Origin of the sequence: Bradyrhizobium centrolobii (genome assembly GCF_001641635.1) — a bacterium.
Classification (GTDB): Bacteria; Pseudomonadota; Alphaproteobacteria; order Rhizobiales; family Xanthobacteraceae; genus Bradyrhizobium; species Bradyrhizobium centrolobii.
Genome location: NZ_LUUB01000106.1, coordinates 1 through 114,229 on the forward strand (window position 1 = coordinate 1; position 114,229 = coordinate 114,229).

Annotated in this window: 106 protein-coding genes and 2 pseudogenes (1 of these 108 cut by a window edge); 61 read left to right on the forward strand and 47 right to left on the reverse strand. The window is 62.8% G+C overall.

What is annotated here, in order from left to right; all coding sequences use genetic code 11:
• Together AYJ54_RS50945 and AYJ54_RS50170 are read left to right on the forward strand one after the other, a co-directional pair.
• A pseudogene (locus tag AYJ54_RS50945) lies at positions 1-897 on the forward strand (phenylacetate--CoA ligase family protein); the annotation flags it as partial.
• A 99-nt stretch (positions 898-996) separates the two neighbouring features.
• Positions 997-1,209 carry a hypothetical protein gene (locus AYJ54_RS50170; protein ID WP_136624216.1) on the forward strand — a complete coding sequence of 71 codons (213 nt, stop codon included), beginning with the start codon at positions 997-999 and terminating at the stop codon, positions 1,207-1,209.
• Positions 1,210-1,575: 366 nt separating this feature from the next.
• Here the strand turns inward: AYJ54_RS50170 and AYJ54_RS38015 are convergent, their stop codons facing one another.
• The 3 genes from AYJ54_RS38015 to AYJ54_RS38025 form a co-directional block, all read right to left on the reverse strand.
• Positions 1,576-2,001 carry a hypothetical protein gene (locus AYJ54_RS38015; RefSeq protein ID WP_063707406.1) on the reverse strand — a complete coding sequence of 142 codons (426 nt, stop codon included), beginning with the start codon at positions 1,999-2,001 and terminating at the stop codon, positions 1,576-1,578.
• A gap of 126 nt (positions 2,002-2,127) precedes the next feature.
• Positions 2,128-2,526 (reverse strand): thioesterase family protein, encoded by a 399-nt coding sequence (locus tag AYJ54_RS38020; RefSeq protein WP_063707408.1) that lies wholly within the window; start codon positions 2,524-2,526, stop codon positions 2,128-2,130.
• Positions 2,527-2,540: 14 nt separating this feature from the next.
• Positions 2,541-2,801, reverse strand: coding sequence for a hypothetical protein (locus AYJ54_RS38025; RefSeq protein ID WP_063707805.1), 261 nt, complete (start codon positions 2,799-2,801; stop codon positions 2,541-2,543).
• 300 nt (positions 2,802-3,101) lie between these two features.
• On the opposite strand from AYJ54_RS38025, the gene rocF reads away from it, so the two are divergent.
• The 4 genes from rocF (at position 3,102) to AYJ54_RS38045 (ending at position 6,450) form a co-directional block, all read left to right on the forward strand.
• Complete coding sequence (rocF, locus tag AYJ54_RS38030; protein WP_063707410.1) at positions 3,102-4,079, forward strand: arginase; 978 nt, start codon at positions 3,102-3,104, stop codon at positions 4,077-4,079.
• A 169-nt stretch (positions 4,080-4,248) separates the two neighbouring features.
• The gene (gene soxC, locus AYJ54_RS38035) at positions 4,249-5,514 is read left to right on the forward strand and encodes a sulfite dehydrogenase (protein ID WP_063707412.1); all 1,266 of its coding nucleotides are present in this window, start codon (positions 4,249-4,251) and stop codon (positions 5,512-5,514) included.
• A complete protein-coding gene (locus AYJ54_RS38040; protein ID WP_063707414.1) occupies positions 5,501-6,040 on the forward strand; it encodes a c-type cytochrome in 540 nt (179 codons plus the stop codon). Before soxC ends, AYJ54_RS38040 begins: the two co-directional genes overlap by 14 nt.
• A 125-nt stretch (positions 6,041-6,165) precedes the next feature.
• Positions 6,166-6,450 (forward strand): hypothetical protein, encoded by a 285-nt coding sequence (locus AYJ54_RS38045; RefSeq protein WP_063707415.1) that lies wholly within the window; start codon positions 6,166-6,168, stop codon positions 6,448-6,450.
• A gap of 7 nt (positions 6,451-6,457) precedes the next feature.
• Here the strand turns inward: AYJ54_RS38045 and AYJ54_RS38050 are convergent, their stop codons facing one another.
• Positions 6,458-7,672 (reverse strand): mandelate racemase/muconate lactonizing enzyme family protein, encoded by a 1,215-nt coding sequence (locus AYJ54_RS38050; RefSeq protein WP_063707417.1) that lies wholly within the window; start codon positions 7,670-7,672, stop codon positions 6,458-6,460.
• Between the two features lie 170 nt (positions 7,673-7,842).
• Between AYJ54_RS38050 and AYJ54_RS38055 the strand changes: the two genes are divergently transcribed.
• Entirely contained in the window at positions 7,843-8,037 is a 195-nt protein-coding gene (locus tag AYJ54_RS38055; protein WP_245329230.1) for a hypothetical protein, read from the forward strand.
• A gap of 152 nt (positions 8,038-8,189) precedes the next feature.
• Here the strand turns inward: AYJ54_RS38055 and AYJ54_RS38060 are convergent, their stop codons facing one another.
• From AYJ54_RS38060 to AYJ54_RS38070, 3 genes are all read right to left on the reverse strand, one after another.
• Complete coding sequence (locus AYJ54_RS38060; RefSeq protein WP_063707419.1) at positions 8,190-9,476, reverse strand: NRAMP family divalent metal transporter; 1,287 nt, start codon at positions 9,474-9,476, stop codon at positions 8,190-8,192.
• A 255-nt stretch (positions 9,477-9,731) separates the two neighbouring features.
• Positions 9,732-9,917 carry a hypothetical protein gene (locus tag AYJ54_RS38065; RefSeq protein WP_063707421.1) on the reverse strand — a complete coding sequence of 62 codons (186 nt, stop codon included), beginning with the start codon at positions 9,915-9,917 and terminating at the stop codon, positions 9,732-9,734.
• A 144-nt stretch (positions 9,918-10,061) separates the two neighbouring features.
• On the reverse strand, positions 10,062-10,427 hold the full coding sequence (locus tag AYJ54_RS38070; RefSeq protein WP_136624217.1) for a hypothetical protein: 366 nt from the start codon (positions 10,425-10,427) through the stop codon (positions 10,062-10,064).
• Between the two features lie 198 nt (positions 10,428-10,625).
• On the opposite strand from AYJ54_RS38070, the gene AYJ54_RS38075 reads away from it, so the two are divergent.
• Positions 10,626-11,027, forward strand: coding sequence for a nuclear transport factor 2 family protein (locus AYJ54_RS38075; protein ID WP_063707429.1), 402 nt, complete (start codon positions 10,626-10,628; stop codon positions 11,025-11,027).
• Between the two features lie 241 nt (positions 11,028-11,268).
• Here AYJ54_RS38075 and AYJ54_RS38080 read toward each other — a convergent pair whose 3' ends face one another.
• On the reverse strand, positions 11,269-11,781 hold the full coding sequence (locus tag AYJ54_RS38080) for a Spy/CpxP family protein refolding chaperone (protein WP_245329231.1): 513 nt from the start codon (positions 11,779-11,781) through the stop codon (positions 11,269-11,271).
• A 372-nt stretch (positions 11,782-12,153) separates the two neighbouring features.
• On the opposite strand from AYJ54_RS38080, the gene AYJ54_RS38085 reads away from it, so the two are divergent.
• Complete coding sequence (locus tag AYJ54_RS38085) at positions 12,154-13,722, forward strand: hypothetical protein (RefSeq protein ID WP_136624218.1); 1,569 nt, start codon at positions 12,154-12,156, stop codon at positions 13,720-13,722.
• A gap of 385 nt (positions 13,723-14,107) precedes the next feature.
• On the opposite strand, the gene AYJ54_RS38090 is transcribed toward AYJ54_RS38085, so the two are convergent.
• Together AYJ54_RS38090 and AYJ54_RS38095 are read right to left on the reverse strand one after the other, a co-directional pair.
• The gene (locus AYJ54_RS38090; RefSeq protein ID WP_063707432.1) at positions 14,108-14,974 is read right to left on the reverse strand and encodes an alpha/beta fold hydrolase; all 867 of its coding nucleotides are present in this window, start codon (positions 14,972-14,974) and stop codon (positions 14,108-14,110) included.
• A gap of 403 nt (positions 14,975-15,377) precedes the next feature.
• Entirely contained in the window at positions 15,378-16,328 is a 951-nt protein-coding gene (locus AYJ54_RS38095; protein ID WP_063707438.1) for an alpha/beta fold hydrolase, read from the reverse strand.
• Between the two features lie 111 nt (positions 16,329-16,439).
• Here AYJ54_RS38095 and AYJ54_RS38100 point away from each other — a divergent pair, with 111 nt between their 5' ends.
• Together AYJ54_RS38100 and AYJ54_RS38105 are read left to right on the forward strand one after the other, a co-directional pair.
• Complete coding sequence (locus tag AYJ54_RS38100; protein WP_347337244.1) at positions 16,440-17,081, forward strand: TetR/AcrR family transcriptional regulator; 642 nt, start codon at positions 16,440-16,442, stop codon at positions 17,079-17,081.
• Between the two features lie 354 nt (positions 17,082-17,435).
• Positions 17,436-18,317 carry an SDR family oxidoreductase gene (locus tag AYJ54_RS38105; RefSeq protein ID WP_430641459.1) on the forward strand — a complete coding sequence of 294 codons (882 nt, stop codon included), beginning with the start codon at positions 17,436-17,438 and terminating at the stop codon, positions 18,315-18,317.
• 71 nt (positions 18,318-18,388) lie between these two features.
• Here the strand turns inward: AYJ54_RS38105 and AYJ54_RS38110 are convergent, their stop codons facing one another.
• The 3 genes and pseudogenes from AYJ54_RS38110 to AYJ54_RS38125 form a co-directional block, all read right to left on the reverse strand.
• The gene (locus AYJ54_RS38110) at positions 18,389-18,724 is read right to left on the reverse strand and encodes a GYD domain-containing protein (protein ID WP_063707808.1); all 336 of its coding nucleotides are present in this window, start codon (positions 18,722-18,724) and stop codon (positions 18,389-18,391) included.
• A 1,063-nt stretch (positions 18,725-19,787) separates the two neighbouring features.
• Entirely contained in the window at positions 19,788-20,288 is a 501-nt protein-coding gene (locus AYJ54_RS38120; RefSeq protein ID WP_245329232.1) for a GNAT family N-acetyltransferase, read from the reverse strand.
• Between the two features lie 15 nt (positions 20,289-20,303).
• Positions 20,304-20,966 (reverse strand): annotated as a pseudogene (locus AYJ54_RS38125) (SOS response-associated peptidase).
• A 144-nt stretch (positions 20,967-21,110) separates the two neighbouring features.
• Here AYJ54_RS38125 and AYJ54_RS38130 point away from each other — a divergent pair.
• Together AYJ54_RS38130 and AYJ54_RS38135 are read left to right on the forward strand one after the other, a co-directional pair.
• On the forward strand, positions 21,111-21,368 hold the full coding sequence (locus AYJ54_RS38130) for a hypothetical protein (RefSeq protein WP_063707810.1): 258 nt from the start codon (positions 21,111-21,113) through the stop codon (positions 21,366-21,368).
• A 372-nt stretch (positions 21,369-21,740) separates the two neighbouring features.
• Positions 21,741-21,992 (forward strand): hypothetical protein, encoded by a 252-nt coding sequence (locus AYJ54_RS38135; protein ID WP_063707445.1) that lies wholly within the window; start codon positions 21,741-21,743, stop codon positions 21,990-21,992.
• A 126-nt stretch (positions 21,993-22,118) separates the two neighbouring features.
• Here AYJ54_RS38135 and AYJ54_RS38140 read toward each other — a convergent pair whose 3' ends face one another.
• Entirely contained in the window at positions 22,119-23,063 is a 945-nt protein-coding gene (locus tag AYJ54_RS38140) for a S1/P1 nuclease (protein ID WP_063707447.1), read from the reverse strand.
• A gap of 321 nt (positions 23,064-23,384) precedes the next feature.
• Here AYJ54_RS38140 and AYJ54_RS38145 point away from each other — a divergent pair, with 321 nt between their 5' ends.
• The 7 genes from AYJ54_RS38145 to AYJ54_RS38175 all read left to right on the forward strand — a co-directional run bounded on the left by AYJ54_RS38145 (position 23,385) and on the right by AYJ54_RS38175 (position 28,403).
• Positions 23,385-23,690, forward strand: coding sequence for a hypothetical protein (locus AYJ54_RS38145; protein ID WP_063707449.1), 306 nt, complete (start codon positions 23,385-23,387; stop codon positions 23,688-23,690).
• 369 nt (positions 23,691-24,059) lie between these two features.
• Entirely contained in the window at positions 24,060-24,269 is a 210-nt protein-coding gene (locus AYJ54_RS38150; protein ID WP_136624219.1) for a hypothetical protein, read from the forward strand.
• 2 nt (positions 24,270-24,271) lie between these two features.
• Entirely contained in the window at positions 24,272-24,568 is a 297-nt protein-coding gene (locus AYJ54_RS38155; RefSeq protein WP_063707451.1) for a hypothetical protein, read from the forward strand.
• A gap of 78 nt (positions 24,569-24,646) precedes the next feature.
• On the forward strand, positions 24,647-24,901 hold the full coding sequence (locus AYJ54_RS38160; RefSeq protein ID WP_347337245.1) for a GNAT family N-acetyltransferase: 255 nt from the start codon (positions 24,647-24,649) through the stop codon (positions 24,899-24,901).
• Between the two features lie 322 nt (positions 24,902-25,223).
• On the forward strand, positions 25,224-26,492 hold the full coding sequence (locus AYJ54_RS38165) for a CaiB/BaiF CoA transferase family protein (protein ID WP_063707453.1): 1,269 nt from the start codon (positions 25,224-25,226) through the stop codon (positions 26,490-26,492).
• A gap of 108 nt (positions 26,493-26,600) precedes the next feature.
• Positions 26,601-27,830, forward strand: a complete 1,230-nt coding sequence (locus tag AYJ54_RS38170) for an acyl-CoA dehydrogenase family protein (RefSeq protein WP_063707454.1) — start codon at positions 26,601-26,603, stop codon at positions 27,828-27,830.
• A 9-nt stretch (positions 27,831-27,839) separates the two neighbouring features.
• Positions 27,840-28,403 carry a flavin reductase family protein gene (locus tag AYJ54_RS38175; RefSeq protein ID WP_063707456.1) on the forward strand — a complete coding sequence of 188 codons (564 nt, stop codon included), beginning with the start codon at positions 27,840-27,842 and terminating at the stop codon, positions 28,401-28,403.
• 11 nt (positions 28,404-28,414) lie between these two features.
• Here AYJ54_RS38175 and AYJ54_RS38180 read toward each other — a convergent pair whose 3' ends face one another.
• A complete protein-coding gene (locus AYJ54_RS38180) occupies positions 28,415-29,323 on the reverse strand; it encodes an NAD(P)-dependent oxidoreductase (protein ID WP_063707458.1) in 909 nt (302 codons plus the stop codon).
• A gap of 178 nt (positions 29,324-29,501) precedes the next feature.
• Between AYJ54_RS38180 and AYJ54_RS38185 the strand changes: the two genes are divergently transcribed.
• The 6 genes from AYJ54_RS38185 to AYJ54_RS38210 all read left to right on the forward strand — a co-directional run bounded on the left by AYJ54_RS38185 (position 29,502) and on the right by AYJ54_RS38210 (position 35,860).
• The gene (locus tag AYJ54_RS38185) at positions 29,502-30,485 is read left to right on the forward strand and encodes an ABC transporter substrate-binding protein (protein WP_063707812.1); all 984 of its coding nucleotides are present in this window, start codon (positions 29,502-29,504) and stop codon (positions 30,483-30,485) included.
• Positions 30,486-30,562: 77 nt separating this feature from the next.
• Entirely contained in the window at positions 30,563-32,257 is a 1,695-nt protein-coding gene (ilvD, locus tag AYJ54_RS38190; RefSeq protein ID WP_063707460.1) for a dihydroxy-acid dehydratase, read from the forward strand.
• A gap of 126 nt (positions 32,258-32,383) precedes the next feature.
• Entirely contained in the window at positions 32,384-33,229 is an 846-nt protein-coding gene (locus AYJ54_RS38195) for an ABC transporter ATP-binding protein (RefSeq protein WP_063707461.1), read from the forward strand.
• On the forward strand, positions 33,226-34,011 hold the full coding sequence (locus AYJ54_RS38200; RefSeq protein WP_063707463.1) for an ABC transporter permease: 786 nt from the start codon (positions 33,226-33,228) through the stop codon (positions 34,009-34,011). Before AYJ54_RS38195 ends, AYJ54_RS38200 begins: the two co-directional genes overlap by 4 nt.
• Entirely contained in the window at positions 34,008-34,775 is a 768-nt protein-coding gene (locus AYJ54_RS38205; RefSeq protein ID WP_063707464.1) for an ABC transporter permease, read from the forward strand. Before AYJ54_RS38200 ends, AYJ54_RS38205 begins: the two co-directional genes overlap by 4 nt.
• A 38-nt stretch (positions 34,776-34,813) precedes the next feature.
• Positions 34,814-35,860 (forward strand): 2,5-dihydroxypyridine 5,6-dioxygenase NicX family protein, encoded by a 1,047-nt coding sequence (locus tag AYJ54_RS38210; protein WP_063707470.1) that lies wholly within the window; start codon positions 34,814-34,816, stop codon positions 35,858-35,860.
• On the opposite strand, the gene AYJ54_RS38215 is transcribed toward AYJ54_RS38210, so the two are convergent.
• The 5 genes from AYJ54_RS38215 to AYJ54_RS38235 are packed head-to-tail and all read right to left on the reverse strand — an operon-like array spanning position 35,857 to position 41,573.
• Positions 35,857-36,849, reverse strand: coding sequence for a 3-hydroxybutyryl-CoA dehydrogenase (locus tag AYJ54_RS38215; RefSeq protein WP_063707494.1), 993 nt, complete (start codon positions 36,847-36,849; stop codon positions 35,857-35,859). The two genes, AYJ54_RS38210 and AYJ54_RS38215, sit on opposite strands and share 4 nt — an antisense overlap.
• The gene (locus AYJ54_RS38220) at positions 36,849-37,940 is read right to left on the reverse strand and encodes an NAD/NADP-dependent octopine/nopaline dehydrogenase family protein (RefSeq protein WP_063707496.1); all 1,092 of its coding nucleotides are present in this window, start codon (positions 37,938-37,940) and stop codon (positions 36,849-36,851) included. The genes AYJ54_RS38215 and AYJ54_RS38220 overlap by 1 nt, the downstream gene beginning before the upstream one ends.
• Positions 37,937-39,472 (reverse strand): class I adenylate-forming enzyme family protein, encoded by a 1,536-nt coding sequence (locus tag AYJ54_RS38225; protein WP_063707497.1) that lies wholly within the window; start codon positions 39,470-39,472, stop codon positions 37,937-37,939. The genes AYJ54_RS38220 and AYJ54_RS38225 overlap by 4 nt, the downstream gene beginning before the upstream one ends.
• 2 nt (positions 39,473-39,474) lie before the next feature.
• On the reverse strand, positions 39,475-40,764 hold the full coding sequence (locus AYJ54_RS38230) for an acyl-CoA dehydrogenase family protein (RefSeq protein ID WP_063707499.1): 1,290 nt from the start codon (positions 40,762-40,764) through the stop codon (positions 39,475-39,477).
• Positions 40,761-41,573: an alpha/beta fold hydrolase gene (locus tag AYJ54_RS38235; protein WP_063707500.1), complete on the reverse strand. Its 813-nt coding sequence runs from the start codon at positions 41,571-41,573 to the stop codon at positions 40,761-40,763. Before AYJ54_RS38235 ends, AYJ54_RS38230 begins: the two co-directional genes overlap by 4 nt.
• 213 nt (positions 41,574-41,786) lie before the next feature.
• Between AYJ54_RS38235 and AYJ54_RS38240 the strand changes: the two genes are divergently transcribed.
• The 4 genes from AYJ54_RS38240 (at position 41,787) to AYJ54_RS38255 (ending at position 47,184) form a co-directional block, all read left to right on the forward strand.
• A complete protein-coding gene (locus AYJ54_RS38240; RefSeq protein WP_063707502.1) occupies positions 41,787-42,548 on the forward strand; it encodes an SDR family NAD(P)-dependent oxidoreductase in 762 nt (253 codons plus the stop codon).
• A 43-nt stretch (positions 42,549-42,591) separates the two neighbouring features.
• Positions 42,592-43,428: an enoyl-CoA hydratase family protein gene (locus AYJ54_RS38245; protein WP_063707504.1), complete on the forward strand. Its 837-nt coding sequence runs from the start codon at positions 42,592-42,594 to the stop codon at positions 43,426-43,428.
• A 102-nt stretch (positions 43,429-43,530) separates the two neighbouring features.
• Complete coding sequence (locus tag AYJ54_RS38250; protein ID WP_063707506.1) at positions 43,531-45,882, forward strand: bifunctional salicylyl-CoA 5-hydroxylase/oxidoreductase; 2,352 nt, start codon at positions 43,531-43,533, stop codon at positions 45,880-45,882.
• A 51-nt stretch (positions 45,883-45,933) separates the two neighbouring features.
• Complete coding sequence (locus AYJ54_RS38255; protein WP_063707508.1) at positions 45,934-47,184, forward strand: flavin-dependent oxidoreductase; 1,251 nt, start codon at positions 45,934-45,936, stop codon at positions 47,182-47,184.
• Between the two features lie 10 nt (positions 47,185-47,194).
• Here AYJ54_RS38255 and AYJ54_RS38260 read toward each other — a convergent pair whose 3' ends face one another.
• Together AYJ54_RS38260 and AYJ54_RS38265 are read right to left on the reverse strand one after the other, a co-directional pair.
• Positions 47,195-47,647 (reverse strand): cupin domain-containing protein, encoded by a 453-nt coding sequence (locus tag AYJ54_RS38260; RefSeq protein WP_063707509.1) that lies wholly within the window; start codon positions 47,645-47,647, stop codon positions 47,195-47,197.
• Positions 47,648-47,679: 32 nt separating this feature from the next.
• Positions 47,680-48,855, reverse strand: a complete 1,176-nt coding sequence (locus AYJ54_RS38265) for an ABC transporter substrate-binding protein (RefSeq protein WP_063707511.1) — start codon at positions 48,853-48,855, stop codon at positions 47,680-47,682.
• A 251-nt stretch (positions 48,856-49,106) separates the two neighbouring features.
• Here AYJ54_RS38265 and AYJ54_RS38270 point away from each other — a divergent pair, with 251 nt between their 5' ends.
• The 3 genes from AYJ54_RS38270 (at position 49,107) to AYJ54_RS38280 (ending at position 51,946) form a co-directional block, all read left to right on the forward strand.
• Positions 49,107-49,625 carry a MarR family winged helix-turn-helix transcriptional regulator gene (locus AYJ54_RS38270; protein ID WP_063707813.1) on the forward strand — a complete coding sequence of 173 codons (519 nt, stop codon included), beginning with the start codon at positions 49,107-49,109 and terminating at the stop codon, positions 49,623-49,625.
• A gap of 149 nt (positions 49,626-49,774) precedes the next feature.
• Positions 49,775-51,466 (forward strand): benzoate-CoA ligase family protein, encoded by a 1,692-nt coding sequence (locus AYJ54_RS38275; RefSeq protein WP_063707513.1) that lies wholly within the window; start codon positions 49,775-49,777, stop codon positions 51,464-51,466.
• A 21-nt stretch (positions 51,467-51,487) separates the two neighbouring features.
• Complete coding sequence (locus AYJ54_RS38280; RefSeq protein WP_063707814.1) at positions 51,488-51,946, forward strand: RidA family protein; 459 nt, start codon at positions 51,488-51,490, stop codon at positions 51,944-51,946.
• A gap of 39 nt (positions 51,947-51,985) precedes the next feature.
• Here AYJ54_RS38280 and AYJ54_RS38285 read toward each other — a convergent pair whose 3' ends face one another.
• The 4 genes from AYJ54_RS38285 to AYJ54_RS38300 all read right to left on the reverse strand — a co-directional run bounded on the left by AYJ54_RS38285 (position 51,986) and on the right by AYJ54_RS38300 (position 56,407).
• Positions 51,986-52,714 carry a CBS domain-containing protein gene (locus tag AYJ54_RS38285; protein WP_063707515.1) on the reverse strand — a complete coding sequence of 243 codons (729 nt, stop codon included), beginning with the start codon at positions 52,712-52,714 and terminating at the stop codon, positions 51,986-51,988.
• A gap of 161 nt (positions 52,715-52,875) precedes the next feature.
• The gene (locus AYJ54_RS38290; RefSeq protein ID WP_063707518.1) at positions 52,876-53,865 is read right to left on the reverse strand and encodes a CHAD domain-containing protein; all 990 of its coding nucleotides are present in this window, start codon (positions 53,863-53,865) and stop codon (positions 52,876-52,878) included.
• Positions 53,866-53,875: 10 nt separating this feature from the next.
• A complete protein-coding gene (locus AYJ54_RS38295) occupies positions 53,876-55,399 on the reverse strand; it encodes a bifunctional aminoglycoside phosphotransferase/ATP-binding protein (protein ID WP_063707522.1) in 1,524 nt (507 codons plus the stop codon).
• A 24-nt stretch (positions 55,400-55,423) separates the two neighbouring features.
• Positions 55,424-56,407 carry a zinc-dependent alcohol dehydrogenase family protein gene (locus tag AYJ54_RS38300; protein ID WP_063707524.1) on the reverse strand — a complete coding sequence of 328 codons (984 nt, stop codon included), beginning with the start codon at positions 56,405-56,407 and terminating at the stop codon, positions 55,424-55,426.
• Between the two features lie 169 nt (positions 56,408-56,576).
• Here AYJ54_RS38300 and AYJ54_RS38305 point away from each other — a divergent pair, with 169 nt between their 5' ends.
• Positions 56,577-57,413 carry a universal stress protein gene (locus AYJ54_RS38305; protein WP_063707526.1) on the forward strand — a complete coding sequence of 279 codons (837 nt, stop codon included), beginning with the start codon at positions 56,577-56,579 and terminating at the stop codon, positions 57,411-57,413.
• A 70-nt stretch (positions 57,414-57,483) separates the two neighbouring features.
• The gene (locus tag AYJ54_RS38310) at positions 57,484-60,177 is read left to right on the forward strand and encodes a bifunctional acetate--CoA ligase family protein/GNAT family N-acetyltransferase (RefSeq protein ID WP_063707528.1); all 2,694 of its coding nucleotides are present in this window, start codon (positions 57,484-57,486) and stop codon (positions 60,175-60,177) included.
• Between the two features lie 46 nt (positions 60,178-60,223).
• Here the strand turns inward: AYJ54_RS38310 and AYJ54_RS38315 are convergent, their stop codons facing one another.
• Both AYJ54_RS38315 and AYJ54_RS38320 read right to left on the reverse strand, forming a co-directional pair.
• Complete coding sequence (locus tag AYJ54_RS38315) at positions 60,224-60,721, reverse strand: phage holin family protein (protein ID WP_063707530.1); 498 nt, start codon at positions 60,719-60,721, stop codon at positions 60,224-60,226.
• The gene (locus tag AYJ54_RS38320) at positions 60,722-60,997 is read right to left on the reverse strand and encodes a hypothetical protein (protein WP_063707815.1); all 276 of its coding nucleotides are present in this window, start codon (positions 60,995-60,997) and stop codon (positions 60,722-60,724) included.
• A 165-nt stretch (positions 60,998-61,162) separates the two neighbouring features.
• Here AYJ54_RS38320 and AYJ54_RS38325 point away from each other — a divergent pair, with 165 nt between their 5' ends.
• The 5 genes from AYJ54_RS38325 (at position 61,163) to AYJ54_RS38345 (ending at position 66,010) form a co-directional block, all read left to right on the forward strand.
• On the forward strand, positions 61,163-62,299 hold the full coding sequence (locus AYJ54_RS38325; protein ID WP_063707532.1) for an ABC transporter permease: 1,137 nt from the start codon (positions 61,163-61,165) through the stop codon (positions 62,297-62,299).
• A 2-nt stretch (positions 62,300-62,301) separates the two neighbouring features.
• On the forward strand, positions 62,302-63,081 hold the full coding sequence (locus AYJ54_RS38330; RefSeq protein ID WP_063707816.1) for an ABC transporter ATP-binding protein: 780 nt from the start codon (positions 62,302-62,304) through the stop codon (positions 63,079-63,081).
• Positions 63,082-63,084: 3 nt separating this feature from the next.
• On the forward strand, positions 63,085-64,188 hold the full coding sequence (locus AYJ54_RS38335; RefSeq protein WP_063707534.1) for an ABC-type transport auxiliary lipoprotein family protein: 1,104 nt from the start codon (positions 63,085-63,087) through the stop codon (positions 64,186-64,188).
• A gap of 157 nt (positions 64,189-64,345) precedes the next feature.
• Positions 64,346-65,059, forward strand: a complete 714-nt coding sequence (locus tag AYJ54_RS38340; RefSeq protein ID WP_063707537.1) for a helix-turn-helix domain-containing protein — start codon at positions 64,346-64,348, stop codon at positions 65,057-65,059.
• Between the two features lie 222 nt (positions 65,060-65,281).
• On the forward strand, positions 65,282-66,010 hold the full coding sequence (locus AYJ54_RS38345) for a Crp/Fnr family transcriptional regulator (protein WP_063707540.1): 729 nt from the start codon (positions 65,282-65,284) through the stop codon (positions 66,008-66,010).
• Positions 66,011-66,019: 9 nt separating this feature from the next.
• Here the strand turns inward: AYJ54_RS38345 and AYJ54_RS38350 are convergent, their stop codons facing one another.
• On the reverse strand, positions 66,020-66,796 hold the full coding sequence (locus AYJ54_RS38350; protein ID WP_063707543.1) for a cyclase family protein: 777 nt from the start codon (positions 66,794-66,796) through the stop codon (positions 66,020-66,022).
• A gap of 580 nt (positions 66,797-67,376) precedes the next feature.
• Between AYJ54_RS38350 and AYJ54_RS38355 the strand changes: the two genes are divergently transcribed.
• The 4 genes from AYJ54_RS38355 (at position 67,377) to AYJ54_RS38370 (ending at position 71,075) form a co-directional block, all read left to right on the forward strand.
• Positions 67,377-68,348 carry a TRAP transporter substrate-binding protein gene (locus AYJ54_RS38355; RefSeq protein ID WP_063707546.1) on the forward strand — a complete coding sequence of 324 codons (972 nt, stop codon included), beginning with the start codon at positions 67,377-67,379 and terminating at the stop codon, positions 68,346-68,348.
• A gap of 63 nt (positions 68,349-68,411) precedes the next feature.
• The gene (locus AYJ54_RS38360; RefSeq protein WP_063707549.1) at positions 68,412-68,963 is read left to right on the forward strand and encodes a TRAP transporter small permease; all 552 of its coding nucleotides are present in this window, start codon (positions 68,412-68,414) and stop codon (positions 68,961-68,963) included.
• Positions 68,954-70,246 (forward strand): TRAP transporter large permease, encoded by a 1,293-nt coding sequence (locus AYJ54_RS38365; protein ID WP_063707553.1) that lies wholly within the window; start codon positions 68,954-68,956, stop codon positions 70,244-70,246. Before AYJ54_RS38360 ends, AYJ54_RS38365 begins: the two co-directional genes overlap by 10 nt.
• Before the next feature lie 22 nt (positions 70,247-70,268).
• Positions 70,269-71,075: an SDR family NAD(P)-dependent oxidoreductase gene (locus AYJ54_RS38370; RefSeq protein WP_063707556.1), complete on the forward strand. Its 807-nt coding sequence runs from the start codon at positions 70,269-70,271 to the stop codon at positions 71,073-71,075.
• Between the two features lie 15 nt (positions 71,076-71,090).
• Here the strand turns inward: AYJ54_RS38370 and AYJ54_RS38375 are convergent, their stop codons facing one another.
• Genes AYJ54_RS38375 through AYJ54_RS38390 form a run of 4 tightly spaced genes read right to left on the reverse strand, consistent with a single transcriptional unit; the run spans position 71,091 to position 75,374 of the window.
• On the reverse strand, positions 71,091-71,789 hold the full coding sequence (locus tag AYJ54_RS38375) for a molybdate ABC transporter substrate-binding protein (protein WP_063707558.1): 699 nt from the start codon (positions 71,787-71,789) through the stop codon (positions 71,091-71,093).
• On the reverse strand, positions 71,786-73,918 hold the full coding sequence (locus tag AYJ54_RS38380; protein WP_063707560.1) for a xanthine dehydrogenase family protein molybdopterin-binding subunit: 2,133 nt from the start codon (positions 73,916-73,918) through the stop codon (positions 71,786-71,788). Before AYJ54_RS38380 ends, AYJ54_RS38375 begins: the two co-directional genes overlap by 4 nt.
• On the reverse strand, positions 73,915-74,385 hold the full coding sequence (locus tag AYJ54_RS38385) for a (2Fe-2S)-binding protein (protein WP_063707565.1): 471 nt from the start codon (positions 74,383-74,385) through the stop codon (positions 73,915-73,917). The genes AYJ54_RS38380 and AYJ54_RS38385 overlap by 4 nt, the downstream gene beginning before the upstream one ends.
• 14 nt (positions 74,386-74,399) lie before the next feature.
• On the reverse strand, positions 74,400-75,374 hold the full coding sequence (locus tag AYJ54_RS38390) for a Bug family tripartite tricarboxylate transporter substrate binding protein (protein ID WP_063707567.1): 975 nt from the start codon (positions 75,372-75,374) through the stop codon (positions 74,400-74,402).
• Between the two features lie 233 nt (positions 75,375-75,607).
• Here AYJ54_RS38390 and AYJ54_RS38395 point away from each other — a divergent pair, with 233 nt between their 5' ends.
• Positions 75,608-77,698: a molybdopterin oxidoreductase family protein gene (locus tag AYJ54_RS38395; protein ID WP_063707570.1), complete on the forward strand. Its 2,091-nt coding sequence runs from the start codon at positions 75,608-75,610 to the stop codon at positions 77,696-77,698.
• Positions 77,699-77,836: 138 nt separating this feature from the next.
• Positions 77,837-78,619, forward strand: a complete 783-nt coding sequence (locus tag AYJ54_RS38400; protein ID WP_063707572.1) for an enoyl-CoA hydratase/isomerase family protein — start codon at positions 77,837-77,839, stop codon at positions 78,617-78,619.
• A gap of 1,165 nt (positions 78,620-79,784) precedes the next feature.
• On the opposite strand, the gene AYJ54_RS38410 is transcribed toward AYJ54_RS38400, so the two are convergent.
• From AYJ54_RS38410 to AYJ54_RS38420, 3 genes are all read right to left on the reverse strand, one after another.
• Complete coding sequence (locus AYJ54_RS38410) at positions 79,785-80,213, reverse strand: GlcG/HbpS family heme-binding protein (protein ID WP_063707578.1); 429 nt, start codon at positions 80,211-80,213, stop codon at positions 79,785-79,787.
• Complete coding sequence (locus tag AYJ54_RS38415) at positions 80,206-83,184, reverse strand: FAD-binding and (Fe-S)-binding domain-containing protein (protein WP_063707580.1); 2,979 nt, start codon at positions 83,182-83,184, stop codon at positions 80,206-80,208. The genes AYJ54_RS38410 and AYJ54_RS38415 overlap by 8 nt, the downstream gene beginning before the upstream one ends.
• Before the next feature lie 106 nt (positions 83,185-83,290).
• Positions 83,291-84,028, reverse strand: a complete 738-nt coding sequence (locus AYJ54_RS38420; RefSeq protein ID WP_063707581.1) for a GntR family transcriptional regulator — start codon at positions 84,026-84,028, stop codon at positions 83,291-83,293.
• A 133-nt stretch (positions 84,029-84,161) separates the two neighbouring features.
• Between AYJ54_RS38420 and AYJ54_RS38425 the strand changes: the two genes are divergently transcribed.
• The 7 genes from AYJ54_RS38425 (at position 84,162) to AYJ54_RS38455 (ending at position 92,292) form a co-directional block, all read left to right on the forward strand.
• Positions 84,162-85,364 carry a pyridoxal-phosphate-dependent aminotransferase family protein gene (locus AYJ54_RS38425; protein WP_063707583.1) on the forward strand — a complete coding sequence of 401 codons (1,203 nt, stop codon included), beginning with the start codon at positions 84,162-84,164 and terminating at the stop codon, positions 85,362-85,364.
• Positions 85,365-85,414: 50 nt separating this feature from the next.
• Positions 85,415-86,698 (forward strand): MFS transporter, encoded by a 1,284-nt coding sequence (locus AYJ54_RS38430; RefSeq protein WP_063707586.1) that lies wholly within the window; start codon positions 85,415-85,417, stop codon positions 86,696-86,698.
• Between the two features lie 126 nt (positions 86,699-86,824).
• Complete coding sequence (locus AYJ54_RS38435) at positions 86,825-88,024, forward strand: pyridoxal-phosphate-dependent aminotransferase family protein (RefSeq protein WP_063707589.1); 1,200 nt, start codon at positions 86,825-86,827, stop codon at positions 88,022-88,024.
• Positions 88,025-88,166: 142 nt separating this feature from the next.
• Positions 88,167-88,964 carry an enoyl-CoA hydratase/isomerase family protein gene (locus AYJ54_RS38440; RefSeq protein ID WP_063707591.1) on the forward strand — a complete coding sequence of 266 codons (798 nt, stop codon included), beginning with the start codon at positions 88,167-88,169 and terminating at the stop codon, positions 88,962-88,964.
• A gap of 140 nt (positions 88,965-89,104) precedes the next feature.
• On the forward strand, positions 89,105-90,091 hold the full coding sequence (locus AYJ54_RS38445; protein WP_063707592.1) for a Bug family tripartite tricarboxylate transporter substrate binding protein: 987 nt from the start codon (positions 89,105-89,107) through the stop codon (positions 90,089-90,091).
• A gap of 135 nt (positions 90,092-90,226) precedes the next feature.
• Positions 90,227-90,769 (forward strand): tripartite tricarboxylate transporter TctB family protein, encoded by a 543-nt coding sequence (locus AYJ54_RS38450; protein WP_063707595.1) that lies wholly within the window; start codon positions 90,227-90,229, stop codon positions 90,767-90,769.
• Positions 90,770-90,780: 11 nt separating this feature from the next.
• A complete protein-coding gene (locus tag AYJ54_RS38455; protein WP_063707597.1) occupies positions 90,781-92,292 on the forward strand; it encodes a tripartite tricarboxylate transporter permease in 1,512 nt (503 codons plus the stop codon).
• A gap of 289 nt (positions 92,293-92,581) precedes the next feature.
• On the opposite strand, the gene rfbB is transcribed toward AYJ54_RS38455, so the two are convergent.
• From rfbB to AYJ54_RS38475, 4 genes are all read right to left on the reverse strand, one after another.
• Positions 92,582-93,655, reverse strand: a complete 1,074-nt coding sequence (gene rfbB, locus AYJ54_RS38460) for a dTDP-glucose 4,6-dehydratase (protein ID WP_063707817.1) — start codon at positions 93,653-93,655, stop codon at positions 92,582-92,584.
• Positions 93,645-94,526, reverse strand: a complete 882-nt coding sequence (gene rfbA, locus AYJ54_RS38465) for a glucose-1-phosphate thymidylyltransferase RfbA (RefSeq protein WP_063707818.1) — start codon at positions 94,524-94,526, stop codon at positions 93,645-93,647. The genes rfbB and rfbA overlap by 11 nt, the downstream gene beginning before the upstream one ends.
• Before the next feature lie 111 nt (positions 94,527-94,637).
• Complete coding sequence (locus AYJ54_RS38470; protein ID WP_063707819.1) at positions 94,638-95,831, reverse strand: CaiB/BaiF CoA transferase family protein; 1,194 nt, start codon at positions 95,829-95,831, stop codon at positions 94,638-94,640.
• A 131-nt stretch (positions 95,832-95,962) separates the two neighbouring features.
• Positions 95,963-96,337 carry a hypothetical protein gene (locus tag AYJ54_RS38475; RefSeq protein ID WP_430641460.1) on the reverse strand — a complete coding sequence of 125 codons (375 nt, stop codon included), beginning with the start codon at positions 96,335-96,337 and terminating at the stop codon, positions 95,963-95,965.
• A gap of 131 nt (positions 96,338-96,468) precedes the next feature.
• Between AYJ54_RS38475 and AYJ54_RS48310 the strand changes: the two genes are divergently transcribed.
• The 3 genes from AYJ54_RS48310 (at position 96,469) to AYJ54_RS38490 (ending at position 101,236) form a co-directional block, all read left to right on the forward strand.
• Positions 96,469-99,405: a M10 family metallopeptidase C-terminal domain-containing protein gene (locus AYJ54_RS48310; RefSeq protein ID WP_245329235.1), complete on the forward strand. Its 2,937-nt coding sequence runs from the start codon at positions 96,469-96,471 to the stop codon at positions 99,403-99,405.
• Between the two features lie 233 nt (positions 99,406-99,638).
• Positions 99,639-100,307 (forward strand): acetyltransferase, encoded by a 669-nt coding sequence (locus tag AYJ54_RS38485; protein ID WP_063707603.1) that lies wholly within the window; start codon positions 99,639-99,641, stop codon positions 100,305-100,307.
• 8 nt (positions 100,308-100,315) lie between these two features.
• Positions 100,316-101,236: a hypothetical protein gene (locus AYJ54_RS38490; protein ID WP_063707605.1), complete on the forward strand. Its 921-nt coding sequence runs from the start codon at positions 100,316-100,318 to the stop codon at positions 101,234-101,236.
• A 4-nt stretch (positions 101,237-101,240) separates the two neighbouring features.
• Here the strand turns inward: AYJ54_RS38490 and AYJ54_RS38495 are convergent, their stop codons facing one another.
• The 5 genes from AYJ54_RS38495 to AYJ54_RS38515 form a co-directional block, all read right to left on the reverse strand.
• Positions 101,241-102,071 carry a phytanoyl-CoA dioxygenase family protein gene (locus AYJ54_RS38495; RefSeq protein WP_063707607.1) on the reverse strand — a complete coding sequence of 277 codons (831 nt, stop codon included), beginning with the start codon at positions 102,069-102,071 and terminating at the stop codon, positions 101,241-101,243.
• The gene (locus AYJ54_RS38500) at positions 102,068-103,216 is read right to left on the reverse strand and encodes a class I SAM-dependent methyltransferase (protein WP_082906034.1); all 1,149 of its coding nucleotides are present in this window, start codon (positions 103,214-103,216) and stop codon (positions 102,068-102,070) included. Before AYJ54_RS38500 ends, AYJ54_RS38495 begins: the two co-directional genes overlap by 4 nt.
• Positions 103,216-103,863: a class I SAM-dependent methyltransferase gene (locus AYJ54_RS38505; protein WP_201724312.1), complete on the reverse strand. Its 648-nt coding sequence runs from the start codon at positions 103,861-103,863 to the stop codon at positions 103,216-103,218. The genes AYJ54_RS38500 and AYJ54_RS38505 overlap by 1 nt, the downstream gene beginning before the upstream one ends.
• Positions 103,860-104,840 (reverse strand): glycosyltransferase family 2 protein, encoded by a 981-nt coding sequence (locus AYJ54_RS38510; protein ID WP_063707821.1) that lies wholly within the window; start codon positions 104,838-104,840, stop codon positions 103,860-103,862. The genes AYJ54_RS38505 and AYJ54_RS38510 overlap by 4 nt, the downstream gene beginning before the upstream one ends.
• 483 nt (positions 104,841-105,323) lie before the next feature.
• Positions 105,324-106,019 (reverse strand): WbqC family protein, encoded by a 696-nt coding sequence (locus AYJ54_RS38515; protein WP_063707613.1) that lies wholly within the window; start codon positions 106,017-106,019, stop codon positions 105,324-105,326.
• Positions 106,020-106,214: 195 nt separating this feature from the next.
• On the opposite strand from AYJ54_RS38515, the gene AYJ54_RS38520 reads away from it, so the two are divergent.
• A complete protein-coding gene (locus AYJ54_RS38520; RefSeq protein ID WP_082906039.1) occupies positions 106,215-107,129 on the forward strand; it encodes a class I SAM-dependent methyltransferase in 915 nt (304 codons plus the stop codon).
• A 133-nt stretch (positions 107,130-107,262) separates the two neighbouring features.
• Here AYJ54_RS38520 and rffA read toward each other — a convergent pair whose 3' ends face one another.
• On the reverse strand, positions 107,263-108,405 hold the full coding sequence (gene rffA / locus AYJ54_RS38525; RefSeq protein ID WP_063707616.1) for a dTDP-4-amino-4,6-dideoxygalactose transaminase: 1,143 nt from the start codon (positions 108,403-108,405) through the stop codon (positions 107,263-107,265).
• Positions 108,406-108,536: 131 nt separating this feature from the next.
• Between rffA and AYJ54_RS38530 the strand changes: the two genes are divergently transcribed.
• From AYJ54_RS38530 to AYJ54_RS38545, 4 genes are all read left to right on the forward strand, one after another.
• Positions 108,537-110,123, forward strand: a complete 1,587-nt coding sequence (locus AYJ54_RS38530) for a lipopolysaccharide biosynthesis protein (RefSeq protein WP_136624224.1) — start codon at positions 108,537-108,539, stop codon at positions 110,121-110,123.
• A gap of 104 nt (positions 110,124-110,227) precedes the next feature.
• On the forward strand, positions 110,228-111,319 hold the full coding sequence (locus tag AYJ54_RS38535; RefSeq protein WP_063707621.1) for a glycosyltransferase family protein: 1,092 nt from the start codon (positions 110,228-110,230) through the stop codon (positions 111,317-111,319).
• A gap of 9 nt (positions 111,320-111,328) precedes the next feature.
• Positions 111,329-112,444, forward strand: a complete 1,116-nt coding sequence (locus tag AYJ54_RS38540) for a DegT/DnrJ/EryC1/StrS family aminotransferase (RefSeq protein ID WP_063707624.1) — start codon at positions 111,329-111,331, stop codon at positions 112,442-112,444.
• The gene (locus AYJ54_RS38545) at positions 112,441-113,559 is read left to right on the forward strand and encodes a glycosyltransferase family 4 protein (protein WP_063707627.1); all 1,119 of its coding nucleotides are present in this window, start codon (positions 112,441-112,443) and stop codon (positions 113,557-113,559) included. The genes AYJ54_RS38540 and AYJ54_RS38545 overlap by 4 nt, the downstream gene beginning before the upstream one ends.
• 27 nt (positions 113,560-113,586) lie before the next feature.
• On the opposite strand, the gene AYJ54_RS38550 is transcribed toward AYJ54_RS38545, so the two are convergent.
• Positions 113,587-114,229, reverse strand: the 3' portion of a protein-coding gene (locus AYJ54_RS38550; RefSeq protein ID WP_063707630.1) for a hypothetical protein. The gene runs 698 nt beyond the window's last position; only the last 643 of its 1,341 coding nucleotides appear in the window; its start codon lies off the right edge, out of view; it ends in the stop codon at positions 113,587-113,589.

The window sequence follows — 114,229 nt, forward strand, 5'->3', positions numbered from 1 at the left end:
GCGGCGTCGGTCCTGGCGATGGGCGGCCATTACATCGGCGCAACCAGCTTTGCTGCAATCCGTACAAAGCGATCGGCCCGACGATTACGGGCCCTTCCGGCGCAGGCGCCGTTGCGCAATCTGGTCGCCGAACTCAATCGGTACCGCCCGGCTCTGCTCATCGGATACGCCAGCGTCATGGCACTATTGGCCGCCGAGCAGGATGCCGGTCGCCTACATATTCAGCCGGTGCTGGTTCTTCCGACTTCGGAAGGGCTTTCGCAGGACGGATACGACCGGATCGCAAGGGCATTCCACGCCAAGGTCCGGACCGTTTACGTCGCGACTGAATGCCTGTTCATGGCCATCGGCTGTGAACACGGTTGGTATCATGTCAACAGCGATTGGGTGATTCTCGAACCCGTCGACGCGAGCTATCGGCCGGTTCCGCCCGGCGAGGAGTCGCATACGGTCCTCGTGAGCAACCTCGCCAATCGCGTGCAGCCGATCCTCCGCTACGATCTAGGCGACCGCATCCTGCAACGACCTGATCCTTGTCCTTGCGGCAACCCACTTCCGGCGATCCGCGTACGGGGCCGAGCTGCCGACATCCTCACGTTTCCAACCGAACGCGGAGAGGAAGTCGCAGTGCCATCGCTCGCGCTTGAGATCGATCATGTACCCGGTGTGGAGTTGTTTCAGATAGTGCAGACTGCGCCAACACAATTGCGCGTTCGCCTACATCCCGCAGCCGACGCTGACCCAAGCCGGGTTTGGCGGGCGGTGCATTCCGAACTGACCAAGCTGTTGAATGAGCATGGGCTTGGTCACGTGTCTGTTGAGTTGGCCGCCGAACCGCCAGTTCCATCTTCCGCCGGAAAGTACCGCACCGTAATCCCACTGGCGCTTGAAGACTGAGAGCTTAGGGCGCTGCTGCTAAACGGCTACACACGTATCTTTCCATTGAACCCAAAGCGGTGAACGCGCGCATATAGTCTCATCAGATCACAGCTACAGGTGAACGACGGGCCATGCCCCGCGCGCGCCTTCTGGGGCCTACGCCATCCACCGTCCGCCGCTTATCTCGACGAGGTGAAGCGGTTGAAGCCTACGGGTGAGTTGCCGCTCGAAGATTTTCCGGTGCTGGTGCGGTTTCGCGATCCGAACGATCCGACCAGCGTGGAACTGGTCGACCCATCCAATCTCGCCGCGAGCTTCGGGCCGGTGTGATGCTCAGACGCGCATTTGTCGAAATCACCGACGATCCTATTACCAAGGGCATCGAGACAAGGGTGCCCTGTTGGCATCAAGTAAGGTGTCGCCCTCTTTATTTCTGCCACGAGATCCAAGCGAGGGACTCCGACGGATGTCAGAGCCCCCCTTGTCGAACGTCTTCGCTTTGATGATTTCAAAAGACTGCCCCGATGACCGATGCCCTTGTTTTGACGCTGGTGACGTCAGTCTAGGGTCATTCGCGTCGAGCTCGCTGCGTCGCTGGCCACGTCCGATCTACCCCTGAAAGCAGGCGGGCAGACAAGTATTGGGGTTGGTCAGCACGGGCCAGGAGCGGGTATCGAGCTCGCTCTCGCGGATGGGCTAGGGCCGCTCGCGGGGGCGCTGCGGCGACTGAGGATTGTTGGCGGGATTGGATATTCGCGTGATGAGCCCGCTAGTGGAGAGCGGTTGCAAGTCCGCCTCCAGCGCGTCGGCAATCTCCTTGGCATAGACCTCCCGGTCGTCCACGTAGAGCGTAAAGGATTTCAAATACTTTTCCTTTTTCGCCGGATTCTCGATCGTCGCCTTCGTCCACTGGTAGAGCGGATAGTTTTCGACGCCGTGCTCTTCTGCTGCGGCGACATACTCCGCAAAGGCGTCGAACTGGCATTTCAGCGCAGCGCGATGCTCGGCGAGGATATCGAACAGCAGCGCCAGTGCCGGATGAAGGAGTTTTCGGCGTGCCGATTCCGCCGTAGCCGAATCGTTCACATCGAACCTAACCTGATACTGCCACTGAGCAGTCACGCTATTCTCGCCTTCTGGTCGCACCCGATTTGCCCCTTTCCGATCGCAAGGCGCTACCGCTGCTTCATGAGCAGGTTCGGCACGCGGGGTCGTGACGCCATCATGACTGACGGCCACAGCGCCCGATCATGGAAGCCTCTTTTTGGCAAGGCGCTCGTTGAACGAACGAAGATCGATCACAATTCGTTGGTGGGTTCCGCTGCCGATCTCCTCTATGCCGTCGCTTGCAGACACATTGAAGTCAACTCGTTTTCCCTCGACGTTGACTACCTCGGCCGACGCGCACACCTCGCGGCCTACAGGCGTGGCGGCGGAGTGTTGTACATCCACTGCGGTGCCGACCGCGCTTTCACCTGCATCCAAAAACGGTCTGATGGCATTGAGCGCGGCGTTTTCCATGATCAAAATCATCACGGGCGTCGCAAGCACTTGCGGCAATATGGCGTCCTTGAATCGGTCGGCAAGATGCTCGGGTTGCACCCGCAATGTCGATGTTCCTCTGGCTCCCAACGGAATCTGCCGCATTCATTTCGTCCTAGCTAGCGCCGTCGCGCAATCGCAACGCCGAACAGGAAGGCAACGAAGAGACTGGCGAGCGGCGCTTCGCGCGTGATCGCCGCGACCGTCGAGAGCGGCCTGCCGGGCTTTCGCGCTTCTTCGATGGCAAGTGTGAGGCGATCGACAGCGGCGTGCAAACCTCCCGCCACCTCGCCGATCGTCCGCGACACGTCGGTTGCGGCATCGATGGCGCGCTCGGCCATGCCGGGTTGGGGAGCGGGCTGCGGTATTTCCGTGCTCAAGCTCGCGACCTCCGCGCCTGGCGATAAGATGAAGGCCGACACCTTTGGCTATCCGCGCGAGCGCTCGTTTTTGAAAGCGGGCCCAAAGGCCTTTGGCTATCCGCGACAGGCGCCGTAATGAACGGCGGGTGCCGGCCTTGGACTGGCAATTCGGCGCACGGGATTTTGTTCCGGGACGGGCGCTTGCTCGACGGATTTTCGCCGTGAAATCCCGGTGAAACGACGGACGCGAATCTCTGCTAGGCTGCTGCACCAGGCGACGACCTCAAGGCTCAACCTTCCTGATCCCAGGAGATTGCCGTGACCGATCGGACCATGCCGGACCGAGCCCGGCGCATCGCGTTGCTCGGCGCGCCCATCGACATGGGGGCCTCGCAGCGGGGCACGCTGATGGGACCTGCGGCGCTGCGCACCGCGGGCCTTGCGACATTGCTCGAGAGTCTCGACATCGATGTCGTCGACTACGGCGATCTCTCCGTTGCGGACGTCAGGGATCTCGTCGACAGTCCGCCCGCCAAGGCCAACCACTATCGGGAGATCCAGCGCTGGACGCGCGTGCTGAGCCGCCGCGGCTACGAGATCGCGAACACCGGTGCGATCCCGATCTTTCTCGGCGGCGACCACACGCTGTCGATGGGCTCGGTCAACGCGATGGCGCGACATTGGCAGGAGCGCGGGCAGGAGTTGTTCGTGCTCTGGCTGGATGCGCATGCCGATTACAACACGCCGGAGACGACGATCACCGCCAACATGCACGGCATGTCGGCGGCATTCCTGTGCGGCGAGCCAGGCCTCGACGGCCTCCTGGGCGAAGATCCACGCGCGTCGATCGATCCCGACCGGCTCGATCTGTTCGGGACGCGTTCGACCGACAAGCTCGAGAAGGATCTGATGCGCGCCCGCCGCATCAGGGTTGCCGACATGCGCCAGATCGACGAGTTCGGCGTCGCAGTACTGATCCGACGTGTCATCGAGCGCGTCAAGGCGAGCAACGGTGTTCTGCACGTGAGCTTCGACGTCGATTTCCTTGACCCCTGCGTCGCGCCGGGCGTCGGTACCACGGTGCCGGGCGGAGCAACGTATCGCGAGGCGCACCTGATCATGGAGCTCCTGTACGATTCCGGGCTGGTCGGGTCGGTCGACATTGTCGAGCTCAATCCGTTCCTCGACGAGCGCGGACGCACCGCGCGTACTGCTGTTGAGCTGATCGGCAGTCTGTTCGGACAACAGATCACCGACCGGCCCACGCCTAGCAACGCGATCGCGCCGGGCGAGTGAAGCGCGTACGCGGCAGGACGTTTGTGCGTCGCAAGAAAAGGAACTGCTCCTGCTGCGGGGGGATTTAGATCAGTCCTGATTGAAATCGACTGCTTTTGAAACGCCGACGAATTGCAAAAGCGCTTCTCGGAGGGTTTCATGCAGCCTGAGCGCCAGCCAAGGACCCGCGATGAGCAGCACAACGAACGACAATCTTGCGAGGGCCTCACGCCGTCGCTTTCTGCAAGGCAGCACCGCGGCGGTCGGAGGCGCCGTTCTCGGCGCGGGCACTTCTGCGGCCGCCGACGCGGACAACCTTCCGCCCAACATTCCCGAATGGATGAAGGCGCCGGGCGAGCCGATGGGAAGTCAGCCTTATGGTACGCCGTCGCCGTTCGGGAAGAACGTCGTCAAGAACATCTCGCCCAATCTCAAGCAATACATTTCCGCATCGGGCCGCACGCCGTTGCAGGAGCTCGACGGCATCATCACGCCGAATGGATTGTTCTACGAGCGCCATCATGGTGGCGTGCCGACCATCGACCCCGCGCAGCACCGCCTCATGCTGCACGGCCTTGTCGAGCGCCCGCTGGTCTTCACCATGGACGATTTGCGGCGCTTTCCCTCGGAGTCGCACATCTACTTTCTCGAATGCTCCGGCAATCCCGTCTACACCAAACCCTATGGCAAGACCGCCTCGGATCTCGTTGGTCTCTTGAGCTGCGCGGAATGGACCGGCGTGAGCCTGAAGCTGGTGCTCCAGGAGGCCGGGCTGAAGCCGGAGGCGAAATGGGTGGTTGCGGAAGGCGCCGACGCCGCAGCGCTGACCCGCAGCATCCCGATCGAGAAATGCCTCGATGACGCGATGCTGGTCTACAGCCAGAATGGCGAGCGGCTGCGACCGCAGCAGGGTTATCCGGTGCGGCTGCTGCTGCCCGGCTTCGAGGGCAACATGAACGTGAAATGGCTGCGGCGGCTGCATGTGACGGCGGAGCCGATCTATTCGCGCGAGGAGACCTCGAAATACACCGACCTGATGCCGGACGGCAGCGCGCGCGAATTCAGCTTCTACATGGAGGCCAAGTCGATCATCACGCGTCCCTCGGGCGGGCAGCGTCTGACAACGAAGGGCTTCCAGGAGATCACCGGCATTGCCTGGAGCGGACATGGCAAGATCGCGCGCGTCGAAGTGTCGGTCGACGGCGGCAAGAGCTGGCAGGACGCGCAATTGCAGGAGCCGGTCCTGACGCGCGCGTTGACACGTTTCCGTCTGCCCTGGCGATGGGACGGCCAACCCGCAGTGATCCAGAGCCGCGCCATCGACGAGACCGGATATGTGCAGCCGACGCTCGCCGAGCTGCTTGCGGTGCGTGGCGAAAATCACTTCTACCACAACAATGCAATTTGGCCCTGGCGGATCGCGGCGGACGGCGAGGTGACCAATGCGCAGGCGTGAGCTTTGGAGTGTCGCAGTCGCGATCATGGTCTCGGCCTGGGTGACGGGCGCGCAGGCGCAAAGTCCCTACGGCATCGGACGGCCGGCGACGCCGGCGGAGATCGCAGGCTGGAACATCGATATCGGGCGCGACGGCAGCAATCTGCCGGAGGGCCGCGGCACGGTCAGTCACGGACGCGAGGTGTTCGACCAACAATGCGCCGCTTGCCACGGCGAGAAGGGCGAGGGCGGCGTCGGCGATCGTCTTGTCGGCGGGCAGGGGACGCTCGGCACGGCAAAGCCGATCCGCACCGTCGGCAGCTATTGCCCCTATGCGACGACGCTGTTCGACTACATTCGCCGCGCCATGCCGCAGAACGCGCCGCAGTCGCTGAGCAACGATGATGTCTATGCGGTGTCGGCCTATCTTCTCAGCCTGAACGGGCTGGTGGGCGCGGATGGGACGCTCGATGCAAAATCGCTCGCTGCCATCAAAATGCCGAACCGCGACGGCTTCGTCGGGGACGCACGTCCTGACGTGAAGTGAGCCTGCGCTGATGGCGCGCAGTTCCTTCGGAACCCGGACGGTTCGATGCGGAACCTGGCGCGACGTCAATGAATTAGCCCAGGAGAAAAAGGTGAGAAAACGGTGAGGAAACAACGGATCGTGCGATGGACAATGATCGCTTCATGAATTCCATGACAGTTGCGCTCCGTCATCCCGGCGTAATCGCGTTGATCGTCGCTGGCCTGACCATCGCAGCCATGCTGCTGGTGGACCACGGACCATGGAGCCGGGCGAAGACGCAGCCTGCCCACGTCGCGATGTACCATACCACCGGCGAAGCGGCGCGCGCCGCGGGCGCCATGGTGCTGCCGACGAATCCGAAATCGCCGGTCGAGCCGGATCGGCCGGGGCCGAAGACGTCCCCGACCGTCAATCCCGTGACGCCGTAGGCGAGTGTCAGCCCTTGCGGTCGTAGTTGAGAAGACCGCCGGTGGTCTTCGGCGGATGGGCGCGCACGGCCTCCTCATTCGGCTCGGTGCCCCAACCGGGCCGGTCCGGAATGACGAGATGTCCGTCCTGGATCTCGGGCTCATAGGTGAAGAGCTCGCCGTCCCAGGCCAGACGATCGATGTCGATCTCCATGATGCGCAGGTTCGGCACAGCGGCGCAGAAATGTGCGTTCATCATCGAGCAGAGGTGGCCGTAGAAATTATGCGGGGCGACGTTGACCTCGTGGGCTTCCGCGGCGGAGGCGATCTTCATCGATTGCCAGACTCCGTTCCAGGGCGTGTCGACGATCGCGACGTCCATCGCCTGCTCGCGGAAATAGGGCAGGAATTCGCGCAGGCCCAAAAGCGTCTCGCAGGATGAAATCGGATGCGGGCTTTGCCTGCGGATATAGCCGAGCGCCTCCGGATTGAAGCTGTCGATCTCGACCCAGAACATGTCGATGTCAGCGATCGTGCGCAGGATCTTCAGGTAGCCTTCGGTCTTTGCGTTGAAATTGCAGTCGAGCAGGATATCGACGTCGGGACCTGCGCCGTCGCGGATCGCCTCGAGATGCATGTGCAGGTCGCGCAGGATCTTGCGGTCGACATTGATCTCGGGCGCGAAGGGCGATCCGAAGCCCGGCCGCCAGCCGGTTGGCTTGCCGTTGTCATAGGAGAAGATGTTGGTCTTCAGTGCGGTGAACTTCTTCTCGCGTACTTCGCGTCCCATCGCCTTGACGCCGTCGAGGCTTTCGATCGGCGGCTTGTACCAGGCGGGATGATTGATCCGCCAGGTGGCGCAGTGCGACCAGTAGACCCGGACACGGTCGCGGATCTTGCCGCCGAGCAGTGCATAGCAGGGCACGCCGAGCAACTTGGCCTTGGCATCGAGCAGCGCATTCTCGATCGCGCCGAGCGCCTGCGCCACCACGCCGCCGGCGGCGGGCCGCGTTGCCGCGAACAGCTCGGCGTGGATGCGTTCGTGCTGGAAGACGTTCTGGCCGATCACGCGGGCAGAGAGGCGCTGGATCGCGGCGCCGACGCCGGGCGAGCCAAACCCCTCGTCGAACTCGCTCCAGCCGACAATGCCGTCTTCGGTCGTCAGCTTGACGAAGTGGTAGTTTCTCCAGCCGGCATCGCAGGCAAGGATTTCCAGACTTGTTGCTTTTGACGATTTTGTCATGTCGCTCCCTGTGGCCCCGGCCGGGCCTTGTTGGTCTTGTGGCGCGGTCGCAAGCCTCGCCCATGCCACAACTGTTAGGCCAACAGGCGCGCGGCGTGAAGCCGTAAACCCGCGGCGCAGCAGTGCATTCCACCCGCTTTCGCCGGGAAGCTCTGTGGAATCCGGCTGGGATGGCCATGATCTTTCCCGGGATCGTCCCGAAATTGCACCAGGCTCTGACGTTTTCGGTCACAATCAGAACCGACGTTGCCGCCATGAAATCTCTGGCCATGGTTTCAATTCTGGCGCTGCTCACGGTCAGCGGGGCCGTCATCTCCGATCAGCTTCTGACGGCCGATCAGCACGTCGCGCAAGGGGTGAGGTAGGCGCGGCGGGACGGAAGGCGCTTTGTCTTTGGGGGGACGACAGCGATGCTTTCGGTAGACCAGTTTCTGAGGCTCATCAGTGTGCCCGCCGTGTTTGCGGCGTTCATCCTCGTTCCGCAGATTTTCGGCGGCCTTGTCGCCGGCTTAACGCTTCAGCCGATCACGGACGAGCCGAGCAGGGCGAGGACGGCGAGCGCCATCAGCGCGGTGCCGAGCCAGCCGAGCGCGATCAGCCATGTCCGCGCCTTGAAGTGGCCCATCAGCGCGGTGCTTGAGACGATCAGCATCATCATCGCCATGACCGGCACGGCGACGATGCCGTTGAGCACCGCGCTCCAGACCAGCATGTGGATCGCATCGATCCCGGTGAAGCCGAGGCCGAAGCCGATCACGGTCGCGGTCGCGATGATGGTGTAGAAGCCGACCGCCTCGTCAGGCTTTGCCTCCAGCGTCGCGCGCCATGCAAAGATCTCCGCAACGCCATAGGCGGCCGAGCCCGCCAGCACCGGGATCGCCAGCATGCCGGTGCCGATGATGCCGAGCGCGAACAGGAGGAAGGTGAAGTCGCCGGCAAGCGGCCGCAGCGCCTCCGCGGCTTGCGTCGCTGAATTGATGTTGGTGACGCCGTTCGCGTGCAGGACGGACGCTGTGGTCAGGATGATGAAGAAGGCGATGCCGTTGGACAGCAGCATGCCGGCCGTGGTGTCGACCTTGATGCGCGCGAGCTCGGGATCGCCGCCGTGGGAAAGCTCGCGGAGCGGACGGCGATGCTTGCCGTTGTTCATTTCCTCGACCTCCTGGGACGCCTGCCAGAAGAAGAGGTAAGGGCTGATGGTGGTGCCGAGCACGGCGACCACCATCATGAAATAGTCGGCGCTGACATTCACCTTCGGCCATACCGCGGCGAGCAGCGCGGTGCTCCAGGGGATATTCACGGTGAAGGCGGTCGCGACATAGGCGAACAGGCTCAGCGTCAAGAATTTCAGCACCGGCGCGTAGCGGCGATAGGGCAGGAAGACCTGGAGCAGGGTCGATGTTGCCGCGAAGATCAGTGCGTGCTCGTGGTCGAGCCCGCCGATGACCAGCGAGAGGGACTCCGCCATCGCGGCGATGTCGGCCGCGATGTTGAACGTGTTCGCGGCGACGAGGAGCGCCACGAGCGCGATCACCAGCCCGCGTGGCGCGAGCGCCATGACGTTGGCGGCGAGTCCTTTGCCGGTGACGCGGCCGATCTGAGCGCTCACCAGCTGGATGGCGATCATGAACGGCGTGGTCAAAAACACCGTCCAGAGCAGCCCGTAGCCGAATTGCGCGCCCGCCTGCGAGTAGGTGGCGATCCCCGACGGATCGTCGTCGGCCGCGCCGGTGATCAGACCGGGGCCCAACGGTTGCAGCAGCGTCGGCGCGGTTTTCGTCGGTACGAGGGCGCTGTCGTGCATCGCGGGGTTGGCTCGGCTCTTTTCCGGAACGGCGAAGTCATGGGATCAAATGCGGCGTGGCAACAATGGTTCCCGGGTGAGACCGGCGCATTGCGATGAATCGATTGGCGCGCAATACGATCAGCCTGGGTGTCCCGTGGCCGGTCTGACACGTCGGGCAAACACCTGTCGAGGCGCATGATCGCAGGAGTAGTCGAGCCCGCGCCGTCACCGGTCGCGGACATTGTCATGTCTGCGATGAATGCCTTGTCCAGCCTATTTGATGCTGACGAACATGCCCCAGGCGGCCGCGAGCGTAGCACCCGAGAAGACGATCATCGGATTCTCGCAGAACGCGCTGCCATAGGTGCACATGGTGACGCCGAACGAGCCGATCTCGTGATGGCTCGCGGAGTAGAACAGTCCCGACAGCACCAGCAATGCGGCGGCGACGTAATACATCGACCATCTCTCCTCGGTTACCCGAAGTCTTCGCCTCCCGACGCACCGTCGCCGATGCGACGGTTGCCGCGCCGGGCCGACCAGGGGCATGCCGCCAGTATGGCGCGGAGAGATTTCATTCCGCCGAATCCGCTTCGCTGCATTTTAGATAAAGTTTGATGGGACGGGCAAAAACACCGGCGAGGTGGCATCATCGGGAATGTGCAGGTTTGGCTCGCGCGGGCCTGGATGCCGCCTTAACGCGAGCGCCGCTGCTCGTCTTCGAAGCGCGCGGCCAGCTGAGATGCCTTGTAAGACGTCCCTCGGATCCCGATCCGCGCTTTCTTGCAAGCGGGCCGCTACAACGCATGCCAGGTTCAAGGCAATCAGTCCGATGAGAAGATAGAAGCCATAAACGACGTAGATGAACCCTGCGATGCCGAGCAACAGGACAATCAGGAGCGCGTGGACGAGACGGCTCCCGGACATGCCCAAGAGGATAGCATGGATATCATGAATCGAGAGATCCAAAGTGGCACGGGATCGTCCGTGGTTGAAGTCAGCTTTTGTCGAGCTTGTCCAAAAAGCCTCTATTCAAAGGGCAATGTTCAAATTGCAGCGCGCTCAGCTAGCCACTGAAATCGTTTCACTTCCTCGGACGCCGGAAAGCAGTACAGGATTAGCGGCGTTGGAGTTGGTGGAGAGGTGTATCAGTAGCAGGAGACAAAAATGGCGGTAACCGAGGAGTTCGTTACAGAAGTGTTCAGGGGACTGGAGAAGGGAGATGGAGCCGCATTCTTCGAGCACGTTGCCGAGAACGTGGATTGGACTGTCGAAGGCACTCATCCGCTGGCTGGTCACTATCATTCCAAAGCCGATTTTGTCTCCGGCACGTTCGCCAAGCTCAACAAGGTCCTGCCGCACGGCGCGCAACTTATGCTGCAGCATCTTTTAGTGAAACACGACTGGGCCGTTGTTGAATTGCGTTCGCTGGCGACCGCGAAGAACGGCTTCCGATTCGATAATCGCTATTGCTGGGTTGTCCATTTCAAAGGAAAGATCATTGACCAAGTCCGCGCCTATCTAGATTCGGCCATGGTCGCCCGGCTCTTTGCAGAGAATCCGGGCTAATCCCAATCGGGACTCAGATTGTAACGGCGACCGGTGGACTCGCTTACCCCAATTGGGCATGCTTTTGTGCCGCTCTTTCGGGGTTACGCGGACGTAATCCAGTTCATAGGTGCAGGCGCAAGCCAGCCCCTGGAACGCCGCGCAGGCTTTACGCCGGGGCGACGTTCCAGCTCATCGGAAGTACATTGTCCTTCGGGTTTGTAATCCGGGTAGTCAGCGTTTTGAACGCGTCTTCTCGACCTTATTCGTCGTCATCTTCGGATTCGATATGACGTTCGATCGTATCTCGTATTCCGCGCGCGGCCACGACTGTCACGAACGCCATCCTCTTCTTCTGATCCTCGCTTAGCGTCTTGTAGAGTGGCTCCCACGCATCGGCGACCTTCTTGAGGTCGGCCGCACGCTGACTCAGTGACTCGGCCCGACGTTGCATGAGTTCGACCGGGTTGCGTTCGTGAAGGGCGTCAATTGGGCTGCTGTCGCGCAGTTCCGCCACCCGTTCCCACCGGGCTTGCCGGTTCTTTGCTCTGGCCCGGATCGCATCCTCCACGGCAGGCCAGTATTTTTCCTGGTCAGGTGTTAGCTGCAAGGCGGCCTTGATCATTGCCACGCGCGCATCCGTCAAGCTTTTGAGGTCTGCGGCATTCGGATGCGTCATTCCTACAGTGGTGGAAGACGTTTCTGCTGCGTAGGCAAGAGGTGCTGCCGCTATGAGAACTGCAGTCGTTGCAACAGCTACTTTGTTGATCATCATCGCAAGCTCCTGGATCTTGCATCGTCCGCCCCGGAGCAGAAGTTTGCGATCGGGCCCTGGGCTGGCTTGATTCAAGTCAAGAAGACGTTCACGCGTTGGTGACTTTTTCCGGCAGGCCAAACAGCGCCCCTGATCCAGCTCACCTACCTATTCGTAGGCCGTTGTTATTCGATACGCCGGCGCTATCGTGCGCAAGTGGCACGCCGCAGCTTCATCCGGTAATTCAGATATGGGAGACGCGCATGAGTGCCCGGGTATCGCTGTTCGATGCATGAGACTGCTTCCGCGCGCCACTTGACATCGCTGGACGCGTGACCCCCGAGTGACTGCCAGTTGGAGGAGGCGCACACGAGCGAAGCTCTCAGAGAGACAGTGATCGTCGTGCACGGCACGTGGGCTGCTCCCCAGACCGATACGGTCCGATGGTACCAGCCCCACGTGAGTGCCACCGTCACCGACCACTTCATCACAAGGCTCGACGCGGAGCTGGAGAAGCGCGGTTCGCTTGCCCGCTGCTGGGCGCACTGCAGCGACGCTCACCCAGCTTTTCATTGGTCCGGCAAGAATAGCTGGGTCGAGCGCACCCATGCTGCTGCTGCATTGGCGGATGAGGTCGCCAGATTGAAGAATGCCGGCTGGCTTTGTCACATCATCGCTCACAGCCATGGCGGCAATGTCGCGGTGGAGGCCTTGCAGCAGATCACGGCTCAAGTTGGCACAACCGGGCCCAGCGGAAAGCTGGTGACGCTGGGAACGCCCTTCCTGGATGCGATGGCTCCTATCGCGTGGAGAGCAGATACTCTGAGGCGGGTCTTGAACCTTCTCTATCTCGTCGTGAGCGGGCTTCTTGTGGCCATCTACGTGGTCGGCGGCTCCCTGTGGTTTTGGGAACTCAACAGGCCTGTCGGTGAAAAAGTCGAGCTGATATTGATCCTGCTGGTTGCATGGGGAGCGCTCGCGGCCCTGGGTCGCTTCGTATCCCGGCCGTGGTTGCTGCGCAGGGCACAGCGCAAGAAGAGGAACACCTTCCAGGGGCCTCGAATGGAGGCGCCTTCCAGTCTTCTGGATGAATTCTCCGACGTGATTTTCCGTTTGCATGACGATGCAGCCTCCCAGACGCCACTGCAAGTCTCGTTGCTCGCGATAAGCAGCCCAATGGATGAGGCGTGGCAGGTTCTCCATCACTTGCGCGGTGCCGAAGATCCGCTGGCGATCCGAACCGGCTTGTTGAGATACCTGCTTGGCGCGATACGTTCGCACATGTCGCAAGGCGCCGATATAGCGCGCATACACGGCGCCAAGTCCTACGGCGATTTCGGAAAGTTCGCCAGGATCCAGTTGGCATTCATCCATTTCTTCTGTTTTTGGGGTGCTCTTGCACTGCTTGTCTTTTTGTCTCCCTCCCGCTCCCTGAAGATCATGGATCTGGCGTTTGTGGGGTTCATACTTTTCCTGCCTCTCGTGGCCGTCGTCACGGGTACCAAAACCTTGGGACCAGGCTTCTACTCCGCCGCTCTGTCGCCATTCCGCTGGATCGCGCGGGCGATCGGGTCCTTGATCAGCATTCCTGCTTTCTGCACGACGTACATTGTGCGCCGCAGGAGCTGGTCGGTGCTGCTCGCGATGGCGATGGGGATGGAAGGCTACCGATTTTCGCTTCCCGTGGTCGAGCAGTGGCCCCGAAACCTTCCCGAAGGGCTCGTCAGATACGAAGATATGCCGCGGGGCGCCGAGCAACGCGCAATGGACAAGCGAAACGCCTGGATTGCGCGGCACCTTGGCGGTGTTTCCCGGACCTTCGCCAGGATGGTCATATCCCCGGCCGATCTATCGTTGCTGCTTGCCACGATCGAGCAAGATCGGTCGCTGATCCACGCGGCCTACTACACAGATGACGAGTGCATCGGGCGGATCGCAGACTGGATCGCAGGCGTCAGATGAGCCCTTCCCGATCTCACCTGCGCGAGATCCGCGGTGAAGTGGACCTGTGATCCACTGACCTGCCTATTCATTGAGAAACTCGAGCGTGACTCCGTCGGGCCCTCTCACGTAGGTCAGGCGAAGTTCCTTGCGCTCGCCGGACTCAACGGTTTGAACGGTCTCTGACCGGCAGCCGTCCAAAGGGTGCGATACGTGCGAGCAGCGCATCAATGTTCTCGACATAGAAGGCCACATGGACGGAGCCAACGTCCGATGACCTTGAGGGACGAGACCGTGAATCCGGTATGGTCTATGCTCTTGATCCTGAATGTCCGATTGCTCGCCGAGGGGGCTGACCTCGCGCAATCAGGACATCGAGGTTCGGCAGCCTGCGCCGTCATGGCGATCAGCTATATCGCGGCCAAAACTCATTCAGCCGGCCGACGATAAAATCCGGATTCTCTTCAAAGACCCAATGTCCGCATTGCTCGATCACGCCGCCTTCTGCGCTGCTGGCAATCGCCTTGGCGCAATCGAAGCAATGATCACCAAACGATCTCCGACCAGCCCAGGCCAGCATCGGCACGGCAAGCTTGTTGCGGGTCAGTTCCTTCGTCTGTTCGGCCATCTGCGGGATGTAGCCGTAGTGATTGAGGCTTGCTCGAAGATTGCCCGGCTGCCGCATTTGCATGACATAGAACTGCACATCGTCTTCGGAGAATGCATTGGGGTTGTAGGCAAAGTCGCGGAAAAAATGCCGTAGATATTGGTCTTCGCGACCTTCGACCAGGAACCTCGTAATGTCCATGTTCATGTGCATGCCGAGGTGCCAGTACGTCACGCGCGGATCCACATAGCCGGGGAAGCTCAGTCCGAAGAATGGGGTTTCTATTGTAGCAAGGGATAGAGCCCGGTTTGACGCCAGGTACGCCAGCGCCACGGATGGTGGGCCGCCCAGATCATGGCTGAGGATGTGAAATCGGTCCACGTTCTCCGCATTTAGCAGACCGATCATGTCTTCTGCGATGGTTTTTGGTTCATACCCGTCAAAGGGCTTGTCGCTGTCGCCGTAGCCTCGAAGATCCGGAGCGATAAACGCAAATCTGTCACCAAGTCGCTCAATGATCGGAAGGAACTCACGGTGGTTCTGCGGCCAACCGTGCATGCACAGAACGGCAGGACCGCGACCTGCCGTGACGTAATGAAGCGTAACGCCATTTGTTTTGACACGCTTGTGGGTCAATTCGACGGATCTCTTGTTAGATTCTTGCATTTTCTAACCTCGTCGTTGGACTTGCTTCAGGATAGCGAAACAACGAATCTGGTGGTGCCGATCGCAAAGGTCGCAACGGCGAGAGCATAAAGAGCAGGCGGCACTACGCTTGTCCTCATGCGAGTGCGGGCGCGTGAAAAGCTCGTCTTCCTCGATCGGACCATCGGAGAATCCCGGGGGCAGCGATCATTCAATGGCATCGCAGAACGCGATGCCATTGTCCAACGCTATCAGCCCCAGGGGTAACGCTTTCGAGCTGGCGCGCCATAAGCGCCTTGGAGTTAGTGCTCCATATACAGCTCTCCAATTCTAGCTGGTCCTTATCGGGGATATTTCGAGATTGCACTTAATTCAGAGATCGCACTTTCAAATCGCTTGAGCATCGCAGCACTGGTTCGCTTCCTCATTTGCGATCGATAAACGGGATAATAATCCCGATGGCCTGCTGGGGTTCCTCCTCCATAATCCAGTGCCCAGAATTGGTTATGACAGCACCCTGGACGTTGCTCGCGACATAGTCGAGTTCGGAGCGCATGGATGCGCCAAACGAGTCCTCGCCGCCAATAGCCAATACGGGCATCGGCAGTTTCCCTACCCTCGTGAACAGCGCCTTGTTGTCCTCTCCGTCTTGGGTAAAGGCCGCAAACTGTCCGCTGAAGGCATCGTGGATCGCGCCCGTGCGGGCATAGAGCGCCGCATAATGGTCGCGGGTTTGTTCGTCGATCGCGGCGGGGTTGGCAGACAGATCATTGTAAAAGCGATCGAGCAGGATGCGTTCGCGTCCGGCGACCAGACGCTCGGTGTCGCGCCCACGGAAATTGAAGTGCCACAGTTTGGGATTGGTCAATTGCGCATACCAGGTGCCGAGCCCGGGCAAGGGCGCGTCCATGGCAACCCATTTGGTGATGCGGTCGGGATACTGGGCTGCAAGCGCATAGCCAACCATGTTGCCGATGTCATGGGTGACGAGCGCTACCTTTTGAACCTTCAGCTCGTCGAGAATGGCGGCGATATCACGCGCCTGGGCGACTTTTTCATATCCACCTTCAGGGTGCGACGACAGGCCCATGCCACGCAGATCGGGAATGATCACCGTGTGATCCTTGACGAGAGGGTCTGCCAGCGGCTGCCACATATCACCTGTGTCTCCGAATCCGTGCAGAAGCAGAACAGCCGGCCCTTGTCCCCCAATGCGGACGTATTGGGTGCCTCCAGTAACCTGCATCTGTTGCGTGCGAAAACTCGAGGGGAATGGCTTGACCTCGGCGGTCGCCACGTTGCCTGCAAAGAGCGACAGGCTGAGAACTGCAACGCAAAGAAGCACAGAGGAGATCTGATGGAAAGAACGCGGCACGAATGGCTCTCAAATCCCAGGGATATGCGACATGGTGGCTTCCGCTTTTCTGGCGTTGATGTTTAGCCACGATATTCTATACTGATTGGTATATATCCTCACAAGGGACCTGTGAAGGTCAAATCAAATACTTGCTGGCGGGTCTGGAAAGACAATCGGATGGCGAATGGTCGGCCGCGAGAATTCGACGTTGAATTAGCTCTTGATCGTGCAATGGAATTGTTCTGGCGAAAGGGCTACGAGGGGACGTCACTCTCCGATTTGACTGAAACTCTGGGCATTACGCGCCCGAGCCTCTACGCCGCCTTCGGCAACAAGGAGGTGTTGTTCCGAACCGTACTCAAGCGCTACGAAGCGAACGTCGTAACGTACAGACGAAAGGCGCTGAATGCCCACTCAGCGTACGCCGTCGCGCGAGAGCTGTTGGAAGGTGCGGCGAATCTCTTCGGAGATGAGAGCAAGCCGGCCGGTTGCCTTGGAGTCCAGGGCGCATTGGCTTGCGGAGAGGACGCCGAGCCGGTCCGTCAGGAGTTGGTCGCGAATCGAAGCGCGGGAGAGCGTGCACTCCGGCAGCGCCTCAAGCGCGCAAAGACCGAGGGGGATCTGCCTGCGGATAGCAATCCGGCAAGTCTCGCTCGCTTCCTGTCGGCTGTTGTCTATGGAATGGCCGTTCTGTCCGCAGGCGGCGCAAGCCACAAGGAGCTGCTTCAGGTCACCGAGCTGGCACTGCGAATTTGGTCGCAAGAGAGTTGAGCAGTCTGCTTCAGTCCGCCGTATCCACTGTTCGCCCAGGGCGCGACATACCGCGAGCCTGACCAATGTCCGCGCTTCACCCAAGGCAGACACCATCCGGCTAGGCAATTGCGGCGTCGGACCATCGGGGACTTCGAGCGATATCCCAACTTCCAACTTGGCGATGGGCAAGTGTGGCCAGTCGGGTCCGGCCGAGGTTGAGCTGAACTGGAAAGCTGCCTCCGCTAACGGCATTCACACGGCCGAGGCGGCCTGAGCACACCGCAGAATCCGCAACAGAGAACGAGGGAATTGCCATATGCTTGCGGCGCCTCACGTTCGTTGGCGGACTTTTCCTGAAGGCTTCAATGATATTTGGCCAAGGAGGCTGATATGGCCGTTGTCGTCGTTACCGGGACAAGCACTGGAATTGGACTTGCGACCGCGGTCACTCTGGCGCGCGGCGGACACGTCGTCTTTGCGGGGATGCGAAATCTGGACAAGGGCGGAGAGCTTCGGGAGGTGGCCGCAAAGGAGAACCTTCCAATCACGCTCGTGAAGCTCGACATCGACAGCGACAAATCGGTCGATGAGGCCTTCCGCCGGATCTTGAAGGAGGTGGGTCACATCGATGCATTGGTCAACAACGCGGGAATTCCGGGACGGGGTTATGTCGAGGAAACGCCGATCGCCTTCTTCCGGCAAGTCATGGAGACGAACTTCTTCGGCAGCCTGCGCTGCATCCAGGCTGTCTTGCCGTCCATGCGCGAAAGGAAAAGCGGCTGCATTGTCAACATCACCTCGGTTGCACGCCAGTTCGGAATGCCGCCCCAGGCACCCTACGCGGCATCGAAATGGGCCTTCGAAGGACTGAGCGAGTGCCTTGCGCAGGAGCTCAGTCCATTCAATGTCCGGGTTGCCATCGTGGAGCCGGGCGTGATTGCGACACCGATGACCACGACGCCCAGGCCAGTGCCGCCTCCGAGTCCGTATTCCATGCATGGGCGACGGATGGCGGCCTATTTCATGGCTTCGCTCGGCAGACCGACGTCGCCGTTCGATGTGGCCAGGACGATCCAGGACATCGTGGATGGCAAGAGCACGAAGCTCCGAAACCCGGCCGGCGCCGACGGCGCGACGCTGATCAATTGGCGCAAGAGCAAGACCGACGAGGAGTGGGTTCATCTCGGTGCCGCATCCGATGCCGAGTGGCTTGCGGACGCGGCGAAATATTCCGGACTCGATATCAAGCTCTAGGCGCATCCAGCGAGGCCGCCGCTCACGCCGATCAAGGGGCGGCCTCGCATCTTGCTAGCGCGGTTGAGGGATCAGCTGCCGGGCGGGCTATAGGACGAGCGCAGCTTGGCCGCATTCTGCCGCACCTGCTTGATCTCGTCCTGCGTGAACAGGCGTGTCAATTTCACGTTCTGAAGCGTGCCCGCGGTGACGGTGAGGCCAGAGATGGCCGGAGCCATGCTGGGATCAGGCACGTCGAAAATCACCAGAACCCCTGGACCGTCGGCGGCAACGCTGTACATCGAGATCAGCTTTCCGCCGGCCGCCTCGATGAGTTTTCTCGCCGCTTCCTGGCGATCGGTCGTCGGGTTTTCCAATATGGCATTGAGAGCACGTGACGTGTATTGCCCTGTGAGACAAAAATGCATGGCGTTCATCCTTCTGTGGTGATGCCCACTAATGTTCGCGCCGTTCCGAGCAGGTCGTCACGGCGGCAGTTTCTGAAAATGATTTGAGTACAATGCCCGCCGTGGGCACAAACGCCGCAGTAATCGACGAGACCTCGGCACACCTCGTGTAGCGGTTCGCTTGCAGGATACATTAGCCACCGCGCGCGCAAAAGACGATTTGAGATGTTTGCATCGCGCGGCTCGTGAGCCGAACTGTCGCACCGCTGCTGAATGCGCAGCGACAGATACCGCTGTGATGATCGCAGCGATGGCAGCGAAGTACCGCCGGCGAGCGCTCCGCGCAGAGAGATTTCATTCCGCCGAATCCCGCACGCTGTCGTCCGGATGAGGTTTGACACGTCGGGCAAAACACCGGCAGGGTGGCATCATCGGAGTGTTCGCATCAGGCTCGCGCCGGCGGCGGGCTCTGTCCTGACGTTGAATTTGAATCTGCGCCATCTGAAGTTGCTTGCATGCGGCGGAGCCAGGCGTAAGATTCGGGTGATTTGCAAAAAGTGGAGGTCAGCTTGGAAGCCGTCCTCGTTTTCAGAATCACCATTGTCGGTCTGGGCGTCTTTTCGACAGTCCTTGCTTATATGCTGATAAGCGCATGAAGAAGGGGCCGCCCGCTTGGCGGCCTCTTTCATGTTTGGCGCCGCCCAACGGGGAAGCCGATCTCAACACCGGCTTCGAGGTGACGTATGGCCTTTGTTCCGATCGTGCGCGCGATGAGAAGTGGCGCGCGCGAAGCGGCCCCAATGCCTGCGGTATCCTGTGAGGGGATGCGAGTGCGGGAAGGTCACTGCCGCTGTCTGATTCCGGCAGGCGGTCGCAGAATCGATGCTGTGCGAACACTATAATTGAAGGGAGGAACTGAAAGGGGCCGCCTTTTGGGCGGCCCCTTGCCGGTTGAAATGCGCTATTCGGGATGAAATCCAGCCCCGGCAACACCAGCTTAGGCCCTTCTGCGGGATGGGGAATTCCGGAAAACTACTGTGCGAAGCACTGACCTAATTTAACCCTAACGCACCCGGCGACAGGCTCAGGAAGACAATTCCAGGTGGAGGAATTGATTGAAAGCACTCGGTTGGTAGTCGGCGAAGGCCTCGCCATTTTTGAAGCCGTACTTCAGATACAGCGCCAGCGCCGGTTCGAACGCAGGGCCGCTTCCGGTCTCGAGGCTCAGGCGAGCGAGCCCGCGCGCCCTGGCTTCAGTCGCGATGTGGTCCAGCAGCAGCGCCGCGATGCCCCTGCGCAGATGATCGGGATGAGTGCGCATCGACTTCACTTCGCCGCAGCGATTGCCAAGCTCCTTCAGCGCGCCGATGCCGACCACATCGTCGCCGTCCCGGACGGACCAGACGGTGACGCGTGGTGCCTGCAGTCCCGACAGGTCGAGCGCAAAGACGCTTCCCGGCGGCGAGTTCGCGTGCATGCCGGCGAGGTGCAGCGCAAGCAGACGCCGCGTCGCTTCACTGGTGAGATCGTCTTCGTGGATTTCGAACATCGGCTTGTTGCCATCCTCGTTTGCGCGAAGGGGCATGAACAGACCAATCTTTCATGCTGCCGCCAGCTTATCTTCCTTATCGCCCCCTCGCGCCACGATTTTAAGCCGCTTCATCCGGCAGCGGGCGTTGAAGCGCCTTGGCTTCATTCCACGGCGCTCGCAGCCACACGTCCCGTTCTTCAAGGGGGGAGGATCACGGGCATGGCCTTGGGTGAATCGGTTCTATGACGGCATTTGGCGTCGTGGTCAGAAAGCCATAGACCTGATGCGATCCGGGGATCGGCTTTGACTTCGTCCCGCGATCACCGTTGAAGGTGGTCCAGATGCCGGCGAACGCGAAGAGCGGCCGCGCTTCTGCGAGTGCGAACCACACGACGTCTTTCTTCTTTGTCTCCGGGTTAGGCTCTGGTGCGTACTCGGCAAAGCTATTGACCGGCACAAGGCAGCGGTGCTCCGGATTCAGCCAGGCGCGCCAGTGCGGCGACGAGGTGTGTTGCGGATGTTCGTCACAGGCGGACCGCCCGTCCGTGGTGGCGGCGGCATCCCCCATCGCATCGTCACCATCTCGCGTTCGCCGTTGCCTGCATCCCAAATGACGGGCGCGGGGTAATCCGGAAACACGCCCGGCATCGGCGGCAAGTTGCCTTCGTAGCGACGGACCACGCGGAAGAGATCGGCGATAGCTGCCTGATTGGTGGTGATCGAATAGAGAATGCGATTGCCTCTCAGTGAGCACGAGAATGATAGGCGCCCGTCGGGAACTGGCCCCGCTCGGTAGCTTGGCGAACTTATCCCTTGGTCTCCTTGACTCATTGTTTACGTTTTGTTCTTATCGGCCATCCGTGAGTGGAGATGGCCATGGACAATCGCATCAACGAAATCCGACGAATTATCAGGGCGTTACGAGAGAGCATGCTTGAGGCTGAGGCCATCATGTGTGACCAGATCAACAGGGATAAGGATTGCACCTTCGTGGCGGAAGAGATCATGAAGATGCGCACAGTTATGAGTGTTCTCGTCCAGGAGCGCATAACGCTCGGAGATAGCGACCCCATCCTCGTCAAAAGCCTCTTCATTCCGAGCCGACCGCCTGAAGCCCGTCGCTCGGCCGGTTAAGCGCAAGGTCGCGGGGAGGCAGTAATGGTGAAGGAGGGCCGAAGTATTTCGCTGACACTGACGACCACCCCGAATTCATCAAGGCCTTGAACAAGGTTAGACGCCTGTCTTGCCAAGAGGGCTGGTGTCGGATGCACATCGAAGCGATCCAGGTTGCGATCGACTCCAGAGGCTGCGTACGGCAACCGGGAGTTCTTCCTCAACAAGCCACACAGTATCGGTAGTTAAGATGCGCGGCCATAGCAGGAAACGTCGGCGGGCGACGTAAGCGCCGTGCAACATCTGAGCGGAATTTGAAAGGTGGAACGAAAGCTGAGCCGCAAAGGAACGCGGACGTGGGAACGAAGTTTTCTCCGCCAGGAGGAATCGCCCATGAAAGCAGCGACACTCACTTTAGCAATCCTGCTGGCCCTTCCGACCGGCTATGCGTCGGCCCATAGCTTCAAGCGCCATCACCATCATGGTTGGTTCAATTCGATCAACATGATGCGCGGCCCCGGACGGACTGCGGCTCGAACCGATCCGAATGGAACGGCGGGCGGCCCCACAAGCGTCAGCGGCACCGCCTCGTCGAAGTTCGGTGGGCAAATTCCGGGCGCCAGCGGAGCGGCGCGGCAACCCTAGGTCTTGAGAAAGCCCAGCCCATCGGGTTGGCCTTCTTGTTTGACACGTCGGGCAAAACACCGGCAGGGTGCCATCATCGAGTGTTGTTTCGCCCGGGCGATGGGAGCGCGGGCGAGTATACGCCAGCTATTTCAGGGCATCGTTGATCAGCTTGGCAAGCCTTGCGGCAGCAAGCGCCGCTTGACTGCGAGCGATATTGCGAGCGTTTGTCTCATAGTCGCGAGACAGAAGCACTGCGTTATCTGCCGAACTGACAGGGGATGCATAGGCGTATTGCTTCGCAAGCTCGAAGCTCTCGTCAATCCAAGCCTGCGGATCAGCAATTTGAGCGCTCGTCTGATTAACCGAGAGGCTCGACAGACCGCCCTTCGCGTCGGCATCGAACACCGCGCCATAGGGCGAGACATATCCACCGAACACACTGTCCCAATATGCGTGGAGCGCAATCGTCTCTCCAGTGGCGGGAATCACAAGTTCAGCATTGCCCCCGGAATCGCCGTCTGGAATCTGCTTCGTAAAGCGGCCGACGGCATGAAGCGGCTGATGAGCGTCTCCAACCAGGTGGAGAATCCAAACAAGGTCATAGGAACGAATATCGTCTGACGCGCCAGACGACTCCGGCAAGGCCGCAATCATCAGCTTGAGCTGGGTGACGATATCTACAGGATTGACTGGTGGCAGCGGCGTGGCGTCGGGCGAGAAGTTGGTGTCCTTGAAGTGCCAATAGGCATGTTGATAGTGGTCGTTATAGCCGATGTTTTGCCCTGCAGTCGCGCCGTCCGCCTTATCTCGCGTGTAATGGTAGGGCTCAGTCTTGATGTCATCTGCCCAGCTGGCCGCATGCACGAAAGCAAACATCTTGGCGGTCCGATCGTCGGGCGCCTCGGCCGTCCATTTGGCGTAGTCCTTATTAAGCCGAAGCAGCGCATCGACCTTGTCCTTCACCGAGGCATCCAGGTGCTTATAGGCCACATAGGCGATCTGCATGTGGCCTGCGTCCCACCATGCCTGCGCCGGACGCGACAATCCGAAGACGACGAATATTGCAAGTAATTGCCAAAGACGGAGCATCCTGTTGCCTTCTCAATCGAGCCAGTTCTACGCTGGAAGCGTACAGCCAACACCAGCGTCGTGACGCCTCAATGACCGGTGAACAGGACGAAGGGTTGTCTCCGACCGACCGTGTTTGACACGTCGGGCAAAACACTGGCAGAGTGTCATCATCGAGACGAGTTCGTCAGGCCCGCGCGGAGCAATCCGCCGCGGGCTTTTTTGTCTCGGTGTATTTGCCTTATCGGAGATTTTTTAATGGAAACTTTGAGTGAATAGACTTTGCCGGCCGTTTCCGCTGCATCCGCTGCCAAGAAAGGCAGGTATGTCAGATTGCGGAACATGACTGAAATTCGCTCCGTGGCAAGGAAGCATACGAGCGCTGCGACGAATTTTCTCGTCGTCAATATGCACAGCAAGAAGGCAACTGCATCGGTTCGCGTCGCGGCTGCCATCGCGATCCTAGATCGCGGGTGGGGCAAGCCCGCGCAACCGATTGAGAACGGCAACGGACCGTTGCAAATGATCCACCGCATCGAACGCGTGATCGTGCATCCGAAAGCGCCCGACGGCGATCACGTCGCGCCGTTGCAGGACCTCCATCCAAAAAGCCTCGGAAGCGAAACTGCTGATCCGTTGATCACATAGACAGCCGGCGAGGAACGATCGCCAAGACAAGGTTTGACACGTCGGGCAAAACACCGGCAGAGTGACATCATCGAGACGAGTTCGTCAGGCCCGCGCGGAACAATCCGCTGCGGGTTTTTTCGTCTCAATGCCCGGGATCGGACGGCGGCGCATTACGGCCACGCACTCGCAGACAAACGCGTTCATTGAGCGCCGATCGGCGCGCCGCCGTCCGAACCATTGCTGGCCGTGCACGCGCGAACGTGCCGGCCCGCGGCGCGAGTCCATCGCTCGCGCCGCTGCGGTCTCCGGACCCGGAGATAGGGTTCACGCCCGAAACGATCGCGCCTCGTCACGCGATCTGCCGCGCATTTTTCCTCTCATGGAGACGTGGTCGCGGAGATTGGACATTGGTGCGAGCCTGACAAGCTGATGGGTTACTGCGTCGCGCTTTATTTCGTGAAGCTCTTGGTTTTCGATAAAGTTTCGCGCCTCGGTTCGACGGATCCCCTGGCGGGATTTGCCGCGGTCACGGCCAATCTCGTGGTCGCCTTTTATTTCGCCAAGCGCGGTTTCGAGAACGTGGCAAGGATCATCTAGCGGTGAAGATGCCAGACGATGAAATCAGGGCGATTGTCGCGGAGGCACTGGCCGAGCAGCACAGGCTTCAGCAGGAGAGCATCGACACCATCCTGAAAGCAGTGGCGTCGGTGCTGGCCTCCTTCGGAATCGAAAACGATGACCGAAAAGAGCTTAGGGCAGACTTCCAACACCTCCGGCGCTGGCGGAAGAGCGTCGAACAGGCCCAGAGCTACACATTCAAGGCGCTGATCACTGTCATCGTCACCGGCCTTGCGGGCGCGGTCTGGTTCGGCGTCAAGGCGGTGTTGGGCAAGTGAACCGCAGCGGCGACGGGGCGCCGCCACTGCCGATCCCACTGTTTGCCTTCAACGGACTCGCAAAAAACGGACCTGCCCATGTACGAAATTCGTACCGTCGACACGGGGGATGAGGACATTGCGGAGACCTTGACCGATCTGCATCGGCTGACGTTCTTCGACGGGGCTGCCATGCCGCGGTTCGATTTGGGGGCATGGTGGTTCGCATGTCGTGGCGATGAGGCGGTGGCTTTCGCCGGCGTCGCGCCTTCGACGCATGTGAGGAACAGCGGATACTTCTGTCGGGTCGGCGTATTACGCTCGCATTGGGGGCACGGCTCCAGCTCAGGCTGATGCGAGCCCTTGAGGCGAGGGGGCGACGTATCGGATGGGACAGATGCGCTCTATTGGCGAAAGTGGCTGAGATGAGCAGACGGTGGGGTCTTGTTTCCGTATCGCGGAAAGCCGGTCCGCTGTAGCCGGCGCGAACAACTCGTTGGCCTTGCGTGACTAAGGATTACCATCTTGAAGAGGCCCGACAGCTTGATGGCTGCCGGGCCTCTTTTGCGTTTTCAAACCGACCAAGCCGAGGCACTTGCGAAGTTGGCGACGCCGGGCTTTAAGTTTCCCATGCAAGAAATTCGGCGAGCACAAGCCGATGTAGGGAGCGCTGCCCATGTCCACCAAGCCTCAATTGCCGGAACGTTCACCGCGGGCGACGGGAGGGCCCAGCGCACTTGATGGCCTCCTGGTCGTGGATTTCACGCGGGTGGTTGCTGGTCCGGCCTGCACGCAGACGCTTGGGGACTTCGGAGCGAACGTCATCAAGATCGAAAATCCGGATGGCGGTGACGACACGCGTGCCTATGAGCACGCCGAAATCGGAGGCGAAAGCGCTGCCTATCTCAGCTTGAACCGCAACAAGCGCGGCATTGCGCTCGACTTTGGTGTGCCGGAGGCGCGCGAGGTCGCGCGGGATCTGATCCGCAAGGCGGATGTGGTCGTCGAGAATTTCTCGAGTGGGGTCATGAAGAAATTCGGCCTCGACTATGAGGCGGTGGCGCCGGCCAATCCCCGGCTGGTCTACTGCTCGATCTCGGCCTACGGACGCAGCGGACCGTTTGCCTCGCGTCCCGGTTTCGATCCCATCACCCAGGCAGAAAGCGGCTTCATGTCGCTCAACGGGTTCGCGGACGGCCCCGCGGTCCGCACCGGCCCGCCCATCGTCGACATGGCAACGGGCATGGCCGCATGCAATGCGATCCTGCTGGCCCTGCTGGCACGGGACCGGCTTGGCCGCGGGCAGCATGTCGAGGTTGCTCTGTTCGACATCGCGATGGCGATGACCGGCTTCTATGGCATGGCCTATCTGATCAACGGTCAGAACCCCGGACGGTTCGGCAACTCGCCGAGCGGATCTCCCACGGTCGGCGTCTATGAGGCATCGGACGGGCCGCTCTATATGGCCTGCGCCAACGATCGGCTCTATCGCCGGCTGGTGGTCGAGGTGCTGAACCGGTCTGATCTCATCACCGATCCGCAGTTCGCCACACGGAAGGCACGGTCAGAAAACAAGGAACTCCTGCGTGCGGCCATCGCGGAGGTCTTTGCAAGCGACAGCCTCGAGAACTGGATGGCGAAGATGAAGCTCGCCAACATTCCGGTCGGCTATCTCCGCACCGTCGAGGAGGGATTCAATGCGCCCGAGGCGCGCGAGCGCCAGCGCTTGAGCCGGATTCCGCATCGCACGGCAGAATGGGTGCCCAACATCGAGTCGCCGATCACGATGAGTGTGACCGGGGCGGTTGATCCCGTTGCCGCGCCGCTGTTGGGCGAGCATACTGAGAACGTCTTGCGGGAGACGCTTGGCTATGACGAGCGGCGGATCGGGGAGCTGGTCCAGAAGGGCGCTTTTGGTTCGCGCAAAGTCCCGACGTCGGTCTGAACAGCGCACTTGCCCTGATTGCAGGCAGTGGTTTGCGTAGCGTTAACCCTGCGTCAGCTTGATTTGGTGAGGTTCCCGCCGCATAAATATCTCGAAGCGAGGGACAAGATGGCGCCTGGTCAAAAGCCGAGCACGGGCCAGCCCGCGGGGCCGGATACCAACGAGCGCGCCTACGCGACAATGATCGCAAGCGCCCGGGCGCTCCTGCCGCAATTGCGCGAGCGCGCGGCCCGGACCGAAGAGCTGCGGCACCTGCCGCCGGAGACCGAGCAGGATCTGCACGAGGCCGGCCTGTTTCGGATGCTCCAGCCCAAGCGAGTCGGCGGCGCCGAGCTGGATTATGTTGCCCTGATCGACTGCGCCGACCTGCTCGGCCAGGCGGATGCATCCGTTGCCTGGAATCTTGGAAATCTGGCAAGCCACCACTGGATGCTCGGCATGTTCGAGCCGAAGGCGCAGGATCTGGTCTGGGGCAAGGATCCGGACACGCTGATTGCGTCGTCGTTCATCTTTCCCGCCGGCCGAGCCAGGAAGGTAGAAGGTGGATACCGGCTGCACGGAAGCTGGTCGTTCTCGTCGGGCGTTGCCTCCTCTGAATGGAACATGCTCGCAAGCATCGTCTCTTCCGACGATGAGGCGGACGGCATCGAATACCGGATCTTTCTGCTCCCCAAAGGCGACTACAGGGTTCTCGATACCTGGAATGTCGCCGGGCTGCGCGGAACCGGCTCATGCGACGTCGAAGTCAGGGACGCCTTCGTCGCCGAGCACATGACGGTCGCCGTCGGCGACCTCGCTGGCGGCCGCACGCCGGGAAGCAGGGTCAATCCCAATCCGCTGTACACGCTACCCGTGTTTTCGCTGTTTCCCTACGTCTTGTCCGGCGTCGCGCTTGGTAATGCGCAGGCATGTCTGGACGATTATGTCGAAGTCGTCCGGCATCGCATATCGACCTACAACCGCGCCAAGCTGAGCGACTTCCAAAGCACCCAGGTCAAGATCGCAGAAGCCTCGGCCAAGATCGACGCTGCGCGTCGGATCATGCGTTCGGCCTGTGTCGAGGCCATGGAGGATGCGCGGCGTGGCTCTATTCCCGACATGGCCGTCAAGACCAGGTATCGGCGCGACGGCGCCTTCTCGGTCAATCTGTGCACCGACGCGGTCTCGATGTTGTTTGCCGCGAGCGGAGCGCGCGGCTTGTTTACGACGGGAGTGCTGCAACGGCAGTTCCGTGATGCACACGCGATCAACTCGCATCTCGCGTTCAACTTCGATGCGGCCGGGACCAACTATGGACGCGTGGCGCTGGGCCTGCCGTCCGAGAATCTCACGTTGTGAGGCCGGTCGATGAATGATCTACCAAAGCATCCGGCCGTACCCGATCCCGCCAACGAATTTGCGAGCGACAACTCGCCGATCGATCCCCGCGATTTCCGCAATGCGCTCGGCACCTACGCAACGGGCGTGACGATTATCACGGCTGCAGCTCCGGACGGCAAACCCTATGGTTTGACGTGCAACTCGTTCGCCTCGGTCTCCCTGAATCCGCCTTTGGTTCTCTGGAGCCTCGTTGTCTATTCCTCGAGCCTGACCGTGTTTCAGAACGCCAGCCATTTCACCGTCAACGTGCTTGGCGCTTCGCAGCAGGCGCTTGCGAACAAATTCGCCAATTCCTCCGACGACAAGTTTACCGGCGTCGACTGGACCCCCGGGCTCGGCAATGCTCCGGTTCTCACCGAAAGCGTCGCCAATTTTCAATGCCGTTCCGTCAATCGGTACTATGGCGGCGATCACGTGATCTTTCTGGGCGCCGTCGAGGCCTACGCCTACAATTCGAAAGAGTCGCTGCTCTTTGCGCGAGGAACGTATGGCCGGTTCATCACCGACGATGAACGCAAAAAATCACCATGAGACACGTCGACTCAGCGATCCGCCGCCGAAAGCTTGTAGATCTCCAGGGCGTCCGCATCGGCGCCTCGTGCGGATTTAGCCAGCCTGAAAAGCTGACCTGCCAGCGTGGCCATCGGCACGGGCGTTGATGTTGCCTGGGCGACGTCGGCGATTGTGTCGAGATCCTTGAGCATCGTCGCGATGTGGCCGAGCGGCGGCGAGTGGATGCCCTGAACCATCCGCGGCACAAAGAGCTGAAGCGGAATCGAATCCGCAAAGCCGCCGGCGAGCGCCTCGGGCAACCGGCCGGCGTCGATTCCGGCGTTCACGGCAAGGCGCGTCGCCTCTGCAAGGACGGCCATCGCGCATCCGACGATCACCTGATTGCAGAGCTTCGTGGTCTGGCCCGCTCCCGTTGGGCCCATGTGGGTGAACCTGCGCGCCATCGCCAGCACGTAAGGCCGGACCCTCTCGATATCGCCGGCTTCTCCGCCGGCCATGATCGCAAGCGTTCCTTCCTCCGCGCCCTTGGTGCCGCCCGATACCGGCGCGTCGATCCAGCCCGCGCCGTTCGCAGCTTTCAGACGGCCGGCCAGGTCGCGTGCGGCATCCGGATGGATCGAGGAGAAATCGACCACGAGCTTGCCTGCGCCGGGTGCCGCTGCAAGTCCCTCAGGACCGAAGATCACCTCTTCCACGGCAGCGGCATCCGTCACGCACATGAAGACAATGTCCGAGCTCGCCAGGACGTCGTGCGGCGTGGTTGCGCTTCTGGCGCCGGCCTCGACGAGCGGGGTTACCTTGCCCTGCGAGCGGTTCCAGACGGTGACCTGATAACCGGCATCGAGCAGGCGCCGGGTCATGGGTGTCCCCATAAGACCGAGGCCGATATAGCCGAGCCTTTCGACGCTCTGCGGGTTTGCTCTGCTCGGTTCAGCCATTGGTTGCCTCCTTCTGTCGCAGCGCACTGCCGCGCGACCGCGGCGCTACCATACATCGCAGAGCTTGCGGGGAAATCGGGCCGGCGTGCATGGCTTGCCTGATTGTTTGAACCATGAAACATTTGGGTCGGTCGGGTTGGGTGGCGCCAGTCGGTGCCGGAGCAGCGGAGTGGGCACGATGCGAACCGTTTCGACGTGGATCCTGGCATTGGGGGCGGCAGCGGCCGTGACAGCGGGCGCAGGCCCCTCGCAGGCGCAGCAGACGATCCGCGTCGGCTGGACGATCCCGGCCGAGGAGTCCAAGTACTGGATGATGCGCAGGCCAGCCGAATTTCCCGATATCGGCAAGACCTACAACATCGAATGGACCCAATTCCAGGGCACCGCGCCGATGACGCAGGCGCTCGCGGCCGGCGCGCTGGATTGCGCGACGCAGGCGCCACTCTCGCTCGCCAATGGCGTGGTCGGCGGCAATCTCAAGGCCTACATCGTGGCGCAGCATGTCTTCGAGAAGCCCGGCGGGTTCTCGGTCTACTGGGCCGTCATGGACGACTCGCCGATCAAGACGATCGCCGACCTCAAGGGCAAAACGGTCGGCATTTCCGTGATCGGAGGCGGCACGCAAGGGCCGTTCAATATGCTCCTGAAACAGAACGGCGTCGATCCGGCCAAGGACATCAAGCTGGTCGAGGTCGGATTTGCCGTCTCCGAGGATGCGCTGCGCCAGGGCCGGGTGGATGCGGTCAACATGAACCAGCCGTTTGCCGCGCGCGCGGAAGCAAAGGGTGGCACGCGTAAACTGTTCTCGCTGTCGCAGGCCATGCCGAACATCGTGCACATTCTGGAAGCCTGCCGTGCTGATTTCGTCGACAAGAACCCGGAACTGGTGAAGGCCTATGTGCGCGATATCACCTCAGGGATGAAGAAGGCGCTGGCGAACCGCGAAGAGACCGTGAAGGTGGTCTCGGAGGTTTTGAAGGCGCCCATTCCGGTGCTCGAGACCTATCTGCTCAAGGACAATGATTTCGGCCGCGACCCTGGCGCCGCGCCGAACTTTCCCGCTATCCAGAAGATGCTGGACATCTACGCGGAGACGGGAATGTTGCCGAAACTGGATGTCGCGCAGTTCAAGCACCCGACGATCGTCGCGCCGATGCAATAGGCGATCAGACCGTTCGTTGATCAAGGAGATCGCGACGTCCCGACATATCCGGGACGTCGCATGAAGATGATGCACGTATGAAGAAATTGCGATCACGAGTCACGAGAGACGGCCTTGACCGGGCGCCACATCGCGCGTTCATGCGTGCGATGGGGCTGGACGACGCGGCTCTTGCCAAGCCGATGGTGGGCGTCGTCAGCATGAAGGGCGAGCAGACGCCCTGCAACATGACCCATGACTTCCAGGTAGACGCGGCCAAGGCCGGGATCGAGGAAGCCGGTGGTACGCCGCGCGAGTTTTCGACCGTGTCGGTGTCCGACGGCATCAGCATGAATCACGAGGGGATGAAGTTCTCCTTGTTTTCGCGCGAGCTGATCGCCGACTCGATTGAGGCTGTCGTCCATGGCCTCGCTTACGATGCGCTGATCGGGTTCGGCGGCTGCGACAAGACGCTGCCCGGGGTGATGATGGGAATGGTTCGCTGCAACGTGCCATCCATCTTCATCTATGGCGGCAGCGCGCTGCCGGGTCGTCTCGACGGGCGGACACTGACCGTGCTCGACTCATATGAAGCCGTCGGCAGCTTCATGACCGGGGAGCTCGACGGAGTTACGCTCGAACGGATCGAGCGCGCTTGCTTGCCGACCATCGGATCTTGCGCCGGCCAGTTCACCGCGAACACGATGGGGATGGTGTCTGAGGCGATGGGCCTCACCCTTCCCAACGTCTCGATGGTGCCAGGCGTCTACGCCGAACGCGCGCAGATCTCGCGACGCGCTGGCCGGCTGGTCATGGAGATGCTGGAACGCGGAGGGCCGCTGCCGCGCGACATCGTGACGCGGAAATCCCTGGAGAACGGCGCCGCGATCGTCGCTGCAACTGGCGGCTCGACCAATGCCGCTTTGCATTTGCCGGCGATCGCGAACGAAGCCGGCATCTCGCTCACGATCGATGATGTCGGCGAGGTCTTTGCCAGAACGCCGCTGATCGGAAATCTGCGGCCCGGGGGCAAGTACACGGCGAAGGACGTGTACGATATCGGCGGCGCGGCTGTCGTGATCCGTGAGCTGATTCAAGGTGGGCACATCGATGGCAGCTGCCTGACCGTCACTGGGCGTACGATCGCCGAAGAATATGGCGCGGCCAATGCGCCCGATGGCGAGGTCGTCCATCCGGCACGTGCGCCGATCATGCCCGATGGCGGCGTGGCAGTGCTGAAAGGAAGCCTTTGTCCCGACGGCGCGGTGATCAAGGTCGCAGGACTGAAGAGCCAGTTTTTCGAAGGTGTGGCACGCGTTTTTGAGGACGAGGAGTCCTGCGTCGAAGCCGTGCGCAAGCGCAGCTACAAGGCGGGTGAGGTTTTGGTGATCCGCAATGAAGGGCCGGTCGGCGGTCCCGGCATGCGCGAGATGCTCGGCGTCACTGCGCTGATCTATGGACAGGGCATGGGCGAAAAGGTTGCCTTGATCACGGATGGGCGGTTCTCTGGCGCGACTCGCGGCATGTGCATCGGCTACGTGTCTCCTGAAGCCTTCGTGGGAGGCCCGTTGGCGCTTGTTCGCGAAGGTGACAGGATCCGGATTGACGCGGCCGGCCGCCGCATGGATCTGCTGGTCGACGAGCAGGAACTCGCGGCGCGACAACGGGATTGGAAACCGCGGCCGCCACGCCATCGGGCCGGAGCGCTTGCGAAGTACGCGCGGCTGGTTGGACAGGCTCCGGGTGGCGCCGTTACGCATGAGGGCCCGGCAGAATGGCCTTGGTTCGAATGACGCGTCGCGCTCCCCGCGGAAACAGTGACTCGTTTGGCAGGTTTCTTGCTAAGCTCGTGCCGCTGAAGGAGGACATTCAGCAGGCCGGTCGCGCGATATTCGCACGTAAGTGAGGCGAGAGACGGGATGAAGGTGCCGCCTTCGAGATCGAGCGAAATGACGGAGCCCGTGGCGATACGAAAGGCGGCTTCTGCGATCATCGAGATCGACCGCGTCTCGCAGATATTCCAGACGTCGGCGCGCAAGGATCATCTGGCACTATCGGACATCTCCCTGACGATCGACGAGGGAGCCTTCGTCTCCATCCTGGGTCCGTCCGGCTGCGGCAAGTCCACGCTGCTTTACATCGTCGGCGGCTTCGTCAGCCCTACCGATGGCGCGGCGAAGATGAAGGGGAAGACGATCACCGGGCCAGGCCCGGATCGCGGACCGGTGTTTCAGGAATTTGCGCTGTTTCCATGGAAGACGGTGCTGGGCAATGTGATGTACGGGCCGCGTCAGCAACGGGTGCGGGCTAGCGAGGCGGAAGCGCAGAGCCGCGGGCTGATCGAGATGGTCGGTCTCAAGGGATACGAGAACTTCTATCCCAAGGAACTCTCGGGCGGCATGAAGCAGCGCGTCGCGCTGGCCCGAACGCTCGCTTATCATCCGGAAGTCCTGCTGATGGACGAGCCGTTCGGCGCGCTTGACGCTCATACCCGAACGCGCCTGCAGAACGACCTGCTGAACATCTGGGAACGCGACCGCAAGACCGTGTTATTCGTGACTCATTCGGTCGACGAAGCCGTCTTTCTGTCGGACAAGGTCGTGATGATGTCGAAGTCTCCCGGCCGCATTCGGCAGGTCATCGACGTCGATCTGCCAAGGCCGCGCCGCCGCAACGAGCTATTGCTCGAACCGCGCTACCAAAAATACGTCGTCGATATCGAGCGCATGTTCGACGAGAGCGACGAAGCCGGATCGACCTCATGATGCCGCCGACCGCCCTAGTCCGACGTGCTGCTCCGGTGCTTGCCTGCATCGGGGTGCTCGCGCTGTGGCAGGTCGCCGCTCTGGCATTGAAGAACGACAGCTTTCCGACCGCGGTCGAGGCGATGCGCGCGATCCCGGCTATCCTCGGTGACAAGGAAGCGCTGATCAACATCATGGCATCGCTCCGCCGCATGGCGATCGGGTTTGGCGTGGCCGTGCTTGTCTCGATCCCGCTGGGCCTCATGATGGGCCGCAGCCGGGCGGTTGCAGCTTTCTTCAACCCACTCCTGATGGTGATCTACCCTGTGCCGAAGGCGGCGCTGATGCCGATCATCATGTTGTGGCTGGGTGTGGGCGACATCACGAAGACGCTGGTTATCTTCCTCGGCGTCAGCCTCCCGGTCATCTATCACAGCTTCGAGGGCGCCAAGGCGGTTGAGGAGAAGATGCTGTGGTCAGGAGCGGCGATGGGGCTTTCCGCCATCCAGCGTATGGTCAGGATCGTTCTGCCGGCAGCGCTGCCGGAGATCCTGACCGGGTGCCGCACCGGGCTCGTGCTGGCACTGATCACGATGATCACCAGTGAGATGATCGCCCGTCAGTCCGGGGCCGGCAACATCCTCTTCAATGCGCTCGACATGGGGCAATACGACACCGTCTTCGCGATGATCATCATTGTGGGAGCGATGGGAATTGGCCTTGATGCGATATTCGAGCGCGTCCGCGCGAGGCTCGTGCGCTGGTCTGAGCCTCAGTTCGATATGCCGCTGAGCTTCTCATGACATCGCGCATCCTCCCGTCAAACGTCGTCCTTGGGCTCGCGCCGATCGGGCTGCTGATCGCAGTGTGGCAGGGCCTCGTGTCATCCGGTGTTGCGCCGGTGACCTTGCTGCCGCCGCCCGGGTACGTTTTTGGTCGCCTGCTCCAGCAACTCGTGACAGCAACGTTCCAGCAGGAGATCGTGGCGACCTTGATCCGGCTGTTTGCCGGCTTTGCAATTGCGGTCGTGCTCGGCGTCAGCATCGGCATCGCGGCCGCGGCCAGTCCGGCGATCAATGCCATGGTCCGGCCGATCGTACGGGTGTTGGCGCCGTTGCCAAAGGTCGCGCTCTATCCCGCGCTTCTGCTGCTGCTCGGCTTCGGCCACGGATCGAAGATCACCTTGGTGGCCGCGGACGCATTGTTCCCCATTTTGCTCTCGACCTACTACGGCGCGTCGACCGTCGAGCAGAAGCTGATTTGGTCGGCCATGGCAGCGGGAACGCCGCGCTACGAAATCCTCTTCAAGGTGGTGCTGCCGGCGGCGATGCCGTCGATCCTGACCGGATGCCGGATCGGCCTTGTCATCTCCTGCATCGTGGTGTTTCTGGCCGAGATGATCACGTCGACGGACGGGCTGGGCCATGTCCTCGTCACGGCGGCGCGTACGTTCCAGGCCGTCGACATGTTCGTGCCGCTGATCACGATCTCGCTGCTGGGGTTGATCCTGAATGGCCTGTTGGGGGCCGTGCGATCGTACCTTTTACGGGGCTTCCCCGAAGCGTGATCTGACCGAACAAGAAACCGCAACACCGGGAGTGAACCATGCTGGCTGATCGCATCGAGGCAAAATGGATCGACGCATTCTGCGAGATCTTCGAGCGATGCGCCGTCAAGGCCGGCGATACTGCCGCCATCCTCTCGGAAACCCAGTCGCGCGCACTGAATGTGCATCTGGCGGAGCTCGCCTTGCTACGCATGGGCGCGCGGCCGTTCCATGTGGTCGTGCCGACCCCGCGCAACCGCCATGTCGTGCCGGTTCGCTCGACAGGGGCGAGCGAGGCGATTCAGCGGCTGGCGCCTGTCGTCACCGCGCTTCAGCAGGCCGGGTTTGTGGTGGATTGCACCATCGAAGGCCTGATGCACGCGGTGGAAACGCCCGAGATCCTGAAGGCCGGCGCGCGCATCCTGGTGATCTCCAACGAGCATCCAGAGGCGCTGGAACGGATGGTGCCGGATCCGGCGCTGGAAAAGCGCGTTCGGGCCGCCGCCAGGATGCTGCGCGGAACGAAACGGATGCGGGTCACATCGAAGGCCGGCACGGCGCTGGACGTCGACATGGTGGGAGCTTCGACGGTCGGCGTTTGGGGCTGGACCGACAAGCCCGGCACGCTCGCGCACTGGCCCGGCGGCATTGTCGTCAGCTTTCCCAAGAGCGGAACGATCAACGGCACGCTGGTGATGGCGCCGGGCGACATCAATCTGACCTTCAAGCGTTACCTGACGTCGCCGGTGAAGATGACGCTGAAGGACGACTATGTGGTTGAGCTCGAAGGTGAGGGCACGGATGCCGCGATGATGCGCACCTATCTGGCCGCCTGGGGCGATCGCGAAGCCTATGCGGTTTCGCATGTCGGCTTCGGCATGAACCCGGGTGCACGCTACGAGGCATTGTCGATGTACGACCAGCGCGACACCAATGGCACCGAGCTGCGCGCCGTCTCCGGCAACTTCCTGTTCTCGACCGGGGCGAACGAATTCGCTGGTCGCTACACGGCGGGCCATTTTGACCTGCCGATGATGGGAACCACCATCGAGCTCGATGGGGTCGCAGTCGTGCGGGAAGGCGTGCTCCAGGACGTCTTTGGCTAGCTGCGATCGAGCACAGGTGGCCGGGCCAGGCCGAAGTGCCGGAGCAGGTCGACCATGGCCTTGAGCCGCTCAACGCGATAGGCGTCGACGTCGAGGCCGGAATAATCGAGGAAGCCGGCGCCTGTTCGCAGGCCGATTCGGCCCTCGCGCATGTTGCGTGAAATCACGTCCGGCGCGCGATAGCGGTCGCTGCGGAGTGCGCCTTCGAGATAACGGCTTGCGTAGTAGAGAATGTCGCCGCCGCCCCAGTCGATGAATTCGAGCAACCCTAGCACGGCATAGCGGAAGCCAAAGCCGTAGCGGATCGCCTTGTCGATGTCCTCAGCGCTGGCGACGCCTTCCTCGACCATGCGTGCAGCTTCGTTCATAGCAAGCGCCTGGATGCGCGGGACGATGAAGCCGGGTGTTGCCGCACAGACGACGGGGACCTTGCCGATCCCTTCGAGCAGCCTCTTGACCGCGTCAACGATGGCAGGGTCGGTTGCCGCGCCGGGTGAAACTTCGACCAGCGGGATCAGATAGGCCGGATTGAGCCAATGCACATTGAGGAAGCGTCGGGGATCTACGATCGCGCCGGAAAGATCATCGACGAGGATCGTGGACGTCGTGGACGCAATGATCGTCTCGGGGCCGACCTGACGTGAGGCTAATGCCAGGACTTCGCGCTTGAGCTCAACAACCTCAGGAACGCCTTCGAAAACCATGCCGGCATCGGATAGCGCCGCATTGCTTTGGTTGGCCGGCACCACCGAGACACGCGCGATAAGCGGGCCGACATCAACCTCGGTAAGCAGCCCCAGGCTCGCCAGACCGACGAATGTCTTCCTGACCTCATCCAGGGCGTCGGCCTCCAGCTTGGCGAAGTCCTCCCCGGAGCGGGCCTTGATGTCGATCATCTTGACCGTGTGTCCCGCATAGGCGAAGGCGACAGCAATGCCGCGCCCCATGCGGCCGGCCCCGAGACAGGCGATCTTGGCGCGGGTCGTCATCAATCAAATCCTTCGCGCAGGAGCTTTTGCAATTCGGCCTTGTTGAGATTGCCGAGGCCCAGCGTTTCAAGCGTCCGGCCGCCTTTCGCGAAATCCTCGCCGCAGATCGCACCACCGATCGCGAGAAGAGCGCGGGCAAGCGGCGTGGCCACACCCGCGAGGCCTGCGACGGAAACCAATAGCGAAAGCCCCAGCCGTAAATCCTCGCGCATGTAGCGGTGCTCGGTGAGAACGATCCTCTCGCGCCAGTCGCCGGAGTCGGTCAGGCGATCATGCGAGCCGCGACCGTACATCCAGATCTCGCCTTCCCTCGCGTAATGATGGGCAAGCGGGAAGTGCGGCGCGCCATACCCGAACGCTTCGCGCACCGCAATTCGTTCGGCATCGAGGGCATCGGTGACCCGCCGGATCGAGGCTTGCGTTCCCTCCTTATGAATGTCCCACCGCTCGAAATGTTCGATCGGGCCCGCATTCATCACGATCAGAGGCGGATGAATGATGGGGCCTGCATTCATTAGCGCGCCCGAGAGCGCGTCTCCGCACGGCTCGATGACGCCAGGGAAGGCGCGTCCAATCACTTCGAGCGCACGCGGCGCCTGATCGAGCGGAAATACGCCGACAGGCAGCCGTTTGGCGCGGATGGTGATCGCGACCTCGAACGGCCCGTGTTTGCGGGTCAACCAGGGCAGCGTGCCGGTTTCGGCAAAACTCACCTTGGCGCGATTGCCAGCATCCCGCGCAGCCCGGGCGAAGATCATCGAGCCGAACGTGGCTGGCGGTAGAAATACGACCTGGCCGTCTCGCAGGTGCGGGGCAAGCAGGCGGGCAATATCGGGCTGCGCAAAGGCGGGGGCAGGACACAGGACCAGCTCGGCGCCGCCGACGGCCTCGGCGATGTCGGTCGTGACCAGCGCAAGCTTGGTGTCGTGACGGCCGTTGTGATCCTTCACCAGGATGCGAGAGCCGGCGGCGCGGTGTGCGGCGACTTGATCTGCATCGCGACGCCAAAGCCGGACTTCGTGCCCGGATAGCGCAAAGTCGCCAGCGGCCGCGAAAGAACCATTGCCGCCGCCCAGAACCGCAATCTTCAAGATGCTTCTCCTTGCGCGCGCGATCGCGCATCAAGCTGCTTCAGCAGGAAATGCTGGACCTTGCCCAGCGCCGTGCGCGGCAAGTCCGAGACGAAGATGATATCGCGCGGAATTTTGTAGCGGGCGAGCTGGGCCTGCATATGTGCGATCAACTGGTTCGCCTCGAGCAGGCAGCCGGATCGCCGGATCACATAGGCAACGGGTACCTCGTCCCAGCGCGGGTCGGGCCGGCCGATCACGGCGCATTCGCTCACATCAGGATGTTCCAGCAACACTCGCTCGACCTCGGCGGGATAGATGTTCTCGCCGCCGGAAATGATCATGTTCTTCTTGCGGTCGCGGACCCAGAAATAGCCATCTGCGTCGCACAGGCCGATATCGCCGGTACGATACCAGCCATCGTGCAGCGCATCGCGCGTCGCGCCCTCATTGCCCCAATATTCGAAGAACACGTTGGGGCCGCGCACTGCGATTTCACCGGGCGTGCCAGGCGATGCCTTGGCTCCGGCTTGATCGATCACCTTTGCTTCGCAGCACAGGCCGGCAAGACCGGTCGATCCCGCGCGCGACAGATCTCCGCCAAGCCGCGTGTAGACCGCAATGGGGCAGGTTTCCGTCGAGCCGTAGACCTGAAGGACCGGAACGCCGCGTGCGACGAAACGATCGATCAGATGCGGCGGCACGATGGTCGATCCGGTGGCGACAGCTTTCAGTGACGAAAGGTCGGTTGTCATCCAGGCCGGATGATCGCTGACCGCCTGGATGATCGCCGGCACCATTACCGTCAGTGTCGGCCGATCGCGCGCGATGGCGGCGAGGGCCGTATCCGCGGTGAAGCGGGCGTGGACCGTGACGGTTGCGCCGAGCTGGAGCGCCGGCGTGGTCTGAATGTTGAGCCCACCAACATGGAAGAACGGCAGCACGGTCAGCACGTGATCGTCTGACGTCATGTTGTGCATGTGCTGGCTCATGACGCCGTTCCAGAACAGCGCCTCCTGGCGCAGCACCGCGCCTTTCGGTCGTCCCGTCGTCCCCGACGTGTAGACGATGAGCAGCGGGCAGGAGAGATCGGTATGCGGGTTGCGGCCGCCAGCCTCGCCGGATGCCACCAGAATTTCGAATGTGTTGCCACGAGGCGGCGTGAAATCCAGCCCGATGATGGCTATTCCGGGCGAAGTGCGCTCCAGTTCTGGAAGAAGCCCATCAAGAGCCTGCTCGAGCACCAGAACCTTGGCGCCTGCATCGGTGAGAATGAAGAGCTGTTCGGCGACGGCCAGACGCCAGTTCAGGGGCACCAGAATCGCGCCAAGCCGAGCGCATGCGTAGAGCAGAACGAGGTAGTCCGGCCGGTTCAGGCTCAGGATCGCGACGCGGTCGCCTCGGCCGACGCCGAGCTCCTTCTTCAATGCGTTGGCCGTCCGTTCAATGCGTGCGGCAAACGCAGCATAGCTCAGCTTTTCCCCTTCGAAGGCGATGGCGGTCTTGTCTGGCGAAAATGCCGCGTTGCGTTCGATCAGACTGCAGAGATCCACCGTCAATCGTCCGTTTCTCCGGCCTCGTAGAGCGCCTCGCGGCCGATACGGTCGAGGCAAAGCTCGGCCGTCCAGGGCAGCATCAGCGAGCCGCAGCGGCTGTCGCGATAGATGCGCTCCAGCGGCAGCGATCGGAGCATGGCCTGGCCGCCGCAGGTGCGAATCGCCAGGGCCGCGAGCTCATTGGCACCTTCCATCACCGAATATTGCGCCGCATAGGCGCGCAGCACCTGCTCCTTGCTCGGATTGGCGCGGGCCTCCGTGACCGCTTGGAACCAGACCGCCTTGATCTGCTCAAGCTTGATCTGCATCTGCGCGACCGCGATCTGCTTGGTCGGATACATCCTGCGCTTGACCGGCGGCATGCCCGGCACCTCGCCGCGCAGATAGCGCACGGTGAAATCATAGGCCGCTTGCGCGAGGCCCATATAGGTCGGCGACAGCGTCAGGAACATGTGCGGCCAGCGCATCGCGGCCTGAAAGTAGACGCCGCGCGGCATCAGGGCGGCGTCCTCGGGGACGAAGACATCCTTGAACAGGAGCGTCCGCGAAACTGTGCCGCGCATGCCGAGCGGATCCCAGTCGCCGACGACGGAAACACCTTGCGATTTTGCGGGTATCGCCAGGTAAAGGGTGTTGCGGCGCGATGCCTTCTCACCTTCCTCGATCTCGGTACAGAGCACGCCGTAATAGTCCGCATGGCCGGAGAGCGATGCAAATATCTTCTTGCCGTTGATGATCCAGCCGCCCGCCACGGGCTTTGCTTCCGTGCCGAAGGCGACCCCGCCCGCGGCCGCAGCACCACCCTCGGAGAAGGGTTGGGAGTAGATCGCGCCGTCCTCGACGATGCGCTTGTAGTGGATGGCGCGCCGCCGCTCGTGCTCCGCGCGCGTTGCGGCGTCCATGTCGAGATCGTCGGCGAGCGGGCCCGACCACAGGGTCGAGCAGACATGCATGTTCCAGGTGAGCGCGGTTGCGCCGCAATAGCGGCCGATCTCGGCCGCCGCCAAGGCATAGGTCTGGTAGTTGGCGCCAAGTCCGCCGTGCTTCTTGGGAACGGCAACGCCGAGCAGGCCGACGCGATGCAGATCGCGATAGTTCTCGGTCGGGAACGTTGCCTCGCGATCATAGGCCGCGGCGCGGCCGGCAAACACGCTCTGGCCAATCTCTCTCGCGCGCGTGATGATAGCAGCCTGCTCATCGCTCAGATGAAATGCGACGGGATCAAAGATCGGCGGATCCAGGGCAAGCTTGTCGGTCGTACCAATGGTCTTGCTGACTTGCATGGTCATTGTGCAGTCACCTTTGTGCGGGGCACGACGGACTCGAGGAACCCACCAAGAGCCTCATTGAAAGCATCAGGGCGCTCGAGGTTAGCGAGATGGCCGACGCCGGCCAACTCGACATATTTAGCTGCCGGAATGTAGGTCGCCATCTTCGCCATCATCGCCGCCGGGGCGTTGTTATCCTTGGAGCCGGACAGCAGCAGCGTCGGTACGGAGATGTCCTTCAGCGTGCTGCGCTGATCGAATCCGATCAGGGCCAGCATCATGGCGCGATAGCTCGCCTCTGGCACGCCGGCCATGCAATCGCGTGCGAGCTCCATCCCTTTCGCATCGGGCTCGTCGCCCACAAGCTCCTTCACCAGGGAGGGCGCCAGGGACGTCATCGTCTCACCGCGATCGAGCGGCCCGAGCCGCGCTGCGATGAACGATTTCTGCCAGTCGCCGTCAGCCTTGCCGAAGGCCGGGCTGGTCTGCGCCAGAATGACCGCGCGCGCCGGTCGAGGGGACTGAGCCAGCAATTTCTGCACGATCATGCCGCCGATCGAATGTCCAACGAGAACAGGATTTGCCTCGCCGATCTGCTCAATGAATTGCTGAAGGGCATTCGCCAGGGCAGCAATGCTGACGCTGGCAAGCGGCGCTGATCCGCCATAGCCCGGCATGTCCCACGCGATTGCGCGAAAGCGGTCGCTGAATGTCGTGAGTTGATGCCGCCATGCCCGCGCCGCGCCGCCAATGCCATGCAGGAAAATCAAGGGTGTCGCGCCCGGTGCGCCCGCGGCTTCATAGGCGAAGCGTCCGTCCCTTGTTATCATCGGCCCAGGCTGCGACACGCGACATCCTTTTGCTTGGCCCTGAGATGCTAACAGGCCTGCAGGGGATGGGAAGAGATAATTTTATACTTAAAGCAATTTTCGGGCCGGTCTCGCGCGTGTGGGCGTTCGCGACGTCGATCGGCGCTTTCGTTGCAAAAGTTTGAAGGTTAAAATATATCGAGGGGCGATCAGCAGATCCCAGGAGTCCAGCGCATGTCCGGATTGCCGCACTTGCCGCACGCGCTAGTGACCGGTGGCGGTCGCGGCATCGGTCGCGCGATAGCGGCCTCCCTAGTCGGGGCAGGTGCAACCGTGACGGTGCTTGGCCGGTATGCTGCCACTCTTGAAGAGGCGGTCAGTGGGGGAGCGGCGCATTTTGCAGCCGTTGCCGACGTTTCGGACGAGGCGGCGCTGAAAGCTGCCATCGCCGAAGCGAGTGCGCGGCAGCCGATCGATATCCTGATCGCCAACGCGGGCAGCGCCGAATCCGCTCCGTTCGCGAAATCGGACAGCGCCCTTTTTGCGCGCATGATGGACGTCAATTTCATGGGCGTGGTCCACGCCATCCATGGCGTGCTGCCGGGGATGAAGGATCGTCCCTATGGCCGCATCGTCGCGGTGGCATCGACGGCCGGGCTCAAGGGCTATGCCTATGTCAGCGCGTACAGTGCGGCCAAGCATGCCGTGATTGGTCTCGTCCGTTCGCTCGCCCTTGAGATGGCTGGCAGCAACGTGACCGTGAATGCGGTGTGTCCCGGCTTCACCGATACTGATCTAGTCGCCGGCAGCATCGAAAACATCATGAAGAAGACGGGGCGAAGCCGCGAACAGGCTATTGCCGAGCTGGCGCGCCACAATCCGCAGGGACGGCTGATAGCGCCTCAAGAAGTGGCGGATGCCGTGCTCTGGTTGTGCGGCGAGGGGGCCGGCGCGATCACCGGGCAGGCGATTGCCGTGGCCGGTGGCGAGATCTAGCGTGCGCGGCACAGGCGCGGAACAAGGAAGGTAAGGAGATCGCATGAGCAGACCAGCCAATCCCGTGACCGTGCCGCTCGCGGACTATTCGCCGCAGAATTTCCTGCTGGCCGTGGTCGACGGTGTTGCTACCGTGACGCTCAATCGTCCCGAACGGAAGAATCCGCTGACCTTCGAGAGCTACCGGGAGCTTACCGATTTCTTCCGCGCCTGCGCGTTCGACGACGCGGTCAAAGCCATCGTCGTCACCGGCGCTGGCGGCAATTTCTCGTCGGGCGGCGACGTGTTCGAGATTATCGGTCCGCTCGTGAAAATGGATACCAAGGGGCTGACTGCCTTTACGCGGATGACCGGCGATCTCGTCAAGGCGATGCGGGCGTGCCCCCAGCCGATCGTCGCCGCGGTCGAGGGCATCTGCGCCGGCGCCGGTGCGATCATCGCCATGGCGTCTGACATGCGGCTCGCGGCGAGCGGGACTAAGGTCGCGTTCCTGTTCAACAAGGTGGGGCTTGCCGGCTGCGACATGGGCGCCTGCGCGATCCTGCCGCGGATCATCGGACAGTCCCGTGCTTCCGAGCTGCTCTACACCGGCCGGTTCATGACTGCGGAGGAGGGCGAGCGCTGGGGCTTCTTCAGCCGTATCGTCACGCCGGAGCAGGTGCTGCCGCAGGCGCAGGTGCTGGCCAAGCAGGTCGCGGAAGGTCCGACGTTCGCCAACACAATGACCAAGCGGATGCTGGCCATGGAATGGGCGATGTCGGTCGAGGAGGCGATCGAGGCGGAAGCCGTGGCACAGGCTCTCTGCATGACGACGGCCGATTTCGAGCGGGCTTTCGTGGCCTTCGCCAACAAGGTCAAACCGGTCTCCAGGGGCGACTGAGCCGGCGGCTCCTGGTCGCCACCAGCACGGAAACGGGGACTTGCCAGAAATTATTTTAGGGTTAAAATAATTTCCTGGCCGGGTAGATTGGCGAGGCTCCCCATGAAAGTCGCGATCATCGGTGGCGGACCTGCGGGTCTCTACGCTGCAATCCTGCTTAGGAAGCAACGCCCGAGCGCCGAGATCACGGTGTATGAGCGCAACCGGGCCGACGACACGTTCGGCTTTGGGGTGGTGTTCTCGGACGCAACGCTCGACAATTTCGAGAAGCACGATCTTCCGAGCTATCGCCGCATCACCCAGGAATTTGCCTATTGGGATGACATCGCCGTGCATTTCCGCGGCACGGTGCATCGGGTCGGCGGTAACGGCTTTTGCGGTTGCTCGCGGCGCAAGCTGCTCCTGATCCTCCAGGAGCGGGCGCGCGAGCTCGGCGTCAACCTGCGTTTCGAAGTCGATATCGATGACGAGTCCCGCTTCGCCGACGCCGATCTGATTCTGCTTGCCGACGGCATCAACAGTCGCTTCCGCGAGAAATATGTCGATCATTTCCAGCCGGAGGTCGACGTTCGCACCAATATGTTCGCCTGGATGGGCTCGACCAAGCCGCTCGATGCCTTCACCTTCATCTTCCAGGAGACGGAGTGGGGACCCATCATCGCCCACGCCTATCAATACGAGGCCGGTCGTTCGACCTGGATTTTCGAGACCGATCCGCAGACGTTCGAGCGCGCGGGACTGACGGGGCTGAACGAGACCCAGTCCGCCGCACGGATGGCCGAGATTTTTGGTTGGTTCCTCGACGGCCATCAGCTGCTCACCAACCGCTCGATGTGGCGCAACTTCCCGATGATCCGCAGCAAGCGCTGGGTCAAGGACAACATGGTGCTGCTTGGGGATGCCAAGGCGAGCGCGCATTTTTCGATCGGATCGGGTACGAAACTCGCGATGGAGGACGCGATCGCGCTTGCCGAGGCGATGAAAGCCGCGCCCGACGTCACGGCCGCGCTCGCGCTCTATGAGCACGGCCGCCGCGAGGAGGTGGAGAAGACGCAGCACGCCGCCGACGTCTCGCTGGTCTGGTTCGAGCATGTCGACCGCTTCTGGGAGTTCGATCCCGTGCAGTTCGCCTTCGGCGTGATGACGCGCTCGAAGGCGATCACCTATGACAATCTCAAGCTTCGCGCGCCTGATTTCGTCGACGAGGTCGACAAGTCGTTCGCCAAGCGGGTTCGCGGCAGCGGCTTCGATGTGGACACCGACAAGCCGCAGGTGCCGCTATTCCAGCCGTTCCGTTTGCGCGAGATGGAGGTTGCCAATCGCGCCGTGATGTCGCCGATGTGCATGTATTCGGCAAAAGAGGGCCTGCCGACCGATTTCCATCTGGTGCACTACGGATCGCGCGCGATCGGGGGCGCCGGCCTGATCTTCACGGAGATGATCTGCGTCAGCCGCGACGCCCGGATCACGCCTGGCTGTGCAGGCCTGTGGAACGACGAGCAGGAGGCCGCCTGGCGGCGCATCGTGGATTTCGTCCACGCCAATTCGGCTGCGAAGATCTGCCTGCAGCTGGGACATGCCGGCCGCAAGGGGGCGACAAAGCTGATGTGGGACGGCATGGACCGGCCGCTGGAGGAGGGCGGCTGGGAGGTGTTCTCGGCATCGCCGCTGCCTTACTTCCCCGACAGCCAGTTGCCGCGCGAGCTCGATCGCGCCGGAATGGCAGCCGTGAGAGACGCCTTCGTTGCGGCAGCCGAGCGCGGCGAACGCTGTGGCTTCGACATGCTGGAGCTTCACTGCGCCCACGGCTATCTGCTTGGAAGCTTCATCTCGCCGCTGACGAACACCCGCACCGACGAATATGGCGGCTCGCTTGCCAACCGCCTGCGCTTCCCGCTCGAGGTTTTCGAGGCGCTGCGGGTGGTGTGGCCGTCGCAGAAGCCGATGTCGGTGCGCATTTCCGCAACCGATTGGGCGGAGGGCGGCATCACCGGCGACGACGCCGTCGTAATCGCGCGCGCCTTTGCCGAGGCCGGCGTCGACCTCGTCGACGTCTCGACCGGACAGACCGTGCGCGATGCGCAGCCGGTCTATGGCCGCATGTTCCAGACACCGTTCTCCGACCAGGTTCGCAACGAGGCGCGCGTGGCCACGATGTGTGTCGGCAACATCACGACCGCGGATCAGGCCAACACCATTTTGGCCGCCGGCCGCGCCGACCTCGTCGCGCTCGGCCGGCCGCATCTGGTCGATCCCTTCTTCACCATGAAGGCGGCGGCATGGTACGGGGCGGACGAGACGTTCTGTCCGCCGCAATACCTGCCCGGCAAGGAGCAGATTTTCCGCAACAGCGTGCGCGACCGGCAGGATCTCGAGGAGCTGAGAATTAAGGCTAAGCCCAAGACCCGGGCCGAGCTCAAGGCGGAGGCGACAAAGCCGCTTGCGGCGGAGTGACCGCCCGTGCGACGTTAACCCATTGCCTGTGTATCGAGTGGAGTTAGGGCGATGAAGGCGATTATCGTCGGTGGCGGTATCGGCGGTCTCACCACGGCATTGATGCTGCGCTCGCGCGGCATTGGCTGCGAGATTTTCGAGCAGGCCGATACCATCCGCGAGCTCGGCGTCGGCATCAACACGCTGCCGCACGCCATGCGTGAGCTTGCAGGCCTCGGCCTGTTGCAGAAGCTCGACGAGGTCGCGATCCGCACCGACCAGCTCTATTACCTCAATCGGCACGGCCAGGAAGTCTGGCGCGAGGCCCGCGGCATCGACGCCGGCCACGACGTGCCGCAATTCTCGATCCATCGCGGCCGGCTTCAGGGCGTGATTCATCGCGCCGTTGAGGAGCGGCTTGGACCAGAGGCGATCCACGCCGGTTGCCGCCTCGGCGCTTTCACCCAGGACGAAGGTGGTGTCACGGCCTACTTCTTCGATCGTTCGGGTGGGCACGTCCATACCGCGCGTGGCGACATCCTGATCGGCGCCGACGGCATCCACTCGCGCGTGCGCGAGACGCTGTTCCCGAACGAGGGGCCGCCTTGCTGGAACGGCTTGATGCTGTGGCGCGGTGCGCGCGACTGGCCGCTGTTCCTCACCGGCAAATCGATGATCGTGGCCGGTGGCCTCAACGCCAAGGTGGTGATCTATCCGATCGCCGAGGGATCGAGCCCGGCGAGCCGCCTCACGAACTGGGCGGTGCTGGTAAAGGTCGGCGAGGGCAACGCCCCGCCGCCGCGCAAGGAGGACTGGTCGCGGCCGGGCCGGCGCGAGGAGCTGATGCCGCATGTGGCGCGCTTCTCCGTGCCCTATATCGACGTGAGGAGCCTGATCTCGGCGACTCCCGAATTCTATGAGTATCCCACCTGCGACCGCGATCCCTTGCCCTACTGGTCGTCCGGACGCGTTACGCTGCTCGGCGATGCCGCGCATCCGATGTATCCCGTCGGCTCGAACGGCGCTTCGCAGGCGATCCTCGATGCGCGCTGTCTTGCCGACGCGCTGGTGCGCGCCGAGCATCCGCGCCAGGCGCTGGTCGAATACGAGAAGAAGCGCCTGCCGATGACGGCCGACATCGTCCGCTCCAACCGGCGTGGCGGTCCCGAGGGCGTCATCGACGCGGTCGAGCAGCTTGCGCCCGACGGCTTCGACAATGTCGACACCGTCCTGAGCTATTCCCAGCGCGAGGCGATCGTGCGCGGCTATGCCACTAAGGCCGGCTTCGCCGTAGTGCCAGGACTTGCGGCGGTGCCCGCTTAAACCCCGCCGCTTAGCCGGGCGGCGGCGGCAGGAAGTGGATGTTGAACTCGGCCGCCATTGCCACCACGTCCTCCGGCTTCTGTTCCTTCATGTTGTGAAGGCCCCAGAACAGCTCGTAGAGCTTGCGGCTCGGCGAGACCCAGAACAGCACCTTTGCGGTCTGCTCCGACTTGTTGAAGATCCCATGCGGCACCCCCATGCCGAGCCGGATCAGATCGCCGGAGGTTGCCTGTGCCTCGGAATTGCCGAGCACGAAGTCGAGCTTCCCCTCCAGCATGTAGAGATACTCATCCTGGTCGGGATGAATGTGCGGCGGCACGAACGTGCCTGGCGGCAGGGTCGCGTGCCAGGAGAAGCTGTTTTCGGCGTAGCTCTTCGGCACATAGGTCTGGCCGAGGATGTTCCAGGAAATGCCCTGGATCCCCTCATTGGCCCGCGTGATGCCGGTGATTTCGCTCTTCATTGATGTCCTCCCGTAACTCGTTGCGCGCCGTGCTAGTTCGCCGGCTTGCAGTCCTTGGCGTAGCGGTCGCCGTAGTTCTCAAAGACCTTCTGGGCGATCTCGGTCTGGAACTTGCCGTCTGGACGCTTGGCGACCTTGGTCAGGTAGAAATCCTGGATCGGATAGCCGTTGGTGTTGAACTTGAAGGAGCCGCGCAGCGAGGTGAAGTCAGCCTTCTTCAAGGCCGCCGCGACGGCGTCCTTCTTGGAGAGGTCGCCCTTCACCGCCTTGACGGCGCTGTCGATCAGCATCGCGGCGTCATAGGCCTGGAACGCGTAGGTGCCGGGCACGCCGTTGTAGGCGGCCTCATAGGCGGCGACGAACTTCTTGTTCTGCGGATTGTCGAGATTGGGCGCCCAATTCGCGCCGCCGAACATGCCCACCGCGGCATCCTGCTGCGCCGGCAGCGTCGATTCGTCGACCGTGAAGGCCGACAGCACCGGCACGGTGTCGGCAAGCCCGGCCTGGCGATACTGCTTGACGAGATTGACGCCCATGCCGCCGGGCATGAAGGTGAACAGCGCATCCGGCTTCAGCGAGGAGATCTTGGACAGCTCCGGCTGGAAGTCCAGCGTGCCGAGCGGCATGTAGGACTCCTCGAGGATCTCGCCCTTGTAGTCGAGCTTGAAGCCGGCCACCGAGTCGCGGCCGGCCTGATAGTTCGGCACCATCAGATAGACGCGCTTGTAGCCGCGGTCCTGGGCGACTTTGCCGAGGATCTCGTGCACCTGGTCGTTCTGGTAGGACGTCACATAGAAGAACGGGCTGCATTCCTTACCTGCGTAGCTCGACGGACCGGCGTTGGGGCTGATCAGGAACACTTTCGATTCCGTGACGGGGCGGTGGATCGCCTGAAGGATGTTGGAGAAGATCGGCCCGACGACGAAGTCGACCTTGTCGCGCTCGAGCAGGCCCTTGACCTTGGTGACGGCCGCGTCCGGCTTCAGCTCGTCGTCGGCGACGACCACCTCGACATCACGGCCACCCATCTTGCCGCCGAGGTCCTTGACGGCGAGCGCAAAGCCGTCGCGGACCTGCTGGCCGAGCGCGGCGGCGGGACCCGACAGCGTGAGGATTACGCCGATCTTGATCTTCTCCTGGGCGAGGGCAGGACCCGCCGCGGTGCCGAGCAGCAAGGCGGCTGCGGCCAAGGTCAATTGCTTCTTCATGATCTGTCCCCGTGACTATCGGGCTCGCGCGGCAAGCCGCCTACTCCAATCCAAGCTTATGCCGATGATGGCTGCCGCGGCAAGCAAAGCCAAGCCGTTCGCCATCCTGCAGGCGGCGCGCATGCAAGCGGCGCGCCAATTATTTGAAGCCTAAAGAATTCGGCTTGCGGTCGATTGTTGCAGGTTTGGACTTGCAGCCGGCGTGGATTTATTTGAAGCTCAAAATGATCGGTGAATCCGTGCCGGCGCCAATGCCAGCCGTCTGTGACTGCACCAAGATGCTCGATTCCGAGACCAAGGCTGTCGAACTTCCGGAAGACCATGCCGAAGAGCTTCGGCTGTGGTTGCGGCTGCTCACCTGCACGACCCTGATCGAGGGGGAAGTCCGCGGCCGGCTGAGGCAGCGGTTCGACGTCACGCTGCCGCGTTTCGATCTCATGGCGCAGCTCGACAAGGCGCCCGACGGCATGACACTGTCCGACGTCTCCAAGCGCATGATGGTGTCCAACGGCAACGTGACTGGGCTCGTCGAGCGTCTGGTTGAATCCGGCCATCTCGATCGCCGCACCTCGGACACGGATCGCCGCGTCCAGGTAATCCGGCTCACGAAACTCGGTCGCGCCGAGTTTCGCAGGATGGCTGCGGAACACGAGACCTGGATCGCTGATCTCTTCGCCGATCTGACGCCGAAGGATGTGCGCGAGTTGATGCGTCTCTTGGCCAAGACCAAGGCTTCGGCGCAGAAATCGGCCGGTCGCCGCCGGGCCTAGGCGCGCGGGCGGGGCAGCCGCTCAATCCCAATTTGCCGCAGGAAAAAGCACGGGATGCCCAAAATCCACTATTGCGCCGAATTATTTTAAGCCTAAAATGTTTTTCCGATAGTGCTGCCGGGTGCTTTCCATGCTGAAAGGAGCGTGCGATGGCCAACGCCGCCAAGATTCAAGTGTCGGGCTCGTATGACGGCAACGCTGCGACAGCCCACGTCGATACATTTGCCCGGCAGCATCTGCCGCCGCGCGATCTGTGGCCCGAATTCATCTTCACGCGGCCGGAGCTGCACTATCCGCCGCGATTGAACTGCGTCAGCTACTTCCTCGACCGCTGGGTCGAGCAGGGCCATGGCGACGCTCCCTGCGTCATCAGTCCCGCGGTCAGCTACAGCTATCGCGAGCTCCAGGATCTTGTGAATCGCATCGCCAATGTACTTGTTGGCAAGCTTGGTTTGGTGACAGGCGGGCGCGTGCTGCTCCGCTCGGCCAACAATCCCATGATGGTCGCGACCTATCTCGCGGTGATCAAGGCCGGCGGCATTGTGGTGGCGACGATGCCGCTGCTGCGCGCAAAGGAGCTGTCATATCCGATCCAGAAGACGGACATCGTGCTCGCGCTCTGCGACGGAAAGCTCTCCGAAGAGATGGAGAAGGCGAAGGCGGCTGCGCCCGGTCTCAAGCGCGTCGTCTATTGGGGCAACGGCGCGGCGGACTCGCTCGAGGCGTTGATCGCGGATGCAAGTCCGGAGTTCAGGGCGGTCGACACCGCCTCAGATGACATCTGCCTGATCGCCTTCACGTCAGGCACGACCGGCGATCCTAAGGGCACCATGCATTTCCACCGCGACATGCTGGCTGTGTGCGACGCCTATGCGCGCAATATTTTGCGGGCCGAACAGAAGGATCGTTTCATCGGCTCGGCGCCGCTCGCGTTCACGTTCGGCTTTGGCGGCGTGCTGTTTCCGATGCATATCGGCGCCTCATTCGTCGTCCTGGAGAAGACGACACCGGACGACATGCTGGCGGCGATCGAGCAGTACAAGACCACCGTCTGCTTCACGGCTCCGACCGCATATAGGGCCATGCTCGGTAAGCTCGCGGGCCGCGACATTTCTTCCCTGCGGAAATGCGTCTCGGCCGGCGAGACGCTGCCCAAGCCGACATTCGACGCCTGGCTCAAGGCGACCGGCATCAAGCTGATGGACGGTATCGGCTCGACCGAACTGCTGCACATCTTCATCAGTGCGACGGAGGACGAGATCCGTCCCGGCGCGACCGGAAAGCCGGTGCCGGGTTACGAGGCGAAGATCGTCGACGATGCCGGCAACGAGGTGCCGCCCGGCACGATGGGGCGGCTCGCCGTTCGCGGGCCGACTGGCTGCCGCTATCTCGCCGATGAGCGGCAGCGCAAATATGTCCAGAACGGCTGGAATATCACTGGCGATACTTATCTGATGGATAGCGATGGCTACTTTTGGTACCAGTCGCGCTCCGACGACATGATCGTGTCGGCCGGGTACAACATCGCCGGCACGGACGTGGAGGCGGCGCTGCTCACGCATCCGGCCGTCGCCGAGTGCGGCGTCGTCGGTGCACCCGACGAGGCGCGCGGGATGATCGTGAAGGCTTACGTCGTTGCCGCGCCGGGTGTGACGCCGGACGCTCAGCTTTCGGCCGAGTTGCAGGAGCATGTCAAGCGCGAGATCGCTCCCTACAAGTACCCGCGCGCAATCGAGTTTGTGACGCAGTTGCCGAAGACCGAGACGGGAAAATTGAAGCGCTTCGCTCTTAGGCAACTCGCGCAGGCTGCCGCAGCGTCCTCGGGCGTCGCCGCAGAATGAGAGAAGGATAGAGAATTGTCCGTGACGACTCCGAAAGGTCCGCAGCTTGCGGTGCTGCCGACGGCCAACGAGGATGACGCAGCTTCGGTTGCGCAGGTTCTCCAGCCTTCCGGCTGGCCGGTGCCGAAAGGCTATGCCAATGGCATGGCCGCGGAGGGCCGCATCGTCGTCACCGGCGGGGTGATCGGCTGGGATGCGCAGGAGCGCCTGGCGGACGGTTTTGTCGGGCAGGTACGCCAGACCCTGAGCAATATTGCGGCGATTCTTGCCGAAGCCGGTGCGCGGCCCGAGCACCTCGTGCGCCTGACCTGGTATGTCGTCGACATGGACGAATACCTGGCGAACCTGAAGGAGCTGGGCCAGGTCTATCGGGCGATCTTCGGCGCGCATTATCCGGCGATGGCGCTTGTCCAGGTCGTCCGCCTCGTCGAGAAGGCGGCGCGCGTCGAGATCGAGGCCACCGCCGTCATTCCCCGCTGAGCCGCGTTCGGCGCTCGACCCTTCGATCCGGATCGTCGATCAGCTTGCCTTGGAGAGGTTCTCGTCCTCAGGCGAGTTCAGATAGATGCCTGACATGGTATCAACCCAGCAGAGATGGTCGTGCACCTTCTTCACGCCTGCGACGTTCTCGGCAGCGACGATCGCGGCCTTGCGCGCGCGTTCTTCGGTGATGACGCCGCTGAGGTGAACGATGCCATCACGAACGATGACATTCAGACCGAACGGGCACCAATCGTACTTCTCCATGGCCGCGATGATGCGGCTGCGAATGTGATCGTCGTCGGCCGTCGGATCGGGCACCTCGCGGGCGAGGCTCGCCACCGCCTGCAACAGGTTGGCACGAGATACGATGCCGACGAGCTTGTCGGCACGGACCACCGGCAAGCGTTTCACATTGTGCCGTTCCATGAGATCAGCGATTTCAGCGAGCGCGGTATCTTCGGTGATGGTGACAGGCGAGGTGGTCATCACCTCCGAGATCTTGCGACCATGCTCCTGGACGAAATCGTTGGCCGAGTTGCCGGGGCCGAGGATGAATCGCAGCAGGCCGCGCCGCTTGCGCCCGGTGCCGATCTCGCTGCGGCGGATGAAATCTCCCTCCGACACAATGCCGACGAGCTTGCCGGCATTGTCGACCACGGTGAGGCCGCTGACGTGCCGTTGCAGCATGATGTTCGCTGCCTCGACGATGCTGGTGTCGGGCGTGACCGAAATGACCGGCCGGGTCATGATCTGGTGGGCGCGCATGGCGAACTCCGCAAGTTTGAACGAATTCCGATGGATGGAGTCTAGTCCGGGCGTGGAGCCGTGATTTGACCCAGGTCAAACGAATGGGGGCCAGCGATCCCCTAGAACCAAGTGTGGCGGGCGTTTGGCTTGATGCAGCCCGGCTCGTGCGCTTGGCACGGTTAGTCGTCGGCTTCGGGGCTGCGCGCGAGGTCTGATGGGCGGAAAGGCTTCGACTTATCCAGTTTCTGGTAGGCAATCTTGGCGGTTCGCAACAGCCGCTTTTCCCGCTTGCGATCGAGGAACCTGACGCCTGTGTCGGATCCCGTTCCATTCAATGAGTCAGCCAGAGTCTGCCCCCGTTCATCGTCATTGAGCTGCCCCAGGGATCTCTGCGCCTTGCGCAATTGCTTCAGGACCGACTTCTGCTTCGCGAGCGACTTGTCGGCAAACAGATCCTCCAGCGACTCGATCGAGTAGGTCAGCCGCTTGTTGAGAAGCCGCAGCTTGTGCCGTTTCTCCACGTTGAGTTTGCCAAGTTTCCTGGCCTTCTTGAGGAGCGTCTTCTCCCATTCCGCGAGTTGCGCCGCCGCGTGATCGGCGAGCGGGCAGCGGCGCAGCCGGATGGCCTCCTTGCTGCGCCTGGTCGACCAGGGGCCGCTCTCGATCCAGCCCGATGTCTGCGCGATCAGGCGCCGATACCGCGCCGATTGCAGCGCCCGGGCCAAGAGGCGATGGCTCTCGGCACGCTTTTCGTCCCAGGACTGGAGCTCGGCGATCACGGCGAGCTCGTCGCCGCTGGCCGCCACCACGCGTTCGATCGCGACGTCGAGGTCCCGCACCAGGCCGAGCTGGCTGTTCAACCAATTCAATTCGGCCCAGACTTCCGGCCGCACGGCATCGTCAACCATGGGTGAGAAGAAGCGAATGGCGGACCGCAGATGCGTCAGCGCGATCCGTATCTGATGTAGCGCGTCGGGATCGCCGCGGCAGGTGCCGTCATGCTGGGCGAGGACGGCGTCGAGGTGCCGGCGCGCGATGATCCGAAACGCCGTATCGCAGGCCATACCGGGGCTGAGGCGGCCGGGCAGGGCGTTGCGTTTCGCGGCCAGCCCGGTGCGAGCGGCCGCCGTCGAGATTGTGGTCGATCGCGCCGTCCGTGCCCGCGCCAATCAGATTGCCTTACCTGCCCTCGGCGATCGCCGTCCGGCAGCGCTGGAACGTCTGCTCAGGTGTCCCGGATGCATCGATGGTCGCCCAACCAACATGGCCGATATTATAGTGCTCCTGCAGCGCGGCAACCTCTCGCGTGGCATCGGATGCGTCCCCCCGACGGCCGCCGATTCGGGCTTGCCGCGTTGCGAGGTCCACGACCAGGAATAGGCCGCTCAAAGGGACTTTGCATTCCCAGGCAAGCACGGCGAATGCATCGCGCTCGGATTCACGTGCAAACACGGCATCGACAATTGCCGAATGGCCCTGCTTCAGCACGCGGCGGGCACGCTGCGCCAGAGCCTCATAAACGCACTCGGTGACGTCGGGTTGATATGTGGATGACGGTAGCCGGTCCGTATCCTTGACCCCGAACATCTGCTTGCGAACGATATCGCTGCGCAGGACGACGGCTCCCGGGGACGGCGCCACGGCTGGCGCGAGCGCGCGAGCCAGGACGGACTTCCCGGTGCCTGACAATCCGCCGACCGCAACCAGGCGCGGCACAGGAGGATGGATCAGCGCCCGGGCAAGGCTGAAATAGCGGGTTGCGTCATCGAGAATGCCGGCAGGGTTGGTATGGTACCGGTTCAGCCGTGCCAGCGCCACCTGGGCGCGGATCGCAGCCCGGATTGACATCAACAGCGGCAGGGCGCCGAGCGCGTCGAGATTTTCGAGCGGCGTCGTTGCCAGATACTGGTTCAGGACGACATTGGCCGCCAGGGACTGGTCGTAGCGCAGCAAGTCCATCAGCGTGAATGCGAGATCGTAGAGCACGTCGACGGTTGCGAGCCGAGGGTCGAACTCGACGGCATCGAACAGCACGGGCTGCTGGTCGATCAGCACGATATTCGCAAGGTGCAGGTCGCCGTGGCAGCGCCGCACGAATCCTTGACGGCAGCGCTCTTCCAACAAGGCACGGAGGCGCTGGAATGCATCGTGCGAGGCTTTCCCAAGCTCTACGATCTCCTCGGCTGCGAGATGGTTGCCGTTTCGCAGGCCAACGATGTTCCCCTCGATGAGGGCGGGGATGGAGGAAACCCATCCGTCGTCATCCGCAGGTGCCGCAACTGCGTGCGAGGTCGCGATGGCGTCGCCGATCGCCGATGCTAGGCCCGCCTCGAGCGGCCCGGCTTTCGCCAGATGATCGAGCGTTCGGCTTTCGTCGAAGCGGGACATGTTGACCGCATACTCGATCGGCTTTCCGCGTCCGCCGACTTCCACGGAGCCGTCCGGTCCCTCCGCGATCGCCACGACGCCGCGATAGATTTGCGGCGCAAAAGGCCGGTTGATCCTGATCTCCTCTTCGCAGGCCGCCTTTCGCTTTTCGAGCGTCGAATAATCGAGGAACGGAAATCGGACAGCTCGCTTGATCTTGAGCGCGCGCTCCCCTTCGAGAAAGACTGAAGCCGCATGCGTGTCGATCCGCGTCACGCCTGGATGCGCGGTTAGCGCCGCAAAGATCCGTTCCTGGGTGATCGATTTATCCGTCATCGATGCTGGCATCCCCGGATGCGGTCATGGCCTGAGCACGGCCGCGCCGAGCACTTGTCCGCTCCGGAGCTTGGTCAGGACCTCGTTGGCCTCGTCGAGCGCAAACGCAGTCGTCTCGGTGCGCACGCCGGCCTGTGGCGCGACCTTGAGAAAGTCGAGACCGTCCTGGCGGGTGAGGTTGGCGACAGAGATCAACTGCCGTTCCTCCCAGAGCAGTTTATACGGAAAGCTCGGAATGTCGCTCATATGAATGCCAGCGCACACCACACGGCCACCTTTGCGAACGGCGCGCAATGCAGCCGGCACGAGCTCGCCTGCGGGGGCGTAGATGATCGCGGCGTCGAGCGGCGTATCCGGCACCTCGTGTGAAGCACCCGCCCAGACGGCGCCAAGCCGCAGGGCGAGGTCTTGCGCGGCGGTATCCCCGCTTCGGGTGAACGCATACACCGATCGGCCCTGCCAAACCGCGACCTGCGCGATGATGTGACCGGCGGCGCCGAAGCCATAGATGCCGAGTGTGCGCGCCTGTCCCGCCAGGACCAGCGAGCGCCAGCCGATCAGACCCGCGCATAGCAGCGGGGCAATGTCCACGTCCTCGCCGGCCTCGCCGAGCGGAAACGCGTAGCGCGCATCGACGATCGTGTGCGTCGCGTAACCGCCGTCGCGCGTGTACCCGGTGAACAGCGGATTGTCGCAGAGGTTTTCCATGCCGTCCCGGCAGAACCGGCAGTGTCCGCACGTGAACCCAAGCCAGGGGACGCCGACCCTGTCGCCGATGTGATGCATCGTGACGCCGGGTCCAATGAGATCGACGCGACCAACGATCTCGTGGCCTGGCACGATCGGATAGGGGATGTTGGGCAGTTCGGCGTCGACGAGATGCAGATCGGTCCGGCAAACGCCGCAGGCGCTGATCTTCACGCGGATCTGGCCGCTGCCAGGGATCGGGTCCGGCCGCTCCTCCATCTGAAGCCGCGCTCGCGCGGCCGGCAACACCATCGCACGCATCAGTCTCTCCGGGGCGAACAGCTCCAGGTTAACCGTAGGGCGGCGGCGGAGCGAGTCCTTGACTTCCCTCAAGCCCTGTCGTCGTCTGGCCGGACGGTGTTCCCGTCTTGACGAGGATCAAGGGCCCCGACGGAAGGTGGCCTTATCCTCGCAGCCGAGGAGAATCCCGATGCCCATCAAGGACGTCTTTCTGCCGCTTGTCGGTCAGCCGCGCGACACGCTCGCTGCGATCGAGAAATGCGTTTCGCTCGCCGCCGATCTCGGCGCCAGGATCACAGCGCTTGCGCTGGAAGAGGATATCTTCGTGCGGCCGAAAGCTGTGGTCCCGGATGGTCCGGATTCCGCCGATCCTGGGGCCGCGCGCGAGGCCGATGATATCCAGCGGCTCCTCAATGCCTTCAACAATGCGGCCTCCCGCGCGGGCGTCCGCGCGTTGGGCCGCTCGGGCAAGGTGCCTGCGGATCAGACTGCACCAACCCTGGCGGAACGCGCGCGTTTCAGCGATCTCACCCTGGTCCCCGTGAAGCCGCATGACAGCCGGACTGAGAACATCATCGAGACGCTCCTGTTTGAATCCGGCCGACCGCTGCTCCTTTGCCCGGAACACCGTGTGTCCGAGCTGCGCCCGGAATTCGAGAACGTCATGATCGCCTGGGATCACTCCGCGCGTGCGGCGCGCGCGGTTGGTGATGCGCTGCCGATCCTTCAGGCCGCCGCCTCGGTTCGCATCATCACGGTAACGGACGACCAGACCGAGACGATCAAACGATCCGGGATGGATCTCGTCGACCACCTCAGGGAGCACGGAGTCTATGCGTCCTTCGAGACGGCGCAGGCCGACGGCAGCTCGATCGGCAAGGTGCTCGGAAGCTTGGCGGATTCCCATGACATCGACGCCATCGTCATGGGCGCCTACCATCATTCGCGACTGAACGAAATCGTCTGGGGCGGCGTTACTAAGACCGTCATTGGTCAGCCACCGTGCTGGGTTATGATCTCTCACTAGGCGTTTTCGCCGCATATCATGGCCAGGTTTCCAGCTATCGGGCTCATCGCCCGACCGGACGATTGCAGTCATGTCGACTTACCGCCTGAAGAATCTGCTGTCGCCTCGTTCGGTGGCCCTCGTCGGGGCGAGCCCACGTCGGGCGTCCGTCGGACGTGCCGTTCTGGAGAACATTGGGAAGGCGCAGTTCAACGGTCAGTTCGGACTGGTGAACCCGCGCTATGCCGAAATTGACGGCATCACGGCGGTAGGCCGCCTGGATAAGCTGCCTTTCGTTCCCGAACTTGTTGTGATCACCGCCCCCGCTGGCGAGGTTCCCGCAATCATCGATCAGGCCGCACGCCTCGGTTCGGCAGGTGCCCTGATCGTGTCGGCCGGACTCGGCCACGGACCGGGATCTCTGGAAGAGGCGACGATCGCGGCCGCGCGAAAACATGGTATGCGGCTGATCGGGCCGAACTGCCTCGGCATCATGATGCCGGGCGTGAGCCTCAACGCCAGCTTCGCGGCGCACATGCCGGGTGCGGGAAGTCTCGCGCTGATCTCGCAGTCGGGCGCGATCGCGGCCGGAATGGTCGACTGGGCTGCGCAGCGCGGCGTCGGCTTCTCAGGCATCGTGTCGATCGGCGACCAGATCGACGTCGATATTGCCGACCTGCTTGACCATTTCGCGCTGGATCACAAGACGCGCGCGATCCTGCTCTACATCGAAGCCATCAAGGATGCGCGCAAGTTCATGTCGGCGGCGCGCGGCGCCGCGCGCGTGAAGCCCGTGGTCGTGGTGAAATCCGGGCGCATGGCGCAAGGCGCGAAGGCGGCGGCCACGCATACGGGTGCCCTGGCAGGCGCGGACGCGGTCTATGATGCGGCATTCCGCCGCGCCGGCGTCCTTCGGGTCGCCGATCTGGGCGAGCTGTTCGATTGTGCCGAGACGCTCGGCCGCGTCGAGTCGCCGACCGGAAAGCGCCTCGCCATCCTGACCAATGGCGGAGGCATCGGCGTCCTGGCCGTCGACCGGCTGGTGGAGCTTGGCGGCATTCCTGCACCCATGACGCCGGATACGCGGCGCAATCTCGACGCGGTGTTGCCGCCGACCTGGTCCGGCGCAAATCCCGTCGATATCGTGGGCGATGCCGATGCCTCGCGCTATGCCGCAGCGCTGGAGGTGTTGCTCGCCGATCCCGGCAACGATGCGGTCCTGGTTCTCAATGTGCAGACCGCCATCGCCTCTGCAGCAGAGATCGCAGCGACGCTCACCGAGCGTGTCAGGACATATCGTGAGCAGCATCGCAGTTGGGCGAAGCCCGTGCTGGCTGCCTGGGTCGGCGCCAATCAGACGATCATCGAAACGCTCAGCGCCGCCGGTATTCCGAACTATCCGACGGAAGGTGACGCGGTGCGTGGCTTCATGCATCTGGTCCGGCACCATGAGGTGGTCGAGGAACTGAGCCAGGTTCCCCCGGCGATGCCCGATACGTTCGTGCCCGACGCCAAGACTGCGAGGCAGATCGTCGCTGGCGCGATTGCTGACGGGCGCAAATGGCTCGAACCTGTCGAGATCAAGCATCTGCTCGAAGCCTACGACATCGCGATGGTGCCGACCTATGCGGCCACTGATGTCGAGCAGGCCGTCGCCTATGCGAATGAGATATTCGCGCAGGGCGCCACCGTCGTGCTGAAGGTCATGTCGCGCGACATCGTGCACAAGTCCGATGTCGGCGGTGTCGTGCTCAACCTCACGACGCCCGACGCCGTGCGCGCCGCCGCGACCGATATTCTCGCTCGGGCAAGGAAGCTGCGTCCGGAAGCCCGCATCTCCGGCGTCATCGTGCAGGCGATGGTCGTCAAGGCGAAGGCGCGCGAGCTGATCCTGGGTCTTGCCGACGATCCGACCTTCGGCACCGTCGTCGTCTTCGGCCGAGGCGGCACGGCAGTCGAGATCATCAACGACAAGGCGCTTGCGCTGCCGCCGCTCGACCTGCAACTGGCTCGCGACCTGATCGAGCGCACGCGCGTGTCGCGTCTGCTTCGTGCCTACCGCGATGTGCCGGCCGTCAAGCAGGACGCGGTCGCCATGGTGCTGGTCAAGCTAGCGCAGATGGCCGCCGACATTCCCGAGATCCGCGAGTTCGACATCAATCCGTTGCTCGCGGACGAAACCGGCGTGACCGCGGTCGACGCCCGCGTCGCGGTGGGACCGCCGCAACGCAAATTTGCCGGCTCAGGCCCCGCCAATTTTGCCGTTCGCGCCTATCCGTCGCAGTGGGAACGTCACCTCGCGCTCAAGGACGGCTGGCGTATCTTCGTGCGGCCGCTGCGTCCCGAGGACGAGCCGACCATCCACGAATTCCTGCGTCACGTGACGCCGCACGATCTCCGCCTGCGCTTCTTCGCGCCGATGAAGGAGTTTACTCACGAATTCATCGCGCGCCTGACCCAGCTCGACTATGCGCGCGCGATGGCGTTCATCGCGTTCGACGAAGCGACCAACGAGATGGTGGGCGTGGTCCGGATCCATTCGGACTCGATCTATGAGAACGGCGAGTACGCCATTCTGCTGCGGTCCGATCTCAAGGGCAGGGGGCTTGGTTGGGTCCTGATGCAGCTGATCATCGAATATGCGAAGTCGGAAGGGCTGAAGACCATATCGGGCGATGTGCTCCAGGAGAACATCGTGATGCTCGATATGTGCCGCGAGCTCGGCTTCGAGGTAAAGGCGGATCCGACCGAACCGGATGTCTGTGACGTGAGGCTGAAGCTTTGACCGGGCTTTGCGGTGCGCAAGCGGCCAGGGCTTTGATCAAAAGCCATCAGGAGGGTGTGTCGTTCGACATCGCCGCTGCATGTGGCGCGGGCTCTGCCGCAGGCTTCTTCAAACTCTTGACGATGACGGCGATCAACGGCATCAGGAGAGGTACGATTCCGCTCAGCGGATGATGCACGGCGCCGGTCACCTGAGCTTGAAGCGCCCGAGCTTCCAGTTGAAGGGCCCCGATGGACGCGCCATGGATTTCATTGGCAAGCTCGATCTCGCGTCCTGACGGCGGACGTCTCGCGACGACGAACAGGACCGCCGCGATGACAAAATTGATCGCGCCGAGAATGGCCGCTGCGGCGATTGCGCTCCAGATCTGGACCAAGCCGAAATAGGCCGACAATTCGAGCATCAGCAGACCGAAGGTGGCGATCAGTGCCGCGAAGGCGCGCAGGCCCAGCCCGATCAGCAGATGGCGCAGCCTGATATCGGCGATGATCCTGTCCGTGCGCCAGAGCAGGCGCAGGTGTTTGACGACATTTTCCGTATTCACCTAGTGTCTCCTCAGCATGAAGCCGATGACCACGCCGAGCGCGAAGGCCGAGGCGAGGGATGCCACCGGACGCTCTGTGAGGAGGCCATGGAGCTGCTCTCGCTCCTCACTCACGGTCTCACCGAGTTCAGCCAGTGCGGCCTTGATCTGATCGGCCAGAGCGTCGGCGCGCTCCTTCGATGTGTCGAACATCTGCTCGCTGGCCGCGCTTAGCAGGCGCGTGACATCGACCTTCATCGCTTTCAGCTCATCGCTCATGCTGCCCGCATCGAACATTGGCGTCTCCATGGAACGGAGGAACCCTATGCGAGCCGGCCAGACGGCAATTGATTTGCGTCAAGGGCGCCACCTCGGGCGCGTGTTTGAGGCAGGTCAATCCAGGTGCCTTGGGGCGACCTAGAAACCTAATCTGATCGTGGTGGATTCCATGGGGATACAGGCGTGAACTCGGAACCTCTGCTGCTGGCAGTGCCGTCCGGCGACCGGCTCGAGTTGCGGCCGGAAGGGCCTTGGATCGCAGCGAATGTATCGAAGCTCGAAGCGCTCTCGCAATCGGTCAGGACGGATGTCGACCGATCGAAGACCTTGACGCTCGATATGGCAGGGGTCAGCGAGCTCGACACGCTCGGCGCCTGGCTTCTGGAGAAACTGTCGCGCAGGGCGGCAACATCGGGGCGGTCGGCCGAGGTCGTCGGCGTTGCCGACAATTTCAGTGGCCTGATGGCCGAAGTTCGCCAGGTCAACCGGCGCAATCCGCTGCCGGCACCTGCACCCAATCCGGTTCTGCACCGGCTGCACGATCTCGGCAAGTCCACGGTGGACGCGCGGGAAGACATCACGATCTTTCTTCAGATGCTCGGCGCGCTATTCATGTCCGTGATCGGCGTCTTGCGCCGGCCGCGGTCGCTCAGGCTGACATCGCTGGTCTATCAGCTCTACCGGATCGGCTGGCAGGCCATTCCCATTGTCGCTCTGATCACCTTCCTGATCGGCGCGATCATCGCCCAGCAGGGATTCTTTCATTTCCGCCGGTTCGGCGCGGAGTCCTATACGGTCGATATGGTCGGCATCCTCGTGCTGCGCGAACTGGGCGTGCTGATCGTCGCCATCATGGTCGCCGGCCGCTCGGGAAGCGCCTACACCGCCGAGCTCGGCTCTATGAAGATGCGCGAGGAGATCGATGCCCTCACAACCATGGGGCGCGATCCGATCGACGTCCTGATCCTGCCGCGCGTGGCCGCCCTGGTCATCGCGCTGCCGATCCTCGCCTTCATCGGTTCGATCGCCGCGCTCTACGGCGGCGGCCTCGTCGCGCAGTTCTACGGTGACATGGGGCCGGCGATCTACATCGCGCGGCTGCGCGAGGCCATTTCCGTCACCCATTTCGAGGTTGGCATCCTGAAGGCACCGTTCATGGCGCTGGTGATCGGGATCGTCGCTTGCAGCGAGGGATTACGGGTGAAAGGGAGTGCCGAGTCGCTTGGCAGGCAGACGACGACCTCGGTGGTGAAATCGATCTTCCTGGTGATCGTGCTGGATGGCCTGTTCGCGATCTTCTTTGCCTCGATCGGGATGTGATGATGTCGGGATCGGTACAGGAGTTCGCGATCCGTGTCCGCGACCTCGTGGTCGGCTTCGGCCGGCAGACCGTGCTCTATCACCTGTCGCTTGACGTCCGCCGCGGGGAGATCCTTGGCCTGGTCGGCGCGTCCGGCGGCGGCAAGTCGGTCCTGATGCGCACGATCATCGGCCTCGTCCCGCGACGAAGCGGCACTATCGAAGTCATGGGACAGCCGATCGGTGGCACGCATGACCGCAGCACGCAGTGCGCGGCCGGCGCATGGGGCATCCTGTTCCAGCAGGGCGCGCTGTTCTCCTCCTTGACGGTGCGACAGAACGTCCAGTTTCCGCTGCGCGAAAACCTCGTCCTGTCTCAGGCGTTGATGGACGAGATCGCGATCGCCAAGCTCGAGATGGTTGGGCTGCGGGCGGAGGACGCCGACAAATATCCGTCCGAGCTGTCCGGTGGCATGACCAAGCGCGTGGCGCTGGCGCGCGCGCTTGCACTCGATCCCCCGATCCTGTTCCTGGACGAGCCAACCTCCGGCCTCGATCCGATCGCCGCCGGCGATTTCGACGCCCTGATCAAGACCTTGCAGAAGACCTTGGGGCTCACCGTGTTCATGGTGACGCACGATCTCGCGAGCCTGACGACGGTTTGCGACCGCGTCGCGGCGTTGGCCGACGGCAAGATCGTCGCGATTGGTCCGATGCGTGAGCTGCTTCGATCCGAGCATCCCTGGGTGCGCGCCTACTTCCACGGCAAGCGCTCGCAGATGCTGCAACCCCATATGAGATGAGACATGGAAACGCGCGCTCCTTACGTGCTGATCGGCGCCTTTGTGCTGGCTGCGATCCTCGCGGTCTTCGGCTTCGTCTATTGGCTGAACAACACGGGCGGCATCGGGCCGCGCACGAGCTATCGCGTGCAGTTCCAGGGTCCGGTGCCGGGGCTCCTGGTCGGCGCCGGCGTGTTGTTCAACGGCATCCGCGTCGGTGAGGTGACCGAGCTTCGTCTCGCGGCGGACAATCCAGGCTCAGTCAATGCGACGATTTCGGTTGCGTCTGCGACCCCCGTACGTGCTGACACAAAGGTCGGACTTGATTTTCAGGGGCTGACCGGCGTGCCGGTGGTGGCGCTGGAGGGCGGCACGATCGTTGCCAAGCCCGGCGAGCCCTTGACCTTGATCGCCGACGCCGGAGCAGGCCAGAGCATGACGCAGGCGGCACGCGATGCGCTGCGGCGAGTCGATTCCGTACTGGAGGACAACGCCGGTCCGCTGAAGGATACCATCGCCAACTTCAAGACGTTTTCGGATGGGCTTGCGCGCAACACCGGCAAGCTCGACGGCATCGTAGCAGGACTTGAGAAGATGACGGGCGGCGGAGCGCCGGCGCAGAAGATAACCTATGATCTGCGCGCGCCGCAGGATCTCGGACCGGTCGGCAAGGGCCTTTCCGCGTCATTGGCAATTCCCGAGCCGACCGCGGTTGCAATGCTCCAGACCCAACGCATGTTGTTCTCGCCGGTTCGGGACAACCCGGGCTTTGCCGAGTTCCTGTGGGCCGACAGCATTCCGAAGCTGGTGCAGGCGCGTCTGATCGACAGTTTCGAGAACTTCGACATTGCCCACGCTCCGTTGCGCACGACCGACCTGGGGCAGGCAGATTATCAGCTCCTCATCGATATCAGGCGCTTCCGCATTGCCATGGAGGGCGAGCCGCAGGTTGAGATCGGGCTGTCGGCGAGGATCGTCGACAAGAACGGCAAGGTGATCGCATCGCGTCTCATCGAAACGAGCGAGAAGCTCGACAAGGTCGAGCCGGCCGCCGCTGTTGCGGCGTTCGATGCTGCGTTCGCGCGTATCGCAAAGGAACTGATCGGCTGGACAGTGCAGGCGGTCTAGAACTCCTCCGCCGGTATTCCCGCGTTTGCAGCAGAACACGGCGGCCATTTCCGCCAAAATTGATCTGTGTCAACTGTCTTCGGCACGTTGCAGTAAAATGCAGACCGCGCGGCGGCCTCGGCTTGATGCGAGGGGCGGCCGACGCTTGGAGCGGTGGATGAAGGCTTCCTTGGTCACGATTGAGCCGAACGGGCATTCCTGTAGCGATTGTGCGGTCCGCGAATTCGCGGTCTGTTCGTCGTTGGACGCGGTCGAGCTCCGGGAGCTCGAGCATCTCGGCCGTCGCGTCCATTTTACCGCGGGCCAGATCGTCTTCTCCGAGGAGGACATCACGACGTCGTTCTACAATGTCCTCGACGGTGTCATGCGGCTATACAAGCTGTTGTCCGATGGTCGAAGGCAGATCGTCGGCTTTGCATTGCCCGGCGATTTTCTGGGGATGAACATTTCCGGGCGCCACAATTTTTCGGCCGACGCGATCGGTGCGGTGAGGGTGTGCCAGTTCGCGAAGACGCCCTTCGGCCGCTTCATCGAAGATCGCCCGCATCTGTTGCGACGGATCAACGAGCTGGCGATACGCGAATTGAGCCAGGCGCGCGACCACATGGTCCTGCTCGGCCGCCGTTCGGCGGACGAAAAGGTCGCGGCCTTTCTTCTCGGCTGGCGCGAGCGGCTTCTCTCTCTCGGGATGGCGTCGGACACGGTCCCCCTGCCGATGAGCCGGCAGGATATCGCCGACTATCTGGGTCTCACCATCGAAACCGTCAGCCGGACCTTCACCAAGCTGGAGCGCCTGGGGGTCATCGAGATCATCCAGGGCGGCATCGGCCTGCTCGACACCGCACGGGCCGAAGCCCTGGCCGCCGCCTGAATCAACGTCCCGCTAGCGGCGGTAGGTTCGGTCGCCTCCCGCCGTGTCCGCAACTCTGCATCGCCCGGACTGCATCGACGCATCCTGCGGATGCGCATTTTGCCCGATCGGGGCATTTTCGCGGCATTTGTCTCAATTCGCGCACATGCTTTCCGGTTGAAAAGCCCGGCAACACTGACTAGGGAGGAACCCAGTGCCTCGCAGTCTTAGGAGCCCAGCGGCGTGCCTCAGGACAAGACCGGCGACCCCCGACAGTCGACGGGGAATAAATTATCGGTCCTGCGCAAGCACCCGATCTTCGCGGATCTGGAGCCGGACGCGCTCGATCAGCTCTGCCGCTACGCCAAGCACACCACGGTGAAGCGCGGCGCGACGATTGCCGCGAAGGGCGATCCGGGCAACAATCTTTTCGCGGTGATCTCGGGGACAGTAAAGATTTCCTCCTCATCGCCCGATGGCCGGAATGCCATTCTCAATCTGATCGGTCCCGGAGAGATTTTTGGCGAGATCGCGGTCCTCGACGGTGCACCGCGGTCGGCCGACGCGACCGCCAACACCAATTGCGAGCTCTACATCATCGACCGCCGCGATTTCCTGCCGTTCGTGAAGAGCCAGCCGGCGCTGGCGATGAAATTCATCGAATTGCTTTGCGCGCGCCTGCGCTGGACCAGCCAGCAGGTCGAGCAGGTCATCTTGCAGAATCTGCCGGGCCGGCTTGCAAGCGCGCTGCTTGGTCTCACCGAAGAACGCAAGCTCGACTCCGGCAGCGGCACGCTCGCCATCACGCAGCAGGAGATCAGCGAGATGGTCGGAATGACGCGCGAGAGCATCAACAAGCAATTGCGCGCCTGGGCCGGGCGCAACTGGGTTCGGCTCGAGCACGGCGCGATCGTCGTGCTCGATATCGACGCGCTGCGCGAGCTCGCCGAGAGCGGCCTCGACGGCGAGTGACGGGCCAAGCTAGCTGTCGATGATGGCGACCGCGCGGGTCCAGCCCGCCGATGCACGCTCGATCTTTACGGGAAAGCACGAGATTGTGAAGCCGCTCGGGGGCAGCTTGTCGAGGTTGTGCAGTTTCTCGAGGTGGCAATAGCCGATATGCCGCCCCGCCTTGTGGCCCTCCCAGATCAGACTGGCGTCCTTTGTTTCCGCATATTTCTTCGCGGTGTAGACGAACGGCGCGTCCCAGCTCCAGCCGTCCGTGCCGGTCAGCCGCACGCCGCGTTCGAGCAGATACATCGTGGCCTCATAGCCCATGCCGCAGCCGGAATTGACGTAGTCCACCTGGCCGAACTTCGCGCCGGCGCTGGTGTTGACGACGACGATCTCCAGCGGCGACAGCGTGTGGCCGATGCGCTTGAGCTCATTCTCCACATCTTCGGCCGTCGCCACGTAACCGTCGGGCAGATGCCGGAAGTCGAGCTTCACGCCGGGCTGGAGGCACCATTCGAGCGGCACTTCGTCGATGGTCCATGACCGCTCGCCGCGGTTCATGGTCGGGTGGAAGTGCCAGGGCGCATCGAGATGCGTGCCGTTATGAGTGGACAGCGAGACCTGTTCGACGGCCCAGCCTTGGCCATCCGGCAGATCTTCCGCCTTGAGGCCGTCGAAGAATTGCAGCATGTGCGGCAGGCCCTGCTGGTGATCGATGTACTGGATCGTCGGGTGATTGCCGGGCGGATCGGCCGGCACGTCGTTCTGCAACGGCACGGAAATATCGATCAGCTTTCGCGGCATGGCATTTCCTCAGGATGGTCCGATGTTTCGAACATCTTGAGGGGCCTCCCTTGGCGACGTCAAGTGACGCGCCGGCGAGGTCAAGCCAGCCCGCCGTGTCTCACCACAATGCGGGTCGCGGCAAATCCATCGATGCAACTCTTGCATTGATCGATGCCGGATTTGGCTTGGACTCAGAATGCCGCCCGGCCTAGGGACGACATTGGCGACATCGCGCTGATGCAGCGCGTTCGCACAGGGATGGGGCGCCCGTCTCGTCCGCACCTCCAAGCCGCAACCAATAGCGGTCGAGCATAAAACGAGAGGAACGTCCATGAATACAACGAGCATCGTTACCTCGCATCCGGCATTGGCCGACGCCGAGGCGCGATTGCAGGAGGGGCCGGCACCTGCCGCGCAGGTCCCCGCGGAAGGGGGGCCGCCGATATCATGAAGCAGCCAAATCCACTCGACTCCGTCGCGCAATCCTACCAAGGTGGTGCGGTTGTAGCGCTTGACTTCACACCTGGAGTGGAGCGACCCAAGGCGGCCCGCAGCACCTGCCCAACGACGAAATAATCAACTCAGGAGGAAAGCCCAGATGAAGACACTAATCGGTATCATCGCAGCCGCTGCACTGGCGGTCTCAGCGCCCCTGGCGACCGCACGCGATTTCCGCTCCGCCGACATCCACCCCGCCGACTATCCGACCGTCGAAGCCGTCAAGTTCATGGGCAAACAGCTCGCGACGGCGAGCGGCGGCAAGCTCGGCGTGAAGGTGTTTCCCAATGGAGCCCTGGGCTCCGAGAAGGACACCATCGAGCAACTCAAGATCGGCGCACTCGACATGATGCGGATCAACGCATCACCGTTGAACAACTTCGTGCCCGAAACCATCGCGTTGTGCCTGCCCTTCGTGTTCCGGGACACGCAGCACATGCGCACGGTGCTTGACGGGCCGATCGGCGACGAAATCCTGGCGGCCATGGAGCCCGCAGGCTTGGTCGGCCTTGCCTATTACGACAGCGGCGCCCGATCCATTTACACCGTCAAGGCACCGATCAAGTCGCTCGCAGACCTCAAGGGCTTGAAGATTCGCGTTCAGCAGTCCGATCTGTGGGTCGGTATGATCGAGAGCCTCGGAGCCAACCCGACGCCGATGCCGTATGGCGAGGTCTATACCGCTCTCAAGACCGGTCTGGTGGACGCTGCCGAGAACAACTGGCCCTCCTACGAGTCGTCGCGCCATTTCGAGGCAGCCAAGTTCTACAACGTCACTGAGCACTCCCTGGCGCCCGAAGTTCTCGTGATGTCCAAGAAGGTCTGGGACACGCTGAGCAAGGAGGATCAGGCGATGATCCGCAAGGCGGCCAAGGAATCGGTGCCCTACATGCGCAAGCTCTGGGACGAGCGTGAGCAGGCTTCCCGCAAGACCGTCGAGGCGGCCGGCGTTCAGGTCGTTCCGATCGCCAACAAGGCGGAATTCGTCGACGCGATGAAGCCGGTCTACGCCAAGTTCGCTGGTGACGAAAAGCTGCAGAGCCTCGTCAAGCGTATCCAGGACACGAAGTAAGAACATAGCGTCGGGTTCCGGCGTCGCCGACCGGCGACACCGGACCCTCGCAAGGAGACGCGGATGTCAGATCCACACGTCGCAAGCCACGAGCCGGAGGCGGAAGCCGCACGCCCGTCTACCGGCTTGCTGTCGCGCATCAATGCCGTCGTCGCTCGCGTGGGCATGTATCTGTCCGTGAGCGGCCTGCTCGTCATCGTCACCATCGTGTTCTACCAGGTGTTCGGACGTTACGTGCTCAATTCCAGCCCGACCTGGACGGAGAACCTTGCGCTGGTTCTGATCCTGTATGTCACGCTGATCGGCGCCGCCGTCGGCGTGCGCGATGCCGGACACATCGGAATGGACAGTTTGCTGGTGATGCTTCCGGATCAACTGCGAGAGAAGATCGAGCTTGTGATCCACGTCCTGGTGGCCGTGTTTGGCATTGCGATGGTCTACAACGGCTGGATACTCGGGGCGTCGGTCGGAACCGTGAAGATCCCCAATCTCGGCCTTCCTGAGGTTGTCCGCTACGTTCCGCTGATCGCCTCCGGCGTCCTGATCGTCTCCTTTTCAATCGAGCACATCATTGCTCTCCTGCGCGGCGAAGAGGTCGTCCCCTCATGGAATTGATCATTCTCGGCGCTTCCTTCTTCGGCTTCCTGATCCTCGGCGTACCAGTCGCCTTCGCGATCGGCCTCTCGGCGATTTGTACCATCCTCTACGAAGGCTTGCCGGTCGCCGTCATCTTCCAGCAGATGATGTCGGGGATGAACATCTTCTCCTTCCTTGCCATACCGTTCTTCGTCTTCAGCGGTGAGCTGATGTTGCATGGCGGCGTCGCCGACAAGATCGTGCAGCTCGCCAAGAATCTCGTCGGGCACATCCGCGGCGGGCTCGGCATGTCGAACGTGGTGGCCTGCACGCTGTTCGGCGGCGTATCCGGTTCGCCCGTGGCCGACGTGTCGGCGATGGGAGCGGTGATGATCCCGATGATGAAAAAGGAAGGTTTCGACACCGACTACGCCGTCAACGTCACCACCCACGCCTCGCTGGTCGGAGCGCTGATGCCGACCAGTCACAACATGATCATCTATGCCCTGGCCGCCGGCGGCAAGGTATCGATCGGCGCGCTTATCGCCGCCGGCCTCATGCCGGCGCTCGTGCTGATGCTGTGCATGCTGGTTGCCGCTTACGCGGTCGCGGTGAAGCGAGGCTATCCGGCCGGCAAGTTCCCCGGCTGGGCCGAGGTTTTCCGCTCGTTCGCGTCCGCGCTCCCCGGCCTTCTGATCGTCGGCATCATCCTGGCGGGCATCCTGTCCGGCGTCTTCACCGCAACTGAATCCGCAGCCGTCGCGGTCACCTACACGATCCTGCTGACCTTCTTCATCTACCGGACCATGACCTGGCAGAACTTCCTGCGCGCCGCGGCCAAGGCAGTGAAGACGACAGGCGTGGTGCTGCTGCTGATCGGCGTCTCCACCATGTTCCAGTATCTGATGGGGCTCTACGAGGTGGCCGACCTCGCCGGCGATATGATGAGCAAGGTATCCACGGAACCCTGGGCCATCTTCCTGCTCATCAACATCATCCTGTTCGTGCTCGGCACGTTCATGGACATGGCAGCGACCATCCTGATCTGCACTCCGATCTTCCTGCCGATCGCGATGAAGGCGGGCATGGATCCGGTGCAGTTCGGCATGCTGATGCTGATCAACTGCGCCCTGGGGCTGAACACCCCGCCGGTCGGAACGACGCAGTTCGTGGGCTGCGCCATCGGTGGCATCTCGGTGGGCGCGGTGATGCGCACCATCCTGCCGTTCTACGCCGCCCTGATCGCGGCGCTCATGTTCGTGACCTACATCCCCGCCTTCTCGCTGTGGCTGCCCCGTCTGCTGATGGGCTATAAGGGATAGCAGCAACAGGGAGAATCTGTCCGTGACTGACTATCGCAAGCTCTTCGATCTCACCGACAAGACCGCTGTCGTGCTCGGCGCAGCATCGGGTATCGGCAAGTCGTCGGCAGAAGCGCTGGCCGGGCTCGGTGCCCGTGTCGTCTGTGCGGACCGCGCGCTTGACGCGGCCGAAGCGACCGCCGCCGGCATTCGCGAGCAGGGCGGCTGGGCCGAGGCCGCCGCGTGCGACGCTGCGAGCGCGGCGGATGTCGCAGCGCTGGCCACGACGGTGATGCAGAAATTCCCGCGGCTCGACATCGCTGTGACGACGCCCGGGCTCAATATCCGCAAGACCATTCTCGATTACACCGAGGAAGATCTCGACCGCGTTGTTACGCTGAACGTCAAGGGCACCGTCTGGTTCTTCCAGGCCTTTGGCCGCATCATGGTGGAGCAGAAGAGCGGCAGCATCATCGCCTGCTCCTCGGTGCGCGCGGTGACGATCGAACCGGGCCTTGCCGTGTATGGCTCGACCAAGGCGGCGATCGGCCTCCTGGTGAAGGGATTTGCCTCCGAGGTCGGCCGCTCCGGCGTGCGCGTCAACGCGATCGCGCCGAGCATCGCGGAGACGGCGCTGACCGGCCCGTTCAAGCAGCGCCCCGATATCTATAATCTCTACGCCGGCCACACCGTCTTTAACCGCTGGAGCAGCGCGGACGAGGTCGCGACCGCCGTTGCCTATCTCGCTTCGGATGCCGCGAGCTATGTCAGCGGCAGCACGCTGTTCGTCGATGGCGGCTGGACCGCCGTCGACGGTCCGCCCACCGGCCTCACCCAGTTGAACAAGTAAGGCGCGCCCGAGCATCTAGCCGGCAAAGCCCACGCGCCGGCGCAGCTCCCTTTGGTCTGCGCCGGCCAACAGTGCGATCAGCGCGCGTGCCTCTGCCGGATGCGTGGCCCGCGTAGTGACGCCGGCTGTGTACATCGTGACGAGCTCGCATCCCGGCGGCAGCGATCCGGACAGCACGATGCCGTCGGTCGCGATGATCTCCGTTGCTTGCGTGCATCCGATCGGCCTTTGCGCGGTGGATGCCGCAAGCTCGCGCATCGCGGTCGCGCCGTTCGGATAGATCTTGAGGCGCGATGCGACCTCATAGGCAATGCCGAGCTGATCCAGGACCTTGGCCACGTGCATGCCGGCGGTCGAGGCCTTGGTGTCCGGGACGAAGATGGCGTCGGCGGCGCGCAGCACCTCGCGCAGATCGGCTTCAGTTCTGACCGCCACCTTGGGATCGCTTGCACGAACCGCGAGCGCGGTCTCGACCTGGCCGATGTCTGCAATCGATGCGGGCGTCACGAGCTGCTCGGCTGCGAGCTTGGCCACGAGCGTGCGCGTCAGGATGACGAGATCCGCCGGCGCGCTCGCGCGTAGCTTGTCGGCCATGATGCCGACCGCGCCGAACTCGCCGTCGATGCCGAATCCGGTCTGCGCCTTGAAGGCCTCGCTGAGGCCGCGCACCAGGCCTTGCGCCGCGCCTCCGCTCAGGATGTTCAGTGTCGTCACGATGCAAGCTCCATGGCTGCAATGATCCTGTCGCGCGTGATCGGCAGGTCGCGCACGCGTACGCCGAGGCCGTCGAACACCGCGTTCGCGATCGCCGCCGTCACCGGGCCGTGAGCGGCTTCACCGGCGCCGACCGGCTCGATCTCCGGCCGCTGGATGACCTCGACATCCACCGCCGGCACCTCGCTGAACGTCAGGATCGGATAGTCCGTCCAGGAGGTGGACGTGATGTGCGTGCGGTCGAACCGGACGCGCTCCTTCAGCACCCAGCTCGTCGCCTGGATCGCGCCGCCCTCGATCTGGTTGATCACGCCGTCAGGATTGATGGCCTCGCCGACATCGACCGCGAGCGTCAGTCGCTTCACGCGGATGTCGTCGTCGCCTGCGATCTCGGCAATCGCGGCGCAATAGGCGCCCGTGTTCTTGTAGCGCGCAAAGCCGACGCCGTGGCCGACGCCGGCTCGCTTCTGCGACTTCCACTGCGCGCGTCGCGCCGCAGCGCGGATGACGTCGCTCGCGCGCTCGTCGCGGAGATGACGCAGACGGAACTCGATCGGGTCTTCGCCGCGCAGAGCAGCGATCTCGTCGAGCAGGGATTCAATGGCGAACACGTTGGCTTGCCCGCCCAGAGTTCGCAGCGCCGAGGTGCGCACCGGCATGGACAGCAGCCGATGGCTTGTGATTGTCCAAGCCGGGAAGTCATAGAGCGGAACGGAGTTGCGGTCCCCGCCGCCGCCATTCGCAGCCGGCGGATTGGAGGAGATCATCCGGGGGTAGGGGTTCGCGATCTCGGTTGCCGCAAGCAGCGCAGGCTGCGCCGCGCGTCCCGGCCGAGCCGCATGGCCATTGCTCCAGATCGCATGGCGCCAGCCGACGATCTCGTTGTCCGCATCGAGATCGGCCTCGATCTCGATCGCCATTGCGGCGCCGAATGGCGCGTGTGACATCTCGTCGTGACGCGACCATTGCACCCGGACCGGACGGCCGCCCGCGGCCTTGGCCAGCAGCACAGCATCGAGCGCGACGTCATCGGCCGCATTGTGTCCGTAGCAGCCGGCGCCCTCCATGTGCTCGACGATGATGCTCTCGGCCGGGAGCTTGAGCACGATGGCGAGATCGGCGCGCAGCAGGTAGACGCCCTGACTGTGCGTCCAGACCTGGACGCGATCGCCGTTCCATTGCGCCATGGCGCAGGACGGCGCGATCGAGGCATGCGCGATGTAGGGGCGGGTATATTGCCGGCGCACGGTACGGCTGGGCTTGCTCGTCTTTGCCGATGACCTGGTGTCGATGATGGTCGTCTCGACCGGCTGAGTTCTGAGGAAGCCTGCCAGATCATCTTCATTGGGCAGCGGCTCGCCAGCCGACCACGTTGCGCCCTTGCGCAAGGCTTTCAGCGCAGCTTCGGCCGCTCCCTCACTGTCGGCGACCACGCCGGCAAAGCCGCCGTCGCGGACGATTGCGATGAAGCCGGGAACGGCGCGCGCGGCGGCTTCGTCGAGCGCGATCAATTTGGCGCCTGAAATATCCGGCCGCAGCACGCGTCCGTGCAGCAGGCCCGGCAGCGCGCGATCATGGATGAACCGCGGCCGCGCGAACACCTTGTCCGGAATGTCGACGCGCTGGATCGATTGTCCGGCGATGCCGCGGAGCGCAGCGCGCTTCGCGATCGCGTCCGCAGTGGCCTCGCGGTCGAGGGAGACTTCGCCGGCCAGCTCCCAATAGCTGGTCCTGACATTGCCGGGTCCCGAAATCGTGCCGTCATTGATATCGAGCCGCGACGCATCGACGCCGAGGCGCTCCGATGCTGCGACCAGGAAGAGCAGACGCACCTCGGCACAGACCTGGCGCAGCGCGCGACCGGATTGCTGGATCGAGAGGCTGCCCGAGGTGACGCCCTCGTTCGGGCTGGCCGCTGTCGAGGCGCGGATCATCTCGACCCGCGCGATATCGACATCGAGCTCGTCCGCGGCGATCTGCGCCAGCGCGGTGACGATGCCCTGGCCGATCTCGACCTTGCCCGGCGAGATCGCGACATGGCCTTCGTCGGTGAACTTCACCCAGGACGACAGTTTTGGATTGACCGCCAAACTGACCGGCAATTTCGGGGTAGGGGATGGCGTGCTCATGGCGTAGCCGTCTCCGACGCTGCCCGCAGCACGGCGCGCACCATGCGGTTGTGCGATCCGCAGCGGCACAGATTGCGATCGAGTGCTGCCCTGACTTCAGCCTCTGTCGGCGACGGATTGCGCTTCAGCAGCGCCGCCGCGCTGACGAGGACTCCCGACACGCAATAGCCGCACTGCATCGCCTGTTCGGAAATGAAGGCGCGTTGCAGCGGATGCGGTTGCTCGGCCGTGCCGAGGCCTTCGACGGTGGTGACGTCCTTGTCGGCGACCGACCACATCGGCATGTCGCAGGACGCCATCGCGCGATCACCGATCATGACATAGCAGGCGCCGCACTCATTGGCCCCGCAGCCGAAATGCGGGCCGGTGACGCCGAGCCGGCCGCGCAGCACATCAAGCAGCATCTGATCCGGATCGACCTCCACCGCAGCCGCGGTGCCGTTGAGACGGAAGCGAATAGTCGGCATGATCGAACGCGGCCTCAGGACTTGTCGAACTTCTTGACGACATCGGCCCATTTGGCGATGTCGCCGCGCAGGAATTTGTCGAACTCCTCGGGCGTCATCGACATGGGTACGGCCCCCTGTTCTGTCCAGAGTTTTACGATGTCGGGCCGCTTCACCATTGCGTTCACGGCGGCATTGAGCTTGTCGATGATCGGCTTCGGCGTGCCGGCCGGCGCCATGAGGCCGAGCCAGATCGTTGCCTCATAGCCGGGCACACCGGCCTCGCCTGCGGTCGGCACGTTCGGCAGCACCGCGGAGCGTTGCTGGCCGGTGGTCGCAAGCGCGCGCACCTGGTTCTCGCCGATGTTCGGCGCCATCGCCGGCACCGCGTCGATCATCATCTGCACCTGTCCGCCGATCACACCGCTGCGCGCCTCGCCGCTGTTGCGATAGGGAACGTGCACGACTTCGATGCCGGCCATGGCTTTGAACAACTCGCCCGCCATGTGGTACGGTGTGCCCTGGCCGGACGAGGCGTAGTTCAGCTTGCCCGGCTGCGACTTGGTGAGCGCGATGAATTCCTGGAGCGTCTTCGCCGGCACCGTCGGGCTCACCACGATGACGAGATCGGAATAGTTCACCGGGGCGATCGGCGCGAGATCGCGCATCAGGTCGTATTTGCGCTGCGCCGGGGTCAACAGCGATTCGTTTGCGGTCTGGGTGTTGGACATCATGAGCAGCGTGTAGCCGTCGGCCGGCGACTTCACTGCTTCGACCGTGCCGATGACGCCGCCCGCACCGGTGCGGTTCTCGATGACGAAGGGCTGGCCAAAACTCTCCTGGAGGACATTGCCGATCAGCCGGGCCGCGACATCAGCCGGGCCACCGGCGCCGAAGGGCACGACGATGCGGACGGCATGGGCGGGATATTCTTGGGCCAAACAGGAGGGGGCGGATAATGAACTAAGCAGGCCAGCCGCCAGCGCCAGCACGAATCTTGGGGCCGTCATGCCCACCTCCCTCTGTCGTTCTTGTTGGCCGGCACTGTAGCGGCAGGGCGCGCGGACTGTCGACGCCTCAGAAAGTCGATCGAGGCGGGAATATCGGCCGGCTTTCGGGGTGACTTCGCGCCATTTCGCGGTCGCGGCAGGAACCGGCGGCGCGCGCGGTTTGAGCCAATTGCATGGGTAATGCCGGATATATGCCCTCGGCTGCCCGGTATTTTGGTGTTACGAATTTCCCCATGAACCAGCACGCCAGGATCGAGATCCGCCACTCCACCTGTCCGCATGATTGTCCTTCGGCCTGCGCCCTCGACGTCGAGGTGGTCGAAGGCCGCAGCATCGGCCGCGTCCGCGGCTCCAAGCGGCAGACCTATACGGCCGGCGTGGTCTGCGCCAAGGTCGCCCGCTATGCCGAGCGCATCCATCACCCCGAGCGCGTGATGTATCCGATGCGCCGTACGGGTCCGAAGGGGTCCGGCCAGTTCGCGCGGATTTCCTGGGACGAGGCGCTGGACGAGATCGGGCACCGCTTCAACGAAGCCGAGCGCGAGTTCGGCGCGGAATCGATCTGGCCCTATTACTATGCCGGCACGATGGGGCTGGTGATGCGCGACGGCCTCAATCGCCTCACGCATGTGAAGAAATATTCGCGCTTCTATTCGACGATCTGCGCCAACGTCGCACGCGTCGGTTATGCGATCGGCACCGGCAAGATCGCCGGCGTCGACCCGCGCGAAATGGCGCTCTCCGATCTCGTCGTGATCTGGGGCACCAACCCCGTCAATACCCAGGTCAACGTGATGACGCACGCCTCGCGCGCCCGCAAGGAGCGCGGCGCGAAGATCGCGGCGGTCGACATCTACGACAACGAGACCATGAAGCAGGCCGACATCAGGATCATCCTGCGGCCCGGCACCGACGGCGCGTTTGCCTGCGGCGTCATGCACGTCCTGTTCCGCGACGGCTATGCCGACCGCGCCTACATGGACACGTACACCGATTGCCCGGCAGAGCTTGAGGCGCATCTGAAGACGCGCACGCCGCAGTGGGCATCTGCGATCTGCGGCGTGCCGGTGTCCGAGATCGACGCCTTCGCGAAGGCGGTCGGCGAGACCAAGCGGACCTTCCTCCGCCTCGGTTACGGCTTCACCCGCTCGCGCAACGGCGCTGCGCAGATGCATGCTGCGCTCTGCATTGCCGCGGTGACCGGCGCCTGGCAATATGAAGGCGGCGGCGCCTTCTTCAACAATTACGCGCTGTGGCATTTCGACGAATCCATCATCGAGGGCCACGACGCGATCGACCGCACCACGCGCGCCCTCGATCAGTCCCAGATCGGTCGCATCCTGACGGGCGACACCGAGGCCTTGCACGGCAAGGGCCCGATCAAGGCGATGCTGATCCAGAACACCAACCCGATGACGGTGGCGCCGGAGCAGGCGCGGGTAGCCCAGGGCTTTGCGCGCGAGGACCTGTTCGTCGCGGTGCACGAGCAGTTCATGACCGAGACGGCGCAGATGGCCGACATCGTGCTGCCCGCGACCATGTTCATGGAGCACGACGACCTCTATTACGGCGGCGGCCACCAGCACATCTCGGTCGGCCCCAAGCTGATCGATCCGCCCGGCGAATGCCGCTCCAACCACGAGGTCTTGCAGGCGCTGGCGCCGCGCGTCGGTGCGAAGCATCCGGGCTTCGAGATGACGCCGCGCGAGATGATCGACGCGACGCTGAAGCTGAGCGGTCATGGCGATATCGGAGGGCTCGAGGCCGACATCTGGCGCGACCTGCAGCCGGACTTCCGCACGTCGCATTATCTCGACGGCTTTGCTCATGCCGACAAGAAATTCCATTTCAAGGCCGATTGGGCGCATCCACCGTTCGGGCTGATGATGGGTGATTTCGACAAGATGCCGTCGCTGCCGGATCATTGGGCGGTCATCGAGCAGGTGGATCAGGATCATCCGTTCCGGCTTGCGACCAGCCCGTCGCGCAGCTTCCTCAACACCACCTTCAACGAGACGCCGTCCTCGCAGGCCCGCGAGGGCAAGCCGAGCGTGATGATCCACCCGCTGGATGCGGCCGCGCTAGATATTGCCGACGGCGATGCCGTGACGCTCGGCAACACCCGCGGCGAGACCACGCTGGTTGCGACCCTGTTCGAGGGCGTGCGGCGCGGTGTGCTGATCGCGGAGTCCATTCATCCCAACAAGGATCATATCGGCGGCCGCGGCATCAACATGCTGACCGGAGCAGAGGCGATCGCACCGATCGGCGGGGCGGCGTTCCACGACAACAAGGTCTGGATCAGGAAGGCGGCCGCGGCCTGAGGCGCGCGCTCCCGCTTCGATCGAGCTGCAAAGTTGTGTCGAGGCGCTAAAGCGGCACGTCGTCTGAGTTTGCGCTTGCGCCCGCCGTCCTGTCTGCCGCAAATGTCGGGCAAGCGGAAGCCAACAAGCGAGCGTGCCATGACCGATACCACGAGCGTCATCACCGAGAAGCGCGGGCAGGCGTTTTGGATCACGATCAACCGGCCGGAAAAGCGCAACGCGCTGAACGGCGAGGTGATCGCCGGCATCGCCAAGGGCTATCGCGATGCGCATGACGACAAGGACGTCCGCGCCATCGTGCTGACGGGCGCGGGCGACAAGGCGTTCTGCGCCGGCGCGGACTTGCAGAACTCCGGCGCGGCTTTCGCGATGGATCATTCCAAGCCCAATGTCGACTATGCCGATCTGCTGCGTCTGTCACAGAACGCGACCAAGCCGGCGATCGCGCGCGTCGGCGGCGTCTGCATGGCCGGCGGCATGGGCCTGTTGTGCATGACCGACATGGCGGTGGCCGCCGATCACGTCATCTTCGGCCTGCCGGAAGTGAAGGTCGGCGTGTTCCCGATGCAGGTGCTGAGCCTGTTGCAGACCATCGCGCCGCCGCGCCTCGTCAACGAATGGGCGCTGACGGGCGAACCGTTCGACGCGAAAGCGGCGCAGGCGGCGGGACTGCTCAACTACGTCGTGCCCGCAGCCGAGCTCGACGCCAAGGTCGACTGGCTGATCGGCCGCATCGTCGACAAATCGCCGACCGCGATCCGCCGCGGCAAATATGCCATGCGCGCGATCGCATCGATGTCGTTCGACGAGAGCATCGCCTACACCGAAAGCCAGATCGCGCTGCTCGCGATGACCGAGGACGCCAAGGAGGGGCTGAAGGCGTTCAGCGAGAAGCGCAAGCCGTCCTGGACGGGACGGTGAGGGGGAGGACTGTCCAATTGTTCAGTGTCGTCCCGGCGAAGGCCGCGGAATCTATCGATCGCGGGGGTAGGGGTACCGAACTACGAGTCTTCGCCAAACTGTTCCCTGTGGTCATGGGTCCCGGCCTTCGCCGGGACGACGTTGGGGAGAGTGCGGTGCACTCCGACCCTCGTCATTGCGAGCGCAGCGAAGCAATCCAGAGTCTTTCCGCGGGTGGCAGTCTGGATTGCTTCGCTGCGCTCGCAATGACGGAGTAGGTGGCGCGGCCGTCATTCTCCAATTCACATTTCAAATAGCGGACACTATAACAGCAGACACGCCTTCGCATTCTCGCGGCGCTTCCCGCCCGAGCTTTGCTCTCTCCTTCACACCCTTTCAAAGAAAGGGCGCAGGGAAGGCCGGGCGCCGGCTGGCACCCATGAGCCTCTGTGCGATCAAATGCACACGCAAATGCACAGAGGAACGACAGGTGAAGCCGAAAACACCCGGCCTTCCCTGCGCAGTGGCATTACGGCTTATGCCGCGCTCTCCCCGGAGCCGAATTCCTTCTGGCCTCCGTCGCCGTGCGAAATGCACGGACATCGCCCCGGTCGGAGCAACGCCGCCTCCGCAAAAGGCTTGACCGTAGCAACGACGGCCAGGACCACACGGTTTTGCCGTACGCGTTCGGCGCCGTTCGTCGAGCGCGGCCCGCTGCGCTCACGAGGTTCAACTCGCCCTGCACACCACATTCCGCATCGACGTCGCCCGCGTCCACCGCAGCCCACCCACGATCCGTACGACTCGCGAACCGTCCCTTTCGTCGGGCGGGATGCGCTTTAAATGCGACAAATCAGAAATTCTGTAAAGGCGAATATTTGCGATGAGTCGATTGACCCATCCGTTGAGTGTTTTGCCCGTCGGGCAACGCAAGGGATTGTAGCCCGCATGTAGCGAAGCGGAATGCGGGGACACCGTCCCGGATTACGCTGCGCTCCATCCGGGCTACGAAACCCGGGACTGTTTTGCCCGACGGGCAGTGCGTAGGGTTGGTTACGCTACGCTTTGCGTCGTCATTCCGGGGCGCGCCACTTGGCGCGAGCCCGGACTCCATTTTTCCGCCTCGCTTATTGCATGATGGATTCCGGGCTCGCGCTTCGCGCGCCCCGGAATGACAAGCGCAATCTCAACCCGCGTTCGCCTTCAGCCCGGCGGCCTGGATGCCGGCGATGGCGCAGGCTTCGTCATTGTCGGAGGTGTCGCCGGACACGCCGACGGCGCCGAGCAGCGTCGTGCCGTCCTGGATCAGAACGCCGCCGGGCACCGGCACCAGCGCGCCCTTGGCGATCGTGTTCACGGCGTCGATGAAATAGGCCTGCTCCTGCGCGCGCTGGTACAGCGCGCGCGATCCGAGGCCCATGGCGAGCGCGCCATAGGCCTTGCCGTGTGCGATCTCGGCGCGCATCAAACTGGTGCCGTCCTGGGCCGCAGCGAGCTTGAGGACGCCGCGCGCATCCAGGACGGTAACGACCAGCGGCTTCAGTTTCAGCTCAGCTGCCTTTGCGAAGGCGGCGTCGAGAATCTTGCGGGCGACATCGAGGGTCAGATCAGCCATGGCTGGTTTCCTTTGTCATGGGCGAGGTCATGGAACTGGTGTTTGCGCGATCGAGGCTCATCGCCAGCACGCGAGCGACGTGGAGGGCTTCGCGCTGCGTACCGTCGTGGATCTGGTGCCGGCAGGAGGTGCCGTCGGCGACGACCAGCGTCGCCTGGTCCGCGCGCCGCACGGCCGGCAGCAGCGACAGCTCGGCCATCTCGATCGAGGCATCATAAGTGTCTGCGCCATAGCCGAAGGCGCCGGCCATGCCGCAGCAGCTCGACTCGATGGTCTCGACCTTCAGGCCGGGAATGAGGCGAAGCACCTGCTCGACCGGCTTGAAGGCGCCGAAGGATTTTTGATGGCAATGGCCGTGCACCATGACCCTGTCGGCGACGGTGCCGAGCGGCAGTTGCAGCCGTCCGGCCTCGGCCTCGCGCACCAAGAACTCCTCGAAGGTCAGCGCATGCGCGCCGACAGCCTTGGCGTCATTGTCCTTGCGCAGCGATGAAAGCTCGTCGCGCAGCGTCAACAGACAGCTCGGCTCGAGGCCGATGATCGGCACGCCGCGCGTCGCAAAGGGCGCGAAGGCGGCCACCAGCCGATCGAGCTCGGCCTTGGCTTCGTCGACGAGGCCCGCCGACAGGAACGTGCGGCCACAGCAGAGCGGGCGGTTGCCGCTCGCAGGCTTCGGCAGATGCACGCGATAGCCGCCGGCCGTGAGCACGCGGAGCGCAGCGTCGAGAGTCTCCCGCTCATAGATCCGGTTGAAGGTATCGGTGAACAGCACGACCTCGCGGCCGGTTTCCGGCCCGACGCTGTCAGCCGGCGGCACGAAGACGTCGCGGCGAAAGGCGGGCAGCGCGCGGCGCGCACTGATGCCGGCAAAGCGCTCGAACAGCTTTCGCAGCAGCGGGCTGCTGTTGCGCAGGTTCACAAGCGGGGCAAGGCGTGAGGCGAGGCCGGCATAGCGCGGGAGATAGCCGACGAGGCGGTCGCGCAGAGTCAGCCCGTGGCTTGCTGCACGTGCTGCGAGCACCTCGATCTTCATCTTGGCCATGTCGACGCCGGTCGGGCATTCGTGGCGGCAGGCCTTGCAGGAGACGCAGAGTTTCAGCGTTTCCATCATCTCGTCCGAGGCGAGCGCGTCGGGGCCGAGCTGGCCGGAGATCGCGAGCCGCAGTGTGTTGGCGCGGCCGCGAGTGACGTCCTTCTCGTTCCGCGTCGCGCGATAGGACGGGCACATCACGCCGCCTTCGAGCTTGCGGCAGGCGCCGTTGTTGTTGCACATCTCGATAGCGCCCTGGAAGCCGCCGCCAGCGCCGGGCCAGGCGGACCAGTCGAGCTTCGTCTTCAGCTCGTTCACGCGATAGTCCGGCCGGAAGCGGAACAGCGAGCGGTCGTCCATCTTCGGCGCATCGACGATCTTGCCGGGGTTGAGGACGTTGTCGGGATCGAAGCGATGCTTCACGTCCCTGAAGTCGGCGACGAGGCGCTCGCCGAACATCGTCTCATGAAATTCGGAGCGCACGAGGCCGTCGCCATGCTCGCCGGAATGCGAGCCCTTGTACTCCCGCACCAGCGCAAAGGCCTCTTCGGCGATGGCGCGCATCGCCTTGACGTCTTTCTCCAGCTTGAGGTTCAGCACGGGCCGCACATGCAGGCAGCCTTCGGAAGCATGCGCATACATCGTGCCGCTGGTGCCGTGTTTGGCAAAGACCTCGTTCAGCCGTGCGGTGTAGTCGGCGAGATGCGGCAGCGGCACCGCGCAGTCCTCGACGAAGGAGACCGGCTTGCCCTCCTGCTTCATCGACATCATGACGTTGAGGCCGGCGGCGCGGAAATCGGCGATGCCGCCTTGCAAGGCAGGCTCGGTGATCTCCACCACGCCGCCCCATCTGCGCTTGTCGTTGTTCCAGCCGAAGCCGAGATCGCCCATCAGTTCGGTGAGCTGCTTCAGGCGCTCCAGATTGTCGACCTGATCTTCCTCAGCGAACTCGACCACCAGTACGGCATCCGGATCGCCCTTGATGGCTGCGCCGATGATCGGCCGAAACATCGCAATGTCGCGGCCGAGCGCAATCATGGTGCGGTCGACCAGCTCGACTGCGATCGGCTTGAGCTTGACGAGATGCTGGGCCGCATCCATCGCCTCGTAGAAACTGCCGAAGTGGCAGACGCCGAGCGCTTTGTTGCGGATGACGGGCCAGAGCTTCAGCTCGACCTTGGTGGTGAAGGCGAGGGTGCCTTCGGAGCCGACGAGGAGATGCGCCATGTTGTTGGGCGCATTACGCGGCGTGAGCGCATCGAGATTGTAGCCGCCCACACGGCGCTGCACCTTTGGAAAGCGCGCCGCGATCTCCTCGGCCTCGCGCGCGCCGAGATCGAGCATGTCGCGGAACAGCGCGAGCGTCGCCTCGCCGGCGTTGACCTCGGAGAGATCGCGCTGCACCTCGCCGAACCGCGCCAGCGTGCCGTCGGCAAGCGCGGCCTCCATCGACAGCGTGTTGTCGCGCATGGTGCCGTAGCGCAGCGAGCGACCGCCGCAGGAATTGTTGCCGGCCATGCCGCCGATGGTGGCGCGCGAGGCCGTGGAGACGTCGACCGGGAACCAGAGGCCGTGCTTCTTGAGCTGGCGGTTGAGATCGTCGAGCACGATGCCGGGCTCGACCACGCAAGTGCGGTTCTCGACGTCGAGCGACAGGATCCGGTTCAGGTGTTTTGAAAGATCGACGACGAGACCGTCATTGACGGTCTGGCCGCATTGCGAGGTGCCGCCACCACGGGGGGTGACCTTCCGGCCCTCGTCGCGGGCGATCGCCAGTGCCCGCAGCGCCTCGTCCATCGACCGGGGCACGACCACGCCGGCCGGCATGATCTGGTAGAACGAGGCGTCCGTCGCATAGCGGCCGCGGCTGAAGGCGTCGAACAGGACGTCGCCGGTCAATTCCGACCGCAGGCGCCGTTCGAGCGAGGAGGCGTTTGTCATCCCTGATCCCGGACTGATCCAACGGGCCGGCTCAGCCTCATTGAATTATTCATTCTGGTTCCTGACCGACTATATTATGAATTCAAAACGAGCAAGTTGGTCGCCTTCAGGGCGACGTCGGCGCGCCCTCTGGGGCTTCGGTCAGGTGCTCGATTGCGGCCGTCCGCTTGTTGCGCAGGTGCTGGAACAGGATGTCGCTCAATTCGCTCCCCGAGCGGCGGCGGAGTGCGTCGAGGATGGCTTCGTGCTCGCGCATGGCCTCGCCCCAGCGCTGCCGTTTGCGGGCGAAATTCGCCGAGTAGCGGACGCGGCGGATCCGTCCTGCGAAGTTGGCATAGGCGGTCTTCAAGGTCTCGTTGCGGGCGGCGTTGACGATGCTCTCGTGGATGCGCTGGTTGATCTGGAAGTAGCCGTGCATGTCGCGATGCAGATAGTGGCCATACATCTCGTAATGCAGTCGCTCGATATCAGCGATTTCATCGTCGGTAATGGTCTCGCAGGCGAGGCGCCCGGCCAGGCTTTCCAGGCCTGCCATCAGGTCGAACAGTTCCTCGAGGTCGCGCTGGCTGAGCTGGCGCACGCGCGCGCCGCGGTTGGGCAATAGCTCGATCAGGCCCTCGGCGGCGAGCACCTTGAGTGCTTCGCGCAAGGGCGTGCGGGAGATGCCGAGCATTTCGCAGAGCTTGCGCTCTGGAACGCGCGCGCCCTCGGGGATGTTGCCCTCAACCACGTAGTCGCGCAGCCGCAGCAGGATCTCGCCGTGAAGCGAGGCTTCCTGGCGGTCGCTGCCGTTGCCGGCGGCTGGGCCGATCGGGACCCCGGAGTCGGGAATCGTGGATTTCATATGCAGCACAATAGTTTGCTCGTTTGATCGCGTCGATGTTCACAATCGCATACCAAAATTCTATTGAAAGGACAAAAAATGAATGCAAAATGACTGACGAAGCCGGCCAGAGCCCACCGATAGGGAGGTTTTCATGCATCAGGGACGTCATTTCCTCCAGATTCCGGGTCCGAGCCCCGTGCCCGACCGCATCCTTCGCGCCATGGACATGCCGGTGATCGACCACCGCAGCGCCGAGTTCGGCGAGCTTGGCCGGGCCGTGCTCGAAGGCAGCCAGAAGATATTCCAGACGTCAGGCCCGGTGGTGATCTTCCCATCGTCCGTGACCGGCGCCTGGGAGGCCGCGATCGTCAACACGCTCTCGCCGGGCGACAGGGTGCTGATGGTCGAAACCGGCCATTTTGCCACGCTATGGCGCCAGATGGCGGGACGCTTCGGGATCGAGGTCGACTTCATTCCCGGCGACTGGCGTCGCGGCGCCGACCCCGCCCAGATCGAGGCGAAGCTCGCGGCAGACAGCGCACGCGCGATCAAGGCGGTGATGGTCGTGCACAACGAGACCTCGACCGGCGCGACCAGCCGGATCGCCGACATCCGCGCCGCGATCGACCGCGCCGGCCACCCGGCGCTGCTGATGGTCGACACCATCTCCTCGCTCGGCTCGGTCGACTACCGGCACGACGAATGGAAGGTCGACGTCAGCGTCAGCTGCTCGCAGAAGGGCTTCATGCTGCCGCCCGGCCTCGGCTTCAATGCGGTGTCGGAGAAGGCCCGCGCCGCGTCGAAGACCAACAGGATGCCGCGCTCCTATTTCGACTGGGAGGAGATGCTGAAGCCCAATGCAAAGGGCTTCTTCCCCTACACGCCGGCGACGAACCTGCTCTACGGCTTGCGCGAAGCGATCGCGATGCTGCTCGAAGAGGGGCTCGACAACGTCTTTGCACGACATCAGCGGCTTGCGGCGGCCACGCGCGCTGCCGTCAATCATTGGGGCCTCGAGGTGCTGTGCCAGGAGCCGGCGGAATTCTCGCCGGTGCTGACGGCGGTGCTGATGCCGCCCGGGCATGATGCCGACCAGTTCCGGAAAGTTGTGCTCGACAATTACAACATGTCGCTTGGCTCAGGCCTCTCCAAGGTCGCCGGCAAGGTCTTCCGCATCGGCCATCTCGGCGAATGCAACGCGCTGACGCTGCTCGGCGCGCTCACCGGCGTGGAGATGGGACTGTCGGTTGCCGGCGTGCCGCACCGCTCCGGCGGCGTCGAGGTCGCGATGAAGCTCCTGGAGCAGCGCACGCCAGGCAATTCATCGCCGCATCTGAAGGCGGTCAGCACTTAACAAGGCGCGGCGCGCACAGACAATCAGAACAACAGCGGGAGGGGTTAGCGATGGGAGTTCGGCTCAAGGCCACGCATGTCGTGCTGGCAATGCTCTGTGCGATGTATTTCATCACTTATGTCGACCGGGTCAACATCGGCACCGCGGCCAGCGAGATCCAGAAGGAGCTCGGCCTTTCCAACACCCAGCTCGGCCTCGTGTTCTCCGCCTTCGCCTATCCTTATCTGCTGTTTCAGGTGATCGGCGGCTGGGTCGGCGATCATTTCGGGCCGCGCAAGACGCTGTTCTGGTGCGGGATGATCTGGGCGGTGGCGACCATCTCGACCGGCTTCGTGAACGGTCTCGCCGCGCTGTTCGTCGCGCGCTTCGCGCTCGGCTTCGGCGAGGGCGCGACCTTTCCGACCGCGACGCGCGCGATGCAGTACTGGACGCCCGCGAACCGCCGCGGCTTCGCGCAAGGGCTCACCCATTCCTTCGCCCGGCTCGGCAATGCGGTGACGCCGCCGGTGGTTGCGCTATTGATCCTTTGGCTGACCTGGCGCGGGGCGTTCGTGGTGCTCGGCTTCGTCAGCCTCGTCTGGGGCTTCATCTGGGTCTGGTACTTCCGCAACGAGCCGAAGGACCACGCCTCGATCACGGAAGCGGAGCTCGCGGCGCTGCCGCCGCGTCCCACCGGCGAGCGGCCGCGCGTGCCGTGGGGCCCGCTGCTCGGCCGGATGTGGCCGGTGACGCTGACCTATTTCTGCTACGGCTGGAGCCTGTGGCTCTATCTCAACTGGCTGCCGCTGTTCTTCAAGAACAGCTACAATCTCGACATCAAGAATTCGGCGCTGTTCGCCTCCGGCGTCTTCTTCGCGGGCGTGGTCGGCGACAGCGTGGGCGGCGTGCTGTCCGACCGCATCCTCGATCGCACCGGCAATGTCCGCCTGGCACGGCTGAGCGTGACCATTGCGGGATTTACGGGGGCGCTGTTGTCGCTGCTGCCGATCCTGTTCATCCACGACATCACGGTCGTCGCGCTGTGCCTGTCGGCGGGCTTCTTCTGCGCCGAACTGGTGATCGGCCCGATGTGGTCGATCCCGATGGACATCGCCCCGAAATATTCCGGGACCGCGTCGGGACTGATGAACACGGGTTCGGCCTTCGCCGCCATCGTCTCCCCGCTGGTCGCGGGATTCGTGATCGATGCCACCGGGAATTGGTACCTGCCGTTCCTGATGTCGATGGGTCTGCTCCTGCTTGGCGGCTTCGCGGCCTTCCTGATGCACCCGGAGCGCCCGTTCACGGAGGCCGAGGAGCGCATTCCGGCCGGAAACGTGGTCGCTGCGGAGTAGGGAATGGTGTCCGGCGCGAGGACCGCCGGACATGCATGGGAGGCGCCTTTTGGAGACGGGACAAGCCGGTCAAATGGTGCTATTCGGCGGCTCACCAAAACCAAGGCTAGACCGGGAAGGACGCCGATGACCGTGCATACTGGAAGGCATTTTCTCCAGATTCCAGGACCGACCAACGTGCCCGACCGGGTGCTGCGGGCGATGGACATGCCGACGCTCGACCATCGCGGTCCGGAGTTTGCCGAACTCGGTTTCGCCGTCCTGGCCGCGATGCAGCGGGTATTTCGGACCGAGCAGCCGGTGATCATCTTCCCCTCGTCCGGGACCGGCGCCTGGGAGGCGGCGATGGTCAATGTGCTTGCCCCCGGCGACAAGGTGCTGATGTGCGAGACCGGCCAGTTCGCCGTGCTGTGGCGCGGCATTGCCGACAAGTTCAAGCTCGACGTCGACTTCATCCCGAGCGACTGGCGCCATGGCGCCGATCTCGCCGAGATCGAGAAGCGCCTTTCCGCCGACAAGCAGCACACGATCAAGGCGGTCTGCGTCGTGCACAACGAGACCTCGACCGGCTGCGTGACGCCGCCGCTCGAGGTGCGCAAGATCCTCGACCGGGTGAAGCATCCGGCGCTGCTGATGGTCGACACCATCTCCGGCCTCGGCTCGATGGAGTATGAGCACGACGCCTGGGGCATCGACGTTTCGGTCGCGGGCTCCCAGAAGGGCCTGATGCTGCCACCGGGCCTCGGCTTCAACGCCGTTTCGGAGAAGGCGCTGGCGGCCGCGAAGGCCAATCAGGGCATGCGCTCCTATTGGGACTGGCAGGAGGTCATCACCTTCAACAAGCTCGGCACCTTCCCCTACACGCCTGCCACCAACCTGCTCTTCGGCCTGCGCGAAGCCGTCAAGATGCTGGAAGAGGAGGGGCTCGAGAACGTGTGGGCCCGCCACAAGCGCCACAGCGCCGCGACCCGCGCTGCGGTCAAGGTCTGGGGCCTGGAGACGCAGTGCGCCGATCCCAACGCGCATTCGCCGGCGCTGACCGGCGTGCGCGTGCCCGAAGGCCATGACGCCGACGATTTCCGCAAAGTGGTGCTGGAGAATTTCGACATGTCGCTCGGCACCGGCCTGAACAAGGTCAAGGGCAAGGTGTTCCGCATCGGTCATATCGGCCATTTCAACGATCTGATGCTGATGGGCACGCTGGCCGGCGTCGAGATGGGCCTGGATCTTGCAAAGATCCCGCACCGGAGCGGCGGCGTGCTGGCCGCCATGGATGTCCTGAAGGGACGCGACGTGATGCCGATGGCCAAGGCTCAGGTCGCCTGAACCACTCTAAAGCGCGATGAATAGTCATCGCGCTTTAGGTCTATTGTTTGAGCGTGATCTTTTCGGAAAGCCGCTGCACACTTTGCGCAAACGCGGCCCTTCGGGTCCGGATCATGCTCCAGTGAACTGAAGAGAGCGCGCGATGAACCTACCTGCGACTGCTAACGAAGACCTGCTCTACTCCGTCCAGGACGGCATCGCGCGGATCACCTTCAACCGACCGCAGGCGCGCAACGCGCTGACCTTCGCCATGTACGAGCGCATGGCGGAGATCTGCCAGGAGATCAACGCCGACCGCTCGATCAAGGCGCTGATCCTGACCGGCGCCGGCGACAAGGCGTTTGCCTCCGGCACCGACATCTCGCAGTTCCGCGCCTTCAAGACCGCGCAGGACGCGCTCGACTACGAGGCGCGGATCGACCGCGTGCTCGGCACGCTCGAGCAGTGCCGCGTGCCCGTGATCGCGGCGATCGCCGGCGCCTGCACCGGCGGCGGCGCGGGGATCGCGGCCTGCTGCGACATCCGCATCGGCACCGAGGCAACCCGGATCGGCTTCCCGATCGCGCGCACGCTCGGCAACTGCCTGTCGATGTCGAACATCAGCCGCGTCGTCTCGCTGGTGGGGCCTGCCCGCACCAAGGACTTGATCTTCAAGGCGCGCCTGGTCGAGGCGCCGGAGGCCCTGGCGCTCGGCCTGCTCAACGAGGTCGTGCCTGACGTCGAGACGCTTCAGCGCCGGGCCGACGAGACCGCAAAACTCGTCGCAAGCCACGCGCCGCTCACGCTGGAGGCGACCAAGGAGGCGGTGCGCCGTATCCGCCGCACGCTGTCGCGCGAGGAGGGCGAGGACCTGATCCTGAAGGCCTATATGAGCGAGGATTTCCGCGAGGGTATGGACGCCTTCCTCAACAAGCGCACGCCGAACTGGAAGGGCAAGTAGCGCGCCTTACGCGCCTTCCGTCAGCCGAAAGTCATATGCGGCGGAATGCCCGCCTGCTTGAACTCGTCAGGATTAGTCCGCACAATGCGCCGATAAATTCCCGGCATCACAAAGCCAATAAGAAACAGGGGACGAAACTCGTGCGAATTCCAGTGAAGGCCGTCGGCGCTGCGACGGCCCTGTTGTTGAGCGCGCCGGCCTTCGCCGGCTGGGAGCCGACCAAGCCGGTCGAGATCGTGGTCGCGGCCGGTGCGGGCGGCGCCTCCGATCAGATGGCGCGGATGATGCAGGCCGCGATCCAGAAGAACAACCTGATGAAGCAGCCGATGGTGGTCTCGCTCAAGGGCGGCGCCTCTGGTGCGGAAGCGCTGATGTACATGAAGTCCAGCGAGGGCGATCCGAACAAGGTGCTGATCGCCTATTCGCTGATCTACATGCTGCCGCTGTCGGCGAAGATTCCCTTCAACTGGCGCGAGCTGACCCCCGTGTCCGTCATCGCGCTCGACCAGTTCGTGCTGTGGGACAACAGCGCCGGTCCGAAGACGGTGAAGGAATTCGTCGCGGCCGCGAAGACGGCAAGCTCGCCGTTCAAGATGGGCGGCACCGGCTCCAAGCGCGAGGATCACGTGCTGACCGTGTTCCTCGAGCAGAAGACCGGCGCCAAATTTTCCTATCTGCCCTACAAGTCCGGCGGCGAGGCCGCGACCCAGCTCGTCGGCAACCATACCGAGTCCAACGTCAACAACCCGTCCGAAAATCTCGAAGTCTGGCGCGCGGGCCAGGTACGTCCGCTCTGCGTATTCGACAAGGAGCGCATCTCCTACACCAGCAAGGTGACCGACACGCAGTCCTGGGCCGACATCCCGACCTGCAAGGAGGAGGGCGTTGACGTCCAGTATCTGATGCTGCGCGCGATGTTCCTGCCGGGCAAGGTCACGCCGGAGCAGCAGGCGTTCTATGTCGAGCTGTTCCAGAAGGTGACGCAGACGCCGGAGTACAAGGAGTACATGGAGAAGCAGGCGTTGAAGCCGATCTTCCTCACTGGCAAGGACATGGTGAAATTCCTCGAGGAGGACGACGCGCTGAACAAGTCGCTGATGACGGAAGCCGGATTCGTCGCGAAGTAGTCACACCTTCCACGTCATGCCCCGCGAAGGCGGGGCATCCAGTATTGCACAGAGCTCAACGATCACGGCTTCTGCTCGGAGTACTGGATCATCCGCCTTCGCGGATGATGACAGCGCAATTTGACTTGGCAGAGCATGTCCCAAACCGATCTAGAAATCGTCGTCGAGGATCCGACTGCGCCTGAGGACGACTCTCCCGCCGTCGTCAGCTCGGGCACGATCGAGATCATCGTCTCGCTCCTGCTGCTCGCGCTTGCCGCAACGCTCGGCTACGACAACTGGCGCACCGGCATCTCCTGGGATTCGACCGGGCCCGAGCCCGGCTATTTCCCGTTCTATCTTTCCCTCATCCTCGGTGGCGGCAGCCTCTACGGCCTGATCGCCGCACTGCTTTCGCGCCGGGCGCCTGCCGAGACCTTCGTCACGCGCGCGCAGGCCCGCCGCGTGATGGCGGTGTTCGTGCCAACGCTCCTGTTCTGCCTGGTGACGCAGTTCCTCGGCCTCTACGTCGCGAGCTTCCTCCTGATCGCAGGCTTCATGCGCCTCGTCGGCAAGATCGCGCTGTGGAAGTCGCTGCTCACCGCCTTCCTGTTCACGGCGATCATGTTCGTCACCTTCGACATCGCCTTCGACGTCATCATGCCGAAGGGGCCGCTCGAAGCGGCCTTCGGCTACTAGGCGGGTCCGCGATGGAAGCCTTTGGTCTTTTGGTTCACGGCTTCGCCGTTCTGCTCACGGGCAAGACGCTCGTGCTGATGATGGTCGGGCTCGTGCTCGGCATCTTCGTCGGCGTGCTGCCGGGGCTCGGCGGACCCAACGGCGTGGCGATCCTGCTGCCACTCACCTTCACGATGGACCCGACCTCGGCCATCGTGATGCTGTCCTGCATCTACTGGGGCGCGCTGTTCGGCGGCGCGATCACCTCGATCCTGTTCAACATACCGGGCGAGGCCTGGTCCGTCGCGACCACCTTCGACGGCTATCCGATGGCACAGCAGGGCAGGGCGGCCGAGGCCCTGACCGCGGCGTTCACGTCCTCCTTCATCGGTTCGCTGGTCGCGGTGCTCCTGATCACGTTCCTCGCGCCGATGATCTCGTCCTTTGCGCTGAAGTTCGGCCCGCCCGAGTTCTTCGCGGTGTATCTTTTGACCTTCTGCTCCTTCGTCGGCCTCGGGCGCGAGGCCAAGCACAAGACCGTCATCTCGATGTCGCTGGGGCTCCTGCTCGCGGGCGTCGGCATGGATACGGTGTCGGGCCAGCTACGCATGACCTTCGGCTCGGCGGAGTTGCTCCGCGGCATCAACTTTCTCGTCGCGGTCATCGGTCTGTTTGGCATCAGCGAGATCCTGCTGACGATGGAGGAGCGCCTGGCGCTGCTCGGCCATGCGGCGAGCATCTCGCTGCGCGTGGTGCTGAGCGTGTGGAGGGACCTGCCGAGATACTGGGTGACGCTGGTGCGCTCGTCCTTCATCGGCTGCTGGCTCGGCATCACGCCGGGCGGTGCGATCGCTGCGTCCTTCATGGGCTACAACCTTGCCAAGCGTTTCGCCAAGAATCCCGATAGTTTCGGCAAGGGCCGCATCGAGGGCGTGTTCGCGCCGGAAACGGCGGCGCATGCCTCCGGCACCTCGGCGCTGCTGCCGATGCTGGCACTCGGCATTCCCGGCTCCGGCACCGCCGCGATCTTGCTCGGCGGCTTGATGGTGTGGGGGCTCAATCCGGGACCGCTGCTGTTCGTCGAGCACAAGGATTTCGTCTGGGGCCTGATCGCCTCGATGTATCTCGGCAACGTCGTCGGCCTCGTGCTGGTGCTGACGACGGTGCCGATCTTCGCCTCCATACTGCGTGTGCCGTTCGCCGCGGTGGCGCCGATGATCGTGGTGTCCTGCGCGATCGGCGCCTATGCGATCCAGAACGCGATGTTCGACATCTGGCTGATGCTCGGTTTCGGTGTGGTCGGCTACGTCTTCAAGAAGATCAGTATTCCGCTGGCGCCGTTCACGCTGGCGCTGGTGCTCGGAAATCGCGCCGAGGACGCCTTCCGCCTGTCGATGATCGGCTCCGGCGGCGACCTCAGGGTGTTCTGGTCGAACGGGCTGGTCGGATCGATCACGACGCTTGCGATAGTGCTGCTGTTCTGGCCACTGATCGACAAGCTATTCAGCGGCGTCGGACGGTTGCAGCCCCCGGCTGAGGCATGATCCGAAATTGCTCGGGCGGGTTCTAGGCTGTCGCTCGAATACGTTTATAAATCAACGCTTTGGTGCTGTTTATTCAGTGTTAACTATAAGTTGCAAGGTCACTTGAGGTCATACGACCTTGGCCTTCTTCAGCGTAGCGATCTCGTCCGCATTGAAACTCTTCGAGCACCTCGTTCGTCTGCTCGCCGAATTCAGGCCACGGTAGACATGAGATTTCGTGATTTTCAGGCCGGTTCTCGCCAAGCGGCTTACGATCCATTCGATACAATGGATGATGAGGGAAAGGCCTTCACGGTCCGAGATTAAGCCCGATGCGCGAACGGTTATAGCCTCGGTCGACAATCGCCTGCCACCATGGCCGGTTGTCGCAGAACCAGCGGACCGTCTTCGCAAGACCGCTCTCGAAGTTCTCCAGCGCTCGCCAGCCTAGCTCGCCTTCAATTTTGGAGGCGTCGATGGCATATCGCCGGTCGTGCCCGGGTCGATCTGAGACGAAAGAAATCATTTGTCGGCGTGGGCCGCGTGGGCTCGGCGCGATCTGGTCCAGCAGATCGCAGATGGTCTCGACCACATGCAGATTGGTGCGCTCGTTGCGGCCCCCGACGTTGTACGTCTCGCCGATGCGGCCGTGCTCGAGCACCAAGGTGAGCGCCTTCGCATGATCCTCCACGTACAGCCAGTCGCGGATATTCTTCCCGTCGCCGTACACGGGCAATAACTCCTGCGCCAATCCTTTGATAATCATGTGCGGGATCAGCTTTTCCGGAAAATGATACGGGCCATAGTTGTTGGAGCAGTTCGTCAGGACAGTCGGAAGGTCGTAGGTCTCCCGCCAAGCGCGGACAAGATGGTCGGACGAGGCCTTACTCGCGGAGTAGGGCGAGTTGGGCGCGTAGGGTGTTGTCTCCGTGAATAGGCCTTGCTCGCCGAGCGAGCCGAACACCTCGTCGGTGGAGACATGGAGCAGCCGGAAACGCGCCCGCCGCTGTGGCGACAGGCCGCGCCAATAGCGCAAGGATTCCTGGAGCAGTGTGAAGGTACCGACGATGTTGGTATGGATGAACTCGGCCGGTCCATCGATGGAGCGGTCGACATGGCTTTCGGCCGCCAGATGCATCACGAGATCAGGCTCATGTGTGTCAAAGAGCCTACGCAGGTGGGGAGCCTGGCAGATGCACTGCATCTCGAAGGCGTAGCGCGCGTTGCTCGCTGCGCCCGGCAAGGAGTTGAGGTTGGCGGCATAGGTCAGCTTGTCGATATTGACGACGCGCGCATCCGTGTCCGCCAGCAGATGACGGATCACCGCGGAGCCGATGAAGCCGGCGCCGCCGGTGACGAAGATGGTTTGGTCCTTAAAGCGCATCATGGAAGGAACGATAGATCGACAGTAGATACTCGCCGTAGCTGCTTTTGGCGTTCTTTTGTGCCAGCTTCGCGAAGGATTCAATCGAGATGTAGCCGAGCCGTAGCGCGATCTCCTCAGGGCAGGCAATGCGCAACCCCTGCCGCTGCTCCAAGATCTGGATGAAATGGCTGGCTTCCACGAGTGAAGCGTGGGTGCCGGTGTCGAGCCAGGCGAAGCCGCGGCCGAGCATCTCCACATACAGATCGCCACGCTCCAGATACGCCTTGTTGATGTCGGTGATCTCGATCTCGCCGCGCGCGGACGGGGTGACGCGCGCTGCGATATCGAGAACGTCATTGTCGTAGAAATACAGCCCCGTGACCGCCAGGTTGGACTTAGGCCGCTCCGGCTTTTCCTGCAGCGACAACGCCTTACCGTTCGCGTCCAGCTCGACGATGCCATATTGTTCGGGCGTTGTGACGGCATAGCCGAAGATCGTCGCCCCGTTCTTGCGAGCCGCGGCGCGTTCCAGGATCTCTTGCAGCTTGTTACCGTAGAAGATGTTGTCGCCGAGGACCAGCGCGACGGCGTCGGTGCCGACGAAGTCGCGGCCGACGATGAAGGCATCGGCGAGCCCGCGCGGGGCGTCCTGGTGCGCGTAGGAGAAGCGCAGCCCGATCTCCGAGCCATCGCCGAGCAGCCGCTGGAACAGTGGCTGATCCGGTAGGGTGGTAATGATGAGGATGTCCCGAATGCCGGCCAGCATCAACACAGTGAGTGGGTAATAAATCATCGGCTTGTCGAAAACCGGCAGAAGCTGCTTCGAGACCACGGCCGTGACCGGGTAAAGCCGCGAACCGGTCCCGCCCGCCAGAATGATACCCTTCATCGACAAACCCCGTGTTGGCCGAGGATCGGCCAGCGTCACAAGCGCCATCCGCAGCGGAATGGCCGCCAACGTTGCAGCCTTCGTTGCGCCTCGTTCTTACTCAACCGGCGGCTATACCACCTTGCCCTGTCTCAGTTCTAAGATCTCGTGTTCGGACAGGCCAAATTCCCGCAGCACTTCCTCGGTATGCTCGCCGAACTCCGGCGGCCGCGCCACCATCTGGCTCGGCGTCCGCGACAGCGTGACGGGCTGGCCGACCAGGCGGATGTGGCGGTCCTCGTCATTCGGCACGTCCTGCGCGATACCGAGATGCCGGACCTGGGCGTCCTCGAACATCTGGTCGATCGCGTAGATCGGTCCGCAGGGCACGCCCGCCTCGTTGAGCTCCCTGACCCAGGTCTCGGTCGACTTCGTCACGGTGTGCTTCTCGATCTCGGCGTTGAGTGCGTCGCGGTTCTTGGAGCGGGCCGGCGCGGTCGCATAATCCGGATTGGTGACGAGCTCCGGCGCACCGACGGCCTGGGCGCAGCGCTCCCAGATCCGCCCGCCGGTGGTGGCGATGTTGATGTAGCCGTCGGAGGTCTTGAACACGCCGGTCGGAATGCTGGTCGGATGGTTGTTGCCGGCCTGCTTGGCGACCTCCTTCTCCATGAGCCAGCGCGCGGCCTGGAAGTCGAGCATGAAGATCTGCGCCTGCAACAGCGAAGTCTGCACCCACTGGCCCTGGCCCGAGACATCGCGTTCGAGCAGCGCGGTGAGGATGCCGATCGCGCAGAACAGGCCCGCCGTGAGGTCGGCGACGGGAATGCCGACCCGCATCGGTCCCTCGCCGGGCGCACCGGTGATCGACATCAGCCCGCCCATGCCCTGCGCGATCTGATCGAAGCCCGGCCGCTTGTGATAGGGGCCGTCCTGGCCGAAGCCGGAGATGCTGCCATAGACGAGGCGCGGGTTGATCGCGCGCAGGGCCTCATAGTCGATCCCGAGCTTCTTCTTCACGTCGGGACGGAAATTCTCGACAACGACGTCGGCTTTGGCCACGAGCCGCTTGAAGACCGCAAGCCCGCGCTCGTCCTTCAGGTTGAGCGTCATGGCCCGCTTGTTGCGGTGCAAATTCTGGAAGTCGGAGCCCCGGCGCGGCCCGCCGGGCTGCTCGCCGCCGGCATCCTCGGTCAGCGCGTCAACCTTGACGACGTTGGCGCCCCAGTCCGCGAGCTGCCGCACGCAGGTGGGCCCGGACCGGACGCGGGTCAGATCGAGCACGGTGAAACGTGACAGGGCTTCCGAGGCGTGCGGAAAGGGCATCTTGAAAGGCTCCGGGACAGATCGCGCGCCTACCATAGTGCCGAAAGCTCATGCGGCAAGTCGCCCCTGGCGCCGATGCCGCCTGCCAAAATGGGATGCCTGACGCGGCTTTGCTGCGCTGCGTTACGGGATCAGCGGGCCAGGCGCTTCAACTCGGCCCGTGCCTTCTCGGCCAGTGGATCATCGCCGTGGCGCGCGATGAAGAGCTCGAATGCCTCCACCGTTCCCTTGCGACGGGCGAACTCGTATTCCTCGGCGACCGCTGCCGAAGGGTCGCGGGCCGGTGGGACCGTGGGCGCGCGCAGCGCCTTGTCGCGTTCGTCCGCATTGGCTTTCCCGGTCATGACAGGCAGCCCTCCGAACGGCAGATGATCCGGCCCGGCGAACGCCGCCATGATCGCAAGGAGGCCGGTTGATAGTGGGCGCAGTTTCATGTTTTTTTCACAAATCAGGTTGCTGCAGGAACCGGCAACTCCCGTATTACTACCGAATTTGATGGCTGACATGACATTATGGAAGGGGGCCGGGCAATGAAGGGGCTGGGCACTGTTGCCAAATTTAAACCAAACGTATCAATCTGAGGCTTGATCCGCCTGCGCCCCAAATCGGGCGCGACTCGCTGTTCTGGAGATTCCCATTGGCCGACGCTGTCACCGTCACCCAGACCAACAACGCAGATATCGACGGGCTGCTGTCGGGCTACAAATGGTCCGGCGCGATCAGCTACAGTTTTCCCGACTCGTCCAGTGACTACCCCTACCCCTACTCAGACAAGGGCGAGCCGACCGCGGCGGGCTTTGCTCCAGCGCCCAGCCAGATGCAGGCGGCGATCAACTACGCCGTCGGACTGATCCTCGGCTACACCAACGCCAGCATCACGTATGCGGGGACCAACAGCGCCGACATCATGATCGCGCAGTCGCCGTTGGCCAATCCGACCTCCTACGCCTACTACCCCGGCAACTACGCGGCCGGCGGCGATGTGTGGTTCGGGACCAAAAACGATTATTCCCTGGCGCAGCTCGGCAATTACTATTTCACGACTGCCCTGCACGAGCTCGGCCACGCCTTCGGCCTCAAGCACAGTAACGAAACCGGCGGCGTCGCCAACGTCGCGGTGCCGACCGCACATGACGACAGCGAATACACCGTCATGAGCTACCGCAGCTATATCGGCGGTCCGACCACCGGATACACCAACGAAGCTTATGGGTATCCGCAAACCTATATGGCCAACGATATCCTCGCGCTCCAGACGCTGTACGGCGCGAACTACACGACCCAGAGCGGCAATACGGTCTATACCTGGAGCCCGACGACCGGGCAGGAGTTCATCAACGGCGTCGGGCAGCTCGCGCCGGGCGGCGGCGCCGGCGGATCGGCCAACCGCATCTACGAGACGATCTGGGACGGCGGCGGCGTCGACACCTACGATCTGTCGAACTACACGACGAACCTGAGCATCAATCTCAACCCCGGCGCCTCGTCGGTGTTCTCGTCCGTGCAACTGGCCTATCTCGGCAACAACCATTACGCGTCGGGCAACGTCTACAACGCCTATCTCTACAACAACGACGCGCGCTCCTACATCGACAACGCCATCGGCGGCTCGGGCAACGACACGATCATCGGCAACGCCATCGACAACGTCCTGAACGGCGGCTCGGGCAACGATACGATCACCGGTGGCGGCGGCAACGACACCATCATCGGCGGCCCCGGCACCGATACAGCAGTGTATTCAGGCAACGCGGCAAATTACGGCATATCCTACAATTCGAGCACTCAGACCTTCACCATAAGCGACCTCCGCACCGGTTCGCCCGATGGGACCGATACCGTGACGGAGGTCGAATATTTCCAATTCAACGACGGGACATTGTCGAGCACCACGCTTGCGGCTAGCGTGGTTATCGAGGCAATCGGCGCGACGAAGCTCGTGCAGTCCGGCATCGATTATTATCTCGATCCCGTCGCGGGTGGGAGCGGGCCGCTCTTGAAGTACGGCGGCGATGCTGCGGTGGTAGGAGAATTCGACGGCTATACGCCGATCGGCGTAGAGGCCACCACGAACGGCTACGAAGTCGCGTGGAAGAACTTGGTAACAGGCCAGTACTCGGTCTGGAGCACAGATGCCAACGGCAACTACACCGGTAATTTATTCATGCCGGGTTCGGGCACCGACGCTGCGTTCGAGAACCTTGAAACCAGTTTCCACCAAGATCTGAACGGCGACGGTCAGATCGGACCACTCGTCCCGATCGTGATCGAGGCCGCCGGTTCGATAGAACTGAGCAGGTTGGGCAACCATTATACGCTCAGTCCCGTTGGCGGCGGCAGCGGGCACGAATTGACGTATCAGAGCTCGGCCGTCACCGTGGGCGAGTTCGGCGATTATGTTCCGATCGGCGCCGAGGCCGTGACGAATGGCTACGAGGTAGCCTGGAAGAACACGACCACCGGCCAATATTCGGTCTGGAGCACGGATGGCAGCGGTAACTACACCGGCAATTTTTACATGCCGGGTTCAGGCCATGACACAGCCTTCGAGTCTCTTGAGGTCAGCTTCCAGCAGGACCTGAACGGCGACGGCACGATCGGAGTCGCCAGATCCGCGATATCTTCCTCGATCGAAGCGATCGGAACGACGTCGCTGGACGTGTCCGGGAATAACTATCTGCTTGATTCGGTCGCCGGCCCTACGGGACCTATGCTGAAGTATCAGGGGGCCGCGGTGACGGCCGGTCAGTTCGGCAACTATACGCCGCTTGGTGCCGAGGCTGTTACGAACGGCTATGAGGTCGCCTGGAAAAATACGGCCACCGGTCAGTACTCCGTGTGGAGCACTGACACCGACGGCAACTACACCGGCAATTTCTACAGCCCGGGTCCCGGCAACACCACTGCGTTCGAAACGATTGAGGCCAGCTTCCATCAGGATTTGAATGGGGATGGAACGATCGGCGTCGCTCAATCGGTGATCGAGGCGGTCGGAACGACCGCACTGGTGCTTTCAGGGAATAATTATCTTCTCAATCCCGTTGCCGGCGGCACGGGACCGATGCTGAAATATCAGGGCTCATCGGTAACGGCCGGTCAGTTCGGCGATTACGTTCCGATCGGCGCCGAGGCGGTGACGAATGGCTATGAGGTGGCCTGGAAGAATGGGACCACGGGTCAGTATTCGGTCTGGAGCACGGACACCAATGGCAACTATACGGGTAATTTCTACATGCCCGGTCCTGGCAACACCAGTGCGCTTCAAAACCTGGAAACCAGTTTCCAGCAGGATCTGAATGGCGATGGGACGATCGGCACTCCCAGTCATGCGAACACTGTGGCGGCTGCAACCGTTGTCGGAGATGGCTTCGTATTCGCGGCGGGTGCCGGTGAACAATCGAGCTCGGGCAACGTCGGCACTTCGCAACTATCGATCGCGAGCGCGGCCAATGCAGGGATCAACCACGCGGAAGTCGGCGCTGTAGCAAGCCCTGCCGAGTTCATCGTCGATGACAGCGGACATCAAGTCACGCTTCACCAGGACCTGCTCGGCAGCTTTATCCTCTATCACTAGAGCGCATGCGCCTCCGAAGCCGCGCCGCCTCGGTACGGCGTCCGGAGAAGAAACGGGTTGGACGCGGCAGTTTTCTTCGGAGTAGGATGCCGGGCCAGACCAGGATCATCTGAAAGCGTGCCGACACGGATTCAGCTATCCTGACCGGCACGGGGACCGTCCGATCGGATGCGATTGCATCAGAGATCAGGCGCTCGCGATCAAGATATGCCGCAAGTCGCTAGGGAGTTTCTGTGCAGAAGCAGCCTATTGTTGTTTTCGGGACCGGTGAAATCGCCGAGCTGGCCGACTTCTATTTCACGAACGATTCAAACTACGAGGTCGCCGCTTTCACGGTCGACTCCGCGTTCTTGAAACAGCATGAATTTCGCGGGCGTCCGGTTGTCGTCTTCGAGGAGGTCGCAGAAAAATTTGCGCCCGACAGTTTCGGCTGCTTCGTGGCCGTCAGCTACGCTAAGATCAACGCCATACGGACCGAGAAGGTTGCGGCCGCGAAGGCAAAGGGCTATCGGCTCGTTAGCTACCTGAGCAGCCGTGCGACCGTGTTCCCTGGCTTCGATCTTAAGGAAAACTGCTTCATCCTTGAAGATAATACTATCCAGCCGTTCGCGACGGTTGGCGCCAACGTAACATTGTGGAGCGGCAACCATATTGGCCATCACTCGACGATCGAGGATGATGTGTTCCTCGCGTCGCATATCGTTGTGTCTGGTGGAGTGCGGATTGGGCAGGGAAGTTTTGTAGGCGTGAACGTCACGATCCGCGATCATGTGGCGGTAGGCAAGAAGTGCGTCCTTGGCGCCGGCGCTCTGGTGCTCGAGGATCAGCCGGACTTCTCGGTCGTTGCGCCGCGCGGATCTGAGCGCTCATCGGTACCCAGCAATCGTCTTCGAAATCTGTGAGACACGCGATGTCGTGGCGTCGCCTGGGTCTTGTTTATGCTTCGAGCCGAACGCAGCCTTGGGCGCATAGCCATACGGCGCTGCCCGTTCCCGTACATCTAGGAGGTGATACCTTTCGCTTTTTCTTCAGTTCGCGCGACGCGGATAAGCGCTCGCATGTCGGATGGGCGGACGTGGAGGTAGGCGAGACGATCCGCGTCCATGAAGTCGCACAGATACCCGTGCTCGCACCGGGAGCGGACGGCACCTTCGATGACAGCGGCGTTGGCATCGGGAGCGTCGTCGCGAGGGACGGCGAGATTTCGATCTACTACATGGGCTGGAATCTCGGAATTCGCTCACCATGGCGAAATGCCATCGGGCTTGCACGATCCTCGTCGCTGGACGGTAAATTTGCGCGATATTCGCCTGGTCCGATTTTGGACCGCTCGCCGGAGGACCCCTATACGCTGTCCTACCCTTGTGTGCTGCGGTTCGGTCCCGACGACTGGCGAATGTGGTACGGTTCAAATCTCGCCCCCGCGGTTGGCAATGCCGACATGCAGCATGTCATCAAGCAAGCGCGATCGGTCGATGGAATTCACTGGACGCGGGATGGCAGGACCGTGATCGGGTTCGCCGACAAGACCGAATATGCGCTGGCACGTCCGAGCGTGACAACGATAGGCAACGGTTTGTTGATGTGCTTCGCGTGTCGCGGCTCGCACTACCGTATCGGCGCGGCGACATCGAGCGACCGCGGGACGAGTTGGACGCGGCTGGACGCTGCGATGGGACTTGTTCCGTCAGATTGGGGTTGGGATAGTGAGATGACTTGCTATCCCGCGCTCTTCTGGCACCGCGAGCGCCTGTGGCTGGCCTACAACGGCAACGGATACGGGGCGACAGGCTTTGGCCTTGCTGTGTGGGAAGGTTCGTTGCCTCTCTAGTCCTTCAGGATATTTTCGGGCGTCCGGCGAGGTACTCGGCGACTGATCCAGGCTGATGCACGTCGTAACCCAGCAATCGGCGCAATTTGCTGTCGCCGGTAAACCCATCTCCCAGCGCACTTGGCAAATCGATTTGCTGCCTGATCAGGGGAATGGTGTAGACGTGATTGACGGCACGCCGCGGCCTCGCCGTCGTGTTGACGCCGCCACTGTGGAAAACCATGCAGTCGAGCACGATAAACGAGCCCGCGGACGCGGAAACCTGCAAGGCTTGTGTCTTCACGAAATGATCCGATGGAAATGCTTCCTGACGGTGTGAGGCCGGCAACACCATCGTAGCCCCGTTTTCGATCGTGAACGCATCGAGGCAGAACAGTGCATTGATGGCAAGCGGACGTGACGATACGAAATGCTGATAGGGCAAATCCCGATGCCAGGCACCCTGATTGTACTGCTTTCCGTTCGGCGGATTGATGACGCCGTTCTGCTGGTTGAGCACGGCGTAGCCGGAGATGAGTCGGCTGCAAATGTCCAGGATCCTGCTGTTAGTAGCCAGCTCGAGAAAGAGTGGATCGTGAGCCAGAGGCAAACGGATGGTGTTGTGCTCGTCAATCGATCTCAGCACTTCGATACCGCCGTGCCGGGACGCATAGCTCTGCTGCACCTGATCGAAAGCATCGGCCAGCATCGCCAGCTGCTCACGGCTATAACCGCCGTCGATCACGCCATATCCCAACTGACGGATCGATTCGCACGTTCTCTCGACTTCGTTCGTTGATTGCGCCTGCTCTAGGATACCATAGCGTCGGGGAACCTCGTTCTGCATGGTGTTCATCTCGGAATCAGTTCGTTCCAGGTGATCGTGTGGAAGCCATCGCGTTCCAGTCGTCTGGCAACGACTTCCTGAACGTGAGGCGCCGTCGCGATGAGGGTCGGCTGGCCGGGATTCTGTACCGCATCCCGATAGGATGCAACCGGTCGCCCGAGATTCCAGGCCTCGGTAGGGTCGTCCAGCACGAGCGAGTCGATCCGCGCCCAGGTTTCCGGCGCATAAGCCCGCAGCAAGGCCGCAGTCTGGCCGGCGCCGAAGGCCAGCAGGTCTGCGGCGGATTGCCGCCGATCAAGGAGAAGCTGATCCAGCATTCGCCAGCGTTCGAGATAAGATTGCCGCTCGGAATAAAGCTCGACCGGATTCGTATCATGCGCGCGAGGGGTGTGGCGATGATCGGTCGCCGCAGCGAAGATCGACATCTGGAAGTCGCCGATGTCACTCGGCGCCGGCATTTGCTTTTCCGTCGCCAGCGACGCGCTTCTGCCGCAAATCTGAAGGGCGCCTTGCGTCAGGCTGTAGAGATGATCGAAGAACAGCAGTTCCACGTTCGGCGAATGTCCGTCCGGACATATGATGACGATGCGCCCGTTTGATGCAAGACGGCTACGCAGCGAAAGAAGAAATGTGCTTGGGTCGATCGTGTGCTCAATGACATTGACTGCAACGATAAGGTCAAAAAGACCCGCCTCGGTGGGCACATCCTCGATAAATCCGCGCATAAGCCGGATACTCTGCTGCGATTGGGCCGTCGCCGGCAACGCGGGGTCTACGCCGTAAGCATACGCATCCGGCCACGATCGCAGGAATTCGGACAGCAGTGCGCCCGAGCCGCAGCCGATTTCCAGAATGGCCTTCGGCGGGGTGCATTCGGCGCGGATCCAGTCGCCGTATGCCTGGGCCCGCGCAGCATCTGATTTCGGGGCAGCAGCAGCAAGCTTGTAGTCGTCGTCGTAGATGGCACGAATGTCCTCTTCGGCTGTGCTGGACGCGTGGAAGGCCAAACCGCACACTAGGCAAGACATTTTGGCCAGTGCGCGGGATATCACCCGCCCATCGCTGAGCATTGATCGGCAGGGATGGGGAAGCGCCAGCGCGACGGCGTCGCCGGCGCAGAGCGGGCACCGAACCGCCGATGTGGCGTCACCCATCAGACCTTCACCTCTGGATGTCGTACCAGGACCGTGAATTCGTACAGTCCATAGTCCTGCAAGAGCGCGACCGATCGGCCGTACCGTGAAAGGCAGTAGCCGAGCATCTCCGGCGGGTCGGCATAGTACAGGTTCGGTCTCCGCCGATCGGGATCGCTCGACAGGCTCAGGACATTGAATCCAAATCCTTTGCGTCCAGCGCGGGCGAGCACGTCGAGTGTTTCGCGGATATAGCTGAGCCATATCTCATCCTCGACATCACCCTTGACGTTGAATATTCCGCTGGCAATCGCAAAGTCTGCCGTTGTGTCCGGCGAAGCTCCAACATGCCAGCATCGATCGTCGCCCTCTCCGTGAAGCTTTCGAGCCGCCTCGACCATGCTAGGCGCGATATCGTACCCCCTGAAATGTCCTCGATGGCCCGCGCTTCTGAGGAAGCCAAGAAAATCCCCAAAACCACAGCCGAGATCGATGATCGATTCGGATTGGCTGTGATCGACCAATCGGAGAAACTGCCTGTGTCGAAGCTGATGCGATTCGGCTCCATTCCAATCGACGCCCTGCGATGTAGTGCCGTGGGCGTCGAGTTTGGCGGCATAATACGCCGCGACGTCGGACAGGATTCTCTCTTGTTGGGGGTCTGTCACTCTTGGCCTTCGGTATCAAAAAGGGAAGCGGGCTGCATCAACTCCCCGACCGATGAGTTGGAGGAGCGGTGGACGGAGCGCACAATGGTGTAGGGTCTCCGTTTGGTTTCGGCCAGGATGCTGGCCATGTAGATTCCCAGGATACCGAGGATGAGTGTGATAAGTCCTCCGAGAAACCACAACGAAATGATCTGCGAGGCAAACCCGCTCACTCCGATGCCGTTCGTGAGGTAACGCAGCAGGAAGTAGATCACGACACCAATCGACGTCGTGAAGATCAACAGCCCGGTATAAAAGACGAGATACAGCAGCCTCGTCGAAGATGTCGTCAGGTGTTTGACCGCAAGATCGATCCGCCTCCAGATCGAGTAGGTCGACGGCGAGGTTGCGAGCTTTGCGACGACCATCGGGATTTGGCGAAATCCAGTAACCGCCCAGAGGTCGGACATGACGAATTCCCGATCGCGGTGCCGAATAAGCTCTCTGACGTACGCGGCCGACATCAACCGCGAGGTTACAAGATTGCGCGGCAGCGGGCGATCACCAAGCACATCGACCAACGCGAAAAAGACGGTGCCCCCCGCTCGCTCCAGCAACCCCCCGCGTCGAGTCTGCTGCACGCCATACACGACATCGCAATCTCCGCGACGAAAGCGCTCGTAGAACAGAGCCAGGTCTTCGGGCTGTTCCTCAAGGTCGCTGTCGATCAGGAACACGAGATCGCCGGAGGCATAGGCCAATCCGGTCATGATGGCCTTGTAGTGTCCGAAATTGCGGGAAAGATCGACGACCACGACTTGAGGATCCGACCTTTGGACTTGCAAAGCCGCCTCCAGGCTGTCGTCTGGAGAGCCGTCATTCACCATGATCAGTTCGACGTCATCAGTGATCTTGCGTGCGGCTTCGATCGCCCGCCGATGGAATTCCTTGACGTAGGGTGCGGACCGATAGAGCGTGGTGACGATCGAGATCTTCATCAGCCGCTTCTCCATTCGCAGAAGATTGCTGGCCGCAAGTAGTCAATGTGCATCAACTTCTCTTCGGAGTTAACCGCGGTTTGCGAAAATGTCACAATTTTGCAATGCCTAACGAGGGGCGCGGGGCATAGCTCATGGACGAGCTTTCATACGACAAGCGAACCCCGCGGGCAAATGCGAAGCCCCCTGCGACAGCCATAGCGACATGTGCGACCAAAGTGCACGCGCGTTGAACCGATACCACAACTCGCGGAGATGCTAGCGGGCTGCATTTCGCGTCTCCGCCCGGAATGACTATCGATTACCTACGGCGACAACCGTATACTGGGGCGCCGACCGCAGCCGGCGGAGCCGTCAGCAATCTCGGCGAGCAACGGAACGCCGCGTCTGACGATTGGCCGCCAAACCGCCAGTCGTGGTATGCGACGAGAAATTCCAAGATCCCGTCCCGGGATTTTATTGCGATGGCGTGCGGCCTGAGCGTCAGGCCGTGACCTGACGACGGGCGAACCGCGGCGCTTCAGGACCGGTGTTAAACAGGAGATCGAGCACGCTCACGGCATGTTCGAAGTCGCCATGGAGCTGCGGATATTCCGGATAACCATGGTAGCTCATCCACTCCGTCGTAATCCCCCCGGCAGTGAACAGCGCCTCGTCAAAGTAGGCTCGTGCGGAAGGGCCGCTTAGATAGCGATCGGCGCCCGCGGCCTGCGCGATCGCGAGAAGTCTCGCAGTCTTGACGCCGTCTGCGGGATAGGCCGTATCCCTGACGATACGTGTGCTCAGCCCGAGCAGGCCTGCGATCTCGCGCGTGAACAGTTCGTTGATGGCGGTGAGACGCGTCTCCTTGTCGGCGCGCTCGTACCAGGTCCGCACGACCGGCGAGAGCTGGTCGAAGAATGGGGCGCGACGATAGGCCAGTTCGAGTGCCCGCCAGTGCTTCTCGGCCCACGGCTTCTCGATCATGACCTCGTCGATCGCCTGGTCAAACCGCCCCTTGGTCGCAACGGGAATGGTCAGCCATTCGATGCCGCTGGTGGTCTTGATTCGGTTGCGATTGTGCCAGTGCCGTTTTGCGAATTGCATGCGATCGTAGATCACATATTCATCGCATCGGCCGATCAGGTCGAAAAACCCTTTCCAGGGAATGTAGCAGGATTGGACGATCGAAATTCGCACGTTGTGACTTGACACCAGCCTTGAAAGGGGGCGCGCCGATCCTCGAAACGAGGCTTGACGAGCGCGGACGATCCGAACAGTTTGCCAGCATGCCCCCTGGTGGCTTGCCAGCATGGACGTCTTTTACAGTGACCCGCCGATGAATTCACCCCCCAATCAGCGTTTCCGTTACGCCCTTTGTCGGTCAGCGCTGGCATGACGCGACTGGCTACGGGGCGACGCCGCTGCCTTGCCTGCGGTGCGGAACAAGCAATCGACGACAACGAGCCGGTCTGGCCGGCCGGCTGGCGATGTCCGGCGTGCGCCCATGTCGTGGCGGAAAGCGCGGGGATCGCGGCGCTTGCGCCCGAACTCGCCGATACGGTCAGCGGCATGGACCCCAGTAGCTTCAAATTGCTTGCTGAGGTTGAAGACGAGCATTTCTGGTTCGTGGCTCGTAACGAACTCCTGGCCGGGTTGGCCGCCCGCTTCTTTCCCGACGCGCGTCAGTTCCTGGAAGTGGGGTGCGGAAACGGCGCGGTACTGCGCGCGATTGCGCTGTCGCGCAGTTGGCGGCGCCTGGTCGGCTCGGAACTCCATCCTTCCGGACTTGCCTTCGCCCGGACGCGCCTGCCGGACGTCGAGTTCGTACAGATGGATGCACGCCACATTCCGGCGTCCGCAGCCTTCGACCTCATCGGCGCCTTCGACGTCATCGAGCACATCGCCGACGACGAGCGGGTCCTGGGCGAAATCCGCCGCGCACTGGTGACGGGTGGTGGTGTCATCATCGCTGTTCCCCAGCATCCCTGGTTGTGGAGCCGCGCCGACGAGATCGCCTATCACGAACGGCGATATCGTCGTGGCGAGCTTGAAGAAAAGCTTCAGCGAAGCGGCTTCGAAGTGCTGTTCTCGACCTCCTATGCGTCCCTGCTGCTTCCCATGATGATCGCAAGCCGCCTTCGAGGTCGTGGGACGCAGACCAACGAGCAGGTCGAGCGGGAATTCACGCTCGATCCGCGGATCAATGGTTTGTTCATGGCGATCCTGCGCGCCGAGGTGCGTCTGACGCTCGCGGGTCTGCGCTGGCCTGCAGGCGGCAGTCGTGTCGTCGTCGGCCGGGCGATCTAGATGAGGTAAGGCCGATGGGCTCCCTCGTGCGGCGATAATAGTCTGTCGCGGCGTGACCACGGGCGATACGTCGTTAGCGCGGTTCCTGCCGGGCTCGACGCCGAAGAACGGCGAATCGGACGGGCTCTGAAGCCTACCGCCCCAGGATCGCGCCGAGCGTGTCGCAAATCCGCTGTTGCTGCGTCTCTTGCAGGCCGATCCAGAATGGCAGCCTGACCAGCCGTTCCGACAGCGCGGTGGTGAGCGTCAGATCGCCATGGCTGCGGCCGAACCGCATACCGGCCGGTGAGGAGTGTAGCGGCACGTAGTGAAAAACCGCATTGATCTCCGCCTCACGCAGCTTGCCGAGCACCATGCCACGATCGATCTCGGGCGGCAGCAGGACGTAATAGAGGTGACCATTGTGCCGGCAATGGCCGGGTACGATGGGGCGTCGCAGCAGGCCCCGCTGCTCGAGCGTCGCCAGCATCGCGTGATACCTGTCCCAGATCGCGAGCCGCTCGCGCGTGATGTCCTCGGCTTGCTCGAACTGGGCCCATAGGAACGCTGCGGTGGGCTCGCTCGGCAGGAACGACGAGCCGACGTCCTGCCAGGTGTATTTGTCGACCTCGCCACGGAAAAAGCGGCTACGGTCGGTGCCTTTCTCGCGGATGATCTCGGCCCGCAGCGCGAGCGCAGGATCCTTCACCAGGAGGCAGCCGCCTTCGCCCGACATGATGTTCTTGGTCTCGTGGAAGCTGAAGCTGCCGAGGTCCCCGATGGCGCCGAGCGGCGAGCCCCTGTAGTCCGCCATGATGCCCTGTGCCGCGTCCTCGACGATGCGAAGATTGTGGCGCCTTGCGATCGCGACGATCGGGTTCATCTCGCAGGCTACGCCGGCATAGTGCACCGGGGCGATGGCGCGGGTACGCGAGGTGATGGCCGCCTCGATCTGCCGTTCATCAAGATTCAGCGTGTCCTCGCGGATGTCGACGAAGACAGGAGTGGCGCCGCGCAGCACGAAGGCATTGGCCGTCGAGACGAAGGTGAACGAGGGCATGATGACCTCGTCGCCGTCCTTCAGGTCGAGCAGGATCGCGGCGAGATCGAGTGCGGACGTGCAGGAGTGCGTCAGCAGCGCCTTCGCGCAACCGGTTCGCGCTTCGAGCCACTGATGGCAGCGCCTGGTAAAGGATCCGTCGCCCGCCAGGTGACGGCTCCTCAGCGCCTCCTCGGTATAGGCCTGCTCTTTGCCGGTGAGGTAGGGCCGGTTGAACGGGATGATTTCGGATGCCATTGCCTAAGCTGTCTAACCGCCTTAAGAGGCGCCTTCAACGCCCAAATCCGAAGATGCCACACTGGCGGCTTCGATTGTGGGGCCCGGCGATCGGGCGCGTCAGGCCGATCGTGTGCCAGGAAGGATCCGGCTTGACCGACACGCAGATTGACGCGCCCGGCAAGGCAGGCGGCCCGAGCGGGCCCGGTGCCGGCCGCGCCCGCCGGCTCGTTCGCGGATGGTCGGCCAACCTGGTCCAGCTGGTGCTGGGACTGACCCAGCAGTTGCTGTTGATCCCGGCCTTCCTGCATGTCTGGACCGGCGACATGCTTGCGGCGTGGCTTGCGATCTATGCGGCCGGCAGCCTCGTCGTGGTGGCGGATGCGGGATTGCAGCTTCGCGCGATCAACCGGTTTTTCGCCTTCAAGTCCTGCGCAGATTGCGACGGACGCACGGCGAGCTTCTACGCGCGCATGCTGCGGATCTACGTCGCGGTCGTCGTGGTGCTGGGCATTCTGCTGCTGGCTGTTACGCATGTGCTCCGGCCTTCGGCCTTGCTGGGGTTTCGCGGGACCGCCTCGTTCGATTCCGCCTTCATCGTGATGACGCTGGGAATGCTGCTGTGCCTCCCAGGCAACCTGGCCTCTGGCCTCTATCGTGCGCGGGGCCAATATGGCCGGACGGTCTGGCTGTTGAACGTCGTATTGCTGCTCGGCCAGATCGCGCAGTTGTTTGCGATTGCGTGGTTCGGGAGTCTGCTGGCGGTCGCGATCGCCTTCATCTCCATGCAACTCCTGTTTGCCGCCTTCATGCTCGTCGATGCGCCACGCCTGTTTCCGTTCCTGCGTCGCGCCGGTGCGTATCGGGCTCGGCCGCGCTCGTGGTCCTCGACCCTGCGCTGGAACATCGGGCAGTTCGGCCGCGCGTTTCCCTTTGCGATCGCCAACATCACGGAACTTGCGCTCGTCAATCTTCCCGTGCTGCTGGTCTCTGCGCTCGTCACCGATCGCGTCGCCGTGGCGCAATGGGGATTGACCCGGGTGATCGCGAGCCTCGTGCGCGGCCTCTGTCTGCAACTCGCCGTGCCGCTTGCCGCCGAACTCGGTCATGACCACGCCGTCGGCGACCGTGCGCGTTTGAGCCGTCTCTATGCCCAGGGGTCGGTCTTCGTCACCGTCCTGGCCAGCCTGATCGTCGCGGGCCTGCTGCCGTTCTGGGGCGACTTCTTCACGCTCTGGACTCACGGCAGCATTCCCTACGACGCGGGGCTTGCCGTCACGCTGCTGCTCGGTTCCGCCGCCGCTGCGCCCTCATTGCTGGCGCTGGCCTTCGCCAGCCACAGCAATCGCGGCGATCTCCTGATCCGAACCAAGGGGCTCCAACTCGTCGTGTTCCTGGTACTCTCGTTCGTCCTGACTTCCTGGCTCGGCCCGCTGGGGGCCGCTCTCGCCGTCGTCGCGAGCGATATCCTCGTTCAGTTCGGGTTGCTGGCGTTGGTGATCATGGGGCAGACCCTGCAGCACCCGCTTCGCCACACGGGCTTCCTGGTCCTGGTTTCGGTCGTCATCGTGCTTTCCGGTTGGGGCGCCGGTGTAGTGGCCGCGTTGCTGGTACCGGGGGCAGGGCTGGTCCATTTCCTCGCCGAATGCGCGATCTGGCTGATCTTCGCCGCGGTGGCCGCAAGCCCCCTGATCATTAAGAGCGTTCGCGAAACTCTGATCGCCGCCATCCCGCGTTAACCCCCGGATTTTGCTTGACCTTCAGGGGATCGGGCGGTTGAGTGCGCGCGACCCATCCCTCATCCCCATCCAAGCCATCCTATCCAAGACAATCGGGCGCGTTTGTGAGGCTTTTCCAGAATTGCAGGTACTATCCCTCGCTGCGCCCGAGGCTTCGCGACCTGACCCAGCACACGGCGACATTTGCCGGCAAGATGGATGTCCTCAAGAAGTTCCGGCATGCCGGATGCCACATCCTCCTGCCGGTGGACCAGCGCGCCGAATGGGCGTTTTTCGCGTACGGAGATGACATCGAGGTCCAGCAGGTCTGGGCCAGCGAACAGGGCATGAGCTCGCGCGCCACGGCCGCCGAAATCCTGAAGGCCCAGATCGAGCATCATCGCGCGGACGTGTTCTACAACCAGGACACCACCGGCTGGCCATCCGATTTCATCAAAGGCCTTCCCGGATGTGTGAAGCACGTCATCGCCTGGCATGCGGCGCCGCTTCTCAACGTGGTGTTCTCCGACTACGATCTCGTCGTCTGCAATTTCCCCTCGATCCTCGCCTCGATCGCGGCACGCGGCGCGCGAACGGACTACTTCTTTCCCGGCTATGATCGCGAGCTCGATCCGTTCGCCTCGCGGCAGGACCGCCCCATCGACGTGCTGTTTGTCGGCGGCTATTCGCGCCATCACCGGCAGCGTGCAGCGGTGCTGGAGCAGGTGGCGGCGCTCGCGGGCGAGTACAATGTCGTGTATCACCTCGATCGATCGCGACTGTGCCGCCTGGCCGAATCTCCGATCGGCAGGCTGCTGCCGCTGGCCGATCACAGAAGGCCCGAGGCGGTCAGATCGATTGCACGCACCCCGGTCTTTGGACGTGACTACTATGAGGTTCTCTCGGCCGCCAAGATCGTGCTCAATGGAGCCATCGACATGTCGGGTGAGGACCGGGGCAACATGCGCTGCTTCGAGGCGATGGGAGCCGCGTCGCTTCTGCTGTCGGATGATGGTAACTATCCCGAGGGCATGGTCGACGGGGAGACGCTCGTGACGTACAGCTCGCCTGAAGATGCAGTCATGCAGATTCGCAGGTTGCTCGATGATTCGACGCAGTGCGCGCAGATCGCGCGCGCCGGTCATGACATGTTGACGACGCGCTACTCCAAGGAGGTGCAATGGAAGCGCTTCGAGGCGCTCGTTGCTTCGCTCTAGAAGGCTCCCATGGCAGACAATTTCATCCCGATTTCAAAGCCCGCGATCGGACCGCGCGAGAGAGAGCTCGTTCTGGCGGCGCTGGACTCCGGCTGGGTCTCCTCGATCGGCGAGTACATCGACCGGTTCGAGGAGGAGTTCGCGAAATACTGCGGAACACGCTATGCGCTCGCCGTCAGCAACGGCACGACCGGGCTTCATCTCGCGCTCGCAACGCTCGGCCTGACGCAAGGCGACGAGGTCATCGTTCCCGATCTCACTTTCGTTGCAACGGCGAATGCCGTTGCCTACACGGGCGCGACGCCGGTGCTGGCCGACATCGATCCCGACACCCTCTGTCTCGATCCGGCTTCCGTCCGCGCGCTGATCACGCCGCGCACGAAGGCGATCATTCCGGTGCATCTCTACGGGCATCCCGCGGATATGGACGCCTTGACCGAGATCGCGGACTCCTACGGCATTGCCGTGATCGAGGACGCGGCCGAGGCGCATGGCGCCGAATACAGGGGACGCCGGGTTGGAGGCCTCGGCAAATGCGGCGTGTTCAGCTTCTACGGTAACAAGGTGATCACGACGGGCGAGGGCGGAATGCTCACCACCGACGATCAGGAGTTCTGGCAGCGCGCCAAACGCCTCCGCGATCACGCGATGAGTCCCACCCGGCGCTACTTCCACGAGGACCGGGGCTTCAACTACAGGATCACCAACCTGCAGGCCGCGCTCGGCGTCGCCCAGCTCGAGCGGATCGACGAATTTCTGAACCGGCGTGCCGAGATCATGGACTGGTACCGGCAAGCCATCAGCGCGAACAGCGAGGTTCGGCTCAATCGGGTGAAGAACTGGGCGAAGAGCGCCTATTGGATGGTTTGCCTCGAGGTCGATTCCTTCGATGCGGCACAGCGCGACGAGTTCATGCGGCTGCTGAAGGCGCGAGGCATCGATTCCAGGCCTTACTTCTGCTCGATGTCGTCGATGCCCATGTACCAGCAGGCGGCGCTGCCCGTGGCCGGCCGCAAGGCACAAACCGGCCTGAACCTGCCCTCCTACTTCGAGATGACGAAGTCGGACGTTCAGCGCATCGGCAGTGACGTGAACGACATCCTGAAATCGATGGGCGTGATGTGACCGCCAGGCTCGGTGTCGTCGCGCTTGCAGGCCCGAACAATGGCGGGACCTATCAGTACACGCTTGCGATGCTTCACGGCCTGCAGCACGTGGCCGGTTTCGACATCACGCTTTATGGCGACCGCGCCAATCCGGATTTCGCCGAACTCGGCTATCCGATCGTGCCGTTCGAGGAGACGCGCTGGCAGCAAGTGACCGCGCTGGCAGCGCACCGGTTGCATCTCGGGCTGTCCGATCCCTTCGCGTCCGAGGATGTGCTGCTCGCGCCGATCTATTCGCTGGCCTTGCTCCACACCGCGAAGCCGTATGCCTTCACGCTGCACGACCTGCAGGAGAACTATTATCCGCAGAACTTTTCGACCTGGCAGCGGATCTGGCGGCGCGAGACCTACGCCGCGCTCCTCGGCCGCGCGCGCCGCGTGATCTGCGAGTCGCGCTACGTGATGGCCGACATCGCCCGCTCGTTCGATGTGGCGGATGAGCGGATCAAGGTCATTGCGGCGCCGCCGCAACGCCAATTCCTGACGGTGCAATCGGACGCCGAGCTCGACGCGGTGCGCCAACGACTGCACTTGCCCCGGCGCTTCCTGTTCTATCCGGCGCAGTTCTGGGTCCACAAGAACCATCTGCGCCTTATCGAGGCCTTCAGCGAGGTTTTGAAGCAGGCGCCCGATCTCCAGCTCGTGCTGACGGGGAAGCAGCGCGACGAATATCGCACCGTGATGGACATGGTGGATCGGCTGGGTCTGAGCCGAAGTGTCGTACATGTCGGGTTCGTCGAGCGCGACGAGCTTCAGGCAATATACCGGCTCGCCACGGCGCTGGTGATGCCGTCCCTGTTCGAGAGCATCAGCATTCCGGTCTATGAGGCCTTCCTGGCCGGCACGCCGGTCATTGCCTCCGGCATCCATGGCATTCCCGAGCAGGTCGGCGATGCCGCGCTGTTGTTCGATCCGACGTCGGTTGCCGCGATCAGGGACGCCATCCTGAAGGTCGTCGGAAATGAGGAACTCGCAAGGGCGCTCACCGCAAAAGCCCGCGAGCGGATGCTGAAGATGACGCCGGAACACTACGGGGGGCAGTTGCAGCAGCTCCTCGATGAGATGCAGGACTGACCGCGGACGGAGTTTCGCCGCAGGCGCCTATGCCGCTGGCGTCGATGTCTCTGACGCTGCTCGCGCATCCTGATCCTTCAACATGCCGCGAGGCATCACATACCAGAGCAGGAACAAGATGGCCGTGCCATGAGTGACCATGGCGACCGTGAGCGGCACGTTGAGCAGGACGTGTGGCAGCACGCCTGAGGACACGAGGACGAAGCGCGGTGAAAGCCCTGCGGAAGCGCGATTGCCGATCGCCAGCACGAGGCCCGATGCGAGAGCGGTCAGCGGCGCGAGATAGATGCCGACGGACGCGACTCCTTCGGTCGCGAACAGCGATGCATTCAGGTTTCCGAAGCCGTAGGTGTTCTGCATCATCACCGCCAGCGGCTCCTGGTAGGGGCAATGCGTCAGGATCTTGAGCACCGAGATCTGGCAGAACGAGGTCAGCGGATGGGTGTTGAAGAAGTGATTGTAGATGTCGAGTGCGCTCGACGCGGTCGCGATCATCCGGATGTTGACGAGGTCGAAATACCTGCCGGGGATACTGTTGAGGCTGGCGTCGGTCAGGGCGATCGCGACGAGGCCGATGAGCATCGGGATGGAGATCGACAGGATCGCCGAGCTGCGCGCGGCCAAAAAGTGGGTCAGGATGGTGAGTGCGATCAGCCAGGCCGGCGTGAAG

Coding starts and splice junctions, on each gene's coding strand:
- AYJ54_RS38250 (WP_063707506.1), top strand. CDS start 43,531: ATGAAAGTCGCGATCATCGGTGGCGGACCTGCGGGTCTCTACGCTGCA.
- AYJ54_RS38310 (WP_063707528.1), top strand. CDS start 57,484: ATGTCGACTTACCGCCTGAAGAATCTGCTGTCGCCTCGTTCGGTGGCC.
- AYJ54_RS38450 (WP_063707595.1), top strand. CDS start 90,227: ATGTCCCAAACCGATCTAGAAATCGTCGTCGAGGATCCGACTGCGCCT.
- AYJ54_RS38490 (WP_063707605.1), top strand. CDS start 100,316: ATGTCGTGGCGTCGCCTGGGTCTTGTTTATGCTTCGAGCCGAACGCAG.
- AYJ54_RS38330 (WP_063707816.1), top strand. CDS start 62,302: ATGTCGGGATCGGTACAGGAGTTCGCGATCCGTGTCCGCGACCTCGTG.
- AYJ54_RS38340 (WP_063707537.1), top strand. CDS start 64,346: ATGAAGGCTTCCTTGGTCACGATTGAGCCGAACGGGCATTCCTGTAGC.
- AYJ54_RS38185 (WP_063707812.1), top strand. CDS start 29,502: ATGCGAACCGTTTCGACGTGGATCCTGGCATTGGGGGCGGCAGCGGCC.
- AYJ54_RS38410 (WP_063707578.1), bottom strand. CDS start 80,213: ATGGCTGATCTGACCCTCGATGTCGCCCGCAAGATTCTCGACGCCGCC.
- AYJ54_RS38135 (WP_063707445.1), top strand. CDS start 21,741: ATGAAAGCAGCGACACTCACTTTAGCAATCCTGCTGGCCCTTCCGACC.
- AYJ54_RS38425 (WP_063707583.1), top strand. CDS start 84,162: ATGCATCAGGGACGTCATTTCCTCCAGATTCCGGGTCCGAGCCCCGTG.
- AYJ54_RS38270 (WP_063707813.1), top strand. CDS start 49,107: ATGCCAGCCGTCTGTGACTGCACCAAGATGCTCGATTCCGAGACCAAG.
- AYJ54_RS38110 (WP_063707808.1), bottom strand. CDS start 18,724: ATGCATTTTTGTCTCACAGGGCAATACACGTCACGTGCTCTCAATGCC.
- AYJ54_RS38510 (WP_063707821.1), bottom strand. CDS start 104,840: ATGAAGATCTCGATCGTCACCACGCTCTATCGGTCCGCACCCTACGTC.
- AYJ54_RS38080 (WP_245329231.1), bottom strand. CDS start 11,781: ATGATGATCAACAAAGTAGCTGTTGCAACGACTGCAGTTCTCATAGCG.
- soxC (WP_063707412.1), top strand. CDS start 4,249: ATGAGCAGCACAACGAACGACAATCTTGCGAGGGCCTCACGCCGTCGC.
- AYJ54_RS38200 (WP_063707463.1), top strand. CDS start 33,226: ATGATGCCGCCGACCGCCCTAGTCCGACGTGCTGCTCCGGTGCTTGCC.
- AYJ54_RS38320 (WP_063707815.1), bottom strand. CDS start 60,997: ATGTTCGATGCGGGCAGCATGAGCGATGAGCTGAAAGCGATGAAGGTC.
- AYJ54_RS38040 (WP_063707414.1), top strand. CDS start 5,501: ATGCGCAGGCGTGAGCTTTGGAGTGTCGCAGTCGCGATCATGGTCTCG.
- AYJ54_RS38075 (WP_063707429.1), top strand. CDS start 10,626: ATGGCGGTAACCGAGGAGTTCGTTACAGAAGTGTTCAGGGGACTGGAG.
- AYJ54_RS38265 (WP_063707511.1), bottom strand. CDS start 48,855: ATGAAGAAGCAATTGACCTTGGCCGCAGCCGCCTTGCTGCTCGGCACC.
- AYJ54_RS38090 (WP_063707432.1), bottom strand. CDS start 14,974: ATGCAAGAATCTAACAAGAGATCCGTCGAATTGACCCACAAGCGTGTC.
- AYJ54_RS38230 (WP_063707499.1), bottom strand. CDS start 40,764: ATGACCATGCAAGTCAGCAAGACCATTGGTACGACCGACAAGCTTGCC.
- AYJ54_RS38305 (WP_063707526.1), top strand. CDS start 56,577: ATGCCCATCAAGGACGTCTTTCTGCCGCTTGTCGGTCAGCCGCGCGAC.
- AYJ54_RS38285 (WP_063707515.1), bottom strand. CDS start 52,714: ATGCGCGCCCACCAGATCATGACCCGGCCGGTCATTTCGGTCACGCCC.
- AYJ54_RS38255 (WP_063707508.1), top strand. CDS start 45,934: ATGAAGGCGATTATCGTCGGTGGCGGTATCGGCGGTCTCACCACGGCA.
- AYJ54_RS38275 (WP_063707513.1), top strand. CDS start 49,775: ATGGCCAACGCCGCCAAGATTCAAGTGTCGGGCTCGTATGACGGCAAC.
- AYJ54_RS38140 (WP_063707447.1), bottom strand. CDS start 23,063: ATGCTCCGTCTTTGGCAATTACTTGCAATATTCGTCGTCTTCGGATTG.
- AYJ54_RS38430 (WP_063707586.1), top strand. CDS start 85,415: ATGGGAGTTCGGCTCAAGGCCACGCATGTCGTGCTGGCAATGCTCTGT.
- AYJ54_RS38440 (WP_063707591.1), top strand. CDS start 88,167: ATGAACCTACCTGCGACTGCTAACGAAGACCTGCTCTACTCCGTCCAG.
- AYJ54_RS38130 (WP_063707810.1), top strand. CDS start 21,111: ATGGACAATCGCATCAACGAAATCCGACGAATTATCAGGGCGTTACGA.
- AYJ54_RS38055 (WP_245329230.1), top strand. CDS start 7,843: ATGGCCATGATCTTTCCCGGGATCGTCCCGAAATTGCACCAGGCTCTG.
- AYJ54_RS38365 (WP_063707553.1), top strand. CDS start 68,954: ATGGAATTGATCATTCTCGGCGCTTCCTTCTTCGGCTTCCTGATCCTC.
- AYJ54_RS38385 (WP_063707565.1), bottom strand. CDS start 74,385: ATGCCGACTATTCGCTTCCGTCTCAACGGCACCGCGGCTGCGGTGGAG.
- AYJ54_RS38145 (WP_063707449.1), top strand. CDS start 23,385: ATGACTGAAATTCGCTCCGTGGCAAGGAAGCATACGAGCGCTGCGACG.
- AYJ54_RS38395 (WP_063707570.1), top strand. CDS start 75,608: ATGAACCAGCACGCCAGGATCGAGATCCGCCACTCCACCTGTCCGCAT.
- AYJ54_RS38060 (WP_063707419.1), bottom strand. CDS start 9,476: ATGCACGACAGCGCCCTCGTACCGACGAAAACCGCGCCGACGCTGCTG.
- AYJ54_RS38195 (WP_063707461.1), top strand. CDS start 32,384: ATGAAGGTGCCGCCTTCGAGATCGAGCGAAATGACGGAGCCCGTGGCG.
- ilvD (WP_063707460.1), top strand. CDS start 30,563: ATGAAGAAATTGCGATCACGAGTCACGAGAGACGGCCTTGACCGGGCG.
- AYJ54_RS38390 (WP_063707567.1), bottom strand. CDS start 75,374: ATGACGGCCCCAAGATTCGTGCTGGCGCTGGCGGCTGGCCTGCTTAGT.
- rfbA (WP_063707818.1), bottom strand. CDS start 94,526: ATGAAGGGTATCATTCTGGCGGGCGGGACCGGTTCGCGGCTTTACCCG.
- AYJ54_RS38045 (WP_063707415.1), top strand. CDS start 6,166: ATGGACAATGATCGCTTCATGAATTCCATGACAGTTGCGCTCCGTCAT.
- rfbB (WP_063707817.1), bottom strand. CDS start 93,655: ATGCGCTTTAAGGACCAAACCATCTTCGTCACCGGCGGCGCCGGCTTC.
- AYJ54_RS38245 (WP_063707504.1), top strand. CDS start 42,592: ATGAGCAGACCAGCCAATCCCGTGACCGTGCCGCTCGCGGACTATTCG.
- AYJ54_RS38380 (WP_063707560.1), bottom strand. CDS start 73,918: ATGAGCACGCCATCCCCTACCCCGAAATTGCCGGTCAGTTTGGCGGTC.
- AYJ54_RS38020 (WP_063707408.1), bottom strand. CDS start 2,526: ATGCGGCAGATTCCGTTGGGAGCCAGAGGAACATCGACATTGCGGGTG.
- AYJ54_RS38400 (WP_063707572.1), top strand. CDS start 77,837: ATGACCGATACCACGAGCGTCATCACCGAGAAGCGCGGGCAGGCGTTT.
- AYJ54_RS38240 (WP_063707502.1), top strand. CDS start 41,787: ATGTCCGGATTGCCGCACTTGCCGCACGCGCTAGTGACCGGTGGCGGT.
- AYJ54_RS38120 (WP_245329232.1), bottom strand. CDS start 20,288: ATGCCCCTTCGCGCAAACGAGGATGGCAACAAGCCGATGTTCGAAATC.
- AYJ54_RS38455 (WP_063707597.1), top strand. CDS start 90,781: ATGGAAGCCTTTGGTCTTTTGGTTCACGGCTTCGCCGTTCTGCTCACG.
- AYJ54_RS38335 (WP_063707534.1), top strand. CDS start 63,085: ATGGAAACGCGCGCTCCTTACGTGCTGATCGGCGCCTTTGTGCTGGCT.
- AYJ54_RS38500 (WP_082906034.1), bottom strand. CDS start 103,216: ATGGGTGACGCCACATCGGCGGTTCGGTGCCCGCTCTGCGCCGGCGAC.
- AYJ54_RS38295 (WP_063707522.1), bottom strand. CDS start 55,399: ATGACGGATAAATCGATCACCCAGGAACGGATCTTTGCGGCGCTAACC.
- AYJ54_RS38540 (WP_063707624.1), top strand. CDS start 111,329: ATGGCAGACAATTTCATCCCGATTTCAAAGCCCGCGATCGGACCGCGC.
- AYJ54_RS38205 (WP_063707464.1), top strand. CDS start 34,008: ATGACATCGCGCATCCTCCCGTCAAACGTCGTCCTTGGGCTCGCGCCG.
- AYJ54_RS38475 (WP_430641460.1), bottom strand. CDS start 96,337: ATGTCAGCCATCAAATTCGGTAGTAATACGGGAGTTGCCGGTTCCTGC.
- AYJ54_RS38350 (WP_063707543.1), bottom strand. CDS start 66,796: ATGCCGCGAAAGCTGATCGATATTTCCGTGCCGTTGCAGAACGACGTG.
- AYJ54_RS38420 (WP_063707581.1), bottom strand. CDS start 84,028: ATGAAATCCACGATTCCCGACTCCGGGGTCCCGATCGGCCCAGCCGCC.
- AYJ54_RS38180 (WP_063707458.1), bottom strand. CDS start 29,323: ATGGCTGAACCGAGCAGAGCAAACCCGCAGAGCGTCGAAAGGCTCGGC.
- AYJ54_RS38470 (WP_063707819.1), bottom strand. CDS start 95,831: ATGCCCTTTCCGCACGCCTCGGAAGCCCTGTCACGTTTCACCGTGCTC.
- AYJ54_RS38210 (WP_063707470.1), top strand. CDS start 34,814: ATGCTGGCTGATCGCATCGAGGCAAAATGGATCGACGCATTCTGCGAG.
- AYJ54_RS38175 (WP_063707456.1), top strand. CDS start 27,840: ATGAATGATCTACCAAAGCATCCGGCCGTACCCGATCCCGCCAACGAA.
- AYJ54_RS38235 (WP_063707500.1), bottom strand. CDS start 41,573: ATGATAACAAGGGACGGACGCTTCGCCTATGAAGCCGCGGGCGCACCG.
- AYJ54_RS38355 (WP_063707546.1), top strand. CDS start 67,377: ATGAAGACACTAATCGGTATCATCGCAGCCGCTGCACTGGCGGTCTCA.
- AYJ54_RS38520 (WP_082906039.1), top strand. CDS start 106,215: ATGACGCGACTGGCTACGGGGCGACGCCGCTGCCTTGCCTGCGGTGCG.
- AYJ54_RS38495 (WP_063707607.1), bottom strand. CDS start 102,071: ATGAACACCATGCAGAACGAGGTTCCCCGACGCTATGGTATCCTAGAG.
- AYJ54_RS38170 (WP_063707454.1), top strand. CDS start 26,601: ATGGCGCCTGGTCAAAAGCCGAGCACGGGCCAGCCCGCGGGGCCGGAT.
- AYJ54_RS38050 (WP_063707417.1), bottom strand. CDS start 7,672: ATGACAAAATCGTCAAAAGCAACAAGTCTGGAAATCCTTGCCTGCGAT.
- AYJ54_RS38260 (WP_063707509.1), bottom strand. CDS start 47,647: ATGAAGAGCGAAATCACCGGCATCACGCGGGCCAATGAGGGGATCCAG.
- AYJ54_RS38215 (WP_063707494.1), bottom strand. CDS start 36,849: ATGACGACCCGCGCCAAGATCGCCTGTCTCGGGGCCGGCCGCATGGGG.
- AYJ54_RS38300 (WP_063707524.1), bottom strand. CDS start 56,407: ATGCGTGCGATGGTGTTGCCGGCCGCGCGAGCGCGGCTTCAGATGGAG.
- AYJ54_RS38160 (WP_347337245.1), top strand. CDS start 24,647: ATGTACGAAATTCGTACCGTCGACACGGGGGATGAGGACATTGCGGAG.
- rffA (WP_063707616.1), bottom strand. CDS start 108,405: ATGGCATCCGAAATCATCCCGTTCAACCGGCCCTACCTCACCGGCAAA.
- AYJ54_RS38065 (WP_063707421.1), bottom strand. CDS start 9,917: ATGTATTACGTCGCCGCCGCATTGCTGGTGCTGTCGGGACTGTTCTAC.
- AYJ54_RS38435 (WP_063707589.1), top strand. CDS start 86,825: ATGACCGTGCATACTGGAAGGCATTTTCTCCAGATTCCAGGACCGACC.
- AYJ54_RS38415 (WP_063707580.1), bottom strand. CDS start 83,184: ATGACAAACGCCTCCTCGCTCGAACGGCGCCTGCGGTCGGAATTGACC.
- AYJ54_RS38165 (WP_063707453.1), top strand. CDS start 25,224: ATGTCCACCAAGCCTCAATTGCCGGAACGTTCACCGCGGGCGACGGGA.
- AYJ54_RS38360 (WP_063707549.1), top strand. CDS start 68,412: ATGTCAGATCCACACGTCGCAAGCCACGAGCCGGAGGCGGAAGCCGCA.